Consider the following 115343-nt stretch of genomic DNA (forward strand, 5'->3'; position numbering starts at 1 on the left):
CGGTGCTCACGACAACGCAACGGGCACCGCTGGGCTAATTGAAGTAGCCGAAGCCTTTACAAAATTACCTAAGCACCCTAGCCGCTCAATGACATTTTTAGCGGTAACAGCTGAAGAGCAAGGCTTATTAGGCTCTAAATACTATGCAGCAAACCCAGTCATTGCAGCCAATAAAACAGTCGCTAACATAAACATGGATAGCTTAAATTTATTAGGCAAAGTAAAAGACATGAATGTGGTGGGTATTGGTAAATCACAAATGGATGAGTTTTTAGAAACTGCAGCTAAAGAGCAAGGCAGAACAATATCAGGCGATCCTAAACCGTCATCGGGTGGCTATTACCGCTCTGATCACTTTGCATTTGCGAACATGGGTGTTCCGGCTATGTACGCAGGTGGCGGCACCGTGGCTGCTGATGAAGAAACGGCTAATTACCGTAAACGTATGAGCTTAGTACTTCGCGGTTGTTACCATCAACCATGTGACCGTTACCGTGATGAATGGGATTTATCGGGTGCTGTTCAAGACTTACAATTATTTTATAAGGTAGGTTTTGATATTTCTGAAACAGAACAGTGGCCAACGTGGAATACAAACTCTGAATTTCAGCGTAAGTAGCCCAATTTAATCACAGCCTTAAATTCAAATTTAAACTCGCTTAGATTTAGCTATCGAAAAACTAAAACAGAGTAATCGATTCAAATAGATGCAAATGATATTGATTATCATTTAATTAAAATATACAGTGTGACCTAGTTAATTGATTAGGTCGCATTGTATGATTTCACTTCCTCACATTGGTTTTATTACTCCTGCCTCAAAACGATTTTTGAGCCAAAATAAACGCTTACTGCTGCCTTTATTTATTTTAACTTGCCTTGCAATACCGCAATTACGCGAAATAACAATGACCGCATTAAGTGATGCATTTTTTCAAGTGAGTGTGTTTGTTGCCACAACCCTTTTAATTTATTACTACGCTATAGAACACTTACCTCAATTAGAGCTTAGTTATTTAAGCGCGAAATCACCGGTTCTAGAAATTAGCTTTGCAGCGGTTTTAGGTGCATTACCCGGCTGTGGTGGGGCTATTATTGTGGTTACTCAATTTACAAAAGGCCAAGCAAGCTTTGGTGCTATTGTTGCTGTGCTAACAGCTACAATGGGCGATGCCGCATTTTTATTACTTGCTACCCGCCCTACTGAAGGCTTGTTAATTATGGGGATAGGGTTAGTAGTTGGTACACTCAGTGGTTTACTGGTTAATACAATACACAAAAAAGATTTTTTATGCCCAACAGCGCAAGAACAAAAGCACCAAATTAAAATACTCTCAACTAACATTATTAAAATCAGTAAACCGGTTTGGATGGTTGCAATTATACCAAGCCTTGTAATTGCATTTTTGATTGCGTTTAATATTGATTTTTCACAGTATGGTGCAAGTACAAGCACTGTGATTACGCTATTTGGTGCGGTAATGGCATTATTTATTGTTAGTATTTGGGCATTTTCGTCAAAGGGTGAAAGCTATCAAGAAGTAACGTCAGAAGACGGTGCATGTAACCCGCCTTCTAAAATAATTAAAGTATTACAAGACACACACTTTGTAACTGCATGGGTTGTAGCGTCATTCATGTTATTTGAAATTTTGGTTAACATTGCAGGACTTGACTTAAAAACGTGGTTTGTACATTACGCCTATTTAGCACCGCTTATTGCAGTGCTTATTGGATTTTTACCCGGTTGTGGCCCGCAAATAATTGTTACAACACTTTATATTCAAGGCATTATTCCTTTTAGTGCTTTAACGGGGAACGCTATTTCTAATGATGGGGATGCTCTATTTCCAGCAATTGCAATGGCTCCCAAGGCTGCAGTTATAGCAACGCTTTATACATCTATTCCCGCTTTACTGGTAGGTTATGGACTCTATTTTTTGGTTGAAATCTAAAAATAGACTGTAAATACTGAGCACAAAAAAGCTCAGCAATTGCTGAGCTTTTTGCTAAAACATAGTCATTTACTCTGCTGCCACAAAACCTTCTTTAGGGTTTGGGCCAAAATCGTTTTCACCTTCGTGAGAATCTTGCGCTAAAAAGATAATTAAAACTATCCAACCAATAATAGGCACTAACCAAAGTAGCTGCCACCAACCAGAACGGCCAGTATCATGAAGACGACGAGCACCCGCGCTTAAACCAGGAATTAAAAGTGCTAAGCTATAAATCGAACCAATAAACATTGTACCTAGTGCACCATCAATCACATTACAAACTACTGAAAAAATAGTATTAAACAATACAAACATCCAATATGCTTTACGACGATTACGACCTGAAAAGTCTGCGTAGCTGCGCAACGCGTTCATGTAATATTCCATAATAATTCCTTAGTGTTATTTTTTATATTCCCTACAGGGCGATGTTTTATTACTTTTAGTAACAGGTGTATCTTAATTAAAAGCGGCTAAGTTTGAAACAAAAAACCAACTAAAAGCTGGTTTTTTTATCATACATTAAAGAATTAGCTATTAACTCATAGCCATCATCATTGTCGATGGGTTTTCTAGATAAGATTTCCACACGTTATTAAAGCGTGCAATCGTACCACCATCAATAACGCGATGATCGCCAGACCAACTTACTTGCATAATCGCTCTACTCACGACTTGCCCGTTGCTATCAAAACGCGGTAAATGCTGTAACTTTCCTAGCGCAACAATAGCCACTTCTGGTTTATTAATAATAGGTGTCGCAATAGTACCGCCAATTGCGCCAATATTAGAGATGCTAATTGTGCCACCTTTTAAATCATCCGGTGCAACACGCCCTTCTCTAGCAGACTCGGTCAACCGAGTTAAATCATTTGCTACATCTACAATACTTTTCCTCTGACACGATTTAATATTAGGGACTAATAGGCCTATTTTTGAGTCGACCGCGATTCCGATATTATGATCGTTATAATAAGTCAGCTCAGAGCACTCATCATTTACTTTAGAATTAAGTACTGGGTACTCTTTTATTGCAAGTGACAGCGCTTTTACAAAAAACGGCATCATAGTGAGCTTAACGCCTTGCGCCTTGTATTGCTCTTTCATAGAGCCTCTTAAGGCAATAAGATCGGTTAAATCAATTTCATCACAAAACGTAAAATGTGGGATTGTAGATACCGAAGCCATCATTTGCTTTGCCATAGCCGCTTTAATGCCTTTAATAGGCTCGACTCGTACGCCACCGATTTTATTCTGCATTTGGTTTTGTATAGCGCAGTGAGAAGCATCGCTATTAAGAGGTGACGTATCAATCGTATTTGGCACTTCGCCTTTTATATACTCTTCAATATCTTGCTTGTAAATACGCCCATTCTTGCCACTGCCAGGTACACAGGTTAAATCAATATCAAGTTCACGTGCTTTGCGACGAACCGCAGGTGATGCAACCGCTTTTTTATTGATAACTTTATCAGCTTGCTGCATTTTAACAGGGGCAACTTTTTCAGCGACAGCATTAGCTTGAGCCTTTACGACCGCTTGGTTTATATCAATATTTGGTTTTGCTGCACTGCCTGCAATTGTCATTTGAAACAATGGGCTATGTACTTTCGCTATTTCACCTTTTTGATAGTAAAGCTTTTGCACTGTGCCTGTATATTTTGCCGGAATTTGCACTAATGCTTTATCGGTCATTACGTCACAAACCGCTTGGTCTTCTTCTATTTCGTCGCCTTCTGCGACTAACCAATCGACTATTTCACACTCAACAATACCTTCACCAATATCAGGGAGTATAAAGTCCTCGACGACATCAGTTGTATCATTAGTTTTATTTTCAGCTTGTACTGGCTCTTGTACTACTTGATTATTAGTACTCTCACCCGCTACATCCATAGCAAATAAAGGGGCATGTACTTTAGCAATTTCACTTTTTTGATAATATAGCTTTGAAATAACACCATCATGCACAGCCGGAATTTGCACTAATGCTTTGTCTGTCATTACATCACAAATTGGCTGATCTTCAGATACAGTATCGCCTTCTTGCACTAGCCACTCAACAACTTCGCATTCAACAATGCCTTCACCAATATCGGGTAATATAAAATCTTTAGCCATGATAACCCCTAAAAATCCATTGATTGTTTAATTGCAGCCAACACTTTTAATGCATCTGGTACATATTCTTTTTCTAGCGCCAATGGGTATGGCGTATCTAAGCCACATACACGTAAAATTGGTGACTCTAAATGAAGAAAACATTCTTGCTGGATAGTCGCCGCTATTTCTGCCCCAAAACCATTGGTTATAGGTGCTTCATGGCTGACAATTAAACGCCCAGTCTTAATAACCGATTTAGCAATTGTATCTACATCCCATGGTAATATGCTGCGAAGATCAATCACCTCACAGCTAATCCCTTGCTCTTTCGCTTGTTTAGCCGCATCTTCGATAATCTCCATTTGAGCACCCCAGGCTAATAGCGTAATATCAGCGCCTTCTTGCACTACTTCAGCTGTGCCTAATTCAATGCTGTAATCTTCTTCTGGTACTTCGCCAATTGATGCGCGATATAAACGTTTTGGTTCAAAAAATATTACTGGGTTGTCATCTTTTATTGATGCGCGTAATAAACCTTTCGCTTGATAAGGGTTGCGCGGTACAACCACTTTTAAACCCGGTGTGTGCGCAAAATAAGCTTCTGGTGACTGTGAATGGTATAAACCACCAGCAATACCACCACCATAAGGTGTACGAATGGTTAAGTTACCGACATCAAATTCATTACCACTGCGATAACGAAACTTAGCAGCTTCATTTACTATTTGATCAAAGGCAGGAAAAATATAATCAGCAAACTGAATTTCTGCCAGTGCAGGTGCACCAAATGCCGCTAAACCATTAGCAAAGCCTAGAATGCCTTGCTCTGTTAAAGGTGTATTAAAAACACGGTGCTTACCGTATTTTTCTTGCAAGCCCGATGTTGCTCTAAATACACCACCAAAGTAACCAACGTCTTCACCAAAAATACAGGCTTGAGGATGTTCGTTCATCGTGATGTCGAGCGCAGAGTTAATTGCGTGGAGCATGTTCATTTTAGCCATTACTTAATTCTCCCTGCGGTGACTGGGTAAGCATCTGGATGCTGTTTTATATGTTCTTTTAATTGCTCGTACTGGCGTTGTAGTAACGGAATTGGTGTATCGTAAACATCCGATACCAATTCTTCTAATGCGGGCTTTGCAATAACTTCAGCACGCTTAAGCGCCGCTAAAATTTCTTCACGAATCGATTCTTTCGCTTTTATATCGTCTTCTTCGTTTAACCAGTCTTGCTTGACCAGCCATTTTCTAAATTTATCTATCGGACACGCTTGGTGGTTTGCTTCTTCATCTTTAGAGCGATAGCCACTTGGATCATCTGACGTAGAGTGCGCACCTAATCGATAAGCAATCGATTCTATGAGTACTGGTTCACCTTGTGTAGAGGCTATATCCCTTGCTCTTTTAGTTGCCGCATAAACAGCCAGTGCATCTGTGCCATCAACACGAATTGTTTTAATGCCATAACCGACACCACGAGATGCAATGCCATCACCTTTGAACTGTTCATCAGCAGGGGTTGATATTGCATAACCGTTATTACGTGCAAAAAATATAACCGGCGCTCTGTGAACAGCTGCCATATTTAAACCCGCATGAAAGTCACCTTCCGATGCCGCACCTTCACCAAAGTAACAAATAGTCACATTATCAATTGTGCTTGCAAGCTCGCCAGTTTTTGCGTCGATGTGTTTTATTTTTTGGCCGTATGCATAACCTGTTGCCTGTGGTATTTGCGTACCCAGTGGCGATGAAATGGTCATGTAATTTAGTGCTTTAGAACCATAATGAATTGGCATTTGACGACCTTTACCTAAATCCAATTCGTTTGAAAACATTTGGTTCATAAATTGATCTAGGGTAAAACCACGATAATGCAGTGCAGCTTGTTCACGATACTGAGCCATAATCATATCGTCTTGATCAAGTGCTGCAGCAGAGGCAGTAACAGCGGCCTCTTCACCTAAACATTGCATATAAAAACTAACACGGCCTTGGCGTTGTGCACCTTGCATACGCTCATCCAATAAACGTATAAAACGCATTGTTTCGTATAATTTAATCGCGGTATGTTTTGAAATATCAGGTGCGGTTGCACTAGGGTGAATGTCGCCATCCTCAGTTAAAATACTAAGGGTTGGAATATTAAGTGCTTGGCCGTCAATAAATTCAAGCGTGTGGTTAATATTCAGCGATACGTTATTTGGATTACTCATAACCTACCTTCTTTTGTTGTCGGTAAAACAGTGCCCCTTTAAATTATTATTGTGGGTGATTATTGCTGGTTAAACTTTGCAATATCTGCACTATCTTTAATTAAAGCTGCCAACACTTTACGTTAACGTAAAGTGTTATTCAACAGATCTAGGACAAAACAAAAGCAAATACTGGTTAAATAAGTGGCAAGTTAACAATACGGTTACTTTAATTAATAGTAATCATATAGTTAACTTAAGGTTAGCAGTGGTCTGATGAGTAAGCTTATACGAAATTACTATCAATATTCATCGGGATAACAGTCAACAGCGCTCTTTGTCCTAACGCGACATTTGCATTTGGGAAAATAATAGCCTCGCCTTCAACGTTGGCATAAAACGGTGTATCACCATCGGTTGCAAGTAGTTCACCTTTCGCAAAGCCTGTAAAGTTCTCGGCGTCATCTGAAAAAGGAAAACTAAAATCATCCTGTGTTCTGTTAATTGTGCGATGCACTGCAAAAAGTTCAAAATCATTTGCATTGAATTTAGGGTATTGCACTTCATTTTGGCTAATTAATGCAGTTAACGTTTGCTTTGTTTTTTCAAAGCGGGTCATATCGTTTTCACCAAATGGCTTAACTTGACCAAGTTCAACCGTGAAAGAATCTGCACCATGTACAAATGATGAATAGTAACTAAACGTTGTCGCAGGTGATTTCATCATAAGCACGGTGTTTACACCACAGCTTAATAAAAACTGTAGCTGAGATTTTTTCCACGGTTTACCATGCAAAAATGGATATACCGCAAACTTTTCGTTTTTGGAGCCTCTAATTGCAGTGTGTAAATCGTAATGACATCGGCTACTTCCTAGCTCGCCACGTGCATAGAAATCACTTACATATTGCTCAAGCTTTGCAGCGCGGGTGCGCTCATTATTCATTGGCACGCCTTCAACTGTATGGTAGCCATTAAATAATCTATTTAAATTTTCTTCTACAAAACGCAAACCAATATTAATCGATTGCGGATTGCCGTAAATAAACAAGGCACGCTGCTTAAGTATTAGCTCACCGTTTATAATTTGTGTGATCAGTGCGTCACAAATCTCGATTGGTGCAGTTTCGTTACCGTGTACAGCACTTGAATAAACCACATCTTTTGTTGTTTTAACCGCAGGTTGAAACTCTATTACTCCGGTGTCGTGTATATTCACACGCGTGCCATTATCTAAAACAAACTCACCTGCATCTAAATGCCATTCATTATTACGGCTAAGCGTTAAAAAATCACCGGTTTGTTTTAATTCATTTAAGTAAGATGGATTGGCTGACATGTAATAAGCCCTTTTATAGAATATGAGAATAAAACCTCAAGCGTCTACTTTTAATACCAATTGCATTAAATTAATGATCTATTATAGCGACAAGAAAATAGCGCAATAACAAGGCTAAAATTATGATACATAGCTGCTCTATATAAATAATTTTTAACGTAGTTAGTAAGTTATTTAATACGCTAAAGTGATCATGTTTTAATAAAATTGGTACAATAATGCTCAAGGGATAGATGCAAAAACGGCTGAATAAATCAGCCGTTTTCAAAATTATTAAACTCAGTTAGCTAATAACTGAATCTACAAGCTTTTTAGCTTCTTTTTCTAGCAATGCTAAATGCGCTTCACCTTTGAAAGATTCAAGGTAAATTTTATAAATATCTTCGGTACCTGAAGGACGCGCTGCAAACCAGCCGTTTTCGGTGACCACTTTTAGACCGCCGATAGCGGCATCGTTACCCGGTGCATGAGTCAACTTTTGCAAAATAGGTTCGCCAGCAAGCGTATCGGCTTTAACATCAGCGGCACTCAATGCTTTTAAACGTGATTTTTGACCACTTGTTGCGGGTGCATCAAGGCGTTTATAAATTGGAGAGCCAAATTCTTGCTCTAACTCTTTATAAAGTGCTGATGGTGTTTTACCTGTTACGGCCAATATTTCTGCAGCAAGCAGCCCCATAATAAAGCCGTCTTTATCTGTACACCATACAGAGCCATCAAAACGTAAAAATGCAGCACCTGCACTTTCTTCGCCACCAAAAGCAAGTTTTCCTTTGCTTAGACCTTCAACAAACCATTTAAAACCCACAGGTACTTCTTTTACTTTACGGTTGTTTCGCAAAGCGACCTTGTCGATCATAGAGCTAGAAACCAGTGTTTTACCAATCTCTACATTAGAGTTCCAATCTCGGTGTTTAAGTAAGTAGTCTATAGCAACTGCTAAAAAGTGATTTGGATTCATTAAACCATCTGGCGTTACAATACCGTGACGGTCGTAGTCAGGATCGTTACCAATCGAAATATCAAAATCATCTTTCAATGCAATAAGATTAGCCATTGAATAAGGCGATGAGCAGTCCATACGAATTTTGCCATCTTTATCCAGCGGCATAAAAGCAAAGCGAGGGTCGACAACATCATTAACAACGGTTAAATCTAAATTATATTTTTTTGCTATGACAGGCCAAAAATGTATACCTGAACCACCCAGGGGATCGATGCCTATTTTGATACCTGCATCGCTAATTGCTTTTAAATTAACAATATTTGCTAAGTCATCAATGTATGGCGTCATCAAATCTTCGTATCGAATAAAACCTGAACGCGATGCTTTAGCGAATGGAAATAACTCAACTTCAACTAAATCTTCTAATAATAGCTGATTAGCTCTGTCTTCAATCCATTTCGTTACATCGGTATCAGCAGGCCCGCCATTAGGTGGGTTATATTTAAAACCACCATCTTCAGGAGGATTATGCGAAGGCGTAACGACAATACCATCTGCTAATTCATTTGGATGTAGCTTATTATGGCTGACAATGGCGTGGCTGATCACAGGTGTTGGAGTAAAATCGCCGTTTTCTTGTGTGATCACTTGCACTTCGTTAGCAACGAGTACTTCAATGGCGGAGTTAAACGCGGCCTCACTCAATGCGTGTGTATCTTTACCTAAAAATAACGGACCAAAAATATCATTTTGTTTTCTGTAATCGCAAATAGCCTGTGTAATAGCTAAAATATGCGACTCGTTAAATTTAACATCGTAAGAACAACCTCTATGGCCTGATGTACCAAAAGCAACACAATGCTCTGGGAATTGTTCAAGGTCGGGTTCATTTAAGTAATAGGCAGAAACTAATTTTGGAACATTAACCAGCGCCGATTGTGGAGCTGTTTTGCCTGCGCCTGAGTGAATAGCCATTATATTTCCTTACAAGTAATCGCGAATTTTTTCAGCTTGCTCTGCACTATATCCAAGGCAAAGAGCAACTTCATGAAGCATCATTTTTTTACGCGTTGTATTAGAGTTCGTCATAACCCAATATTCACTATCAGTTATGTTTTTAGGATTCATACTGCTGCCGCTATTAACTAAGGCTTCTTTGCTGGTAGCAAAATATACTCGGTCGCGACCTTTAATATCTAATACGGCCGAAAAATCAGTTTTATGAGTGCGGTAAAATGCACTTAAAATAAACAAAAAACGCCCTACAACGCCTTTTTGCATTGCCAGTTCTTCTTTGTTCAATACATTAAAAACATTATCATTTTTTTGCTTCACCGGTGTGACAGCAAGCATTTTTTGTTTTTTTGATGGCTCAACAGCTAGCTCAGAGGTCTTCAATGCGGAGGTAGACATTGTCGCAGTTTGATTATTTTGAGTTAGTTCTACGTTTGCAGATTGAATTTTTTCGCCACTCAGATTTAATAAACGACGTAAAATAGTGGATGCACTTTCGCCAATACTTTGCGTATTGCTTGCAATATATTGATATAACTCGTCGTCTATGTCGATTTGTTTCATGTTCTTCCTGTTATTACGGGTCACATTTTTTCTCCCGACTGATTATACCCAAACCAATTAGAAATGCGAGTTACAACAAGCACTCCCGACAACATATACTGCAAACATATAAATAGACTATTATTTAACACCCTCTTGTTGATTTAACATCCAAAAGCCCAATTAAATAAATAGTCGCTGTATTTTTTGCTTTTTAATGCAATGCTCGGCAAACTATGGCCAAATTTTCAGGAGGCGTGTATGCAGTTAAATTACAAGCAACAAGGGCAAGGTCCTAATGTTATTTTGATCCACGGGCTTTTTGGATCATTAGAAAACTTAAATGTAATCGCCAAGCCATTAAGTGAACACTTTAATGTTATAAACGTTGATTTACGTAACCATGGCCTGTCACCTCATAGCGATGAGATGAACTATCCAGCAATGGCACAAGATATTGTTGCGTTACTAGCTCACTTAAATATAGATAAAGCACACTTAGTTGGGCACTCTATGGGTGGTAAAGTCGCAATGGAATTGGCACTTACCCACCCTGAGCGAGTAAATAAACTAGTCGTACTTGATATTGCCCCCGTTAGCTATCCGCCACGCCATACCAAAATACTGCAAGCATTAAAGGCGGTTGCAGTGCAATCAATCGACGATCGAAAACAAGCCGATACATTAATGCAACCTTTTATCGAAGAGCTTGGGGTTCGACAGTTTTTGCTTAAAAGCCTTGCTAAAAATGAGCAAGGTCAATTTGCATGGCGATTTAACTTAAATGTGCTTGATGAAAAATATTCAACAATTACAGCTAACGTTAATGAAAACAATTCTTGTTTATGCGATACTCTTTTTATCAAAGGGAATGATTCTGACTATATTCTGCCTGAGCATCGTAATGCAATTACAGCGCGCTTTAAAAACACCAAAGCTAAAATCATTCATGGCGCAGGACATTGGCTTCATGCGCAAAAGCCGCTTGCTGTTAATAAAGCAATAAATGACTTTTTAACTGCTATTTAAAGTAATTTTAATCGCGTGTTTTTGATTTTGCGTACTAAATATATGTATATTTATATGCTATAGTACGCGCCGTTTAATTTAAAGGTTATACGTTGATGGTCAGTCAGTTAATTAACGAATTTGATACCCTAGGGTTGTATTTTGGCTTAGCCGGTATTTTCATATTCATCGGCATGGCAATTAAAGACGTACTAAAAAGTGGTAATGTGCCAAAGTTCGGACAGTATATTGTTTGGGGCGTCCTCTTTTTAGGGTGTTCAGGCTTTATTGCTAAAGGACTTATTCAGGTATTTTGGCAAGGCGCAGGTGTAGGTTAAGCATGGCGAAGTCAGAAACAGATAGAACAACACTCGATTTATTTGAATACGAAAAACGCCCAGGCAGACCTAAAACGAATCCCCTTTCTCGGGATATGCAGTTAAAGGTAAATAAACGTAATCAAATAAAGAGAGATAAAGCACGTGGCTTAAAGCGTGTTGAATTTAAAGTTTCATCGCAGTTATATCAAGCATTGAGTGATATGGCAGATGCACAAAATATTAGCCGCAGTGCGCTGATTGAAACGATTTTACAAGAAAGATTGGCTATTGATACATAAAAGGTTTTAAATCCATGGCAAGTGTAGGCATTTTTTTCGGAAGTGACACAGGTAACACAGAACACGTAGCAAAAATGATCCAAAAAGAATTGGGTAAAAAGCTAGTGGCTGTTCATGATATTGCAAAAAGCTCTAAAGAAGAGATTGCTGAATTTGATTTAATCTTATTCGGTATCCCTACTTGGTACTACGGTGAAGCGCAATGTGACTGGGATGACTTTTTCCCTGAGCTTGAAGAAGTTGACTTTGAAGGCAAACTTGTTGCTATTTTTGGTTGCGGAGACCAAGAAGATTACGCTGAGTACTTTTTAGATGCTATGGGCATGATCAACGATATAGTGACTGAACGTGGCGCGATTGTTGTTGGCAATTGGCCGAGTGATAGTTATGACTTTGAAGCATCAAAAGGTATGGCTGACGACAAGCATTTTGTTGGTTTGGGTATCGACGAAGACCGTCAACCAGAGCTTACAGAACAACGTGTCAAAGCATGGTCTGCCCAGGTATATGAAGAAATGTGTTTAAGCGAATTAGCTGACTAATTTTCTGCATATATCGCTAGCTGTTTAAATAATTATCAAACAGTTAGCGTTTTAAGCTTTAGTGGCAATATAAATCAATTGTTCTTTGCACTTCACGCTTAGGCACGTTATCCTGTTTATTGCTAATGTGTCGTGTACATCTTTGCAAGATGTCTAGTATAACCAAATAAAATTGAGACAGATTTAATGACTGATCATAACTTGGAACTTAAAAAAGCCGGTTTAAAAGTAACTTTACCGCGTATTAAAATATTAGAGATTTTACAATCTCCAGATAACCAACACATCAGCGCTGAAGATGTTTACAAAATTCTTTTGGATTTAGGCGAAGAAATTGGTCTTGCAACTGTATACCGTGTACTTAACCAATTTGATGATGCGGGTATTGTAAGCCGTCATCACTTTGAAGGTGGTAAATCTGTATTTGAACTTTCAGGAAGCACGCACCACGATCATTTAGTATGTTTGAAGTGTGGCAAAGTTGTAGAGTTTGAAGATGAGATGATTGAACGTCGTCAACTTGAAATTTCTGAAGAAAATGGTATTACACTTACAAACCATTCTTTATATTTATACGGTGAATGTAACGATAAAGCAGCGTGTAAAGCATTTAGCGACGCTAACAGCTAATACCGCTTTTAAAAAGCAATAAAAAACCTGCTAAGTGCAGGTTTTTTTGTGTCTAAATTACGATAGTAATATAGTGAGCCGGTATAAATACGGGCTCATTATTAAACGTAGCTACTGTGTTTTAGACCATGAATCGCGAAGACCCACTGTTTGGTTAAATACAACGTTCTCTGATTTAGAATCACGAGAGAAATAACCTGTGCGCTCAAACTGAAAGCCCTGCTCTGCTTGTGAATTAGCAAGTGATGGCTCTAGTTTCGCGTTTGATAAAACAACCAGTGACTCTGGATTTAATGTTGTTTCAAACTCATCAGCGGCTGCTGGGTTTGGCACGCTAAATAAACGGTCATATAAACGTACTTCTGCTGTAATAGACTCAGGCGCTGAAACCCAGTGAATAACACCTTTCACTTTACGGCCATCACTTGGGTTTTTACCAAGTGTTTCGCTGTCGTAAGTACAAAAAATAGTTGTGATTTCGCCGCTTTCGTCTTTTTCGACACGCTGTGCTTTAATAACATAAGCACCACGTAAGCGTACTTCTTTATCAAGTACTAGGCGCTTAAATTTGTTATTTGCTTCTTCTTTAAAGTCTTCACGTTCAATGTAAATTTCACGAGTAAATGGTACATCACGACGACCCATTTCTTCTTTATTTGGGTGATTAGCCACAGATAAAACCTCAACCTTGTCTGCATCGTAGTTTTCAATAACTATTTTAACAGGATCGAGTACGGCCATTGCTCGTGGTGCATTTTCGTTTAGATCTTCACGGATGCAGGCTTCAAGCATGCCCATTTCAACCATATTCTCTTGTTTTGTTACGCCAATGCGCAAACAAAACTCACGAATTGAGCCTGGCGTATAACCACGACGACGTAGACCTGCAATAGTAGGCATACGTGGATCATCCCACCCTTCAACAAAGTTATTTACTACTAAATCACTTAGCTTACGCTTAGACATAATAGTGTATTCAAGATTCAAGCGTGAAAACTCAATTTGCTGTGGGTGACACTCTAGACTGATGTTATCAAGTACCCAATCATATAAACGACGGTTATCTTGGAACTCGAGTGTACATAACGAATGTGTAATGCCTTCAAGTGCATCTGAAATACAGTGCGTAAAGTCATACATTGGGTAAATGCACCACTTATCTGCTGTTTGGTGGTGATGAGCAAAACGTACACGATAAATAATTGGATCGCGCAGCACCATAAAAGAGCTTGCCATATCAATTTTTGCACGCAGAACACACTCGCCTTCTTTGAATTCGCCCGCACGCATTTTTTCAAATAATGCGAGGTTTTCTTCAACCGCTGTATCTCTGTATGGGCTGTTTTTACCTGGCTCTTTTAATGTGCCACGGTACTGGCGCGCTTCATCTGCTGTTAAAAAGCACACATACGCTAAGCCTTTATTAATTAACTCAACAGCGTAACCATATAAAGTATCAAAATAGTTAGAAGAATACTTTATATCGCCATCCCAATTAAAGCCTAACCACTGTACATCTTCTTTTATAGAATTAACGTAGTTAATGTCTTCTTTTTCAGGATTTGTATCATCAAAACGTAGGTTACATAAACCAGTGTAGTCTTTCGCAATACCAAAATTTAAACAAATTGATTTTGCATGGCCAATATGTAAAAAGCCGTTTGGTTCAGGTGGAAAACGTGTATGCGTAGTTGCATGCTTTCCACTTGCTAAATCTTCATCAATTCGGGTTCTAATAAAGTTACTTGGGCGATTCTCAATTTCCGCCATAGGAGTGCAATCCTCTAAATATTACGTAATAACAAAACTTATCCATTATTACAAAAACAATCACTAACATACAGCAATAGCTTAAGGTTTATTTTAGATATTGATTAACTTTAATTCACTTGAACTGTTATTTATCAATAAAATTTGTTTTAGCGCAATATTTAGGTCATCAAAGCCAATTATAGTAAGCCGATAACCTACTTTATAAGGATTCGAAGATGGCTACACTTAACCAACATCGCGTATATATTCCAACAAATGCACGTGCTAATCACTACTTATTAGCTGAAATAACCCCTAACGAAGCGTTTTATAATAGCTTTAGCACTATAAATTGTTGCTATGAGCGTATTGCTCGTCAGTTATTTGCGTGTTGTGATGAGTACGAACTCCATAACGTACATTTGCTAGCAAACGATAAGCTACCCGTTGTGCGTTTTCATGATGAGGCTTATCAATTAGAAACGGATAAGCAAATGTTGTTTTTTTATAACCCTCGCTATCACGAAGCCCATAAACTTTATTACACACCAAATACACAGAGCAAAAAAATACGTTTGTTATTTCTCGCAACAGGTGAAGATTTACGTGCAAACTCAGCGCAATTTCATAATAAAGTACAAAAAGTTTTAAATCTGTTACAAGAACAATTATTTATAAATCAATCTCAATTTAAATTGCGCGATCACCAACATCTTACTTACGATTTATTTGCTAAAGAGAAAGGCAATAAAGAAAGCTATGGTTACAAGCTAAGAAGCCTCTACCCGCGTTATCAATCAAGGCAATGTAATATTCCGGATGAATATGCCGAGATGACATACGCAACGTTTACTATTCCCGTGTCCCGAGCTATCAAAACGCAATTTCAAATACTGATGAATAATCACGATTTCGCAAAATTTTACGACTACTTTGCAGATAGTTTTAAACGCACATGTGAAAATAACAAGCTAACACATGGTGCAATGGTCGCCAATGGTGCGATACCTATTATCCGAAATAGTAAAATAGATAACAATGAAGGCAATGCTGAACTGCAAAAACTGAGTTTTGACGTTGAATCAATAGAAAGCCAAATCAAATGCTTTTATGAGGCAAATAAACTTGTCGAAACCATACACTTTGTCGTTGCTGCTACCAACCAAAATAAACATGAGATAGGCTATGGGCGATTTATGAATCAAGTAGAGAAAACAATTCACAGTTTGTGTGATGAACTTTCTATAAATAAACAGCGCCAAGACTTATCGGTACGATTTTTTCAGCATATCAGTTACCCATTCTAAAATTTTTCATCGGATAACAAAAAGGCTCGCATAAGCGAGCCTTTTTTAAAGAAAATAAGCGATTACCAGCCTGTTTTCTCTTTAAGTGCTTTACCGATATCAGCAAGTGAACGTACAGTTTTTACGCCCGCAGCTTCTAATGCAGCAAATTTCTCATCCGCAGTACCTTTACCGCCTGCGATGATTGCGCCAGCGTGACCCATACGCTTACCTTCTGGTGCAGTAACACCAGCAATGTAAGATACTACAGGTTTAGTTACGTTAGCTTTGATGTACTCTGCTGCTTCTTCTTCTGCAGTACCACCAATTTCACCAATCATTACGATGGCTTCAGTTTGTGGATCTTTTTCGAACATTTCTAAAACGTCGATAAAGTTAGTACCTGGAATTGGATCACCACCAATACCAACACACGTAGACTGACCAAAACCAGCATCCGTAGTTTGCTTAACTGCTTCGTACGTTAAAGTACCAGAGCGAGAAACAATTCCTACTTTACCAGGTTTGTGGATATGGCCAGGCATGATACCAATCTTAGTCTCGCCAGGAGTGATAACACCTGGGCAGTTAGGACCGATCATACGAGTACCTGTTTGATCTAGTTTAACTTTAACGTCAACCATATCAAGTGTAGGGATACCTTCAGTGATACAAACAATCAGCTCAATGCCAGCATCGATAGCTTCTAAGATTGCATCTTTACAGAAAGGTGCTGGTACATAGATAACTGACGCAGTTGCGCCTGTTTCTTGTACTGCATCACGAACTGTGTTGAATACTGGAAGACCAAGGTGCGTTTGACCGCCTTTACCTGGGCTTACACCACCAACCATTTGAGTACCGTACTCAAGTGCTTGCTCAGAATGGAAAGTACCCTGACCACCTGTGAAACCTTGACAGATAACTTTTGTATCTTTATTGATTAATACAGACATTATTTGCCCTCCGCAGCAGCAACTACTTTCTCAGCAGCGTCTGTTAGTGATTCAGCAGCGATGATGTTAAGGTCAGATTTAGCTAGCACTTCACGACCTAGTTCAGCATTAGTACCTTCTAAACGTACAACTACTGGTACGTTTACGCCTACTTCTTTAACTGCGCCAATGATGCCTTCAGCAATCATGTCACAACGAACGATACCGCCAAAGATGTTTACTAAAACAGCTTTAACATTGTCGTCAGAAAGAATGATTTTGAATGCTTCAGAAACACGCTCTTTCGTCGCGCCGCCGCCAACATCTAGGAAGTTAGCTGGTTTGCCACCGTGTAAGTTTACGATGTCCATAGTACCCATCGCTAGGCCTGCACCGTTAACCATACAACCAACGTTGCCATCAAGGGCTACGTAGTTAAGCTCAAAGCTTGCTGCATGTGCTTCACGAGCATCTTCTTGAGATGGATCGTGGAACTCACGGATTTTAGGTTGACGGTAAAGTGCATTACCATCAATGCCGATTTTGCCGTCAAGACAGTGAAGGTTACCTTCGTCTGTGATTACTAACGGGTTGATTTCAAGTAATGCGAAATCAAAATCAGTGAACATTTTACCAAGACCCATGAAAATCTTAACGAACTGTTTCATTTGTACTGGGTTAAGATCCAGTTTGAAACCAAGTTCACGTGCTTGGTAAGCTTGAGGACCTACTAACGGATCGATCTCAGCTTTGTGGATAAGTTCAGGTGTTTCTTCAGCAACAGTTTCAATTTCAACGCCGCCTTCAGTAGACGCCATGAAAACTACTTTACGAGATGCACGGTCAACTACTGCACCTAGGTACAATTCGTTAGCAATGTCAGTACAGCTTTCTACTAAAATTTTAGCAACTGGCTGGCCTTTCTCGTCTGTTTGGTAAGTAACTAGGTTTTTACCTAACCAGTTAGCTGCAAACGCTTTTACTTCGTCGATCGTTTTAACTAGCTTTACACCGCCAGCTTTACCACGTCCACCTGCGTGAACCTGAGTTTTAACAACCCACATATCACCGCCGATCTTTTCAGCAGCTGCTGCAGCTTCTTCAGGTGTATCGCAAGCGAAACCTTGAGAAACTGGTAAACCATATTCGGCAAAAAGTTGTTTTGCCTGATACTCATGCAAATTCATGATGCTTTATCCAATTTTTTATACTAAAAGAGCTGACTATTTTTATAAACAGACAACTATCCCAAATTGCGCACCTAGTATAGATCCCAAGGCTTAACATGAAAACCCCAGTACGACCAAAGGCGCAAAAAAAAAGCTGTGAATCTTCATCCACAGCTTACATTTCATACAACTAGATTAAACATCTAGCAATAAGCGAGTTGGATCTTCAAGTAACTCTTTAATAGTCACTAAGAAACCAACAGATTCTTTACCATCAATGATACGGTGATCATAAGAAAGTGCTAAATACATCATAGGCAGTATTTCTACTTTACCATTAACCGCCATAGGACGGTCTTGGATTTTATGCATACCCAAAATCGAAGATTGTGGCAAGTTAATGATAGGTGTAGATAGTAATGAACCAAATACACCACCGTTAGTAATAGTGAAGTTACCACCGGTCATATCAGCAAGCGTAAGCTTACCATCTCGACCTTTAAGTGCTAGTTCACGAATACCTTTTTCGATTTCAGCAACAGATAATTTGTCACAATCTTTAAGTACTGGAGTAACTAGACCACGTGGAGTAGATACTGCAATGCTGATATCAAAATAGTTATGGTAAACAATATCGTCACCATCAATTGATGCGTTAACATCTGGGAAACGTTTAAGTGCTTCAGTTACCGCTTTCACGTAGAAAGACATGAAACCTAAACGAATACCATGACGCTTTTCAAACACTTCTTGGTACTGCTTACGAAGGCTCATGATTGGTTCCATGTTCACTTCGTTGAATGTTGTTAACATTGCAGTTGAGTTTTTAGCTTCAAGAAGACGTGTTGCAATCGTTTTACGTAAACGCGTCATTGGAACACGTTTTTGAGTACGATCGCCCATCGGTGCTGCTGGAGCAGAAGCTTCTGCTTTTTTAGCCGCTGGCGCTGGTGCTTTTAAGAAAGTATCAACGTCTTCTTTAGTTACACGACCATTTTTACCCGTGCCATTAATCTTAGAAGCGTCTAGGCCTTTCTCAGCGATTAAACGACGAACTGATGGTGTTAATACATCTGAACTTTCGCTTGAATCTGCTGCTGGCGCTGAGTCTGCTTTTGCAGCTGGAGCCGCTGGTGCACCGCCTGCTTTAACCGAACCAATTACTTGCTCGCCTAATACAGTATCGCCTTCGCCGTGAATGATATCTCCCATGATGCCATCTTCTTGAGCGACTACTTCAAGAACAACTTTATCGGTTTCAATATCTACCAAGTTTTGATCGCGTGTTACCGCGTCACCTGGTTGTACATGCCATGTAGCAATTGTTGCGTCTGCAACTGATTCTGGAAGTACAGGTACTTTAATGTCCACTTCTTTACCTTCTGATGCTGGTGCTGATTGCGCCGCTGGCGCGTCTTCTGATTTAGCGGGTGCTGATTCTTCTTTAGTTGAACCTTCACTTGCTGGCGCTGCATCAGCATCACCAAGTAAACCCATAACTTGATCGCCAAGTACGGTTGCACCTTCTTCTTGTGATATTTCTGTAATTACACCGTCGTGCTGTGCAACCACTTCTAAAACCACTTTATCTGTTTCAATGTCTACTAAGTTTTGATCGCGAGTTACTTTGTCGCCAACACTTACATGCCATGTAGCAACGGTAGCATCTGCAACCGACTCAGGAAGAACAGGAACTTTAATTTCTGTGCTCATTGCTTATCCTTTATTTTCTATAGTAAGCGCGTCGGCAACGAGCGCTTGTTGTTCTTTAGTATGTACTGACATGTAACCACACGCTGGTGATGCAGAGGCTTTACGACCTGCATACTTTAATTTAGCACCTTGTGGGATTGCATCAACAAAGTGATGCTGTGAACAATACCATGCACCTTGGTTTTGCGGCTCTTCTTGACACCACACAAAATCAGTTACGTGTTGATAGCGTTCCATAATCGTTTGCATTTCATCGTGTGGGAACGGATATAATTGTTCAACACGTACAATTGCAACATTATCTTGTTCAAGCTTACGGCGCTCTTGTAATAGCTCGTAGTAAACTTTACCGCTACAAAATACAACGCGTTCTACTTTCTCAGGCTTAATATCATCGATCTCGTCGATCATATTGTGATAAATACCTTGTGAAAGCTCTTCAAGAGATGAAGTTGCCAGCGGATGGCGTAATAACGATTTAGGCGTCATAACAATCAATGGACGACGAAGTGGTCGAACTGATTGACGACGAAGCATAGCGTAAACTTGCGCTGGCGTTGAAGGAACACATACTTGCATATTGTGATCAGCACATAGTTGCAAGAAACGCTCTAGGCGTGCTGAACTATGCTCTGGACCTTGACCTTCGTAACCATGAGGTAACAATATTGTAAGACCACATAAACGGCCCCATTTTTGCTCACCAGAACTTAAAAACTGGTCAAATACAACTTGCGCACCATTAGCAAAATCACCAAATTGTGCTTCCCATAGTACTAATGAAGTAGGTTCCGCAGTGGCATAGCCGTACTCAAAAGCAACAACAGCTTCTTCAGATAAGACAGAATCAAATACTTGGAATGTACCTTGATCTTCACTCAAATGCTGTAAAGGCGTATAGGTAGCACCATCTGATTGACCATGAACAACAGCATGACGATGAAAAAATGTACCACGGCCTGAATCTTGACCCGTTAAACGAATATCGGTGCCTTCAGTTACGATTGTTGCATAAGCAAGCGTTTCTGCCATCCCCCAATCGAGCGGTTTCTCACCGCTTGCCATTAACTTACGATCGTCGTAAATCTTTTTAACGCGAGATTGTGCTTTATATTGCTCAGGGTAAGACGCTATCTTCTCACCAAGTGCTTTTAATTCTTCAACTGATACACTTGCATCGTAATCAACATTCCACTCGTGGCCAACATACTTTGCCCAATCAGAAGAATGCGATGTCTCTGGCTGAATTTCTGAGACAACACAGTTGCCTTCGTCTAATGCGTTACGGTACTCATCAGCAAGAGCTTTAACTTCTTGTTCAGAAAAAGAGCCTTCAGCAATAAGTTTATCAGCATAGATTAAACGTGGAACAGGATGCTTTTTGATTTTTTGGTACATTAGAGGCTGTGTAGCATTGGGCTCATCAGCTTCATTATGACCATGGCGACGGTAACACACTAAATCGATTACAACGTCACGCTTAAACTGGTTTCTGAAATCAAGTGCAAGTTGTGTAACAAACGCGACTGCTTCAGGATCATCAGAGTTAACATGGAAAATTGGTGACTGAACCATTTTTGCAATGTCAGTACAATAATCAGTAGAACGAACGTCATCTTGTTTTGATGTAGTAAAGCCAACTTGGTTATTGACAACAATACGAATACTACCACCACAACTAAACGCGTTAGTTTGTGACATATTAAACGTTTCTTGTACAACACCTTGACCTGCAATCGCAGAGTCACCGTGAATAGTTATTGGGAGCGCTTTAATACCAGAACTGTCACTTAGACGGTCAAGACGAGCGCGTACTGAACCCATAACTACCGGGTTTACAATTTCAAGGTGAGACGGGTTAAACGCAAGCGCCATATGTACATTGCCACCTTTGGTAGCAAAGTCAGATGAGTAACCCATGTGATATTTAACATCGCCTGAGCTCAATGTTTCTTTATGTATTCCAGCAAACTCATCAAATAATTCTGATGGATTTTTACCAAGTACATTCACAAGCACATTTAAACGACCACGGTGAGCCATACCAATAACAGCTTCTTGTTGGCCGCTTTCGCCTGCTCGGTGAATAAGCTCTTTTAGCATAGGAACTAACGCATCGCCACCTTCCAGTGAAAAGCGCTTAGCACCTGGGAACTTAGCCCCTAAATATTTTTCAAGTCCATCAGCTGCCGTTAATCCTTTAAGGATACGAAGCTTTTCTTCTTTTTCGAATTTAGGCCTAGACTGAACAGACTCTAAACGCTGTTGTAACCAACGTTTTTCTTCTGTTGATGTGATGTGCATATACTCAGCGCCAATCGAACCACAATATGTAGTTTTTAGTGCTTGGTATAGTTCACCTAAAGGCATAGTATCGCGGCCAACGGCAAACGATCCTACGTTAAACTCGCGGTCAAAATCACTTGAAGATAAGTCGTGGTAATCTAGCTCTAAATCTCGTACACGCTCTCGTTCCCAAATGCCTAATGGATCTAGGTTTGCATTTTGGTGTCCACGAAAACGGAAAGCATTAATAAGTTGTAGAACTTTGACCTGTTTTAGGTCACCGCCACTACCCTCTGCTACCACTACTTCTCTATGCTTGTTTTTGGCAAGCTGTGCAAACTGCGCTCGAACTTCTGAATGCTTTACTTCAACATCCACACCATTAACTTTAGGTAATTGTTCGAACACTTCTCGCCATTCTTCTGGCACAGAAGTCGCATCGTCTAAATACGCTTCATAAAGCTCTTCTACATAAGCAACGTTGCCGCCGTTTAAATGTGAAGATTCTAGCCATGCCTTCATCACACCTTCGTGCATTTATAAGCCCTTTTCTTTAGCGCAGAAATTAATAGTTATTATAACAAGATGGCTAATAATCTCTATTAGCCATCTTACAATTACTAAGTAATCAAACCGCTCGGTTTAATAACATAGATTTGATTTGTCCAATTGCTTTGGTCGGGTTAAGACCCTTAGGACAAACGCTAACACAGTTCATGATACTGTGACAACGGAACACGCTGAACGCATCGTCTAAATCTGCTAAACGTTCTTCAGTTGCTGTATCTCGGCTATCAGCTAAGAAACGGTAAGCATGAAGAAGGCCTGCTGGACCTATGAACTTGTCTGGATTCCACCAGAACGAAGGACACGATGTTGAACAACATGCACACAAAATACACTCGTATAGCCCATCTAATTTATCACGTTCTTCAATAGATTGAAGACGCTCGCCTGCAGCAGGCGTATCATTAATTAGATAAGGCTTAACTTTTTCGTATTGAGTGTAGAACTGACTCATGTCAATAACAAGATCACGAACCACTGGCAATCCTGGTAATGGACGAACTACTATTTTACCTTTGCCATTTTTTTGTAGCGTTGATAAAGGAGTAATACATGCTAAACCATTTTTACCATTCATGTTAACACCATCAGATCCACACACACCTTCACGGCATGAACGACGAAAAGATAATGTAGGATCTTGTTCTTTTAAAAGAATAAGTGCGTCCAACACCATCATGTCGTGACCTTCCTCTGTTTGCAAGGTGTATTCTTGCATACGAGGAGCGTTGTCAACATCTGGATTATAACGATAAACTGATAATTGTACTTGTGCCATCGTCTGTCTCCTAGTAAACACGTGCTTTAGGTGGGAAAGCTTCACGCGTTTTAGGCGCATAGTTTACATCACGCTTGCTCATTTCATCCGTTAAAGGATTGAATACTGAGTGACATAACCAGTTTTCGTCATCACGATCTGGGAAGTCAAAGCGAGAATGTGCACCACGGCTTTCTGTACGGAAGTTTGCAGCTACTGCAGTTGAGTAAGCTGTTTCCATTAAGTTATCAAGTTCTAGACATTCGATGCGCTGCGTGTTGAAATCTGATGATTTATCATCAAGACGTGCATGTTGCAGACGTTCACGAATTTCTTTAAGTTCTTGAAGACCTGTAGCCATTGAATCACCTTCACGGAATACCGAGAAGTTAAGCTGCATACATTGCTGCAAGTCTTTTTTGATTTGAACTGGATCTTCACCTTGCCCAGTCGTTGAATTTTCCCAACGATTGTAACGTGCAAGTGATGTTTCTAAATCAGACTCTGACGCGGCTTTAGATATTTCAACGTCATTAAGGTATTTGCCTAAGAAGTTACCCGCAGCACGGCCAAATACAACTAAATCAAGTAATGAGTTACCACCTAAGCGGTTTGCACCGTGTACAGATACACAGGCGATCTCACCTACTGCAAATAAACCTTGAACCACTGTTTCGTTGCCTTGAGCATCGATTTGTAGCGCTTGGCCATTTACGTTAGTTGGCACACCACCCATCATGTAATGACACGTTGGGATTACTGGAATTGGCTCTTTAGCAGGATCAACGTGAGCAAATGTTTTAGCTAGATCACAAACACCTGGAAGACGTAAATTAAGCGTTTCTTCACCTAAATGGTCAAGTTTTAGCTTAAGATGCGGACCCCAAGGACCATCACAACCACGACCTTCACGGATTTCTGTCATCATTGAACGTGCAACCACATCACGAGACGCTAGGTCTTTCGCGTTTGGTGCATAACGCTCCATGAAGCGCTCGCCATCTTTATTTAAAAGATAACCGCCTTCACCACGACAACCTTCTGTTACTAGCGTACCAGCACCGGCTATACCCGTTGGGTGGAACTGCCACATTTCCATGTCTTGCATAGAAATACCAGCACGTGTTGCCATACCAACGCCATCACCTGTATTGATGTGAGCATTTGTTGTTGATGCAAAAATACGACCCGCACCACCAGTAGCAAGTACTACTGCTTTAGATTTGAAATAAGTGATTTCACCTGTTTCAATCTCAATGGCAGTACACCCTACTACATCACCATTATCGTTTTTAACTAAATCAAGTGCATACCATTCAGAGAATACATTTGTTTTGTTTTTTACGTTTTGTTGATAAAGAAGGTGTAATAAAGCATGACCAGTTCGGTCAGCTGCAGCGGCTGTACGCGCAGCTTGTTCACCACCAAAGTTTTTCGATTGACCACCGAAAGGACGTTGGTAAACACGGCCATTTTCAAAACGAGAAAATGGTAGACCCATGTTTTCTAATTCAGTAATAGCTTCTGGGCCTGTTTGACACATGTATTCGATCGCGTCTTGGTCACCGATAAAATCGGAACCTTTGACGGTATCGTACATATGCCATTCCCAGTTGTCTTCGTGTGAATTACCAAGCGCTACTGTAATACCACCTTGTGCAGATACAGTGTGTGAGCGTGTTGGGAATACCTTAGATATTAATGCACACGTTTTGCCAGATTCAGTAATTGCTAGAGCGGCGCGCATACCAGCACCACCTGCACCAATTACTACGGCGTCAAATTCACGAACAGAATATTTCACTTAAACACCCCATAATACGATTAGACCAATAGCTACGTAAGCAACGGCCATTAGGTTTAATATAAAACCTAAAACAGCACGTAACTTCGCACACTTAACATAGTCTGTAAGAACTTGCCAAAGGCCAATGCGGGTATGAACCATAATGCAAACAAGGGTAATTAATGTAAACCCTTTCATTGCTAGGTTAGAGAAGAGGCCTGTCCAGGCTTCGAAAGTGACGTCTGGCGTCGCTAAAAAATAGCCGATAATAAAAATCGCATACGCGCTGATTATTAATGCCGTGGTACGTAAAGATACGAAATCTTGTACACCATCACGTTTAAGAGTTGCTTGATTTAAAACCATATCCACACCCCTGCCAATACGGCAAACACAACACCAAGAGCCATTGAAACTTTAGCGCTGAGGTTACCTGATTCAAGTTCTTCCCAATGTCCCATATCCATAATCATATGACGGATACCACCAATAAGGTGATAACCTAATACAGAAACAGTGCCCCAAGCTATAAATTTGGCAATGAATCCGTTAAACAGACCCTTGACGAATTCAAAACTTTCAGCTGAAGAGAGAGACTCTGACCAAGCCCAAATGACAAACGTTAAAGCAAAAAATAATGCAACACCGGTGACGCGGTGAAATATTGACGCTTTAGCCGTTGCCGGCATCGATATAGTTGTTAGATCTAGATTTACAGGTCTTTGCTTTTTCACAGTTACTTGCCCATCTTGCTCGCAGTGGAGCTCATCTACTTGCTTTTCTAAAAACCCATCAAATATTACTGATGGAACTATCAAAGTAAACGTATAGAATCAGTTAAAGTTCACAATAGCGTAAAAATTAAACTGTAAAACTATGTTTACCTAAATACAATACGGTTTAAAACCACCGTTAGTATATATACCCACAGGACTTTTTACAATTCTTGTTTATTTAGAGATGTTTGCGAATTAGCCAATAGTATTATATTTAATTGATATAGAATATTTATTATACAAATGTGCATAATGTTTATAAAAATTGACTTTAACCCCCTCTTTCACGTTAAAATGCAAAGATGTGCTTAAAACAGATTTCAGAACTTTAAAATCTAAAAATCAGAATAGATATCTTAATAGGAGATACATAGCGATGGCAGATAAAAAAGCCACAGTCCAAATTGATGGGCTAGATCCAATCGAACTTCCAATTTATCAAGGCACTGCTGGCCAAGATGTAATCGACGTACGTACGTTAGGTGCACATGGTCACTTTACTTATGACCCAGGTTTCATGTCGACTGGCTCTTGTGAATCTGCAATTACTTATATTGATGGTGGCAAAGGCATTTTGCTTCACCGTGGTTACCCAATTGAGCAATTAGCTGAAGAATCTAACTACATTGAACTTTGCTATTTGTTACTAAATGGTGAGTTACCATCTAAAGAGCAGTATGATGCATTCGCTAAGCAAATTACTCGCAGCACTATGCTTGATGAGAAAATTGCTAATTTCTTCCAAGGCTTCCGCTTTGATGCTCACCCAATGGCGATGCTTTGTGGTGTAGTGGGTGCGTTATCCTCTTTCTATCATGAAGACCTTGATATTACTGATGCTGAACAACGTAAAACCAGTGCTGTTAAATTAGTTGCTAAATTACCGACTATTGCTGCTATGGCTTACAAAACAAACATTGGCCAACCATTTGTTTACCCACGTAATGATTTAAGCTATGCAGAAAACTTCTTACATATGATGTTCTCTGTTCCTGCTGAAGAGTATAAAGTTAACCCAGTAACAGCTAAAGCGATGGATAAAATATTCATGCTTCATGCTGATCACGAGCAAAATGCGTCTACGTCTACCGTTCGTCTTGCTGGTTCTTCTGGTGCTAACCCGTATGCGTGTATTGCTGCTGGTATTGCATCTCTTTGGGGTCCTGCACATGGCGGCGCTAACGAAGCATGTTTAAACATGTTAGAAGAAATTGGCTCTGTAGATCGCATTGATGAATTCGTTGCTAAAGCTAAAGATAAAGCGGACCCTTTCCGTCTGATGGGCTTTGGACACCGTGTTTACAAAAACTTCGATCCACGTGCAACAGTAATGCGTCAAACGTGTCACGAAGTACTAGCTGAGCTTAATATTCAAGATCCATTACTTGATATTGCAATGAAGCTTGAGCAAATTGCACTTGAAGACCCATACTTTGTAGAGAAGAAACTTTACCCTAACGTTGATTTCTACTCAGGTATTATCTTAAAAGCGATTGGTATCCCAACAAGCATGTTCACTGTAATTTTTGCAATGGCACGTACAGTTGGTTGGATCACTCACTGGGATGAAATGCTATCTCAACCAGGTCATAAGATCAGTCGTCCACGTCAGCTTTATACTGGTTACACAGCACGTGACTATGTATCAACTGATAAGCGCTAATACGCTTTAATCGTGTATGAATACTTTAAAAGGCCGCTTTTGCGGCCTTTTTTATTATTTGTTACTTGAGAATAATAATAAAGTGATTACAATTCTCGCCTTAAATTACAACGTTGATGAAGCTAATGACTGTTTTAGAGTTTGATATAAATAAAATTCGACGAGACTTCCCTACCTTAAATCAAACTATAAACGGCTGTCCGCTTGTTTATTTAGACTCAGGGGCTACAACACAAAAGCCGCAAAGCGTTATCGACACAACAGCCGATTTTTACACACACAAAAATGCAAATGTACACCGAGGCCGCCATTCATTGAGTGAAAACGCTACTGTATTGTATGAAAATGTGCGAAACCAAACAGCTGATTACTTTGGTGTAAAAAACAATGAAATTGTCTGGACCAAAGGGGCCACTGAGGCAATCAACCTTGTCGCAAATGGACTAAAAAGCCAAATAAGCGAAAACGATACAATAGTAATAACCCCACTTGATCACCACGCAAATATTGTCCCATGGCAAGTTTTAACGCAGCAAACAGGGGCAAGGCTCGCTGTTATGCCATTAAATAGCGACGGTACTTTTAATATTCCTCTGTGCTGTGGATTTATTGAGAAAAATAAACCTAAGCTCGTTGCTATTACACAGGCATCTAACACGCTTGGTAATATTACTAATTTAAATGCGTTAATTACTTGCGCAAAAGCAATGGGGTCAGTTGTTTTGGTTGATGGCGCGCAAGGTTCGATGCATTTAAGACCTGATTTAAAAACGCTTAACTGCGACTTTTACGTTTTTTCGGCTCACAAAATGTTAGGACCAACAGGGTTAGGCGGCTTATATGGTCGTTATGAGCTTTTAAATACCCTACTCCCCTATCAAACCGGTGGGGAAATGATCCAAACCGTTACACTCACGCACAGTACGTATCGTGATGCTCCCGCCAAGTTCGAATCAGGCACCCCAAATATAGCGGGAGTACTCGGATTTGGTGCTGCACTTAGCTACCTAACTCAATTTAATCATGATCAAATCCTTAAACATGAGCAAAATATATTTAATTACGCCGCAAGCAAATTAAGTAATATTGAGGGTATTACACTGTATAGCGACTTAAATAATAATATAGGTACATTGTGCTTTAATTATAAAGATGAGCATCCATATGATTTGGCAACTTTACTTGACGGTTATGGTGTTGCAGTAAGAGCTGGGCATCATTGTACACAGCCTTTAATGGCTCATTTAGGGCTTAGTGGCACCCTCAGAGCAAGTTTCGCATTTTATAATAATCATGATGATGTAGATCAATTCATCAAAGCACTGCGCGAATCTATCGCACTTTTAGATTAATTTTGGATGGCTAATGATAAATACGTTTAACCTAGTAACTGATCCGATAAAAAATGCGTCTGCGTGGCAGCAAAAATACCGTGAAATAATGCTACTTGGTAAAAAATTACCGCTGTTACCTGATGCGTTAAAGACAGATGACGCACTCGTACCTGGGTGCGAAAGTAAAGTGTGGATGTTTGTAGAGTTTGATTTAACTGAGAACGCATTAGTGGTCATAGGTGACTCAGACACACGTATTGTTAAAGGCTTATTAGCATTAATTTTAGCACTGTATAACGGTTTAACCCCAGAGCAAGTAATAAATATCAACGCGTATGAAGAATTTGAAAAACTAGGCTTAATTAGCCACTTAAGCGCTTCTCGCGGCAATGGGGTAAAAGCCATGGTCGAAAAAATACAAACGTTAGCCAAACAAAAAGCGCGTTAGGCGCTTTTTATAACAATATAATAAGCAGTCTGTATTTAAATGTTTAAACGTGCACGCTTATCTAAATATTTTCTCACTGCTTTGGCGGCAACAAAAAACCCAAAGCTTCCAGTGATCATAGTGACAGAGCCGAAACCATTATTGCAATCCATATTCATCGAGCCATCAGCACTTTGCTTTGCATGGCATACACTACCGTTACTGCCAGGGTATACAAGCTGCTCTGTTGAATAAACACAATCGATATTAAATTTACGCTTAGGGTTATTACTAAAATTATACTGCTTGCGTAAAATATAACGAACTTTTGCAAGTAGAGGGTCTTGCGTGGTTTTAGCCACATCACCAAATGTTATTTGACTAGGGTCGGTTTGCCCACCTGCGCCACCCGTTGTAATAATAGGCAGTTTATTACGTTTGCAGTGCGCAATTAATGCTGCCTTTTCTTTAACCGCATCAATGCAATCAATAACGTAGTCAAAACCTTGAATATGCGATTGAATATTATCGATTGTAATAAAGTCATCTATTACATCAATCTGGCATGCTGGGTTTATTAACTCACAACGCGCTTTCATTGCATCCACTTTAGCTTGGCCTATCGTGCCGCTAAGCGCATGAATTTGCCTGTTTACATTGGTCGCGCAGATATCATCTAAATCAATGAGTGTTATTTTACCAACACCTGTACGCGCAAGGGCTTCAGCAGCCCAGCTCCCTACACCACCAATACCGACGACACAAAAATGTGCTTGTTGAAGCCAATCAAATTGCTGATGACCATATAAACGTTTAATTCCGCCAAAACGTATATCTGTAACTTTTTCGTTCATTTACCAATCCAGTTGCCATGGCGACTGCCATGCTTGAAAATCTTGATGTTTTATCAGCGCTATATATTCATCGCCATGTTCAGGTAACAACGTAAATTGCATGTGTTCACCTTGCCATAAAAAGCTCAGTGCATAAGCATGCAAATAGGTACGATTTGATGGCGTACCTGCATACATTGCATCCCCTAAAATAGCCGAACCTATGCTCTTTAGCGCCACCCTTAATTGATGCGTTTTACCTGAATAAGGTTTCAAAATATACGCCCTAAACCCTGTTTTATAACTCACAGAATAAAATCGAGTGATCGCTGGATTAAGCTTAGTTGTTAGTAGCTTGAACGAACCACGACGAGATTTGGCCATATCACCTTTTATCCAACCTTGCTTTTTTTTAGGTTTGGCATCGCTGATAGCTAAATAAAATTTGCTTATTGCATGCTCAGTAAAAAGTGCAGTGAAACATGCAGCTGCGTCTTTGTTTCTCGCTAAAATAATCAGCCCTGATGTCACCTTGTCTAAGCGATGAACAGCATAAAGTTTTTGCGATAATTGCAGCTCAGCTAACACAACAAAACCAGGTCCATCTTCTGAATGAAAACTGAGCCCTGCTGGTTTTTCTACAATATAAAAATCGTTATGTGTAAATACTATTTTTAACAGTGTATTTGCTTGTTCACTCACGCGTTTGTACTTTTAATATGCGCTATAACTTTGGCTAAATCTTCGGGTGTATCAACGCCTGAATGCGGCGTTATCTGCGCTTGCTCTATTTTAATTTTATAACCGTGATATAGCACGCGCAATTGCTCTAACGATTCAAGTAACTCAAGCGGAGATACACTGAGCTGTGTGTATTGTTTAATAAAACCTGCTCTGTATGCATAAATACCCACATGGCGTTGAAATGGCGCTAAATCAAGCCTGTTTTTATCATCCATCATCGCACTTCTGTCAAATGGAATATTGGCTCGCGAGAAATACAACGCATTTTTATCAATATCGCTAACCACTTTAACGGCATTAGGATTAAATACGTCATCTCGCTCTTCAATAGCAACACTTAAGGTTGCCATTGGTGCCGTTGAATCGTTTAATAGCGCAGCAACCTGAGATACATTTTCAGGTGCAAGTAACGGCTCATCACCTTGTACATTAACCACAATGGTATTGCTATCGAGATCAAGCAAATCAACGACCTCAGCTAAACGCTCAGTACCTGAGTGATGATCTTCGCGCGTCATTAGTACATCACTGGTAAATAAACTGACTGCATCAAATACTTTTTGATGATCGGTTGCAATAACAACTTGGCTTGCGCCTGATAAACAGGCTTTTTCGTAAACATGCTGAACCATTGGCTTACCACAAATGTCAGCAAGCGGTTTACCTGGCAGTCGTGTTGAGGCAAAACGAGCCGGAATTACAACTACGAATTCCACTTTTCAACCTCATCTAAAGATAATTCACGCGCTTCATTTTCAAGCAGTACCGGAATGTCATCTTGGACCGGATAAGCTAGCTTAGCAGCGGTGCTAATTAGCTCGTTATTTTCTTTATCAAAACGTAATTTACCCTTACACACTGGGCACGCAATTATCTCGAGTAGTTTTGTATCAAAGGCCATTGAGGATCCCTTTTTCTTTTAATAATGAATTTAATGTGTTTATAACGACATCGGAAGGCTCTGCATCTACTGGTAAATAATACCAATTAGGTTTTGCAAAACTACCGCACTTTACCGCATCTTTTTCAGTCATGACTACGTTATCATCACCAAACCCAGAAAAATCATTCGCAGTGTATGCATAATGATCTCTAAAGTGATGAGTTGATAGTAAGCGAATACCTTGCGCCTCTAGTGAGTTTTCAAAACGCTGCGGATTGCCAATCGCGCTGATAGCATGCGCACTGGTAATTAAACTGTTTACGGGTTTTGTGCCACTTACTCGTCTTAATGGACTGGTTTGTAACGTATAATGACTGCTACTTTGACCACCATTTTCAATAACTAAGTCGACACTATTTAAACGCTTTGTTGTCTCTCGTAATGGCCCTGCTGGCATTAAAAAACCATTACCGAATTTGCGTTCACTGTCAACAATACAACACTCTATACTACGTGCCATTTTATAATGCTGCATGCCATCGTCTGAAATAATAACGTCTGGTGCATATGTGCGCTCTAGCAACTCAATGCTGTGCTGCCTATTAGGGCCAACAGCAATTGGACACTTTAAACGATGATATAAAAGTACCGGTTCATCACCCGCTTCATTCGTACTTACTTGATCTGTAACAAGCAGAGGGTAATTATTAGCATGTCCACCGTAACCACGGCTAATGATCCCAACAGATAAACCTTGTTGCGTTAAATAGTTAAAAAGCCATAACACAAACGGTGTTTTTCCATTGCCACCCACGCTAATATTGCCAACCACAATAATTGGCGTTTTACTTTTAAATTGTTTTAAAAACCCTAATTTATACAAATACTTTCGACTGCTCGAAATTAACCAAAATAGTATTGATAAGGGTAAAAGTAATAGCGTAATTAAGCTGACGGGCTTATACCAGCTATGCTCTATTTTATTCACACTTGCTCGCCAAATTGCATTTTACAAAGTGCAGAGTAAGTACCGTCATTGGCAAGTAAACTTGCATGATCTCCACTTTCAATAACACGTCCATTATCGATAACGTAAATTCGGTCGCTATTTTCAATCGTTGATAAACGATGCGCAATGACAATAGACGTTTTATCTTTCATTAACGCCTCAAGAGCTTGTTGAATCAGTTTTTCAGATTCGGTGTCAAGCGCAGACGTTGCTTCGTCTAAAATTAAAATTGGTGCATCTTTTAAAATTGCTCTCGCAATGGCAATGCGTTGTCGCTGGCCGCCTGAAAGCATCACGCCATTTTCGCCTACCATGGTATTTAATTGCTCAGGAAGATCTTTGACAAACTCCCAAACATGCGCCTGTTTTGCTACGCGTATTAACTCATCAGTAGAGACATCATGCGTTATGCCATAGCAAATATTGTTCGCGATAGTATCGTTAAATAACACGACTTGTTGTGAGACTAAGGCAAACTGACGTCGCAAGTCAGCAAGTTTATAGTCACTTAGTGCAATACCGTCGAGTAGAATTTCGCTTGGCAGCTCTAAATCATAATAGCGTGGCAGCAAATTGGAGATTGTTGACTTCCCCGAGCCTGAGCGACCTACTAATGCAATGCTTTCACCAGCCTTTATAGTCAAAGATAAATCGTTGAGTACGGCTTCTGCTTTTGTTGGGTATTTAAACGTTACATTTTTAACCTCAATTAACCCTTTAACTTTATCGACTGCGATTATGCCGGTGTCTTTTTCTACATTTTCGTCAAGGATTAAAAATATACTTTGCGCTGCCGAGATACCACGTTGCATGTCGCTGTTAACGTTAGCTAATTGCTTAAGTGGACGCAGTAACATCATCATCGATGATATCAAAACCACAAAATCACCAGAGCTTATCGTGTCAATCATTGCGGGCATTGATACCACCCACAAAATAACGGCCATTGCACTTGCAGCAAGAACTTGAATAATAGATACACTGAGTGCTTTAGTTGCATCCATTTTTATTCGTTGTTGACGGTTGTGATTATTAATTTTAGAAAACTTATTGATTTCTTGCTCTTGCCCACCAAAACCATGTATTACCTTGTGTCCGCTTAACATTTGTTCTGAGCTGCGCGTAACTTGCCCCATCGCCGATTGAATATTTTTAGAAATATGGCGAAAACGCTTAGACACAACGGTAACAATAATGGCAACCAATGGGATGATCACTAAAAATATTAGTGATAACTTCCAATTGGTATAAAACATCAAACCCAATAAAAATACAACAAACGCCCCTTCACGTACCACAATTAATAACGCTTTTGTAATGGCTTGTTGAACTTGTTCGGTATCAAAGGTGATTTTAGAGATTAAATCACCGGTTGAGTTTTTATCATGAAAAGAAACCGGTAAATGTAATATGTGTTCAAATAATGCTTGGCGAAGAGAGCGTACGACTTGGGAGCCTACATAACTTAAACAATATGACGACATAAAATTAAAAATGCCACGACCAATCACTAAAGCAATCACAACAAACGGCGCATACGTTAACACATCACTATTGCGCTGGTTTAAGCCTTCATCAATAAACGGCTTCATTAATTGAATGAATAATGCATCCATTGCCGAATAACCAATCATTCCTATAATAGCAACAAGGGCAACGCTCTTATATGCACCAACGTAAGAAATTAACCGTTTATAAATTTGCGTAGTACTTTGATCCATAACACTCTCTTTATACAATTACAGCCCCTATTGTATCCTTAGGTGCACTAAAACAAAACGTCAATTTTTGATAAACCAGTAACTTTCATACTCTCTTGCCGTTTTTACCTGTGCATACTCATTGTAAAATTTGACACTGATTTGTCCTTGCTGTCCTGTAACATATTGAGTTGCATTTATTTTGCTATAACGCTTAACAACCTGCTGTTTAGGAAATTGCCATTGCCCTTTATAGGCACTTGAATGAATAACAATTTGTGGGTGTACTGCTTTTATAAATGCATCACTTGAGGATGTATCACTGCCATGATGCGGGCTCAACATCACTGTACTTTTTAAAAAATAGCCCTGTTGGAGTAATTGCGCTTCTCGTTGCTTAGAGATATCACCCGTTAATAAAACACTGTGCACTTTATCGGACACTCTAATAACGCATGAATCATCATTTTCATTTTTAAAGTTTGTTGTTTTAAAGCTCTCTATTTTAAGACCAAAGAAATCTCTCTTCGCAACTTTACATATATCTTGTAAATTATGTGGGTGAAAAGTAGCAAAGGTAGACTCATACCCCGCTTGCACAAAGTGCTCAACACCACCAGCGTGATCGCTATCTTCGTGACTTAAAACAGCTATAGAAACAAGCAGTTTATTAGCTTCAATATAAGGTAATAAAATACTACGAGCACGGCTAAAACGATTAAAATAACTAGGGCCAAAGTCATAAATTAACGCTTGTTTATCTTTTTCTATCAGTACCATCAAGCCATGCCCTACATCAAAAACATGTAATTGCCATTTTGGCTTTTCAGCAACTAGGTAATTAAATAACAGTACACTAAATGGAATACATGTTAACCACTTATACGGAACCAAATAAAAAATTAAAAAAGTAATATAATAAAAAACAACAAAAATAGAATCCGTATTTCCTATATTTAGCCAACGAATAAAGACGGGGATTTTTGTTAATAACTGAAATACATAACTTAAGCAGGCATCAAAAAAAGTGATGAAAATACCCATATCAAACACACTACTAAGAAGTGTGATAATAATTAAACTGGGCATAACAATTAAGGAAAGAAGTGGAATAGCAATTAAGTTAAGCACTAAACCTGCCAAACTAACACCATGGAAAAAGTATAGCGAAAGTGGTAACAAACCTAAAAACAAGGCCAGCTGTACCAGCCCTAGCGATGCTATTTTATAGAAAAAGGATGTATTTGAAATCGGTATTTTACGCACGACTAAAAATATAATAGCCACGGCGGTAAATGACAAATACAGCCCTGCGTTTAATACATTAAAAGGATTTATTATAAGCAAAATAACAAGAGCAAATAAAATACTGCGCCAACGCAATGGCTGTTTTGCTAAATAATAGAGTACTAAATAGCACCCGAGCATAATTAACGCACGTGTAGCTGACACTAAAAAATCACTTAGATAAACATAAATAAATGCAGCAAAGAAGCCTACTGCACTGTAAATAACAGAAAGGTTTTTCGTTTGGTCACTAACGTATTTGATATGTTTAAATAAGCTGCGTACAGCTAGATAACCAAAACCAAATATTAAGCCTATGTGTAATCCTGATATCGCCAATAAATGACTCAATCCTAGAGATTGCATTAATTGCTTATCACTAAAATCCATTAACGATTTGTCGCCAGTCAATAGCGCATAATACAACCATTGTAGAGTTGTATTACTATAAACACCCTTTATAAGTTTCCTGTAATTTATAATCGTACTTTGTTTTTCGTTATTTGTGATCACTAACTCTTTATTTAGTACTTTCCCTTTAAAAAATATGCGCTGTGTAAAAGCGTAGCGCTCGTTATCGAAAACATGAAAGTTCTTTGTACTACGAAAAGGCTTTAAATTAATTGAGGCACTAAAAGTGTCACCAATTAGTAAGGTTTGACTTGAGTTTACACTCAACATAGCGCTTGGGGCTCTAAAGTGAGCGTAGCTGTCATCATTGAATTTTATAATTTTTGCTTTTATATATTGCGGCTGTTTACTTGAAATTATACTTTCGATAATCAACTCAGCAGAATGTGCATACTTTTCGTCCGCTTTTGGGATCTCAAAATTATAAAAAGTATAAAAATGCACTGCAATACAACAAATAGCGCAAATAAAGCCTAACAATACATTTAAAAACGGCTTAAAATAAACACTCACAATAACTATTGAAATTGTGAGTACTGTAAATTCGAGAGTTTGGTAATAAAATACGGTTGCGATACAGCCAATTATAAACCCAAGACTTATCCACACTGATGTAAATGGTTGCTTTAAATGGCTAAAAAAACGATTCAAAGATTTTTACCTGATCCAAATAAAATTAGACATCATAAGTCTTTGAGAATTTTTGGGCACCTTTTACAAGATGCAAATCTTTGGCACTTAAATAGACGCTCCGCTCGTGGTGCATTTGCTGTTGGGCTGTTTTTTGCATTCATCCCCGTTCCTTTTCAGATGGTTTTAGCCGCAGCTGGTGCTATTGTATTTAGAGTTAATTTACCGATTTCTGTTGCGTTAGTATGGTTAACAAATCCCCTAACTATGCCCCCTATCTTTTATGGCTCATACCTAGTCGGCACTTTATTATTAAATCAGCCAGAACAGCATTTTGTTTTTGAAGCAAGTTGGGCTTGGTTTTTAGAAAGTATTGAAACTATTGGGCCCGCTTTTTTGCTTGGCTCTTTAGTATGTGCTTCTATCGCTTCTATTATTGGTTACTTTGGTATTGATATTATCTGGCGCCGCACTGTTTTAAAAGCCTGGTCTGCTCGAAATTAAAATGCGTTAATGAGCTAATTTTTAACCAATACTATTGTTATTAGCATAGTACACATTCTGATTATGGAGCACAGCTTAGGCAAATAACGCTTTGCTAATGGATTTTTGTTCTCTATGAGGCTGAGCTATTTGCAATAATGAGTTTATGTTCGTGTACTTTCTAATTACCTCTAGGAAGACACATGACTGTTCTGCAAAAGCTCTATTACGCTATTATTTGACCGAACTCTGATTAAGCTATTCTCAGTGCAAATTCAACCCAGCTAGCATTAAAAAACAGCTTCTTCAGATTAATTTGTTATCCAAGACACTGGTTATCTCCTCACTTCATTTTTTAAATCGTTTGGTTAAAGACCACTTTTAAGTAATATAAAACTAAATGCTATAGAAGCTACTTTCATTAAAGTACTTGATGAATTGTGTTGTGCAATGATGAGGATTAAACGGGGTATATAATTAATAGGCTTTGAACTAATGCATTGCGCATACACAAAGCCTATCAACTAAAAACTAACTAGCTAAACGAGTTACTCGCCAGACTCTTCTGGGCGATGTTGTTTTTGCACGCCGGTTAAAAATAAACGTAATATTTGGTCATTACAAACACGGTAATGTTTATTGTCTACTTTACGAGAAAACGCGCTTAGTTCATGTTTACTTAAGTCAAAATCAACCAGTGCAAGCGTTGCTATCACATCTTCTGCTTTCATATTCAAAGCAATACGTAGTTTCATAAAGATAATATTGTTGTTTAGCTTTTTCTCGGGCTCTGGTTGCTCACCTTCGCGTTTGCCACGCTGGGTATTAATAAACCCATTTAAAAAGCTAGCAAACTCAGTATCACTTATTGGGGTAAAAGCCTCTTCACCTTCTTTAGTTAACCATGCAATTACTTGCTCTTTGGTGACCGTATGCTCTGCTGATGCAAAAACATTGACCGTAGCAGTATCAGTTAAGTTAAAAGTGTAGCGAATGCGGCGTAAAATATCGTTATTAGTCAAAGTAAATCCCAAAGTGAGGTATAGCAACCAAGCAGTTATTGCTTAATTTTAAATAAGCGCCTAGTTTAACAGATTTACTATTACCACCCTATTAATTTTTATTTAAGCTGTTAGCTTAGTTACCAAGCACTTTGGCAGGATCGACGCGCGTTGCTTGCCATGCAGGATAAATAGTAGCAAGTATCGCCAGCGCAAACGTAACAATCACTGTAATACCGATGTCTTCAAGTACTAATTTACTCGGTAAAAACTCTATAAAATAAACGCCTTCAAGGGGGTTTTCACCAAATAATTGGCTTATCCAAGTAAATAGCTCACTTATATTAAGCGCTAATACCACCCCAATTAGCGTTCCTAGCGCCACGCCTACAAATGCTTGCATTAAGCCCTGCAATACAAAGGTTGCTAAAATAGTACTGTCTTTAGCACCCATGGTTTTTAAAATAGCGATATTGCCTTGTTTTTCACGCACTTCCATCACTAAAGAGGACACAATATTAAAACTTGCCACAGCAATAATTAAAAATACCACAATATAAACAATAGTACGCACCATTTGAATATCTTGATACAGGCTGCCTTGCGTTCTAAACCAACTAGAAATATACACGTAGTCGTCAATCGTTTGACCCACTTTTAACGCTATTTGATGCGCCGAAAACACATCATCAACACTTAATCGCAGCCCTGTTACTTGGCTTGCGTCGTAGCCTAATGCTTGCTGCGCTTTGCTGAGATGTATAAACGCAGCTGTACTATCAATCGGGCCACCCATTTCGATAACACCGGCAAGCTTAAGTGTTACTCGCTTAGGCGCTAATAATGACTGACCTTTTTGGCTTATTTGCGGAATAAGCAACGTAATGTTATCGCCTACTTTAGCATTTAACTGTTCTATTATTTGCTTCCCCAAAATTACATCATCAAGGCCTAACTGGCTCACTAATTTACCGCTGGTAAACTGGTTAACTGCCGAGACATTGCTTTCTAAAGATGGCTCAACACCGCGAATTTCCACTGCTTTTAGTTGGCTTTTATATTGCGCCATACCGTTTACAGCAATAAATGGTGCAGCCCCTGTTACGTGGGGTTGTGATTGTAAGCTCTCCACCTTTTGCGACCAATTTGCAATAGGCCTACTTGGCGCTACATATTCAACTTGTGGCACAACACTCAATAACCTGTGCACTAATTGCTGTTCAAAGCCATTTATTACCGACAACGCCACAATTAAAACCGCAACCCCCAATAAAATACCAATAGTCGACGCTTTAGCGATAAAACTAACAAAGCCGTTTTTTTCGTCCTTGTGACCTGAATAAGCTCTAAAACGTTTACTTAAAAATGCACTAAGCAACATGCTGCGACTCTTTAATAGCTAGTTTTCCATCGTCTAAATAAGCAATTTTACCTAGCTTATCGGCAAGTTCTAAATCATGTGTGACCACTACAAAACTGGTGTTTAAACTTTTGTTGAGTTCATTTATTAAATCGTAAATTTTAATCGCATTTTGTTTATCTAAATTACCGGTTGGCTCATCGGCAAGCACAAGCGCTGGCTTAGTAACCAGTGCACGTGCAATCGCTACTCGTTGGCGCTCCCCGCCTGAAAGCGCAGAAGGTTTATGCGAGCTGCGATGTGCAAGGCCTACTTTTTCTAGCATTTCCAGCGCTTGAGCTTTAGCCTCTTTTGCACTTAGCCCTTTAATTAATAGTGGCATTGCTACATTTTCAACCGCGCTAAATTCCATTAATAAATGATGAAATTGATAGATAAAACCCAAGTTTTGATTTCTAAATGCGGCCTGCTCAGTGCGTGAAAGCTTTGCAACTTCTTGATTTTTAATTTTAGCGACACCTGAACTTGCAGTATCTAAAGTGCCGAGTATATGTAAAAGCGTACTTTTACCTGAGCCAGAACTACCCACAATGGCGAGCATTTCACCTTGCTGGAGCGCTAAGTCAACGCCTTTTAATACTTCAACTTGATTGTTGCCGTCTTGATAAACTTTACTTAAATTTTCACAACTAATGACTAAATCATTCATAACGTAATACCTCTGCTGGTTTTACTTTCGCGGCTTTGCGCGCAGGATATAAGGTAGCTAAAAAGCTCATAGCAATACTGGCAGACGCTATTATCACTAAACTCAAAATATCAAATTTTACCGGTAGCTCAATACCCGCAAGTAAGTTCAAGCCCACCAATGCAAGTAACTCATTTATATATAAACTCAATATAACACCTAAAAACGCGCCTATTGCGGTACCAATTACGCCGTTATATAAGCCTTGTACCATAAACACTTTTTGTACTTGTGAAGGCGTTAACCCTAACGTTTGTAGTATGGCTACCTCACCTTGTTTTTCGCTTACCATCATGGTCAGTGCCGATACAATATTAAACACAGCGACCAATACAATGAGGGCAAGCAACATCGACATAATCCGTTTCTCCATAGCAACGGCTGCAAATAAAGTCCCCTGACTACTGCGCCAATCACTGTAATTGTGACCTTTAAAAACACCTTGGCTTGATTCAATAAATTCATTTAGTGCAAACGGTTCATGTAACGATACACTTAAATTAGGGGCCGTATTTTTATCCAGCTTTAGTATCCGTTGTAGTGAAGGCCCACTGGTAAACGCAAGCGCCATATCTATTTCAGAGCCGGTTTCGTATATCGCAGCCACTTTAAATAAACGTTGGCTTGGCATTCTCCCAAGGGGTGTATAGGTTGAGGCATTTGGCATAATGACGCGAAGTTTATCACCTACACCGACGCCTAACTTGCGGCTTAAATAACGACTTATAGCAATACTGTAGTTTTTGGTTAATACGATTTTCCAATCACCTTGCACTATTTTATCGGCAATTTTATACAAAGAGCCGTTATCATCGTAAAGGCCTTGCAGTAAAACGCCGTGTAAATCTTTATTGGTTTGTAAAATAGCTTCGCCGTGGCGGTATAGGCTTACATGATCAACATAGGGTGATTGTTCTAGGTCTGCTTTGAGGGTATCCATTTGCGAGTTTGTGTGCGCATCTGATTGCACCTCAACGTGTGGTATAAGGCCAAGCATGTTAGTTTTTAAGCTATTTTCAAACCCATTCATTACGCTACTAACGGTAAATAAGGCGATTAAACCAATCGCAATACCGGCAATAGAAAAAAACGAAATAAACGATATAAACGCATTTCCTTTTGAGGAGCGGCTATATCTAAGCCCTATAAATAAGCTAACCGGTTGAAACATATTATTTTAAACACTTATCCGAAAAGTATTAAATAATAGTAGCACGAAAAAAGTCCTTTTGGGTATGCCGTAAAATGTAAGAAATAATTTAAAAATCTGATACTTGGCTAAATTTCAAGCACTGCAAATTGAATTTATCTGTAAAGGTTAATTAGGCTTAAATCGATTACTTTAGAGGAGGCAAAAGCTTTCTGGGAATGTACAAAGCTCCATTTCATCTTTATTTTTCGAAGATTGATCGCAAAAAACAAAAGTTATACTATAACATCATTGATCCAATGCCGCTGGATTGTTATAGTATATCACAACATAATAACCGCGAACTTTTATATTCATGACTAAGCTAACACTAATCTCATCAGCTCTTCTTTCTGTTTTATGTTCTCACTCGGCGCTGGCCGCGACTGTAAATGGCAAAGTAATCGATGATAAAAATCAACCAATTAAAAATGCGACTATTCATATACATGGTAAAACGCAAAGCGTAAAAAGCAATGAACTTGGTGAATTTACTATTGAAGTCGATACAGCAAGCCAATTACACATTAGTAAAAACAATTATATTGACTCTCGTATTGCTGTAACTGATTCATCAAATAACCTAAGCGTATCACTAAAACCAACATCCGTAGAAACAGTGGTGGTGTATGCTTCTGCGCTTCATAAGAATAGTTTAGAGATGATTTCCCCCGTCAGTGTTTTATCTGGTGATGAATTAAGAAATAAATCTAAACCCACCCTTGGTGAAACGCTAAAAGGCTTACCTGGCGTTAATGCGAGCTATTTTGGTCCCGTTTCTTCAAGCCCTATTATCCGAGGTTTAGATGGCCCTCGCGTTAAAATTACTCAAAACGGATTAGATAGCAGTGATGCATCGCGAATTGGCCCTGATCACGCGACATCAAGCGATAGCTTAGCGGCAGAGCAAATTGAAGTGCTACGAGGCCCAAGCACGCTACTTTATGGCTCTGGTGCAATTGGTGGCGTTGTCAATGTAGTTGACAACCGTATTCCTACCAGCAGCATGGATACCTTAACGGGGGCTGCTGAGTACAGCCACGACACAGTCTCAAATTCAAATACGGTAGCTGCAAAACTTGAAACCGGTAATGAAGGATTTAACTTTCATTTTGATGGCACTAAACGTAGCGGCGATGATTATCAAACACCTACATTTACCATTGCTGATGATGACGATGTTGAAATTGAAAACTCAGTAGAAAATACCTTTATTGATAGCGAAACACTCAACTTTGGCAGCAGCTATGTTGGAGAGCATTTAACGGTTGGTTTTTCTTACGGTAGTATTAATACTGATTACGGAATTCCTGGACATGAGCATCATCACGAACATGACCACGAAGGTGAAACCGAAGAAGAGCACGCAGAGCATGACGATGAAGCTGCTGAAGCACCAGTCTATGCGCATTTAGAGCAAGATCGCTGGCAAGGCCTTGTAAGCTACGCGCTACATAATAATTGGATCGAAACAATTAACCTGCGTGTAGGTTACACTGATTATTTCCATCAAGAGATTGAAGACGGTGCAGTTGGCACAACATTTACCAATCAAACAACAGAAGCGCGTCTAAATGTAGAACATAAATTTGCTGATTGGCACGGTATGATTGGCTATCACTATAGTGATTCAGACTATAATGCAATTGGTGAAGAAGCCTTTACACCCGCGAGCGTAACCACAACAAACGCGTTGTATTTACTAGAAGAACGTGAATTTGGTGATGTAACAGTTGAGCTTGGCGCACGAGTTGAAGATTATAAAATAGAAAGCCAAATTTCAGAGGCCGAACACGGTCATGATCACGACGAAATTGAAGAAGACCACGATGATGAAGAAACAATCGGTTACAGCAAAAGCTTTACTAATTTAAGTGTCTCTGCTGGTGCTATTTGGCAGTACAAACCTGGCCACAGTATTGCAACCAGTATTTCTCATTCAGAGCGTGCGCCACTCTCTGCAGAGCTATTGTCAAACGGCTTGCACATTGCAACCGGCACTTACGAGCTAGGTCTTGGTTACAACATTGAAGGTAATGAAGCGCATTTTGAGCCTGAAAATATTAAACAAGAAACATCAACAAACCTAGATTTAAGTCTTAGACGTTTTAGTGGAGACTTTGGTTATACCGTTAATTTTTTCTATAACGATATCAAAAACTTTTATTTTCAAGAGAATACCGGTTTAGTTTTCGATGAAGAAGACGGTTTAGAATCTGCTATCGGCGCTCATCACGATGCTGTTGCGGTATATCAGTTTAATAGTAAAGACGCTGAGCTTTACGGAATTGAATTTGACGCGCATTATCAAGTAACGTCGAACGCAATGGTTAAAGTATTCGGTGACTCAACGCGTGTAAAGTTAAAAGACAACGCGGGGAATTTACCCCGTATTCCAGCTAATAAATTAGGCTCTGAGTTACAGTATGATTTAGGTGACTTACAATTAACACTAACAGGTACTCATTACTTTGATCAAAACGATGTAGCGGCGTTTGAAACACAAACAGATGGTTATACATTATTCGATGCACAGGCTAACTACCAATTAGGTTTAGGCGCTGTAGATGCACAACTTTACATCAATGTGGATAATATTACCGACGAGCTAGGCTTTGTACACAGTTCATTTATCAAAGATAAAGCCCCACTACCTGGTAGAAACTTCCGTTTTGGTATTCGTGGTTATTTTTAATAACTAACCTGATCTCTGGTTAAGAGATTTACTAACGTATTGAATCATGGTGATATTTAAATTTATTTTCTCTAGCCAGAGATTTTCAGTGGAAACAAGGCGAATTTACGCGTCAATAGCTGGCCTATTGCAAGTAAATTCAACGCAGTTAGCGCTGAAAATAGCTGCTCGAGATAGATTTATACCAATCTGCTTATATATGGGGTCTATTTAACGTTAAGAAAATTACGCTAGAACTAGGCAAAAGTTTTTATATCTAGTTGTTCTAAATAAAAAATTTTTAACGACGTTATAGTGCAATTTAATTCGTTAAATTGATCAAAGGTTTATGCAGGTTGGTATTATTATCCAGATTTCAGGTTAACTAACAAATAGCTCTTTAGTTTATATATTTAAAAACCGCATTTTATTAATGCGGTTTTTTATTTTTAGCATCCATAAAGTTCTTAAATTACAGACACAAAAAAGCCGTATTCAAATTGAATACGGCTTTTTAAACTCTTAAGTTTAAAATCTATTTAAATTAAGAAATGATTTCGTGTAGTTCAACGTCAAATACAAGCGTTGAGAAAGGTGCAATTGCAGCACCCGCGCCACGTTCACCATAAGCAAGCTCATGAGGAACGTAGATACGCCATTTAGTTCCTACTGGCATCATTTGTAATGCTTCAGTCCAACCTTTGATCACGCCACCAACTGGGAATTCAGCTGGTTGGCCGCGCTCGTATGAGCTATCAAAAACAGTACCGTTAATTAATGTACCGTGGTAATCAACACGAACTGTAGATTCAGCAGTTGGCTTTTCGCCTTCACCCGTTGCTAGTACTTCGTATTGAAGACCAGACTCTGTAACTGTGATCTCAGGGCGTTTAGCATTTTCTTCTAAGAAAGAAACACCTTCAGCAGAAAGTACTTTAGATTCTTCTTCACGACGAGCTTGGATCTCTTCGTTAATTTTTTCGAATGCAGCTTGGATCTCAGGGATCTCAACTTGAAAAGCGCTACCTGCGTACGCATCTTTCATGCCTTCAAACACTGAATTTAGGTTTAAGCCTTCAAAAGGATTAGACTTAAGTTGCTCACCCATTTGTAAGCCAATACCGTAACTTGCTTTTTCAGCATCTGTAGTAAAATTATCTGACATAATGTGTTTTTCACGTTTTGTTAGTTAAAAGACGCAGCTATGCTATCACAAAATAAACCGTTTTTGGGTCTAGTTTTTGCTGAGTTTTACCTTTAATAGGCCAACAATATAACTACTCACCACTAAACTGAATAAAATTCCAGCAAGCAAGGGCAAGGTAAGCAACCCTACTTTGCCAGACAACAAAAATGGCACAACTATAAGCCCTACAAAACCAATAAATATCGAAGCAATAGTGGGCCAATGTTTATCGTATTTTGTGATTAAATGAGCAGTTAAAAGATTGAAACCAACACCATAAATTAATGCAGTAATAAGGGGGTATTCTGGTTGTGCATCGGCTGCCATTTTAACTAGCAAAGTAATTGCACTGTGGTAGCAATAACTAAACACGGTCCATAATAAAATATGTTTAATTAATCGCAGTGGGATTGATTGAATAGATTTTGTCATTTTTAACTTCCACATAGCAAAAAACCGCCAATAAGGCGGTTTTTTAAATAATGGTGGAGAGATAGGGATTTGAACCCTAGATGGGCTATAAACCCATGCCGGTTTTCAAGACCGGTGCATTCGACCACTCTGCCATCTCTCCGTACGGCGCGGATAATAGGGGTAAATGCGTAATTTGTAAAGGCTTAATATATAAAAAATTAAAAAATAACTCAATTACTAAAATAACCACTACCTAAGGCTAATAATACTGCTTTGGTTTTCGTGCAATCCACGAACAAATTAAGCATATTAATAAACTAAGCGTAAAAAGAGTAATACTTTGAAAAATCAAGTCAAAATGATTTAATTCTCCACTTGGTACTACAACGAGCATAACCGCAGGTAAAGCACTTAATAACAAGACATAACAGCAGATTTTAAATGCACGAGCAAAACCGAACCGTTTTGATTGCTGCATCCACCATGTTAATACTGCAAGCACACCTATGGCAGAGCATGCGATGAATAGCGCTGCATTCGTGCTCATGCCTATATATAGGGTTAAAAATGCCCCTAAAATCCCCCAGATTGACCACGCTAACCAATTTTCTTTTTCTTGTAAAAATAGATTTCCCATAATATAAGTCTTCTTTATTGTTATTTTTGTTGAGACTTTCCATACACTATCAAAAAACAACCGATTAAAAAACAAACTGAAGAAGAAATATTACCATTATTGCATCCGAGCGCTTCTCACAGCCTCACCATTCATTGCTTAATTGTGTAATGTTAAGCGTAAAAAATTGTGACTATGAAAGGTGCATAAAGTTCATACTATTTTACAGATAGCTAAAATAAGTTTCTGGTTTATGGCGAGGTGACTTTTTACAGTTAACTACAGGTGTACCTAAATATAAATAACCAACAATTTCATCATGCTCGCACAAATTAAGCGCCGCTTTTACAGCTGGGCTTTGTGCAAAATAACCGGTACGCCAAACGCCCCCCAAGCCTTGTGCAAATGCGGCTTGTTGCATGGCTAATACACTACATCCTGCACTCTGTACTTGCTCTATACGCGGTACTTTTAGATGATCTTGATATTTTGCAATTGCGATAATAATCATAGGCGCGCGCAGTGGTAATTCCTTAGCACGATTAATCGCTTTTTCTGCTTGTTGCTCAGTCACTGCGCTTTGATGATAGATTTCACCTAATGTATGGCGCGCATCACCTTGTACAATAATAAACTGCCACGGCGCTAAACACCCATGATCCGGAACTCGTAATGCAGCTTGTTGGATAATGGCTAGCTGCTCACTATTTGGCGCAGGCTCAGTTAATTTTGGATCAGACTGGCGGGTAAGTAAAAGCTCAATTGCGTTCATCACGTTTCCTCAAAAATAAAACGCTAGAGTAACATTTAAAACCTGAAAAAATAAATATCGATAGCAAAACGGCCACATAAAATAAATTTATGTGACCGTTAATAATCATATATTTAGTGCGTCATTGTTTTACAACACTTCGCTTTAGCCAATAATCAATACTGACAAAACGTCCCCCACCCATAAAAAACAAGCTCAATAGCATAGCAAAGTAGATAGCTGAAAATTCAATACCATTATTTAAAATTGAGGGCTTTCCTTTTTCATATAAATAATCAGCAGAACCATGCTCTTCGACTAAATTACGAATAATGCCAATTCTATCGCGTACTTCTAGCGAGTTTTCGAGGCTTTCTTTAGCACCTGGAATAGACAACCAATCAAGTACTTGTGCCGCGCTGGTATCGGGGTTTGTAGGCGCTATTGCAAACCAGCCATTATGCCAATGCACAGATGTAGCAGCAACCACCATTGTAAACATCAGCGGAATACTCACTAAGCGGGTTAGCAAACCAAACAATAAAAACCAGCCACCTAGAAACTCACTCCACCCCGCTAAAAAAGCAAGTAAATCGGGAAAAGGTAATCCTAACCCCCATTCAGTATTGCCAAACCATTGAACAACGTCGGGAGAAGCTAAAAAGTTATCGAGGAAGCTTGTGGTTTCAGCGCTTATGGCAAGTTTATTGTAGCCTGCGATAATCATCACAGGCGCTAAAATCAAGCGAAAAAGTAAAGCAGGAAAACCATCTAAAAATGATAATTTAGCCTGTATTATATCGTAAATACTTATTATTTTGTTTCTCATGCGTGTCCCGTTTGTTCATTGTTTACTAAGTTATAGACTATAAACAACCAAGACCGCACTAAAACAAAAAGTATTTCATACCAAGCTAGTCACGTTAGATAACCTAAAATCTGGTTAAATACTTCGCGCAATTTGTAGGGCTTCAAATATCGCGCGTTTAGCATCAATCGCTGAAGCAAGTTTAGCCCCGCCAATGACATGCACTTTTGCATTATCAGCATAGTCTTTAAGCACTTCATTATTTGATACCTGTCCAATACAGGCAATAACAGTATCAACTGGTAGTATCTGTGTTTCACCGGCGACGGTAATAGACAGCCCTTTTTCATCAAAACTATTATATTGGCAATCAGCAATTTGCTTAACGCCATGCTGTTTTGCTACTTGACGGTGTATCCAACCCGTTGTCTTACCAAGCTCACTACCAAAGCGCCCTGCACTTCGTTTTAACATATACAATTGGCGTTCATCTTTATGTGGCTGCGGCTGACATTCAATACCCCATTGCGTTTTAAAATCAGCGATACTTTGCGATTTGTGTTCACTTAAAAAGGCAACCATATCAAAACCTATGCCACCGGCACCTAAAATGGCAATTGATTTACCTAACTCAACCTCACCGCGAATAACTTCATCATAAGCAAAAACGCGTTTACCATCATCGCACTTAATAGTTGCTTCTCGTGGTCTTACCCCGGTTGCAAAAACAACATCGTCGTAGTTTTCAAGCATGCTATCGTTATAGGCTTTTCCTAATTCGACCGCTACGTTTAAGCGTTCCAACTCATTCGTGTAATAAGCTAATGTGTGGTTAAAGTCTTCTTTACCTGGTATTTGCATCGCTAAATTAAACTGACCGCCCATTTGCATTTTTTGGTCAATTAACGTTACTTTGTGACCTTTTTGGGCCAAATAACAGCTTGCTGATAAACCCGCTGGGCCTGCGCCAACAACAAGCACATTTTTGACTTCAGCAGCTTGCTCTAATGGGTAATCGAGCTCAAACGCAGCTTGAGGATTAACTAAACAGGTAGCACGCTTATTTTTAAATACATGATCTAAACAACCTTGGTTACAGCCAATACAAATATTAATTTGCTTAGATTGCTCGTTCGCGTATTTATTAAAAAACTCAGGATCGGCAAGTAACGGTCGGGCCATTGAAATTAAATCGGCTTCGCCTGCATTTAAAATATCGTTAGCAATCTCTGGCGTATTAATTCTGTTAACAGCAATTACAGGAACACTCACCACGTCTTTTAAACGTTTTGATGCTTCTTTAAATGCACCTGGCGGAACCATACTCGCAATCGTAGGCACACGAGCTTCATGCCAACCAATACCGGTATTAAAAATATCAACGCCTGCTTTTTCAAGCTCAGTTGCTTGAGTAATGACTTCCTCAGGTGTTGAGCCGTTTGGAATTAAATCAATAACCGACAACCTAAAAATAATTAAAAATTGTTCAGATACTTTTGCCCTAACCGCTTTTACTATGTCCAATGCTAAACGCATTCTATTTTCTAAACTGCCACCAAACTCATCTGTACGCTTATTCGTATGCGGCGCCATAAATTCGTTAATTAAATAACCTTCAGAGCCCATTACTTCAACGCCATCGTATCCTGCCTTTTCAGCCATATAAGCAGAGTGCGCAAAGTCTTTAATTGTTTTTTTAATAGACCCTAATGACATCGCTTTTGGTTTATAAGGGTTAATAGGTGCTTTTATAGCACTAGGGGCTTGATTAAATGGATGATACGCATAACGCCCAGCGTGGAGTAATTGCAAACAAATTTTTCCGCCGTGTTTATGCACTGCATCGGTGTACGCGCGGTGCTTAAATACATCATAATAACTATTAAATGATGACGAAATAGGCGTTAACTTGCCGCGTAAATTAGGGCTATATCCACCTGTAATTAACATTGCGGTGCCGCCCTTGGCGCGTGCTTCATAAAATGCGCGTAAGCGTTTTCGGTTATGCCAACCTTCTTCAAGGCCTGTATGCATTGAGCCCATTACTAAGCGGTTACGTAATTGCGTGTGTTTTAATTGTAATTGTTGTTCTAACATCTTGTGCCCCGTTAACTGGTCTAACCTGTATACATTAGTTAATTCTGCTTTAATCGCAAGTAATATGCAATATATGACTGTATTTAATTATTAATCTCGTAATAGTATTAAATAATCATTGATACGCATTAATTTAGTTTAAAAAATAATATTAAAACAAAAAAAAAGCTGCCATTACGCGCACTTGAACATATTCATAAACACTTCGTTACGATTTAGCAGTTAAACTTATTTTTATTCTGAGATAAGATGGAGTAAATGTATCAGCTGTACCAACTTAAGGAGCTATTTTGATAGCAAAAATATTTAAAGGTATTTGGACTGGGATCAATTTTTCTCGTCGATTAGTACTTAATATTCTGTTTTTATTACTTGTAATTGTTTTTATTGCGGGTATTACTAGTGATGAAGATAAAATAACTGTTGAAGATGGCTCTGTACTTAGACTCAACCTTAACGGCCCTATTGTTGAAGAAAAAACTTATGTCGATCCAATTGAAGCCGCTATTAGTGATGCAACATCAGGCTCTGAAGTGCCGAGCGAGATTTTACTAGACGACATAGTAAAAGTAATTAATGAAGCCGCTAAGGACGAACGTATTACGGTATTACTCCTTGATTTACAAGAAATGCCTAAAGCGCACTTAAATAAGCTTAAACAAATTACAAATGCTATTGACCGCTTTAAAGAAACAGGCAAAAAAGTTATTGCGTCAGGTTATTACTACACACAAGCGCAATACTACATTGCGTCACATGCCAACGAAGTTACCATGCATCCATACGGAAGCGTAGCCATTGAAGGTTTCGCCATGTATCCACTTTACTTTAAAGATGCACTTGAAAAGTTAGAAGTAACACAGCATATTTTTCGTGTCGGTACGTTTAAGTCAGCCGTTGAACCATTTATTCGCAATGATATGTCTGATGCTGCAAAACAAGCTAATCGTGTTTGGTTAGGGGCACTTTGGAATGAATACAAACAAGATGTTGCTGCAGCTCGCCCATTTGATGAGTCAAATTTTGATGAAAAAATGGATGTATATCTCGCTAAAATGCAAGCAGCAAACGGCGATGCAGGAAAATATGCAATTGATCATCAGTGGGTTGATTCATTAAAAACAACTCAACAGGTCCGCAAGCAGCTTATTGATTTAGTTGGTGAAGACGAAGATGGTAAAACATTTAAGCAAGTATCATTTCGTGACTATTTAAGCTTAGTTAAACCACCTATGGTATTTGATAACCCAATTACTGAAAAAGTAGCCATTGTTGTAGCGAGAGGTACCATTGTTGACGGTGAACGCCGAGCTGGCGAAATTGGTGGCGACTCTACTGCTGCCCTTCTTCGTAAGGCACGCCTTGATGATAAAGTGAAAGCGGTTGTGCTTCGCATCGACTCTGGTGGTGGTAGCATGTTTGCCTCAGAAGTAATTAGAGCTGAAGTACTTGCACTTAAAGCAGCGGGTAAACCCGTTATTGCTTCTATGAGCTCTGTTGCTGCATCAGGTGGTTATTGGATTGCCTCAGCCGCAAACGAAATCTGGGCAGCGCCGAGTACGATTACGGGCTCAATTGGTGTATTTGGTACGTTTATGACATTTGAAAAAACCCTTTCTAAAATTGGTGTTTATTCGGATGGTGTAGCAACAACCGAAATGGCTGGCTTTTCTATCACCCGCCCTCTTAACGAAAAAATGGGCCAAGTAATTCAAATGAGCGTTGAAGAAGCGTACGGTCGCTTTTTAAATGTTGTGGCTGATGCACGTAATATGACCCCAGAGCAAGTTGATAAAATTGCACAAGGCCGTGTATGGATCGCATCTCAAGCACTCGAATTAGGTTTAATAGATAAGCTGGGTGATAAACAAGATGCAATTAACGCCGCTGCAGCACTGGCAAAATTAAATCACTTTGAAGTTAAAACGATAAAACAAGACTTAAGCCCGCAACAACAAATGATGCAAGATGTTTTTGGCAATGCATCGGTTAAGTCAATGCTAGGGCTACAAACACAAAAGACATCTGTATTAGCCACACAAGCTAACCTACAAAGTGTTATAAGTCAGCTAAGCTCAAAAGTAGAAAACCTTAAAGATTACAACGATCCGCAAGGCGTATACGCACGCTGCTTAGTATGTACTATTGCACAATAAAAATGCATCCCAGCCGTTAGCTGCTGTATTTAAAGTAGCTTAAGGTTATAATAAGCCCAGTTTTTTTACTGGGCTTTTTTTATGAAACGCAAACGCATTTATATCGCTTACACTGGCGGTACTATAGGAATGAAAAAATCGAGCCGTGGATATATCCCTGCCGAAGGCTTTTTAACCGAAACAGTCGTTAATAATGCTGAATTTAATCGTGATGAAATGCCTTTATTCGATATTCACGAGTATTGCCCTCTTATCGACTCATCAGATATGTCGCCCGCTCATTGGCAACTCATTGCTGATGACATCAAAAGTAAATATCAAGAATACGATGGTTTTGTTGTTCTTCATGGTACCGATACGATGGCGTATACCGCTTCTGCACTTTCGTTCATGTTCGAAAACTTGACTAAGCCAGTTATTGTTACTGGTTCGCAAATTCCGCTTTCACAATTGCGCTCAGACGGGCAAGTTAACTTACTCAATGCAATGTATTTAGCCGCAAATTACCCAATAGCAGAAGTTAGCTTATTTTTTAATAATCAGTTATTTAGAGGGAATAGAGCAACTAAAGCACATGCAGATGGTTTTAATGCTTTTGCCTCACCTAACCTTGAACCTTTAGCCCTCTCTGGTATTAGTATTCAACTCATTAAAGGTCAACTTAGTCCTTACGTTGAAAACGAGCTGCAAGTTACGCCCATTACCCCTCAACCTATTGGTGTGCTCTACTTATATCCAGGTATTAGCAGAGACGTAGTTAAAAGCTTAGTCAATGATAATATTAAAGCATTAGTTTTACTTAGCTTTGGTGTGGGCAATGCACCTCAGGATCCTGAGTTTTTATCCGTCTTAAGTGAAGCAAGTAAACGCGGTATGGTTATTGTTAATTTAACACAATGCTTAAAAGGTCATGTAAACATGGGCGGTTATGCCACAGGTAATGCCCTATTAAATATTGGTGTTATTAGTGGATACGATATGACACTAGAAGCATGCTTGACTAAGTTGCATTACTTGTTTAGTCAAAAACTAGAAATTGAGACTATTCGCCATTTAATGCAAGACGACCTGCGCGGCGAATTAAGCCGATAACACCATACTAAAACAAAAAGGCACGCTATATAAGCGTGCCTTTTTATTTTTAAAGCAACTAGTTAACCAGAAGCTCAGGTTAGCTATTAACGAACTTTAGCGTCTATCTCGACTAAATCTGTTAAATGGCATGTTTCACCACTGTGGGTTTTAATACCGTGTTCACCAAAGTAATCACGCTGGGCTTGTACTAAATGCCCATTACTTGGTGTTGTTAACGTTGCAAAGTAAGTTTGTGTTGAACTTAGCACTGGAAATGCTAAGCCTGACATAATTGCTTGACCGGTAATTTTACGAAGAGCAGCGGCTTCCTTATCTAAAGAATCGATAAATTCAACGCCCTGCGCCACACTATCTAAGTAGTCAGCACGAATAATACACCCTGCACGCCAAGTCTGTAATGTTTTAGATAAATCTACTTTCCATTGATGTGTACGCGACGCCCCTTTTATAAGTGCTAACCCTTGGCGATAAGCTAATAAACTTGCAAGCGTAAACGCATCTTTCAATTCGTCTAAATCAATATCAACTGTGTTGGTTGATTTAGCTGCGTAGGTCATCTCTTGAGCGGCCGTTGTATCACATGCATTCGTTAAATGACGAGCTTGAACAGCTGCAACTAAAGATGGTACTGCAATTCCCAACTCAAGTGCATTTTGTGCAGTCCAAAGGCCTGTACCTTTTGCGCCAACTTTGTTATCAATTAAATCAACAAGCGGCATGTTTTTTTGGTTTTCAAGAGATAAGATATGGCTAGAAATGGAAAGTAAGTAACTATTTAGTTGACCTTTTGACCAGTCATCAAAAATGGCAGCCACTTCTTTAGGTGAACGATTAGTGCCTAGGCGAAGTAATTGATAGACCTCAGCAATTAATTGCATTAGTGCGTATTCAATACCGTTGTGCACCATTTTTACAAAATGACCACTCGCTGATTGACCAACACGTGCAAAACATGACTCGTCATTATAGCTTGCAGCCACTTTTTCAAACCAAGGTTCTATGCGCTCCCAACCACCTTCAGAGCCACTTGCCATCATTGCAGGGCCATGACGAGCGCCTTCGGCACCACCAGATATTCCCATTGTGGCAAATTCAAATTTGTTTTGGTATTTAAGCTTACGTGTAATGCCGTCTTTGTAGTTGCTATTACCACAATCGACTATCATATCGTTACAATCGACGCCCGCATCTACCAGTTCATTACAAACCGTATCAACTAACTCACCCGCTGGAACAAGTAATAAGATAGAGCGAGGTGCTTCTAAACGCTGAACCATGTCTCTTAAATCAGAAACAATGTGGAGCCTATCGGCCATCCCCTGAGATTTAGCACAACTTAATAACTCTTCACCCGCATTCGGATTTTTGTCATAAGCGACTAGCGTGATCCCTTTTTCAATCAAGTTTAAAGCAAGATTTTTTCCCATAACGCCTAACCCGACTAATGCAACTTGCATTTAGTGTCCTCCTCGGTAACAACTATTTGGTTAGTGGATGTAAATAATACCGTGTGATTTATAATGCTTAATCATAAAAGACTAATCTTAGTTATAATACACATGCTTTTTTATTATAGATAAACAAGCTCTGTAATTATATCAAACATCAGTCCTCTGAGGGTGACAAAAAGCGAAGCTATTTAAAATTTAAGAACATTGACGCATTCTGACACCGGTGTCATAATGATGACACATTAGTTTTGTATAAAATAGTGACAATAATACTAATATTGTCCAAAACTAAAAATATTTTTACCTTTTTGTGTTTATATTTTAAATAGAAAAACAACCGTTAACCCGCTTACATCTTAAGCACACAGGAGAATTTGATGCTTAGACGCACGAAAATAGTTGCTACCCTTGGGCCTGCTACCGATAGAGATAACAATTTAGAAAAAATTATTCGCGCTGGTGCCAACGTAGTACGATTAAACTTCTCACACGGTATTGCACAAGATCATAAAGACCGTGCACAAGCGGTTCGTGATATAGCTAAAAAATTAGGCAAGCATATTGCCATACTTGCTGATCTTCAAGGTCCTAAAATTCGCGTTTCTACTTTTAAAGAAGGTAAAGTAACACTTGCAGTAGGTGCTAAATTTACCCTTGATGCAAAAATGGAAAAGGGCGAAGGCGATGTTAATTCAGTTGGTATTGATTATAAAGAATTACCAAACGATGTAAGCCCTAACGATTTACTACTTTTAAACGATGGACTTATTCAGTTAAGCGTTGATGAGGTAGCGGGTCACTTAGTGCATTGTACCGTGACTGTTGGTGGTGTTTTATCTAACAATAAAGGCATTAACCGTTTAGGTGGTGGCTTAACAGCGCCTGCATTTACTGAAAAAGATAAAGAAGATTTAATAACAGCGGCTGAAATTGACGTCGATTACATTGCAGTATCATTTCCACGTAGTGGCGATGATATGCGCTACGTTCGCTCTCTAGCTGAAGCGGCTGGTTCAAAGGCACAATTACTTGCTAAAATTGAACGCGCAGAAGCAGTCGAAACACAAGACGCGGTTGATGACATTATTTTAGCATCTGATGCAGTAATGGTTGCACGTGGTGACTTAGGTGTTGAAATTGGCGATGCTGCCCTTATGGGTAAACAAAAACTAATTATTCGTCGCGCTCGCTCATTAAATCGTACTGTAATAACAGCAACGCAAATGATGGAATCGATGATCGATAACCCTATGCCTACACGTGCAGAAGTTATGGATGTTGCAAACGCCGTTCTTGACGGAACAGATGCTGTAATGCTTTCTGCTGAAACAGCGGCTGGTGATTACCCTGAAGAAACAGTTGCCACAATGGCACGTGTTTGTTTAGGTGCTGAATCTCAAAAAGAAACACACGTTTCTAAACATCGTTTAGATAGTCGTTTTTCTAGCAATGCAGAATCAATTGCCCTTTCTGCTATGTATGCTGCAAATCACTTAGATTCTGTTAAAGCAATTATTACACTGACTGAATCTGGTAGCACCGCTAAACTTATGTCGCGTATTAGCTCTGGTTTACCAATCTACTCGCTTTCACGTCATGCAAGTACTTTAGGCCAGACCGCACTTTATCGTGGTGTTTATCCAGTATTTTTTGATTCTACAAAAGCTGAAAAAGACGGCATGGTAAAAGCAGCACTTGATACTTTAGTTGCTCAAGGGTCTTTGCACTCTGGCGATACAGTAATTATTACTCACGGTGACTCAATGGAAACTGTGGGCGCAACGAACACAATGAAAATTGTAACTGTTGCATAGTTAATGACTAAATAGCTTGAGCTCTGGATAATAAATCTCTTAACCAGAGTTCAGTTTAAATATAAAAAATGCGAGCCTAGGACCTGTAATAAACAACTTTTTATCAGTGTTATACCAATCTGCTTATATATGGGGTCTATTTAACGTTAAGAAAATTACGCTAGAACTAGGCAAAAGTTTTTGTATCTAGTTGTTCTAAATAAAAAATTTTTAACGACGTTATAGTGCAATTTAATTCGTTAAATTGATCAAAGGTTTATGCAGGTTGGTATTAACTGGCTAGTGCCGCTTTTACCTTATCTCGGTAGCTACGGCTTACTTTAAGCTCTTGCCCGTTTTCAAGTACTAATAAATACTCGCCACTCACTTGTGTAACCAATTTACTAATTTGTTTTGTGTTAACAATCGCACTACGGTGAACGCGGACAAACAAATGAGGATCTAACTCTTGCTCTAGCTCTTTCATTGTTTTACGTAAAATATGCGTTTGTCCATCTTGGCAATGCAAGCACATATAATCCCCCGCAGCGTCAACCCATTGAATAGTCGCAACTGGGACGCGAATTATTTCGCCCTGCTCTTTTACGGCCAATGATTCTGGGTAGCGCCTGTCTGTTAATGTATCACCTGTCGCTAGTTTTTTTAGTATTTCTTCACAATTATTACCAGTAATACCGGCTACAAAACTCGCTAGTTTTTTCTTATGGGCGTTATCTTGCTGCGTTTTTAAGTAGGTATGCACTTTCTCTACCGCCTGTTTTAGTCTGTTGTCATCAACGGGTTTTAAAATATAATCTAAAGCATGAATTTCAAACGCTTTCACTGCAAATTGATCAAACGCAGTTACAAACACAATCGCAGGGAGTACTTTTGTGCTTTCGCTAAGTGCTCGTGCAACTTCAAACCCGTTCATACCTGGCATTTGAATGTCTAAAAATACCAAATCTATCTTTTCGCTTTTGCATGTTTCTATTGCGTCTGCACCCGAGCTACATAATTTTATCACTTCAATGTCAGCAAATTCTGCAAGCCTAACATCTAAACCTTTGCGTGCTAATGGTTCATCATCAACAATAAGTGTTTTTATTTTTATCATTTCTTCACAGCCTTCTCAAACGGTACTCGCAGATTAACTTTTAATCCACTTGGCGTATTATGTGATAATACAAACGAATAGTTATTTTCGTAGAGCGTTTTTAATCTATCTTTAGTATTTGCAACACCTACACCTTGGGCATTAACTAACTGACCATTTTTTATTTCAGTGCCAGGCCCATTATCACCAACTTCTAGGAGCAATTCATTGGCAAATACTTGTGCTTTTATATCGATTACGCCGCCATGTGATAAATGAGCTATAGCGTATTTAATCGCATTTTCAATAATAGGTTGCAGTATTAAGCTAGGCACTAGCGCCTCTTTTGCTTGCTCGCTTACTTCTACGTTCACTTTTAATCGCTCGTCAAAGCGTACACGTTCTATTTCTAAGTACAACATCAAAGCATGCAACTCTTGCTCTAATGGCACTTTTTTTATTGGATCCGTGTTTAAGGTATAACGTAAAAAATCACTTAATTTCGATACCATTAAATTAGCATCTTTATTTTCTTTAACCAAAATTAATGTTGAAATAGCATTAAGTGTGTTAAATAAAAAGTGAGGGTTTAGCTGGTATCGCAACATTTTTAATTGTGCTTCGTGTGCCATCGTTGTTGCTTTAAGCGCTTTTTGACGTTCACCTTGCAACAATTGATAATACTTAACACCAAAATATAAGCCACTCCAGCACAGTATAATATAAACCGAGTCTAAGCCCTGTTGTAAATAATAAAACCACTCTTCGGGCCTATAACCATGGCGATAAATTTCCCACAGATTAAACTTTTGAACCACCGCCCATAAAGTGCCTGTTACGTAAGAAGCACCAAACACAACCACCATAAGCACCCAAGGTGAAGCATTCCATACCGTGCGATATATATAACGCAGTGGGACAGTCATCAAACAACCGGCGTAAGCATTGAGCAAAATCACAAACACGTAGATATCGCGCATTTCAAATACTTTAGAGCCGATGTAATTTACAAGCGCATAACCAATCCAGCCTGCAATTTGCAGGAGCCAAAAAAAGCGCTGTCGATTATCAACTAAAGATTGCCAGTTCACAATTTACGTTTACTCCATAGTGTTAAAGTCTAATTCGACTTACACATTATATAGATTTATCAGAATGTTTAGCACTACCAACTGTCTTAGTTTTTAAGAGCCTTAACGCAAAGTTGTATAGCGCCGATAATAAAAAAGCGAAAGGGTGTGACCTTTCGCTTTTTTAATACTATTTATTAAATAGGTGACTATGCAAGCTTGTCTGAAGCAACCTTGTAAGTTGGATCTTCAATGACATTTACTTCTACTAAATCACGTGCTTTGTGTAGTAACTGAGTACAGTCTTTGCTTAAATGACGCAAATGAAGCTGCTTACCCGCTTTAGTGTATTTTTCAGCAAGTGCATCAATTGCTTCTATAGCACTGTGATCTGAAACACGGCTATGTTTAAATTCAACTATTACGTCTTTAGGATCATTTTTAACATCAAATAACTCAGAGAAGTTTTTTACTGAACCAAAGAATAATGGACCGTGTAGTTCATATACTTTAGCACCTTCATTATCAATGTAGTTTGTTGTATATATATGCTTAGCATGCTGCCAAGCAAATACAAGTGCAGAGACTATAACACCTACGCACACGGCAATTGCTAAATCAGTAATAACGGTTACACCCGAAACCAGTACAATCACAAATGCATCAGATAATGGTACACGCTTCATCATTTTGAAGCTTGCCCATTCAAATGTACCAAGTACAACCATAAACATTACACCAACAAGTGCAGCTAATGGGATCATTTCAATTAGGCTTGATGCAAAAATAATAAAACCAAGTAACATAAGCGCAGCACTTATACCTGATAAACGAGAGCGGCCGCCTGAATTTATGTTGATCATAGATTGACCAATCATTGCACAGCCACCCATAGCACCAAACATACCACACGTAATATTTGCAGCACCTTGACCAATACACTCTTTGTTGCTGTGACCGCGTGTTTCTGTTATTTCATCAATTAAGCTAAGTGTTAATAATGATTCAATTAAACCAATTGCCGCCAATATAAGCGCGTATGGGAAAATAATTTGTAATGTTTCTAAATTAAAAGGCACCATAGGAATATGAAACTCTGGCAGGCCGCCGGCAATTGTAGCGGCTTCATCGCCTGTCATTCCTTTTAAGAAATCAAGTACAGTGTGTGCTTCTAAATCAAAACCAATAACTAAACCCGTCACCGTTACAATAGCCACTAAAGAGGAAGGCACTGCGGTGGTTAACTTGGGTAAAAAATGAATGATTGCCATTGTTAATGCGACTAATCCAAACATTATAAACAGTGGGCTACCTGTCATCCACTGTTGTCCGCCCATACCGTCTGGTACTTTAAATTGCCCTAGCTGAGCTAAAAATATAACAATTGCCAAGCCATTCACAAAGCCCAACATAACTGGATGTGGCACCATTCGGATAAACTTTCCGAGCTTAAATATACCCGCAAGTATTTGCAATATCCCCATCAATAATACAGTCGCAAATAGATATTCTACACCATGGTCGAGCACTAAACTCACCATTACTACAGCCAATGCGCCAGTAGCACCTGAAATCATACCAGGGCGACCGCCAAAGATAGCTGTGATTAAACCAACGATAAACGCGGCATATAGACCAACTAAAGGTTCTACATTTGCAACAAAGGCAAACGCAACAGCTTCTGGTACCAAGGCAAGCGCCACGGTTAATCCAGAGAGAATATCGTTTTTAGCAGAGCTTGGCGCCCTACTGAGTAAGTTAAACATTGAGTTCCTCAAATGGTGTAATGGGTATTAAAAAAGCGCTAAATTCTATCAAATTAGCGCCCAGTTAACAATTGTCATTGTATGGTTAGGCTAAACGGTGTTTAACCTAACAGAAATGTATTTTATAGAGGAAGGGCTGTGCTGCGTTTTACGCACGTCATTGTCACATTGGAATGTACTTCTTGTACGTATTCTAAGCTTAATAGGTTATCACGAACAAAGTGCTCATAACCTTCAATACCTTGTGAGATAATGCGTAACATAAAGTCCATTGTTCCTGCCATAGTGTAACACTCGGTTACTTGATCATAGCTCATGATCAGCTTTTCAAACTCGGCTAGATTCTTTTTCCCGTGATTAGATAAACGTACGTGAGCATAAACGAGCATATCAAAACCAAGTTTCTTTTCGTCTAAAAGAGCAACTTTGCTTTTTATATAACCATCTTGTTCAAGCTTCGCGATACGACGCCAACAAGGAGATTGTGATAAGCCAACTTTATCCGCTATTTCTGCAGTAGATAAACTAGCGTCTTGTTGTAAAAGTGCCAAAATTTGGCGATCTACGTGATTTAGAGACATTTTATTTCTTATTTATCAAATAAACTGGTTAAATTATACAGCTATTTTAAAAAACAGTCTGCTTATTTTTATCTTTTCTAAGTTACTTTCTTATCTCAAACATGAATTGGCATTAACCTATAGCCCACTGTCGTGTTCTACCAATTGAATTAAATTAGTGATCTGTTATAGCGATAAGAAAATAGCTCAATAACGAGGTTTGAATTATGATATATAGTTGTTCTATATAAATAATTTTTAACGTAGTTAGTGAGTTATTTAATACGCTAGAATGATCATGTTTTTAATAAAATTGGTATTACTACCATGCCCTGCTAATTTTTTTGAATTATTAGGTAGTGTTAGTATTTGCGTTTTAATTTATTCAATTAATTGTTCACTGGTTCCCTTGGGGAAATCAGTACGCCCTACTGAGCCTTCAAATATTACGTCACCGACAATAACGCATTGCTGCGTTTGTTTATAAAACACAACATACCCATGTGTATGTCCAGAACAATGCTTTACGTTAAACGTTAGGTTACCAACACTGACAGCGTCTGCTAGGGCCTGTTGACCTTTCAGGATTGAAATTTGTTCTATCTAGGGGCTATTTAATCGCGACGCGAGGTTTGTAAGCTAGTGGGCTCGGTAACTGCTCCTGCGTTACTCTAATGGCTTACATCCCTGTAAGAATAAGTAAAAACCGAGCAACAAAGAGTAAATTGCCCCTAGGCAGAACCCAAGGGCAGCGCATGTTTGGCATTAATGCTACGTTATCGCCTATTTATGGGAATAACCACCTAGGTCGACGACAACAGCTTGCTTAGTCTCTGAGCAAACTATAATACGGCAATTTTGAGCAAAGGGTGTGACAGAAATCCTTATGATCTGCATATTATATTTCTTTATCTTTTTGATCAGGTATAACAACCTTTTCTTCGAACGACATAAGTATTGGGTATTTTAAATAGGCTTGATCATAGAAAGGGCTGTGCTCATACAGCCAATTTAAACGTGCATCAGGGTCTAGAGAAAATGCCTTGTCGTCATTAATTCTTTTATCAAACGCGAGTGCAAGCGTTGGGTTATCTTTTAGCATTTTACGAGCGTATGGAATTAACGCATAATTTTCCATGTATTCTGTTCGCTGAAAAATGGTGTTAAATTCACCCCACGCAAAAAATGAATCTGGTGCCTCCGGATGCAACAAATGCACCGCTAACTCACCTGCTTTTTGTTGCGTTGTTACTTGATACCAACCATCCAAATCGATATTGATGACAGGCAAATAATCAAAACTAGCCGACACTCTGAAGCGACCTTCAAAGGGCGCTTTATCAAACGAGTGCTCTGTTACTTTAGCCACTTTTAAAGGCTGTGTATTTGCCCCTTCTAGTTTATTAACAGAAACACCGTGTAACTTTAATTTCTCAATAATATCGCTGTACACTGGTGGAATAAAAAACGCCTTAGGTACTTCAACCGTATGCCCTACATCTTTTTGCCAATAAATAGGTAAGTCAATATATGTTTGTGCTTTACCTAAATACTTCACTTCATTTTGACCCGAGAGTACATTCATGCTTGATGAATATTCAATACCTTTAAACTGTGCAATAGTGTCAGCCTGCTTGGCATAGCCACGCTTTACTATTAACTGTTTAGGAACAAATTCTTGTTCTTTTTTTACTGCATTAGCTAGCTCGTGACTATGCGTTGAAAGTGCATTAATTACGCCATCTAAAAACACATACGTACCCAATACACGCTGTTTATAAGGCTTTAATGAATGGTTTTCTACTAAAATAGTAGGGAGAGACTTTAAATCACCCCAACCGTTAGAATAACGAGGTGTTGCCACCCATCCCGCGAGGCCTTTTTTAAAGTCACGTTTATCCATAACAAAAACAAGTGGTCCAGGTGTGTGTCCTTGCTCAGCTAGCGTATTGTCAATCACCGGTTTAAAAAACTGATTTAACGTATCAGATACCGCTGGCGATTCGCTTGAAAAGACCGGATTGTAGCCATAAGTCACATCGTATTGGTAATCTGCGCCATCGGTTACATGTATATCAATGTATAAATTTGGGTTGTAGTCGTTAATAACCTTTAAAACACTTCTAACTTCTGGAGTATCTAATTTAGTAAAATCGCGATTTAAATTAAGATTGTTCGCATTTGTTCTAAAGCCCATTTTAGCAGGGCCACGCTGGTTGATCCGATTGAATACACTACTGCGTTCGTGCCCATCTACATTCAAAATAGGAATAAATAAGATATTTACCTTTTTTAGAATATCGCGGCGTTTGCCTGTCGCAATATCCCTAAGTAACATAAACATGGCATCTTTGCCGTCTATTTCTCCCGCATGGATCCCTGCTTGAATAAAAATAGTTGGCTTAGTGCTATTAGCCATTTTACCGGCTTCAAAAAAACCTTGTTCACTTGCAACTAGCATTTTAATTGCACGTTTACTATTGCTATAGCCTATTGTTTGCGATTTAAACTGGGTGGGGTTTGCAGCAACAAGCCTATCTACAAATGCCATAGTTCCTGCATAATCAGGTGAAATTTCACCGTCAGACAACTCAAAGTCAGTCGTCAATGGACCCTGTTTTTGTAAAAGCTCTACGCTTTGGCCTTGCCACTCAATGAGAGGAGGCAAATGTGCGTCATACGCCACACTTGCAGATAAAAATAATAAACTTGCAAACATAAAAATCTCTAACAAACGCGTTAATTATATAAATTATATCAAGTAATTTTTTTTTAATGAGGAAACTGCGGTGATTCAACAAAAAAATGCAGCCAATTACATATCACACGTTCAAGTCCGTAATTTAGTATTATTAGTGTCTTTTAATTCAATGTATTAATATGCAAAAGCCTAGCTTTACTAACTCTGTAGTCACTTTAATAATACTAACAGCAATAAATTAGTGAGCAATTATAGCGATAATATGTAAATAACCAGACGAAAATAACATAGGGCTGTCTCGGCAATTACTTCCTGTATCCTTACAGTCGATTACTAATACCAATCTGCTTATATATGGGGTCTATTTAACGTTAAGAAGATTACGCTAGAACTAGGCAAAATTTTTGTATCTAGTGTTCTAAATAAAAAAATTTTAAGGACGTTATAATGAAATTTAATTCGTTAAATTGCTCAAAGATTGATGCAAGTTGGTGTAAGTAACCTGAACTCTGAATAATAAATCTATCCCAAGCAGCTATTTTCAGCGCTAACTACGTTGAATTTACTTGCAATACCCTAGCTATTGACGCGCAAATTCGCCTTGTTTTCACTGCAAATCTCTCGCTAGAGAAAATAAATTTAAATATCACCATTATTCAATACGTTCGTAAATCTCTTAACCAGAGTTCAGGTTAAGTAAGGTCACTCAAGGTTTAAGCACAAAAAAAGGAGCCATAGGCTCCTTTTTGATACTTATATGAAAAAGCTTAAGCCGCTAGGCCTTCTTTTGCTTTTTCTACAAGCGCTGCGAATGCAACTTGGTCATAAACAGCGATATCTGCAAGGATCTTACGATCGATTTCTACAGAAGTCTTTTTAAGACCGTTGATAAAACGGCTGTAAGACAGACCATTTTGACGTGAAGCAGCATTGATACGTGCAATCCATAATTGACGGAATGTACGTTTCTTCGCACGACGGTCACGGTAAGCGTATTGACCCGCTTTAGTAACAGCCTGGAAAGCTACGCGGTAAACACGTGAACGTGCTCCGTAGTAACCTTTTGCTTGTTTTAAAACTTTTTTGTGACGTGCACGTGCGACAACGCCGCGTTTAACTCTTGCCATTTCTAAAAACCCCTATTAAGCGAACGGTAACATACGTGAAACTAGACCATGGTCATTTTTATGAACCATCATCTTAGGACGTAGGTGTAACTTACGCTTAGACGTTTTCTTAGTCAGAATATGACGAAGATGCGCTTGTTTACGCTTGAAACCGCCAGAAGCAGTCTTTTTGAAACGCTTAGCAGCGCCACTGTGACTTTTTAGCTTATAAGCCATTGCAATAACTCCAATTGTATTGCTTTTAAATTAGTAAGTAGGCGTGAGATATATTTCTATAGCTCCACTTTTAGGCCTAACTTACTGCCATGTTCCGGTGAAGACCCAACATAAATGCTGCAATCTTACTTTAAGACCGGTTAACCTAGGTGAATATTTGCATATTAACTTGCAGACCTAGGCTAATTTCGGTGCGTATTATCGCTTAAAAATTATTTTTTAGCAACAGGCGCCATCATCATAACCATTTGGCGGCCTTCAACACGATTTGGGAAAGACTCTACAACTGCAAGCTCTTCTAAATCGGTTTTGATACGGTTTAATAATTCTATACCAATTTCTTGGTGAGCCATTTCACGACCACGGAAGCGGATGGTTATTTTAGCTTTATCGCCACCTTCTAAGAACTTACGTAAGTTGCGAAGCTTAACCTGATAATCACCTTCATCCGTACCAGGACGGAATTTGATTTCTTTTATCTGGATCTGCTTTTGCTTCTTCTTCTGCTCTTTCAGTTCTTTACTTTTTTCAAAGATGAACTTACCGTAGTCCATGATTCTACAAACAGGCGGCTCAGCATTTGGGCTAATCTCAACAAGATCAACACCCGCTGCGTCAGCCATAGTTTGTGCGTCTTTTAATGACTGAATTCCAGCTTGTTCGCCTTCAAGGTCAATTAAACGAACTTCTTGAGCTGTAATTTCTTCGTTAATACGATTTTTTTGGGCTGTTTGTTGCCCTTTCTTGCCGCCTCTAATAGTACGTTCCTCCAAGAATATTAATAATATAAGCGTGTAATTGGCTGTTTGTTATGCCTTACACGCTCTGTTTTTACTGTCGACTTTTAATTTCTTCGCTAATTTTAGCTACAAAATCGTCAACATTAAATTTGCCAAGGTCTTCACCTGTGCGCGTACGCACTGCTACTTCTTGCTGCTCAACTTCTTTATCGCCAACAACAAGTAAGTATGGAATACGCTTAAGTGTATGTTCACGGATTTTAAAGCCAATCTTCTCATTTCTCAAGTCAGCAGCGGCTCTAATACCTAATTTATTTAATTTTTGCACAACTTCTTTAACATAAGGCGCTTGTTTATCGGTAATATTCATAATTACCACTTGCTTTGGTGCAAGCCACGTTGGGAATAAACCGGCATACTCTTCTGTTAAAATACCAATAAAGCGTTCTATAGAACCTAAAATGGCACGATGTATCATTACAGGTGTACGACGTTCATTATTTTCTGCTACATAAGTAGCGCCTAAACGACCCGGTAATGCAAAATCTAGTTGCACTGTACCACACTGCCACGCTCTGTCTAAACAATCGTACAAAGTAAATTCAATTTTAGGACCGTAAAACGCGCCTTCACCCGGTAGGTAATCAAATTCAATATCATTTAGCTTAAGTGCATCAGCTAATGCAAGCTCAGCTTTATCCCACATATGGTCTTCACCAATGCGTTGTTCTGGGCGAGTTGAAAGCTTAACGACAATCTTCTCAAAACCGAATGTTTCATAGGTATCATAAACCATCTTAATACACGCTGACACTTCGTCCATTATCTGTTCTTCTGTACAGAAAATGTGAGCATCATCTTGTGTAAAGCCACGAACACGCATTAAGCCATGTAGTGCGCCTGATGGCTCGTTACGATGACAACAACCAAACTCAGCCATACGAAGTGGTAAATCACGGTACGACTTTAAACCTTGGTTAAAGATTTGCACGTGACCTGGGCAGTTCATTGGTTTAATTGCGTATTCACGCTTTTCAGACTCAGTGGTAAACATTGCGTCTGAATACTTTTCCCAGTGACCTGATTTTTCCCACAATGAACGGTCCATCATCATTGGACCTTTTACTTCTTCGTACTCATATTCGCGTAATTTTTCACGTACAAATTCTTCAAGTTCACGGTAAATGCTCCAACCATCGTTGTGCCAAAATACCATGCCTGGCGCTTCTTCTTGCCAATGCCATAAATCAAGCGCTTTACCAATGCGGCGGTGGTCGCGTTTTTCAGCTTCTTCAAGACGTTTTAAATACGCTTTAAGTTGCTTTTTATCGCCCCACGCTGTGCCGTAAATACGTTGTAGCATTTTGTTTTCTGAATCACCACGCCAATATGCACCTGCCACTTTCATTATTTTGAAGTTTTGGCAAAATTTCATGTTAGGAACGTGAGGTCCACGACACATGTCTACATATTCTTCGTGATGATATAAACCTGGACGATCATCTTTAGCAATGTTCTCGTCCAAAATTTCTATTTTGTATGTTTCGCCACGCGCTTCAAAAGTATCGCGTGCTTCTTGCCAGCTTACTGTTTTTTTCACTACGTCGTAGTTTGTTTTTGCAAGTTGCAACATACGCTTTTCAATTGCTTCAAGATCATCTTGTGATAATGAATGTTCCATATCGATATCGTAGTAAAAACCATTATCAATAGTAGGACCAATTGCCATTTTTGCGTCTGGGAAAAGTTGCTTAACTGCATGACCAATTAAGTGAGCACACGAGTGACGAATAATTTCAAGACCGTCATCGTCTTTTGCGGTGATGATCTCAAGGCGAGAATCTTCACTTATTAAGTCACATGCATCAACACGGTCGCCATTAACACGACCTGCAATGGTCGCTTTAGCTAAACCAGGACCAATATCGTTTGCAACATCAAGCGTACTTACAGGGTTTTCAAAACTACGTTGGCTTCCGTCTGGAAGAGTAATAACTGGCATTATAAATCCTTACTACAGTGGTGACACCTACAATGTATCACGTGTATTTTTATTAAATTAAATGAGAATGGCTCGACAACGCTTTTACGAATAAGCATTGACTAATTAATGTAGATGACGAGTCTGTTCAACTACAAGGATATATTGTCGCGTGCTGTGCATTTAATTACAAGTTTAAAGGGGTGAAATCCTCCAGTTTTGAGCACTAAATGCAGCTTTTAGTACAAAAAAAATCATTTAGTTAAAATATAAAAGCATCAACGCGCTAATTACACACCTACACCTACACCTACACTCGCATTTTAATGTGTGTTGCGTATAATACTGGGTAATTAAGTTATTTTAGAGAATAGACATGAGAACATGTGGTGTAGAAATTACCGGTAGTGATGTACTACTTTGTATTTTAAGTAAAGATAATGACGTATTTGATATTCGCGATGTGCGCCAAACACGCTTTACATTAGGTAACGGTAACGACACTGAAGTAATGCGTAAATTTCAATTCGATTTTGCAAAACTAATGCAAGATTACCAAATTGATTCTGTTGCAATCCGTGAGCGCCAGCCTAAAGGTAAATTTGCTGGCAGCGCAAAGGGATTCAAAATGGAAACTGCGATTCAATTAATTGACAATTTAGATGTACGTTTATTTACCACAACCGAAATTAAAGAACAGGTTAAGCGTAATCCTATTCCTATTGATTTTGAAGAAACGGGTCTTAAAAAGTACCAAGAAAATGCATTTGTAAATGCCTACGTTTATATAATGAAAAAAACATACCGCAGCGACGAAATGTAAACTCATTGCTCGTTTAAAAACGCGTACTTACTTTGTAAGACGCGTTTTTTTGTGCCTAAAAAACAGCTTTGGTTTTTATAAAACCACTAATACATTAGTCTAACCGCACTTCTCTTTGTCGACAATATGTGTTTATTTTAACTTTGTAGTTTAATAACTCACGCACATTTTCATGGAGAGAGCAATGCACACACACACTATTGCAGTAAAAGAAATAGAACAAATAAATCACTTACCGTTATCACAAAGCTATTTTAAAGGTATAAAAAGCACACCTTTAACAAATTCAACTATCGGCGAGTACTTTGATTTTATTGTCGACAAAAACCCAGAAGCATTAGCTGTAGTAGTTCATCATCAGGGTATTCGCTTAACGTATAAAGAATTTCAACAAGAAGTTAATCAACTTGCTATGGGGTTGCTTGCCCTTGGCATAAAACCTGGTGAGCGAGTGGGTATTTGGTCTCCTAATAATATTGAGTGGTGCTTAACCCAATTTGCAACGGCTAAAATTGGCGCAATAATGGTGTGTATTAATCCAGCATACCGCCCTAATGAATTACAATATGCGTTAAATAGTGTTGAGTGTTCAACCCTCATTACGGCATCAAACTTCAAAGGCAGTGACTATTTAGAGATGCTTAATGGTTTAGCGCCAGAACTTGCAACTTGCGATAAAAACGAACTAAATTTAAAAGCACTGCCCACTCTTAAAAATATAATTCGCATTGGCAATGAAGCATCTTCAGGTATGTATTGTTTTAATGACGTTATTAACTTGCCAACAGCAGCACATGCGCTCGAATTAAAAGCAATAGGTACACACTTAAATGCAGAGCAAGACATCAATATTCAATTTACATCAGGTACAACAGGCAGCCCAAAAGGCGCAACGCTTACCCATAAAAACATTTTAAATAACGCGCTATTTGTTGCCGAATCTATGCATTTTACAAGCGACGACAAATTATGTATCCCAGTCCCTTTATATCATTGTTTTGCGATGGTATTAGGCAGCTTATTGTGCGTAACTAAAGGCGCTGCGGCTATTTATCCTAGTGATTCATTTGATGCAAAAACTACCCTTGATGTAGTGCAACAAGAAGGTTGTACAGCGCTGCACGGTGTACCTACTATGTTTATTAGTGAGCTTGAGCTGAGTAATTTTAACGATTATAACCTAAGTACTTTACGCACGGGTGTTATGGCAGGCTCTACATGCCCAGAGCAAGTAATGCGAAAAGTACAAACACAAATGAACATGCATCAAGTACTTATTGCTTACGGGCAAACAGAGTGCAGCCCCATAAACAACATTACCGAAACAGACTCCTCAATAGAACGGCAAGTAACGACAGTTGGCCGCGCTCTTGCACATACTGAGGTTAAAATTATTGACGAGCTGGGTAATATTCAAAAAATTGGCCTACCAGGCGAAGTATGTAGTAAAGGGGCAGGCATAATGCGCTGCTATTGGAATGACGAAGCTAAAACACAAGCCACTATAGATGAAGGCGGTTGGCTGCACTCTGGTGATTTAGGTGTTATGGATACTGAAGGATTTGTAAGTATCGTTGGCAGGATCAAAGATATGATTATTCGTGGCGGCGAAAACATTTACCCTCGAGAAATAGAAGAAGTACTTTACACCTACCCGGGCATTCAAGATGCTGCCATATTTGGTATAACAGATGAAAGGTATGGCGAGGAAGTGTGCGCTTGGATCCAATCAAAAGAAGATGTTCTGCTTGATGAGCAGGCAATTCGTGACTTTTTGAAAGACAAACTAGCCTACTTTAAAATGCCACGACATATCCGCTTTGTAGAAAACTACCCAATGACAGTAACAGGTAAACTGCAAAAATTTAAAATGCGCGAGCAAATGCAAGAAGAGCTAAGCGATAAGGCTTTCTCTTAATTTCTCCTCTATGGAAAACCCGTATTGCGAATAATAAATATACCTCAAGCAACTATTAAAAAGCACAGCCAATTGGCTGTGCTTTTTGTGTTTTGAATTTATTATAAATCCAACATTCTCTTTTTTAAACGCTCTAAATCAATCGCACTTGAGCGTACTGTTAATTTAATATGACTGTATTCATATTCTTCTTTAACAACACTCATGCTTGACCGAATTTCGCCCACGATACCTTTGGCGGTGTAGGGTATAACAACCTCTTCTTCAATCATGTCCTCTTGAGCTATATCAACAATGTATTTATGCAGTTTACTAATGTCATCAGGGTTACGCGTAGAGGTCATCATTGCATCAGGAAACTCATCCATTAGCGACTGCTGCTGTTCAGTACTTAATTGGTCTGATTTATTCAGTACCAGTAACTTTTTACTGCCTTCCACTCCAACTTCAGCCAAAACGTTATGTACTACTTCAAGCTGTGAGCGAAATGAAGGATCAGATGCATCAACTACATATAACAATAGTGATGCATCATGCGCTTCTGCTAATGTTGAATGAAATGAAGCAACCAAATCATGAGGTAATTTTTTAATAAAACCAACAGTATCTGACACCAATATACGAGGCTGTGTGATCGGGTACAGCGCCCGAACAGTGGTGTCTAGCGTTGCAAAGAGCTTGTTTTCTCCCTCTACATCACTGCCGGTAATTGCACGCATCATTGATGACTTGCCCGCATTGGTATAACCAATTAAAGCCACTGAGAATAGCTCTGAGCGCTGCGTACGCCTGTCCATCATTACATCTTGAACACTAACAAGTTCGCGCTTTAGTTCTGCTAATTGATCGCGTACTTTACGACGGTTTAGTTCAAGTGTGGTTTCACCCGCACCTTTACCCATTTGGCGTTCTTTATCACCTGTGGATGTTTCACGAAGCCGTGGCGCTACATAATTAAGGCGCGCAATCTCAACTTGTAATTTTGCAGTTTTAGTACGCGCATGACGGCTGAATATCTCTATGATAATCCCAGTGCGGTCAAATACTTCTACGCCTAACTGGTTCTCAACATTACGTAGTTGAGAAGGCGTTAAATCGCAGTCAAATACCACTACATCGGCACAGGCAAAATCAAGTTCGTCTGATGGAATTTCTGACGGCATGTCAGATAATGGATCGTCATCAAGAACATTTTCATCCTCTTGCTCATCTGCAGCGGAGCCTTTATTACCAGTAAGATGGGCTATTTCTGCTAGTTTACCTGAGCCAAGCACATTAACTTTTTGAGTAGAGCTTTGTTTTTGCGATTGCGTACCTACTACTTTAAACCCTAACGTAGTAACCAAACGCGCAAGCTCTGCAAGCGACTCTGTTGCTTCGTCACCTTTAAACTGTGGTGTACTAATAGAAATGAGTAACGCATTAGGAAGTGATGGTTTTGCAGTTAATTGCATAATTTTTGTGTGTTAATGCACCTGAAGTGCAAACCTATTTTTCATTCGAAAGTAACTTGATCCTACGCTGTTATAGCAAAGCTTTACAGCCTTTATAACTGACTATCAGTCATTATTATCAAAACACATCTTTACTGGCATTATAAATGACGTTATTTAGGTATCAGTAAAGGAGATATTAAGGGTACGTTGAAAATTCAACATACCCTGAGCACTTAACTTAATACCGCTCACTAAACTTGACGATAGTCTTTAAAAAAGCGTTTCATTTTTAGCATCGCATCCGACAAATCATCTTTGTTTGGCAAAAATACTAATCTAAAGTGATCTGGCTCAGGCCAATTAAACGCCCTACCATGTACTAATAATATTTTTTCAGCTTTGAGCAAGTCAAACATCATTTGCTCATCGTCTTTAACATTAAAATACGCTGTATCTACCTTAGCAAACGCATATAGAGCACCCTTTGGTTTTTTACAGCTAATACCTTCAATTGCATTTAAACCACGCCAAGCTATATCACGCTGCTCGTATAAACGACCACCGGGATTAATTAAATTATCAATTGATTGCACGCCACCTAACGCTTGTTGAATAGCATATTGAGCTGGTACGTTTGCACATAAACGCATAGAGGCAAGTATATCTAGGCCTTTGCGTAAGTCATCCATTACCGAAGTACGGCCACTCAACACCATCCATCCCATTCTAAGCCCTGCAGCACGATATGTTTTTGCCAAACCGTTAAAAGTAATAATTGGCACATCATCGCAAAGCGAACCTATAGACGTGTGCGTTACACCGTCGTATAAAATCTTCTCGTAAATTTCATCGCTCAATAACAGTAATTTGTGTTCTCGTGCTATATCGATTAATTGCATTAACAAGTCGTCGCTATAAACTGCGCCGGTTGGATTATTAGGGTTAATTAATACCAATGCTTTTGTTTTTGAAGTGATTTTACTTTTTATGTCAGCGATATCTGGAAACCAATCTTGCTCTTCGTCGCATAAATAATGAACTGGGTTGCCCCCTGACAGCTTAACCGATGCAGTCCAAAGCGGATAATCGGGTGCAGGAATAAGTACTTCATCACCATTATTGAGTAGCGCTTGGGTGACCATTTGGATCAGTTCACTTACACCGTTACCAATATAAATGTTATCAACGTCTAAATTATGTAACTTACGTTGCTGATAATGCTGATAAATAGCAACGCGAGCTGAATAGAGGCCTTTGGAGTCACAGTAACCTTGAGCTGAATATAAATTGCGGATAATATCGCGATGCATATCTTCAGGCATATCAAAGCCAAAAGCGGCTGGGTTGCCTATATTCAATTTCAATACTTTTTGACCTTCGTCTTCCATTTTTTTAGCTTGCGCTAAAACCGGTCCACGGATGTCATAGCATACACCTTCTAACTTATGACTCTTTTTAATATCAGACATTTTTACCTCTTTAGGGCGTATTGACTTTATGGATTAAATTTGTTCAATCTAGGGGCGATTTAATCGCGGCGCGAGATTTGTAACCTAGTGGGCTAAGTGAAAATTGAGTAACAAAGAGAAAATAGCCCCTAGGAAGAACCCTCTGGGCAATGCGTGTTTGGATTTTATATGTTGTTATCGCCTATTTATGTGGAAAAACCACACTGCATAGGCTCTGTCTAACCTAAAAACCAGACACTCGTTACAAATTCAATCCCGAAAGTTCAACACGCCCTAGTGAGTCTTTAGACTAACCTAGTAAAGGCGTAAAATACCAGCCTATTTAAGCGCTTAATACTGAAATAAATTCAAGCAACACTTAATATTTAACGAGATGCTAACCATTCATTTAGCTTAGCCTGAGAGCCAGTTACTTGAGCCATTAAACTATTAGATGCGTCGATGGCTTCAGCTAAGTTATCTAGGTTTAAATTTTGTTCAATAACACGAGATACTTCTGCGAGGCTTGAAGCACCAAACTGCGCCGCATTAGACTTTAAGCTGTGAGAGTGACGAATAGCCGCTTCTTTGTCCCTACCTATCGTTGCTAACACTTCAGATCCTAAACGCTCGAACTCTGTACAACAAAAATCAAGCGTGTCAGCAAATTGTTCACCCAATAACGATTCCATACTCTCTAATGCCGATGTATCAATATTTATTTCTGTCATATTTTAAGCCCTTAAAACAATCCATGTACATTACCGTTTAATATCACTACTTTATATTGATGCGTAAAAAAAACCAACTTAATTACCTTATAAATGTATAATTATGAAGTTCGTACTGGCAACTAAAAAGTTTATTAAATGGCACGCACACTTTGCACTCAGTGTAACTTTGCACTAAACACCTGCATTTGCAACGCAATTACAAATATAAACAACAAAGTCAGGGTTATTATTCTAAAGCATCCTAGCGAAGAAAAAACAGCAAAAAATACCGCTAAGCTACTCAATTTATGCCTAACTGATTGCCAAATAATCAAAGGCGAAAATAATGATGACTTTGCCATACTAAAAACGCTGCCAATAAGCTCAACTGTTTTACTCTACCCTAACGAAAACGCTATAAATTTAGACGAGAGCGCTGAGCAACCCAGTGCAACAAACATCACCCATTTAATCGTGGTTGATGGCACATGGAAAAAAGCCTATAAAATTTTACAACTCACTCCCTTACTCAATCAGTTCAAAACGGTCAGCTTTAAACAACTACCTAAAAATCGTTATGCTATCCGTAAAGCCCCTAGGGCCGACAGCCTATCCACACTTGAAGCCGTAGCGCATAGTTTGTTTTTAATAGAGCAGCTAAATCCTGCACCACTTTATAATGTGCTTGATGAATTAATACAAAAACAAACCCAACACATGCCCGAGCACGTAAAAGCACGTTACTTAGATTAAATTTGGCGCCATAAACTTTAATGCGTAATTATCCCAACAGATTAAAACGAGGCTTTACTCGCCAAGGCCCCGACTATCGCTTTGACGACCAAGTCGACTTTAGCGATATAAGAGACAGCTTTGGCTTTAGATCTATGGTCGTTGGAAAATGGGTAACCAAAGAAGAGCGCTATATTAGCGCCAATTTAATTTACGATGCACTGGCGGATCTTGCGCAAATACTACACTTACCTCCTGAAGCTATCGGCCTGCGAGGCAAGCTTAACTTTGCATTTGGTCATGGTGGTCAAAAAGGTGTACAGGCACATTATAATGCGGCCACTCAAACACTTGCTCTTGCAAAAAATGCAGGCGGTGGCGCACTCGCTCACGAATGGTTTCACGCGTTTGACCATCATATAAGCGAGCATTTATTTGCAGCAAAACCACGATTTGGTTTTGCCTCAAAACTATGGCTTTCAAATACACCAAATTTATCGCACCCACTTAATAATGCGCTTAACGATTTTTACAAAAACGTGTTTTTAGATGAGGATGGTGTGGATGCGAATGAATTTGTACAAACGTGCATAAAACACGACCAAGCGCATAACATGAACTATATGAGCATGCCTGAGGAACTTGCAGCACGCTGCTTTGAAGCCTGTATTGAAGGCCACACATATATAAAAAATAGCTTTTTGGTGGGCGGCTTACAAAGTAGTAATTTAATATACCCAAACGCTGAGCATATTAACAAAGCAAATGAAGCGCTTAACCAGTATTTTGAATTACTGGGTTATGCGCTTCATAAAGTAGACGAATAAGGAGCTTTATTTAGAGGTTACTTATCGTCACTAATGCGACTCGCTACTGCACTGTTTTGGTCTTTATATTTTGCATCTTTACGAATGTTGTATGGGTTTTCACAAGGGCCTGAGAGCATTTCAAAGCTCATAGCACCAATTTTCATCAGTGGGCGAAGCGCCAGTGGTAATTTACCTGAGTTGTAAAACTCTAAAACAATATTACCGCTCCAGCCTGGATCTATTCGGTGCGCGGTTACGTGCACCATTAAACCTAAACGTGCAAGTGATGAACGTCCATCTAACCAACCTACTATATCTGCTGGCAACGTTACTTTTTCATGGGTAATAGCTAGTGCAAGTTCACCTGGGTGTAAAAAGAATGCTTCACCTTCATCAAGCACTATTTCTTCACTCATGATTGATTCCATGGCTTTATTTAACTGATCTTTTGGACCACTTAAATCGACGTATGCTGCATTATGCGCATTAAAAGTTCTAAATTTATTACCCAAGCGTAAATCGGCCGTTACACCGGAAATCATCTCGCTCGTTGGTGCAGGCTCAATAGCTATGCGGCCATCGCTTAAGTATTCATTAATATGGGTGTCTGAAAGTCTCATTATTTATTAATCTTCTGTAATTACAATTTCAATCGAATTGTGATGCTGTTGATAATAAAGCGTGCTGGCTATTAGCCTCGCTGCTGCGCTGTATGTTTTGCTTATTGCGGCGTCATTATCATTGGCAATAAGTTTTCCTTGCTCAGAATACTCGCGTATATCTATGGCAAGAGGAATATGACTAAGCACCGGTACGCCATGCTTATGCGCCAGTTTTTGCGCGCCGTCTTTACCAAATACGTGATTTGCCTCACCGCAGTGGCTGCAAATGTAATGACTCATGTTTTCTATTAAACCCAGCACTGGCACGTTTACTTTATTAAACATAGCAATGCCTTTTTGCGCATCAGCAAGCGCTAAATCTTGCGGCGTAGTGACAATAACAGTGCCGCTCGCGGGAACTTTTTGGCTCATAGTAAGTTGAATATCACCGGTACCTGGTGGCATATCCACAATTAAGTAATCAAGCTCGCCCCAATCAGTCTCGTTAAGCAATTGGCTAAGTGCGCCTGACGCCATTGGTCCGCGCCATACAGTGGCGTCATCGCTTGGCACTAAAAAACCGATTGATTGCGCTTTAATACCGTTTGCATCAAAAGGCTGTAATTGTTTGTTATCTTTCGTGACCGGCTCTGCGCCCACTAACCCTAAAAGCATGGGAATAGATGGGCCATAAATATCAGCATCTAAAATACCGACCTTTGCGCCTTCATTTTTTAATGCGCCCGCCAAATTCACAGCAGTAGTCGACTTACCTACTCCGCCTTTTCCTGAGGCAATAAGCACAATATGCTTAATCGCTTTAAACTTAGCCGCCTCTTTAATGATAACCTTAGCGCTAATTGTTACAGGCACATTTAAGCTTTCACTTACGTGTTGCTCAACTAGAGGCATTTCTGATTGCCCAGCAAATGGCAGGGTTAATTTAATGTGTAGTGATTTATCGTCATTTTGAGTAATAGTATCAATGAAGCTTTCATCAATACCCGCGGCAAAAGCCGCACTACGGTATGCCGCTAAGGCAGTAATAATCGGTTGTTTTTGCACCGATTTAGAAGAGAATAGTTTCGACAGTCCAAACATAGCAATTAAATAGCGTTTCTTTGATGAAAAGTGCCTCGGAATTATGTAACATTCAGGGCATTAACACCAGTCAATTAATAAAAATCCATAAGCTGTGCACACTCTAAGCAGATAGCTTGTGGATAAATTAATGATAATTGCCGTTTGTATAATAAAAACGGCGTTTTATCCTCAATTCGGAATGATTATGACGCAGCGAAAGATCCTGATTACCAGCGCATTACCTTATGCAAATGGCCCTACTCACTTAGGTCATTTATTGGAATATATTCAAACTGATATTTGGTCACGTTTTCAAAAACTACAGGGCCACGAAGCTTATTATGTTTGCGCAGACGATGCCCACGGCACGCCAATTATGCTTAATGCCCAAAAGCAAGGGATCACGCCTGAAGAAATGGTAAAACAAGTAAGCATAGAACGCCAACGCGACTTTGCTGATTTTAATATCAAATTTGATAACTACCACAGCACACACAGCCAAGAAAACAAAGAATTAAGCGAACTTATTTATAACCGCCTAAACGATGCTGGTCATATTAAAAAGCACACTATTTCGCAATTATTCGATCCTGAAAAAGGTATTTTCTTACCAGACCGCTTTGTAACAGGTACTTGCCCAACGTGTAAGTCTGAAAACCAAAACGGCGACAGCTGTGATTCATGTGGTGCCACATACAGCCCAACAGAACTCATCAATCCACGCTCTGTTATGTCGGGTGCTGAGCCTGTACTTAAAGATTCTGAGCATTACTTTTTTGACCTGCCAGCGTTTGAAGGCATGCTAAAGGAGTGGTTACACTCGGGCACTATTCAACAAGAAATGGCTAACAAGCTAGACGAATGGTTTACCGATGGCCTACAACAGTGGGATATTAGCCGCGATGCACCTTACTTTGGTTTTGAAATTCCAAATGCACCAGGCAAATACTTCTACGTTTGGTTAGATGCCCCTATTGGTTACATGGCAAGCTTTAAAAACCTATGTGACAAAAAAGGCATCAACTTTGATGAGTTTTGGGCTGAAGGTTCAGACGCTGAGCTTTATCACTTTATTGGTAAAGACATTATTTACTTCCACAGCTTATTTTGGCCAGCAATGCTAGAAGGCGCTAATTTTAGAAAGCCAACTAACGTATTCGCTCATGGTTTTGTCACTGTAAATGGCGAAAAAATGTCTAAATCGAAGGGTACGTTTATTAAAGCGCGTACTTATTTAGATAACTTAAACCCAGAGTACTTACGTTACTACTACGCCGCAAAATTAAGCAGCGGTATTGTTGATCTTGATTTAAATCTAGAAGACTTTGCACAACGTGTAAATTCAGACCTAGTAGGTAAAGTAGTCAACATAGCGAGCCGTTGTGCTGGCTTTATTACGAAAAAGTTTGATGGCAAATTAAGCAGCACTATTATGCTGCCAGCGCTGTTAGCAGAATTTCAAGCTGCTGCACCTAGCATTACATCACACTACGAGAACCGCGATTACAGCCGCGCAATTCGCGAAATAATGGCGCTTGCCGACAAAGCAAACCAATTTATTGATGGTGCAGCACCTTGGGTATTAATTAAAGACGACACTAAGCAACAAGAAGCACACGAAGTGTGTTCTCTTGGTCTCAACTTGTTCCGCGTTTTAATTACTTACTTAAAACCCGTGTTACCAGAAATGGCTGATAACGTACAAGCGTTTTTAAGTGACGACCTTGCATGGAACAGCGTTCAAAATGCGCTAGTAAGCCACCCTATCAATAAATTTAAACCGTTAATGCAACGTGTTGAAATGGATAAAGTAAATAAAATGGTTGAAGAATCTAAAGAAAGCTTAGCGCCAAAAGTAACTATTGACCCTAACAGCCCACTTGCAAAAGAGCCGATTAGCGACGAAATAGAATTTGATGACTTTGCAAAAGTAGATTTACGCGTAGCTAAAATTGCTAAAGCAGAGCACGTAGAAGGCGCAGATAAACTACTTAAGCTAACACTTGATTTAGGCGGCGAAACTCGCCAAGTGTTTGCAGGTATTAAATCAGCTTACGCACCAGAAGATATCGAAGGCAAACTAACCGTTATGGTTGCTAACCTTAAGCCTCGTAAAATGCGCTTTGGTATGTCTGAAGGCATGGTATTAGCAGCAGGTCCTGGCGGAAAAGAAATTTACATTCTTAATCCAGACGACGGTTCAGAGCCTGGTATGCGTGTAATGTAATTATAGTTTAATAAGCCGTTGTAACTTCAGCGGCTTATTGAGTTTCATCACCGCACATATCAAAGTTCGCATAATCATGAATTTGATAATCCTCAATCTATAAAAACCATCCGATCTAAATCAGTTACCTAAACCCGACAATTATAATCAACCCTAAAGTTTAAATCACAATAAAAATACCATCCTTTCAGGCTAGTGTTTTATTATTGCTATTAAAACATACTTGTTTGCTAGTTATGTATAGGTATTCTCTATGGCAGAAGAAAAAAACAACGTGGTAGAAAAAGAAAATTTACCCGATAAAAATAATAAATTTTTTCTAGATCTTTTACCAGGTAAGTTAATTGATATTCAGTTAAATAATCCTATCCAAATGCGCTTTAAACTCCCGCTTATAGGCTATGATATTGGAAAATATTTAGTATTAAAATACCCATCGCAAGCTGGAAAACATAGCTACACTGATGTTTTAAAAGAAGGCAACGGCGCCATTGTTAGGTATGTTGTTGAAGATGAACGAGGAGAATGCATTGCATTTTCTACTACGATTCTTGCAATTTCCTTTCGCCCAGAAAGGTTGATTTTTCTCGACTATCCAAAAAAGATAGAAAGTAGACAATTAAGAGAAACTAGTCGATTAAAAACACACATTCCGGCAAAAATAAGCCTACATGAAGAATATGAGCCTGACAGCAAAGGGTTATTACATGGCTTAATTATTGATATTTCGCCGACTGGGTGTCGATTTACGATTCACGTTAGTTCTGGCTTTTTAGCACTAAAGAGGCGACAGGTTTTTATGCACATCATTTCGCCAATAGATAGTAAACCTGTTGTTATTAGCTCCTACATTAGAAATAACCAAATGAAAGACAGTAATTTACACGTAGGTATAGAATTTGACGCCCAAGAACACGCAAAACTACAAGAATTACTTGAAGCTTTTTCTATCAGTGGTGATTGAATACACTTCAATCATCCTCATTACCGGACCAATTGAACTTTATATTAAACATAGCAATAAAGTGATTAGCTTAAATTAACTGTTCAGATAAACACCTTTTCTATCCCTTTTTTATTCGAATTTAAAGGAATTACTAGGGCCTGTTGACCTTTCAGGATTGAAATTTGTTCAATCTAGGGGCGATTTAATCGCGGCGTGAGGTTTGTAACCTAGTGGGCTAAGTAAAAAACCGAGCAACAAAGAGTAAATTTACCCCTAAGCAGAACCCAAGGGCAGCGCATGTTTGGCATTTATGCTGAGTTATCGCCTATTTATGGGGAGTAACCACACTACATAGGCTCTGCCTTGCCTAAATACCAAACAGTCTGCTGCAAATTTAACCTCGAAAGATAAACAGGCCCTAGAGCTGTTAACGCACTTAACTGCGCTTATTTTGTGCATTAATTACCATGACTTTAGGAAGGTGAATAACAATTGATTGAGAGATTATATAAAACACCCAATTAATATATCTTATCTGCGGATAAAATCCTTCTCCGCCATTACCATAAATCCAAAAAAGACCTATTAAGGCATCTGCTAATGCGGCAAAAATTAAACCTAAACTCAATATCCACACACTCAGCGGCGCTTTTAAAGCCCCATATGACTTAACTAACAAAACACTAGCTAGACCCACAGCCGTTATTATAAAGCTATAAGCCCACGTTAATATTAATGTGTAGCTCGCAGCTTCTGGGATATACATAGAGTAAAAAGAGGTCAAAGATACACATAAGGCTGTTAAAAAATAAAGACCTAAAATACGGGTGTTATTGCACGCTTTTGACTTAATCACAAAAAAACAAGCTAGTAGCAATAGTGTATAACCAGGTGCAAAAAATAAAATCGAGTCAACTAAATAATCATGTTTAATCACATTGCCATGAATATAATATTGCTCTAGTAAATTAAAATTAACGACGTCACCGCATATACATAACAATAATGATCCCGTACAAAGCAACGCAACCCTTTTCACACGCTTACTCTCATTATTTTTATACACACAACGAGTGATACTGATACTGTTAAATAACAAAAGAGCGAGTGAAGTAACCTCAAAAGTTAATAATGTATGTTGCTCAGGTGCCCATAATAAACCGGCACTCGCTACAATTAATGCAATAACTGACGCTAAAGCTGATAACTTAATATGTTTATTCATAATATATGACCTGAACTCTGGATAATAAATCTATCTCAGCAGCTATTTTCAATACTAACTGCGTTGAATTTACTTACATTTAGCACGCTATTGACACATAAAATTGCCTTGTTCTCACTGACAATTCTTAGCCCGAGTAAACCTCTTAACCAGAGTTCACGTTAAATAGTTTTTAGTTAACTCAAAAATTAGGCGTTAATTTAATACTTTTAAAATACGATCTTTTCTTGGTAAATAGTAGTCATCATAATCAAGCGATACAATCACTCGATTAGCTTTACCTAGGAGCTCTTGGCGAGGTATTAGACCAATTACGCGTGAGTCTGCACTATTATCTCGATTATCACCCATTGCAAGGTAGTAACCGTCAGGGATAATTACTTCTGCAAAGCCCGATAAACGCGAAGGACTATGAGCAACACGTATAGAATGTTTATGACCATTTAAATCTTCAATTTTATCAAACGAGTCTGTATTACTTTGCTGATATGCATAAGTAAGCTTTTTGCCATTAATAATAAGTTCATTATTTTCAAGTGCTACGCTGTCTCCTGGAACGCCAATAACACGCTTAATTAAGCGGTTATCTGCAGCTTGTGAATCAAATACAATAATATCACCTGTTTTCGGATCGTTTAATTTTAATAATGATATGTGCGTAAACGGAATACGTAAATCGTAGGCCATTTTGTCGGTAAGGATCCGATCACCTTCTTGAATCGTTGGTTGCATCGATCCTGTAGGTACTTCGTACCAATCTGCAACCGCACTTCTAAAAACACTCATTAATGCAATGAATACGATGAGAGAACGGTTATTTTTCCAAAACTTAAAAAGTGACTTCATGCTTTGTCCTTGCTGTTGGTTGATATTATATGACTTTGTTAAGTAGCAGTCGTTCAATGAGGAGTGTAACAAAATATGTTTAATTTAGAGAAAAGCAAATAGATAGGAAAAAACCAAGGCGAATTTACTTACTATCGACCTTGGCTAAACGTTTACTCGTTACTGATTTAGTTTTTCTTTTGTTTCTTTTACCTTTTCAAAATCTAAACCTAGTTCGTCGGTTGCTTCTTTAATTAAGTGTGGCTGTGTCATTACGACTGCCATTAGTTGCTGTAGCTTTTCTGGTGGAATACCAAGCTCTTGAACAAGTGCCATTGCCATCATTGGGTTTTGAGTAAACGCTTCAAACAATGCTTTTACTTTTTCGTCGCTTACATTGTGCTCTTTAAGTATTGCTAGTATTGGATTCATTATTAAACCTTAAGTGTTTTTTATAGGACTTAGTATATGGGCTAAACCCTAAAATTAAAGAGTTACTCTACAAGTAAAACCACTTTACCCGCATTTTCGTTACGCTCTAAAATAGCATGAGCTTCGTTTGCATCGCCCCAAGGTAGAGTTTTATATACGTTAAAGTCATATTTTTTATCGGCTAGCTCGCTGTAAAAACGCGCTACAAAATCATCACGTAAATTACGTTTAAACTCAATGCTACGATTACGAAGTGTTGAGGCATGGAACGAAATACGCTTTTGTAAAAGCGTTGCAAAATCGACTTCTGCAAAGCGTCCATCTAAAAATGCCAACATTACAATTTGACAATCCATCGCTGCAATAGTGGCGTTTTTATTTAAGTAACTCCCCGAAACAGGATCTACAATTGCATTTGCTGTGAGATTATTTGCTTGCATATATTCTACAAAGTCAGTGGTTTTGTAGTTAATTGCATGATCGGCACCGAGCTCTTTTGCGTGTTGGCATTTATCATCCGTACCAGCGGTAATGACCACGGTAGCTCCAGCGCTTTTAGCCATTTGAATTGCTGCACCGCCCACACCACTCGCACCTGCATGAATAAGCGCTGTTTGCCCTTTTTGCAATTTACCAAGCTCAAATAACGCGCCAAATGCGGTCAAATATACTTCACTTATTGCAGCGCCCTCAGCCATTGTTACATCATCTGGCAATTCCATCAGTTGCTTTGCATCAACGGCTACATATTCACTGTAAGCACCACCAGCACATAACGTAAATATACGCTTATTTAGCCAAGTTTTTTCTACCTCTTTGCCAAGCTCGATAATTGTACCGGCACACTCAAGTCCTAAAATTAGACTGTCTCCTGCTGGTGCTGGGTATTTACCTTGTCGCTGCATACAGTCTGCACGGTTAACACCAATCGCTGCCACTTTAACTAGCACTTCGTGGCTTTTTAAAACCGGCTTGTTGGTTTGTGCAAATGCAAGATTGCTATCTTCATGAGAAATATATTTCATTGTTGCTCCACATGTAAAAACTGTAATAGCTTATAGATGGGGATGAACACAGATCCAAACAACCTCAAAAGCGCCAGCTTTGTTTATAAGGATAAACATCAGGTAAATAGCCTTGGTGTATTTGTTGCTGACAGCTTTGCCAAAACCCAGCTGAAAACAGATTATTATGATGGCTATTAAAGTACTTAAATGCGCTGTCGTTTGCACTAAAAAACACCTTGAACTGACTCGGGAAAATATCGTTTTCGTCTATATCAAAATACGAACTAGTGCTTAGCTCTTCAAGGCTATTTTGTGTTTGCGGTACTTCTCTAAAGTTACACTCAGTCAGTGGGCAAATCTCGTCAAAATCATAAAATACAATCCGGCCCCAACGTGTTACACCAAAATTTTTCATTAACATATCGCCTGGGAATATATTAGCGCCGGCTAACTCTTTAATTGCTTTACCGTAATCAATCATTACCTGCTCTAGAGCTTTGTTATCACAGTGATTAACGTATAAATTAAGCGGGGTCATTTTACGTTCAACATACACGTGTTTTAAAATAAGTGCCTTGCCCGATATAATCATGCTGGTACCAATTTGGCTTCTCATTTGTGAAAGTAGCCCATCGCTAAAACGGCTTAAATCAAACGCTAAATACCTAAATTCGTGCGTGTCTACCAAGCGCCCAACGCGGTCAGCTTGCTTTACAAAGTTATATTTTTCTTTTACTTGCGCCTTGGTAGCTGTTTTTGGTGCGCTAAATCTATCTTTAATGACTTTGTAAACATAGTCTGAGCCTGCAATTGTAAAAACCAGCATCACCATACCTGGCGTACCAGGTGCTATTGTGTATTTAAGGTTTACTGGGCTGTTTTTAGTCGTATCAACTTTATAACGATAAAATTCCGTTTTAGCGTGTTTAATAAAACCGATAGCGTTAAATAACTCAAAACGTTGTTTGTGCGGCATTAATACACTTAAGTAATCTACGTAGCGGGCGGGCTGGTCGGTATCAACCATAAAATAGGCGCGTGCAAAGCCAAATAATAAACTTAATTGATCGGCGCCCATCATTACAGCATCTATTTTTAATCCGTTATCGGTATTCAAAATAGCGATGGCAAAAGGCATATTATCGCCATTTTTAGCTATGCAACGCCCAATTAAATAACAGGCTTTATTTCTGAAAAATAATGAATTAGCGTATTCAATATAGCCATCATTTAAGTTTATAAGTTCGTACACCTGTTTGCATTGCTGCTGCGCGCCTTGCATTAACGTACTGTGTAATGTGGCTACATCACGCTCTAAATGATTAAACGGCACTCTAAATACTTGATTAGTAATAAGCGTTTTAACGGCGCTATTGAACCCTTTTTGTAGTGATACTCTACTCACTAAGCTCTCAAAGGAACGTGGCTCGCTGCGATACTTTGCTTTCAATACAAATAAATGTACGGTACGAATTTTTTTATCGTCCCAAATTGCACCAAAAGTAGAATTAAAAAAGGTATGTGCAATGGGTTTGTTTTCATGATTTTGCACCATATCACCGTAAATATTTTTAGCTAACTGCCACGTTTGCGAACAAGTAAGTTCAGCGTAAGCAATAACCCGCACCGCTTCACTTACGTTTTTCACTTCGAGCTCGTATACCTGTAAACGCTCACGCATAGCGCTTTGTGCATCGTGATATTTTTGTTGTTCAAAACGGCTTTGTGCACCCAGTGTAATATTTAAAAATTGCGAAAACATCGCTTCAAACCCAGCAAAAACAGACCGAGCAAGCTTACTGGCTATAACGTGTTGTAGCGCATTATTAGATTGATTTGTTAACCTATTTTGCATAAATACAGTACTTATATTGATGCCAGTTATGGCGGTTATTTTTTATTAATTGTTTACACCTTAGCAAGCAGGCTTTAATTTAGATAATTAATAAAGCATATAACTTAAATTGATCATATGAATATAAGAAACGTCGACCTCAACTTGTTAGTATACTTAAATGTACTCATTGATGAAAAAAGTGTTTCGAAAGCGGCTAACAAGCTCGCGCTTACGCAACCTGCTATGAGTAACGCATTAAAGCGTTTACGCGATTTATTTGACGATCCACTACTGGTGCGTGCTGCAGGTTCAATGACACCAACGACAAAAGCAATTGCGTTAAAACCTGAAGTAGAGGCCCTATTAAAAATGGCTGAGGCTATTACTCAACCTAGCGAGCAATTTAACCCTGCAACCGCTAACATTACGTTTAGAATAATGGCAAACGACTATATAGAGTCGACCTTAATAGCCCCTTTTATAACCGCGCAACTTAGTAAAAACCTAGGTATCAATTTTGATGTATTAAGCCCAAGTGACGTAAATCTGCAAGATATGGAAAAAGGCACTATCGATTTAGCCATAAATCGCTTTAATGGGCTGCCTCGCTCGTTTCATCAAGCCAGCGTATGGCGCGATAATTACTGTTGCTTATCCCACCCTAAAAATACCTTTTTACAACAGTCAGGTTTAGACGATTACTTAGAGAAAGAACATATTTGGGTAAACCGTGCAGGTTGGGGGCCTGAAGCCGCTGTTACTAATAAATCGGGAAAACAAAAACTCGGTTGGGTAGACGAAGCTCTTTGGCAACTCGAGCAAACCCGTAAAATACGCGTTTTTACACGCCACTACATGATTGCAGGCCTCCTTTGCCAATCAGAGCAGCTTATTGCTACCCTTCCACGCCGCCAAGCTAAATTACTCACTACACATACAAACCTAGTAATAAGCCAAGTTCCTTTTCAAATAGTGCCTATTGAGGTGAAAATGATATGGAGCCCACTGCTGCACCACGCACCAGCGCATCAATGGCTAAGGCGTGAGTTATTAACGTTTGCTAAAACAATTGCAGATAGATGATAAAAATAAACTAATTCGCATGTTATAAGCAATATTTAGAATAATAAACCCTTTGCGTTATTCCGTAAAAATTATAAAATAGTAACAGTATTACCCAACATAAAGCCTAGGGCCTGTTGACCTTTCAGGATTGAAATTTGTTCAATCGAGGGACGATTTAATCGCGGCGCGAGGTTTGTAACCTAGTGGGCTAAGTAAAAATAGAGCAAAGCTTCCGCGTCCTGCTCACGCCCCTTATCTACATTCATGTAGGCAACAAAGAGTTAATCGTCCCTAGAAAGAACCCTATGGGCAGCGCATGTTTGGCATTTATGCTGCGTTATCGCCTATTTATGGGGAATAACCAAACTACATAGGCTCTGCCTTACCTAAATACCAAACAGTCTGCTGCAAATTTAACCTCGAAAGATAAACAGGCACTAGTAATGAGCGAAATTCATTTCTTAAATATAGATCTAGATATTGAATCAAAGGAGGATATTCGTCCAATTGTCCATTTTTGGGGCGAAGAAGTTATGATATTTCGACTCGAAGAGATTGAAGGCACTTGGCGTGGTTCTTTCGAAACGTCTGAAGATACAGAAAACGATATCGTTGATAAATATCACCAATTGATTATGTCTCTACCACCTAACCTGAGAGCTATTTGGGATGGGTGTATAAAACGGATATTCGACTTTGGGTTTGAAGCAGGCTCTTTGCCAAGAGCATTTCAATCATCGTTGAGTCAAAGCTCGATCTCAAAGTTAGCTGAAATTGGTGGAGCCATAACGGTGACAATCTATGCATCAGCTGACTAAAGTAAAAATGACCGACTATATAAGCGCTCTTTAATCTTTGTCACCCCATTGAAGTATGGACGTTTGGATTTTTGTGAATTGAAATTTTCCCAATCTAGGAGCGCTTGAATCCCTACGCGTGGTTTGTAACCTAGTAGTCTCGGTAACTGCTCCTGCGTTACTCTAATGGCTTACATCCGAGTACGAATAAGTAAAAACCGAGCAAAGTTTAGTTATACCTAAAAAGAATCCAAAGGGCAGCCCATGTTTACCATTTATGCTGCGTTATCGCCTATTTATGGAGAGTGAACACTATTTAAGCGCTGCATTAACTTAGAACCAATAAATAATAAAGGTGTTAAATTGGAAAAGTTATTTTCATACGGTACATTGCAAATGGAATCTGTTCAAAAAGAAACTTTTGGTCATGTGTTAAACGGAGTAAAAGATTCGTTGATTGGTTATACGCTTGGCGAAATTAAAATCTCTGATCCAGCAGTAATACAAGTTAGTGGTACAGATATTCATTCTATTCTTAACTATACGGGGAAAGATACAGATATAGTAGAAGGCACCGTTTTTGAGCTTACACCATTAGAATTAAAGCAAGCTGACGAATACGAAGTAGAAGAATACGTACGAATAGCGGGAAGTTACTCTTCAGGAAATAAAGCTTGGGCCTACGTATGTGCTAAATCTCAAATAAATAACATATAGCTATAAAGAATTAATTAGCATTACTTTTAGGCTAATTGCTATTTTCAAACTCACTAAACATTGAAGAACATAAAAATGAATGAACTCGCACCTATATCTAATATATTTTCTACTCTTATTGCGTCGAGAGAATTCGAACTATTCAATTGCACAGGCACAGAAAAGGTGACAGTTGAAATTGGAACACCTGTTAACGACGTTGAAACTGTTAGCGGTTACGATTGGAGGTGTCCAATCAAAATCATTATTGGTAGTAAAATTATCAATGATCGAGCTTGTGGCGTTGATTCATTTCAAGCTTTAAGTATAGCAATGAATCAATTGATAAAGTTACGATTAGAAACTATTGCTCAAGAGAAAGAAGCAACAATACGCCTCTATGGTGAAGAGTATGATTTCGAATTGTAAATTTCAATAATCATGTTATGTAAATTAGCACTTACAACATAACTTAAAAATCGTAAATGGTCATTTTATCAAAGATATAAGCGGTTGAAGCGATATCTTGACGTGCGATGAATAATTGAATCAAAATAAATACTTCACTATGTTTATTGTTTTAATGAAATAAGTAATTTCTAAACCTCATTGTATTTAAATTGGATGATTAAATGGACATAATCGTACAGAAAAAATTTAGTACTTACCCCGTTAACGTGAGTATTTTACTTAATGCGCTACGTGATCTTATTTTTGAAGTTGCCAGGCATGACGGAATTTCTGATATAACAGAAACATTAAAATGGGGGGAGCCTAGTTACATTTCTAAAATTGGCAGTACCATTAGGATTGATTGGAAAAATAAATACCCTGAGCAGTATTTTATTTATTTCAACTGTAAAACATCACTCGTAGATACGTTTAAAGAGATCTACGGCGACACTTTTATATACGAGGGTAATCGTGCCATTGTATTTAAAATTAACCAAGCTGTACCTTATAAAGAACTAGCGCACTGTATCTCGATGTCATTACGCTATAAAAAAATCAAGCACTTAAGATTACTTGGTGCATAATCACTCAATGCTGCACGTTTAATCTCCATAGTTCAACAGCACTTAAAAGGTCTCCGTTAATGATAAATAAACTCGATAATACCGATGACCGTATTGCAAAAGCGATTTTTACAATATTTCAACGCGCTTATACTATTGAAGCTCAACTTATTGATGTGCTTGATTTCCCTCCATTATCACGTACCGTCAACGATATAAAAAATTCAGAAACGCTCTTTTATAGCTATCACGAGAACGAATGTTTAGCTGCCGTTATTGAAGTAGATATAAAAAATGACTGTTTAGATATTTGTAGTTTAACCGTTGATCCTGATTATTTTAGAAAAGGTATCGCACATAAATTATTAGAAAGTGTGTTAGCAATAACACCGGTTTCACGGGCAATAGTCGAGACGGCAGTTGCTAATACACCAGCAATCAATTTATATAAAAAACATGGTTTCGTGGAATATAAAAGATGGACTCCTTCACATGGTATTGAAAAAATTGCGATGTCTATTAGCGCGTGTTGACCTTTGTGGTAATTAAAAGTAAGCCTTTATTTTTATTCAATGTTTAGCCTTATTTTTATACGCCACTGAGCAGCAATTACGGAAAGTTAAGACCACTTTAGCTTAATATTGATCAAATCAATATCAGTTATTGAAAACAACAATTTCATTAATAATACACTTAGCGCTAGAGTGAAGTTAAGCCAACAAACTAAGAGTAATTATTATGCCAACGACAGCAACTTTCACACGACAAGACGGATTATTCATTGATGCTAACTTACATCAGTTCATTGAAGAGCTGCTGTGCACAACAGCAACTTTAAAAACTACTGAGGTTTATCAAGCATTAGCAACACTTGTAGATGAGTTTGGGTGTACGTGCCGTAAAAATAAGCATCAAGCAAATGACACACTTGAAGTCAGTACACTGTTAAATGCATATCAGCAACAAAATCATCCGCACTGTCATGTAGATGCACAAACAACAGAAGCCGTTCTTGATGAATACTGCTGCCAAGTACCTGCCATTATTGTTGTTGCATTAATGGATACACTTAGCGGTACACATTGTGATGAGCCAAGTGCACATGCCTTATACCACCGCGCTGCACAATTAACTAACCGCCCTTGCATGCACAGTTTACAACTTGCTAATGCATCAGCAGCTTAATAATGGTTGTGTTTAAAAATGCTCGATAACCTTTTGCGCAAACTCTGTACACATTAAGGTTGTCGAGTTATGAAGACTTGAGTTATCGGTGTGCTCTTTTATTAAATCAAAGGTTACTTCACCGCTTTTAAATGTTTGCTCTAACGCATTTTCTATTAGTAATGCGGCCTCTTTCCAGCCCATAAACTTAAGCATTAATACTGCACTTAAAATACTACTGCTCGGGTTCGCTTTATTTTGCCCAGCAATTCGCTCGAACGTACCATGAGTGGGTTCAAAAAAAGCCACTTCATTATTTAAATTAGCTGCCGGCATTATGCCAACACCGCCAACTTGGGCGCTTAGCATATCTGCTAAAAAGTCGCCGTTTTGATTGGTCGTTGCTATTACATCAAACTGCTCTGGGTGCATTAAACATTGCTGCAGCATGTTATCTGCTATTACTTCTTTAATAACTAGAGGCGCGTACCCTGCTCGCTCTATTTGTAACCAACGACCATTTTGATGATTTGTCGCTTTAAACTCTTTTTTAGCCAGCGCAAACCCCCAACGTTTAAATGCACCATCAGTAAATTTAAGTACATTCCCCTTGTGCACAATGGTCAATGAGTCGCTGTTATTGTTAAGAGCATAGTTTATAGCATAACGAATTAAACGTTCAGAGCCTTCTTTTGATATGTTTTTAATACCAATGCCGCATTCTTGTGTAAATCGTAAGCGCGTTACCCCCATTTCTTCACATAAAAAATCGAGCATCTTTTCACTTTCAACACTGCCTGCTTGCCATTCAATGCCTGAATACACATCTTCGCTGCTATCTCGCAGTACAGTTATATTAGTTAAAAAAGGATTTTTTAGAGGGGATGGGAGCGCGCTAAAGCCTTTAATTGCCCGCATATTTACAAACAAATCCATTTCTTGCCGGAGCGCTACATTGAGTGAACGAAAGCCACCACCCAGCGGGGTTGTTAATGGCCCTTTTATAGCGATTTTACAAGCACGTACTGCATTAATTGTTTCTTGTGGGAACCAATCACCATCATATAATTTAGCTGCTTGTTCACCATTGTAAACCTGCATCCAATGAATTTTCCTATCCTTTTTATAGCAGTGAGTAATGGCGCTATCCACGACATGGCGCATTACAGGCATAACATCTAAGCCCACCCCATCACCATCTATATAAGCAATAATAGGTTCAGGCGGGATATGCCATTGCCCATGGCCGTCTATTATTATATTTTGACCTTGCTCTGGCACATTTATATGTTGGTACTGCATTGCTAACACCTACAAATTTTTATAAACACAATTAAAGCATGTTAACTAAGGTGTGTCTGTATATGTACTTTTATAGTTACTATCACTTTAAAAAATAATAAATTAACTGTGACTATTTACGTCATGGGTTGGTCTTGTTTAGTTAGCCTTATCGTATTAGCCATTAAATTAAGCGGAGCACGTTAATGAAACTCTTTTTAGTATTACTGTTATCAACAATCGCTTTTAACACGTTGTCCATTGAAGTGGTAATACATAACCTCAGCTCGCTCTCAAATAACGGCCAAAAAACGGTATCGACTTGGGTTAATCAAAGTGTTGAAAAAACAAAAAATACCTTAGGGCCTTTACAACAAAGTATTTTGCCTATTTATTTAAAACCGCAATACTTTGCTTTTGAGCCAGTGCCTTGGGCCACTGTTAAACGTAATAATCCTGATGGGCTTGAGCTACATATAGATCGCTACGCCAGTTTAAAGGCATTTACTAAAGATTGGACGCTGTTTCATGAGCTTGCACACTTATATTTACCACTATTGCCTTATTCAGGGTTTTGGCTAAGTGAAGGTTTTGCCAGTTATATGCAAAACGTGATAATGCGTGATAATGGTATAATTACCCAGCCACAGTTTGTACAGCGATTAAATGCAGGATTTGACCGCGCACGCTTGCAAACCAAAACTAAAAATCAACCGCTTGATAAGCTTTCTGCCGATATGTGGAGGCAGCGTGCCCAGCAACGTGTTTACTGGACAGGCGCTGCTTTTTTTGTAGAAGCTGATTTAGCACTGCAAAAGCAAGGAAAAACAGTTTCACATGTAATCAAAGCGTATCAAGTATGTTGTAGAGCCTCACGTTCTGATGCTAAAACGCTTATAAAAAATCTCGATAAACTATCTAAAAGTAGTGTATTTTCAAACCTATACGTAAAATACAATAGCCGTACTGACTTTCCCACAATTACAAAATCACAGCTTAATCAGTTGTAGGACTACTTTTTAAGTAACTACAAAAATCGCTGTATCCTTGTTCATCAAAATTGGGCGAGAGCCGATTCATAAAACCATGTAAATAGTCTACTTTGTTACACTCTACGCTAGCTTTATCGCTTAACCTTAAAATGATTTCATCAACATTAAAATGTACTTCGCGTTTAGGGAAAATAAACTCACACGGCACGTTTGCACTTAACGCGAAATAATTACGGATTTGCGATGGATAAAATCCAATTAGCTTTTTAAGGTGTGTATTGCCTGTTAATAACTGCGCCCGCCATGCAGCACTTGCTCCAGCGCTAAATGCAATACAGGTTGTAGGAACTTTGAGCTCATTAAAGCGTTTATGAAGTATGGCTGTATATTTATCATGCCCACATTGCTCAATAAAGTTATTATAATTATTTTGTTCACTTTCAATGAGTTGAACTTTACTATTATAAGGGTCCACAATCGATACATTCGCACTAATTTCGTTTGATAACTGCACTAAAGCAGTGCTTAAACCAAAAATATCACTCACAATCAGGTAATTCATGCTTATCCTTTATTAACTGAAAATTGGCTTTGTAAGCAGTTGATAAGATTTATTATAAATAATACCGCATAAATTACTTGTGCTAAACATATATTTAAGTTACCTTCCCTCTCTGGTTTAAATAAACCACCGCGGTTAACCATTTACCCTGATCCAGTAAGCCCCGCAAAACGTATATTTGAAAGCTAAGTTATTGTACGGCGAGAACCCCTTAAATAATACCGAGATGAATTTTACTATCATCGCAAAAGTGTCATAAAGATCGTCAACACTGTAATGAAGCTAAACACAACATCGTTTATTTATTAACTGCATTTTGCTATAAAAATATAGCGCAGAATAAATAACAAGAATAAAGTGAGTTTTATTATGTCTTATAAATATAATGGGTCTATGATCCAAATTGCACATCCAGTGCAATCAATTTCAGTAAACAAACATCGTGTGATCTTCAGTGATACACAAGGTTTAAAAAATGCATTATTTCAAAAAGCGAGTGATGCGCGCCAATTTGTTAAGTGGCTAAAAGCCAGTTAAACAAAAACATTAATTGTCTTTTATCCGCAATTACTAAAAATATTTTGCCAGCCTCGTTGCTGGCATTTTACTTTTTAACACTTTAGTGGTTACAATGGTCTTAGGATAATAACTATTGGTTGCCGCGTTAATGCCTCGTATATTTTTAACCTTTATATTATTTAGTTATTTAAGCCCCGTAGCTAATGCTAAAACCATTAATTGGTTAACGCACGACTTTGCACCTTATTATATTTTAAACGGCCAGTACCAACACCAAGGCCGTGACGAAAGCATAATCTCCCTTCTTGAAAAGCAATTACCCACTATTACTTTTAACCGGGTCATCATACCTTCAGGTAAAGTAATTCAAGAGCTATCAAATATCTCCCAAAACGTCTGTGCATTATCGCTTTATAAAAATGATTACAGAAAAGAGCATATTTACTTCACTGATGAAAGCTCAACAACAGGCTTATCACCTTCAATTGCCATGCATAATAAACTGGCTGATGCACTTGAACTGCCTAATGCCACTGAGGTGTCGTTGTTAAACTTAATACGTGATAAAAAGCTGACGCTGGGTGTTTCAATGAGTCGCTCATACGGTAAAGAAATTGATACCATTATAAATACAACCCCTGATATAGATTTAGTAATAAGACCTACTCGCGACAGCCTAGCAAGCCTCACTTACATGCTGAATTTAAAACGAATCGATATTTTATTGGGTTACCCAAGTGAGCATTACTATCTAGCTAAGTCGATGCATTTTGATAAAAATTTAACGCAGCGTGCACTCATAGAATCACCAGCTTTAAGTTATGGTTTTATTGGCTGCACTAAGAATGAACAAGGTGCGAAGGATATAACGATCCTTAATGAGCGACTTAAAGTAATTAAAAAAACGCAAGCTTATAATGACGTGCTTATGCGTTGGTTACCTGAGCATTTAAGGCCGCTATTGCAATCACGTATAAATGGCACAAAATAAGCGGAGTTAAAGCCGCTTAATTTGAGTTTCTGCTAAGCAAAAAACGCCACACAAGTGGCGTTTTTTATTTAATAACGATATTACTGACGAATCCCTTCTATAAATAAACCTATATCTACATACGTAGATGCTGGCCCTAAGTTGTAATCAATACCGTAATCGGCAAGCTTTAAACTCGTTTCACCTTCAAAACCTACACGATAACCACCCCATGGATCGTTACCTTCACCAATTTTTTCGATTTCGAAAGTAATCGTTTTAGTGACCCCATGTAACGTAAAGTCACCCGTCACTTCGCCAGAATCACTTTCAAATTTAATACTTGTGCTTTTAAAGGTTGCTGTTGGGTACTTATCAACATTTAAAAAGTCTTTACCGCGTAAATGCTTATCACGCTCAGCATGATTCGAATCTAGGCTTGTAGTATCAATGTTAACCATAATTTGCGACGCATTAGGATTTTTAGCATCGTAATTAAATTTACCATCAAATGTATTAAAGCGACCATGCAACCAGCTGTAGCCTAAATGTTTAATTTTAAAGTTTACAAACGCGTGAGCACCCTTTGTATCAACAACATAATCAGCTGCATTGGCGGCTGTTGCCGAAAGTATCATTGCCGCAGAGACTGCCGTGCTTAATAGTAATTTTTTCATTTTAATCATCCTTTATGGTTTGATCATTCTTAGTAAGGTTTTATCTTTGTCGATAAAGTGATGTTTTAACGCCCCAAGTGCATGCAATACTACAAAACCGATTAAAACACATGCACTGTAATAATGTACTTTTCCTGCAATATCGGCTTGGCTGTCAAAAGCAAAATCAAACGCCGGAATATTAAACAAGGTAAAAACTTCAATTGGTCGCCCGTCTGCGGTCGATATTAAGTACCCAGCAGTAACAATAACAGCCACTATAATATACATGGCAATATGCGCCGTATGCGCTAATTGGTTGATGCCTTTACTTTCACCTAATGGTTTAGGCTGTGTAGATAAAGCACGCCATACAATTCTAAATAAAAATACGGCCACAAGTGTAATACCAATACTTTTATGTAGGTCGAGCGAACCTTTATACCAACTGTCGTAATAAGTAAGTTCGACCATATATAAACCTAAGCCAAACAGGCCAAAAATAGTCAGCGCCATGAGCCAATGTAAAATAATGGCGACAAGTCCGTAAGATGAAGGTGTATTTTTAAACATGTGTAACTTCCTATAATGCTATGGCGATACAATATAGTGCATAGCCATAAATGAAAATAACATTTACAAACACTTTACGTGCGTATACGCACAGAACTTTATTATTTAAAGTCAGTTTTGCAAATAATATCAATCTGCTTGTATATGGGGTCTATTTAACATTAAGAAAATTACGCTAGGACGAGGCAGAAATTTTTGTATCTAGTTGTTCTAAATAAAAATTTTTAACAACGTAATAGTGCAATATAATTCGTTAAATTGCTCAAATATTCATGCCGGTTGGTATGAGAGGATTAAACTGATAAGTTTATAGGGTGGATTGCTCGCTTAAGCTTATATAAATCAAGCTCTCAGGGCTTACTTGCAAACAGGTAACAAGCCCTTCTTTAATGAGCTCAAGCATGGCTATAAAACTAACCACCACACCACTTCGCCCTTCATTTGGCGTAAAAAGCGCATTAAATACCACCGCTGAGTTTGCTTGCGATAGTTGCTGTAGTATTTGACTCATCCGCTCTCGGGTTGAAAGTACTTCGGCAGTAATTTGATGATGTTCAAAGGTTTTTGCACGCGCCATTACATCACTCAGCGCCAGCATTAAGTCTTTAAGTTCAATATCGGGGAGATTTTGGCTTGTGTCTTCACTGGTTGGCATCGCGGCATGTGCTATAAAAATGTCACGCCCAACACGAGGAATATCATCGAGATTTTCGGCAGCTTTTTTAAACAGCTCATATTCTTGCAGGCGTTTAATAAGCTCAGCGCGAGGATCTTCCTCTTCTTCAAGCTCTTCGTGTACAGGGAGTAATAAGCGTGATTTAATTTGTGCAAGTAACGCAGCCATAACTAAATATTCACCGGCAAGTTCGAGTTGAAACTCGGTCATCATTTCAACGTAACTTACATACTGCTCTGTAATACTAAATATAGAAAGTTCGAGCACATCAAGCTTATGCTTTTTAATTAAATAAAGCAGTAAATCGAGTGGACCTTCAAAGGTTTCTAATATAATTTCGAGCGCATCGGGTGGAATGTATAAATCTTCAGGTTTATCTACAACTGCTTTACCATGCAAAAAAGCCAGTGGCAGCTTTTGCTGTACTGGCTTTTCACTATTTTTTGTATCGGCAGTACTTTCGCTCACTACTTACAACTCAAATGGGCTTGTATCACCACAACCAACACGTAATATTTTAACTTCATCTTCTGATAAATCTATTACTGTAGTCGCTTGCTCTGCTAAGTAACCACCGTGAATAATTAAATCAACGTGTTTATCTAATCGCTCTAGAATTTCATCAGGATCGGATTCAGTAAACTGCTGCCCTGGTAAAATTAGTGAACACGACATTAGCGGCTCGCCAAGCTCGGCAAGCAACGCACACGCAATTGGGTGTTCAATGACACGCATGCCAATGGTTTTTTTCTTGTCGTTTAATAAACGTTTAGGGACTTCTTTTGTGCCTTTAAAAATAAAGGTATAAGGCCCTGGCGTATTATTTTTAATAAGTCTGAATAACTGATTATCTACACGTGCGTAAGTAGATAGCTCCGATAAATCTCGACAAACAAGCGTAAAGTTATCGTTTTTATCTATATCACGAATGCGCTCTATGCGCTCTTTGGCTTGCTTATTACCAATGTTACAACCGATGGCGTAGCCCGAATCTGTTGGGTAAACAACAACGCCGCCTTGTTTAATAATATCAACGGCTTGACTAATCAGTCTTGGTTGCGGGTTATCAGGATGAATATGAAATAATTGACTCATGTTAATGCCCCTTCTTGTCCTTCCCAAACTTGCCAAACACCTTGGCAATCTTTTGGTAGGTATAAATTTTTACCAAGCTCTAGATAGCTTGTCGGAAAATGAAAATCAGATCCTTGTGAGCAAAGCAATCCGTACTCTCGGCTAAGTTCACCTAAAAATTGACGCTCGCTTGGCGCTTGTTGAGGTTGCGCAACTTCCATTGCGTCCCCCCCTGCACTTTTAAATTCTACTAATAATTTGCGTAGCCACTTGTTTGACATTTGATAGCTACTTGGGTGCGCAAGTACCGCAACACCACCAGCGGCATGTATTGCCTCTATAGCGGTTTGCATAGTGCACCAGCAACTTGGCACGTAGCCTGTTTTTCCACGCCCTAAGTACTTTTTAAATACACCCGGAAAATTTTTGGCAACGCCGCGCTCAATAAGGGCGCGTGCAAAATGTGCTCGTGTAATTTGCGCGTCTTTTGCCAGCTCTTTAGCTTGCTCGTATATGCCATCAAAGCCATTTTTTGCAAGGCGAACACCAATCTCTAGTGCACGCTCTTCTCGCTTTTGCTGCTGAGCCGATAATAAAGAGGTAAGGTCAATATTATTAATATCAATATTTAAACCTACAATATGAATTTCGAAGCTTTCCCATTTGGTAGACACTTCGGTACCCGTTATTAATGAAAGCGGTAAGTTTTCTGCTTCAATAAATTGCTGCGCAGGCTTAATAGCCGCCACAGTGTCGTGATCGGTAATAGCAAACACATCAATATTTTTATCAACAGCGCGATGCAATAATTCTTCAACCGTTAAACGCCCGTCTGAATGTGTGGTATGACTATGTAAATCGTATTTTATCAAAAGAAAACTGCTTAAAATTAAGGGTTACTGGTGTTTATGTAAGTATAACAACTTTTTTGACTAAATTGTTTTAAATAAACACTTGACACAAAAGCATAAGATACGTTTTACTGTAGCCACTTTAAGACACATTAAGAATTAACAATAATGATCAATTCAAACTTAAACACTATTTGGTGGTGGCACTCGTAATTTTCGGGTGATGAATTGTCGTGTCTAGCAAAAATTCAAAACCCGCAACTATGCGGGTTTTTTTATAACTAAATTTTACGAAACGTTTACGTTAAAAATATTTAATAAATTTTGAGGCAGAAAAACATGAATAACGGTCTTACTCATACACATCGTTGGTGGTGGCGCCTGATATAGCGGGACGGTAATGATCTGTTTGTAATTTAGATATCGTTATTCAAACCCCGCATTGCTAAAGCATTGCGGGGTTTAATTTTTTGAGGGAATGAGGTTTGATTTTTAGTCATATAACTACCACACCAGGCGAAGTAACAAGCATAACGCAAGTACGCGACTATATTAGTAGTCCTCTTGCAGTATACGCGGCACTTGATAAGCCTAACTCACTACTGCTTGAATCGGCTGAGATTGATTCTAAAGACAGTGTAAAAAGTTTAATTTTAGTTGACTGTGCCCTACGCATCGTATGCCAAGGTAAAACAGTTACTATTACTGCTCAATCTAATAATGGGCAACAGCTTCTAAGCTACTTGCAGGCAAATGTTAAGAGCTGTGACGCAACTTTAGACGGCGCAATACTTACCCTTTGTTATTTAGATACAAGCGGCGATACTGACGAAGCAAGTAAACTAATTGCAGATAATGCATTTAGTGCTTTACGTACGTGTATTAACAGTATTAAAAGCACAACTAACAATCCATTTTCGTTATTTTTAGGCGGTGTATTTGCCTACGATATGGTAGCAAACTTTGAGCAGTTAAGTGATGTACCAGACGGCGAAAATACATGCCCTGATTACGTATTTTATTTAGCCGAAACCTTAGTTGTTATTGATCATCAAAAACAAACAACCGAACTCATTGGTAATGTATTTAACGGCCCAAACGTACACGCTAATTGCTTTGAAGTAGGTAAAGAATTAGAGCGATTAAATACACTGTGCGATAACGCAACAGAATTTAGTGCGGATATGCAAAGTGGCGAGTGTGAGGTAAGCGTTGATATAGACGATGATACTTACTGCGAGCAAGTTGTTAAGCTTAAAAAGAATATTGTAGATGGTGATATTTTTCAGGTAGTGCCGTCGCGTACATTTTCACTACCTTGCCCTGATTCTTTACATGCATATAGCCAGCTTAAAAAGCAAAACCCAAGTCCGTATATGTTTTATATGCGCGATGAAGACTTTGCATTATTTGGCGCATCGCCTGAATCAGCACTTAAATACACAGTGCAATCTCAGCAAGTTGAAGTATACCCAATTGCGGGCACTCGCCCACGTGGCAAATTTGCTAATGGGCAAATAAACCCAGACCTAGACAGCCGCATTGAGCTTGAACTTAGAAACGATAAAAAAGAGCGCGCCGAGCATTTAATGCTGGTTGATTTAGCCCGTAACGACGTAGCACGTATTAGCGTTGCAGGTACTCGTTTTGCTAAAGAGCTATTAAAAGTAGACCGCTATTCACAAGTAATGCATTTGGTGTCACGCGTTGTTGGCACGTTAAAACCAGAGCTTGATGCACTGCACGCTTACCAAGCATGTATGAACATGGGCACGCTTGTTGGTGCACCAAAGGTTCGTGCTGCTGAGCTTGTTCGTCAAACAGAAGGTAAACGTCGTGGCAGTTATGGCGGCGCAGTCGGTTACTTAACCGGTGATGGCGCAATGGATAGCTGTATTGTTATTCGCTCAGCTTTTGTTAAAAATAACAAAGCCTATGTGCAAGCCGGTGCCGGTGTGGTGTTTGACTCAGATCCTATTTCAGAAGCAAACGAAACACGCGCCAAAGCACAAGCGGTTATTACCGCCATTAAATCTACGTATAAGGCGGTATAAAATGAGCAAAGCGAACCCTATTAAAATCTATTTTTTAGATAATTTTGACTCATTTACGTACAACCTTGTTGATGAGCTGACGATGCTTGGCTGTGAACTCGTTGTTTACAGAAACAACATTAGCGCTGAGGTTATTTTTAACAAAATGCGCCAAGAGCAAGGCCAAGTGCTATTAGTACTTTCCCCAGGTCCTGGCACACCAAGCGACGCAGGCTGTTTAATGGAGCTTATTGAGCTCTCTAAAGGTCACTTCCCAATGCTAGGCATTTGTTTAGGCCAACAAGCATTAACACAAAGTTACGGTGGAGTAATCGGTCACGCGGGTGAAACCGTACATGGTAAGTCTTCAATTATTAATTTAGGCGATCATCCTGTATTTGATGGTATGGGCAATACAATGCCTGTGGCGCGTTACCATTCATTAATGGCAACAAAAGTGCCTGACAATATTGAGGTAATTGCCCAGTACGAAGATATCCCTATGGCTATATATCATCATGATGACAACGCATTGGGTTATCAGTTTCATCCAGAATCAATACTGACGCCAAACGGCGCAATGCTACTTCAGCAAAGTGTCGCTTACTTAACACGCGCTAAATAAAAGAGGACATTATGAGTACACAACCAGAACAACCCATAAATGTTCAACACGCTATTGAGCAACTAATTACGGGGCAATCATTAAGCTACGCAGACGCCAAAGCGCTTTTTGATGAAATAATGCAAGGTAATATGAGTGAAATTGAGCTAACTGCCCTACTTATAAGCCTTAAAATTAAAGGCGAAGTAAGCGACGAAATTGCAGGCGCTGCAGCCTCAATGCGCGAAAACGCTGTTGCTTTTACTACCAGCAGTACACAACTTGCTGATAGCTGTGGCACTGGCGGCGATGGCTCAAACACAATTAATATAAGCACAACTGCAGCCATAGTTGCCGCTGCTGCCGGCATTAGCATGGTAAAACATGGTAATCGCAGTGTATCGAGTAATTCAGGCTCTGCCGACTTACTAAAAGCGCTGGGCATTAATATAGATATGAGCCCAGAGCAGGCAGCAAAATGCCTTGAGCAAACCAATTTTACCTTTTTGTTTGCACCGCACTATCACAGTGGCGTACGCCATGCGATGGGCGTGCGTACAGCGCTTAAAACACGCACTATTTTTAATATTTTAGGCCCGCTTGCTAACCCAGCAGCACCTGATGTGCAATTGTTAGGTGTGTACAACGAAGCGTTATGTATGCCAATGGCACAAACACTTAAAACCCTTGGCACAAAGCGCGCTATGATTGTTCACGGCTCGGGCACTGACGAAATAGCTCTACACGGCCCAACAACGGTAGTTGAGCTAAATAATGGCGAGATTACGCAGTACACACTAAACCCTAGCGACTTTGACCTTGCAAACTATTCACTTGAACAGCTCGCTGGTGAAGGTCCACAATACAACGCAAATGCTAGCCTCGCTATTTTACAAGGCAGAGGTACAGATGCACATAATGCTGCTATTGTGGTTAACGTAGCTGCCCTTTTATACCTAACAGGTAAAGCAGAAACGTTAAAAGAAGGGGCAAAACAAGTACACACATTATTAAGTTCAGGGCAAGCCATGAACACACTAAATGCAATTATTGAGGTAAGTAATGGCTAATGTATTAGACAAGATTGTTGCTGATAAAAAATTAGAGCTCGTTGAGAGAAAAGCTGCACGTCCGCTTGAAAGCTTTAAGCACCTTGCAATGCCTACGAGTCGTAGCTTTTATAAAGCACTTGCAGCGCCGGGTACACAGTTTATTTTAGAGTGTAAAAAAGCATCGCCTTCGAAAGGCTTAATTAGAGAGCCTTTTGATTTAACTGAAATTACCTCAGTTTATAAAAAATATGCCACCTGCATGAGCGTGTTAACTGATGCTAAATATTTTCAAGGCAGTTTTGATTATCTTGAATTTGTGCGCAGCCAAGTAGAACAACCGCTTATCTGCAAAGACTTTTTTATAGATGAGTACCAAGTATATATGGCACGTATTTATGGCGGTGACGCTATATTACTGATGCTTTCGGTCCTTGATGACGAGAGCTATAAAGCACTGAATGCAGTTGCCGATTCACTTAATATGTCGGTACTAACCGAAGTAAGCAACGAAGAAGAAGTGCACCGTGCACTTGCGCTTGATGCACAAATTATTGGGATTAATAACCGCGACTTACGCGATTTAAGCACCGATTTAGCCACAACCGAAAAGCTACGCAAACTTATTCCAGCAGATAAAGTGGTTATCTCGGAATCGGGTATTTACACCCATCAAGACGTAAAACGTTTAGCTCCATTATGTGATGGCTTTTTAATTGGCAGCTCTCTTATGAGTGAGCGCAATTTAGAGCAAGCATGTCGCCGTGTTATTTTAGGTGACAATAAAGTATGTGGTTTAACACGAACTCAAGATGTACAAGCGGCATATCAAAACGGTGCTGTTTATGGTGGTTTAATTTTTCATCCTAAATCGCCGCGCTATGTTGATTTAGATTGCGCAAGAGAGCTAAGCCAAAGTGCCCCACTTAATTTTGTGGGTGTATTTGTCGATGCCCCAATTGCGCAAGTTGCTCAATACGCAAGTGTGTTAAAATTAGCGGCAGTTCAATTACATGGACAAGAAAGTGACGATTACATTGCTGAGTTGCGTACACAGTTACCAAACGGCTGCGAGATTTGGAAAGCACAAGCAATAAAAGATGCATTGCCCACACCTGTAAGTGGAGTTGATCGTCATCTTTACGATACGCACAGCGATACTCAAGCCGGCGGTACAGGTAAAGCATTCGATTGGTCAGTGCTAAGCGATGCAGCTACACCGTTTATGCTCGCTGGAGGCTTAAATCCAGACAATATTAAAGATGCGCTTTTAAAAGGTGCCTTAGGCCTTGATTTAAACTCAGGCGTTGAAGAATCTGCGGGTAAAAAGTGCCCTAACAAATTACATAATGCTTTTACGAGCATCAGAAATTATTGAGGTTAAAATGCAAAATCCAGCTTATTTTGGCGAGTTTGGCGGTATGTTTGTACCCGAGTTACTTGTCCCTGCACTTAAGCAGTTAGAAAACGAATTTAACAAAGCACAAAAAGATCCTGAGTTTCAGGCAGAGCTAAGTAAACTATTAAATGAGTATGCGGGTCGTCCTACGCCACTTACTTTAACGCGCAATTTAGTTAAAAACCCAAAAGTAAAACTGTATCTAAAGCGTGAAGACTTACTACACGGCGGCGCACACAAAACCAACCAAGTACTTGGCCAAGCGTTACTTACTAAGCGTATGGGTAAAAAACAAGTCATTGCTGAAACCGGTGCCGGTCAACACGGCGTTGCAACCGCGCTTGCATGTGCACTACTGGGTTTAAAATGTCGTATTTATATGGGCGCAAAAGACGTTGAACGTCAGCAACCTAACGTATTTAGAATGAAGTTAATGGGTGCAGAGGTTATTCCTGTTACAGCGGGTTCTGGCACATTAAAAGATGCCGTAAACGAAGCGCTGCGTGACTGGTCAGCAAACTACCAAGACGCGCATTACCTACTAGGTACAGCCGCAGGCCCTCACCCATTCCCAACAATTGTACGCGAGTATCAAAAAATTATTGGTGAAGAAGCCAAGCAACAAGTACTTAAAGCAGAAGGTCGTTTACCTGACGCTGTTATTGCCTGTGTTGGTGGTGGTTCAAACGCGATTGGTATGTTTACCGACTTTATTGACGAGCCAGGCGTTAAATTAATTGGTGTTGAGCCAGCTGGTAAAGGGCTTGATACAAATGAGCACGGTGCAACTATTTGTAAAGGTACTAAAGGTATTCTACATGGTACTTATACGTACATTATGCAAAATGATGATGGTCAAATTGAAGAATCTTACTCTGTATCGGCAGGTCTTGATTACCCTGCGGTTGGTCCTCAGCATGCATTTTTACACGAAACCGGTCGTGCGCAATACGTAGGTATTACGGATACAGAAGCGCTAGACGCGTTTCAATCGCTTGCTAAAAACGAAGGGATTATTCCGGCACTTGAATCAAGCCATGCGCTAGCTTATGCCCTTAAGTACGCAGAAGGGCTAACCGAGGAGAGTGTTATCGTGATTAATTTAAGTGGTCGTGGCGATAAAGATTTAGCACACGTTCACAATGTACTATCTGAAAGAGGTCAGCTATGAGCCAAATAAAAACGGATCGTTACGGCAAAATGTTTGCAGCGCTTAACGAGCAAAAACAAGGTGCGTTTGTACCATTTGTAACAATTGGCGACCCAGGTAAAGAGCAAAGTATTGCGATTATTAAAAGCCTAATTGACGGCGGCGCTGATGCGCTTGAACTTGGTATTCCATTTTCAGATCCAATTGCGGATGGTCCTGTAATTCAAGCTGCTAATATTCGTGCCCTTGATGTGAATATCAACACACAAGATTGCTTTGATATTATTAAAAAAATACGTGAATATAACGCCGATATTCCAATTGGTTTATTGCTTTACTCAAACCTTGTGTTTAAACGCGGTATAGAAGCATTTTACAAAGATGCAAAAGCGGTAGGTGTAGACTCTATTTTAGTGGCTGATGTACCGCTACATGAATCTAAAATGTTTAGAAAATCAGCAATGGATAACGGTGTAGACCCAATTTTTATTGCAACACCGAATGCAGATGACGACACACTTCGTCAATGTGCCTCTTACGGTCGTGGTTACACGTATTTACTATCGCGCGCAGGTGTTACTGGTACAGATACTAAAGCACAAATGCCAGCGGGCAATATTGTGACTCAACTAAAAGAATACCACGCAGCCCCTGCTCTTTTAGGGTTTGGTATTTCAACACCAGATGATGTAAAAGCGGCACTGAATGCAGGCGCAGCCGGTGCTATTTCAGGCTCTGCGGTGGTTAAAATTATCGAAGCTAACCTTGATGATTTACCGGCAATGACTGCGCAGCTAAAAACATTTGTAGCTGATATGAAAGCAGCAACATCGCTTTAAGGTAACTACGTAACTACAAAACTGCGTGTTTTGTACACATTAAAAAAGGGCATTTAAAATGCCCTTTTTTGTTTTTTAAAAATCAAACGCTGTATCAATACCCAAACTTTTTAAAAAGAAAATTAGTGAGCTTGGTGTTTACCCTCTAAAATTTCTTCAATAAACTTAGCATTAAATGCTTCTAAATCGGCGGGGCTTCGGCTAGTTACTAAACCTTTATCTACACATACTTCTTGGTCAACCCAATTAGCGCCGGCATTAATTAAATCACTTTTAATACTTGGAAAAGAGGTAATAGTGCGGTCGCGTAATTTATTAATTTCAGCTAGTAACCACGGTGCATGGCAGATAGCAGCAACAGGTTTATTTTTTTCTGCGCCAAAAAAAACATCAATAAAAGCTTTAGCATCTTTATCTTGGCGTAAGCTGTCTGGGTTAAATAGACCACCAGGGAGCATAAGCGCGTCGTAATCAGCGGGGTCTGCGTTTGTGACTAGTTTATCTACTGTTACATTATCGCGCTGCGTGGAGATAACAGCTCTCTTTGCTCAAATCCATCAGTGGCTAAAATTGCAATTTTTTTGCCCTGTAAACGTGTGCTTGTTTGTAATGTACTCATTGAGATCTCCTTATATTCTTAAAAGATATATTCGAAACACACAGTTAAAAAGCATAATGCATGCCGATAACAAGCAATTGAAAATAAAGAATTTAATCTAAGTGGGATTTATAATGCGATGTAAATCATTTAGAGATTATGAATAATCTACATAGAGTAGATACAAACACAGCTTTGGCACTCGATGGTTAAAATACAGAAGCTTCGCTTCTCGCGTGAGCAAGCTCGACGCCTACAACTAACGCTTGGCATTACGTTTATTTTTGTAGACGCACAACTTGTTGGCGTGATGGGCAAAGCCCATAATTTTTTATGTTTAATAATTTCAATCAAGCCCAGCGTTTTCCCCAACAGTTTAGATTTAAAGTTAACTTGTAAACTCGCTATTTGCTGGCTTTTAAAAACGCAGTTTTTATGATGGGTGGTTAAGCGCTTCTCGCGTGAGCAAGCTCGACGCCTACAACTAACGCTCAGCATTATATTTATTTATGTAGACGCACAACTTGTTGGCGTGATGGGCAAAGCCCATAATTTTTTTGTTTAATAACTCCAATCAAAACTCAATCAACGACCAAGCTAAGTAATGCTATCTAAAGCAGATCTTTTAAGGCCTTAGCGGGTTTAAAAACCGCCTTGTTTGCGCCCTCGATTTCAATAGCGGCACCTGTTTGTGGGTTACGCCCAGTACGCGCTGGATAGTAACTTAGTGCAAATGTACCAAAGCCATTAATTTGTACTTGATCGCCCTCAGAAAGCGATTTTGTAATTACTTTTTGCAAGCTTGAAAGTGCCGCTTGAGCATCTTTTTTTGTTAATTCACTTTTGTGTGCAATGGCAGCAACGAGTTCTGCTTTGTTCATTTTAGGCTCCTAAATACACGCTAAATCAGTGTCGGTTAAGCGTGGGAATATGATGATATAAAAAATACCAAACCAAATTGGCAATAAAGCCACGCAGGCTAAGGCTTACAGGGCAACAAGTCAACCTTGTAGTTGCTAAGCTTTATGTGGTAAAAAGCCTTTGACTCTTTTTTGTATAATTTAGGTAGACTATGCACGCATTAATTGAATACATCCCGCTAATACTATTTTTTGCAGTATTTAAACTCGTTGATATTTATTGGGCCACTGGTTTATTAATGGTAACTACGCTCATTCAAGTTGCTTATAGCTATTTTAAGCATGGCACTGTGCCTACTCGCCAGTGGATATTTTTTGGCATTGCTGCCGTGTTTGGTACGCTTACGCTGATACTTCATGATGAGCAATACATTAAATGGAAAGCAACACTAATATACGCAGGTTTAAGTTTCACGTTACTTATTAGCCGTTATGTACTTAATAAAAATCTCGTTAAAAAAGCGCTAAGCTCAATCCTCGAAAATGCTAATGATACAAAACAAGCCATTGTAGTCCCAGAACCGTTATGGGATAAGCTTAACCTAATGTGGGTTGCTATAACTGCTGGCATAGCAGCACTAAACATTTATATTGCGTATAATTTTTCGCTCGACTTTTGGGTTAACTTTAAAGTGTTTGGTTTAATGGGTATTACTTTTGTAAGCATTTTTGCCACCATTATCGTCTTATATAAATACTTCCCTGATGAAGAAGAGCCTGCAAAGTAAGTTCTTTTCGTCATAAAAGTGTCGTCTTAGCTTGTTAGTTTGGTAAAAAACGCAACCTGAGACGACCTTGAACGCCAATCAATACCGCTGGTTTGAATTTACCCTCATTTTTGTATTGCTGCCCTTGTTGGGTTTTGGATTACGCGAGCATTTAGCTAACTGGCTTATTCCTGCGCTTATTATACTTATGAGTGTGTGCTGTATGTTGCTGCTTGGCGACCCCCATTTTAAACGTTTTAGACTCACAAGCCTTGGGCAATTTTCTGCTGTGAAAAGACGCCTATTTAGCTTCTTTTTTTTAGGCGCACTGTTCTCGGGGATGTTTTACGGCATAATCCATCAAGGTAACTGGTTTACCCTTCCCCGTAATTCTTTCAATGATTGGCTTTTATTGTTATTACTCTATCCAGTGCTTTCGGTTATCCCCCAGGAATTAATATTCAGAACGTATTTTTTTCATCGCTATAAACGCATTATGCCAAAAAAAACAGTGCGTATTATAGTCAGTGCGACTGTATTTGCGCTGGCGCACATTGTGTATGCAAATTGGATAGCAGTGGGTTTAGCGTTTTTAGGAGGCTTATTGTTTGCATTTACTTATGCACAAAGCCGCTCAACCTTTGTATGCGTAATTGAGCATAGCTTATGGGGGCTTTGGATGTTTACGCTTGGGATTGGCAGCTACCTCGACTCAGGCGCATTTAATTAAAATTACACACAAAAAAGCCGCAGCAAGTGCGGCTTTTTTAATTGGGGCTGTATTTAAAAGCCAAATATTTTTAAGTCAAAAAACTTAGTCGCGACTGTATTTATAAATATTACAGCTAATATGACTGGAATAAATGTTGAAAGCGAAAAGTTAACGTATTTTTCCATTAAGCTACCAGCATAATTAGGCGAACCTAAGCTTAGCTCTTGTGTTAAACGTGCTTTTTTCCAGCGGTACATTACAAACAAACACACCATTAAGCCATTAAGCGGTAAAATTGTGTCGTAAAATACATCAACAATAATATCGAAAAAGCTCTTATTTACACCGCCATAACTGGTAAATGAGGTAAGGCTGTCAATCATACCAAACGACATAGTACATAAAATAGTGAGCACGCCAGTTGTAAGTGTTAAAATACCTAGTGCTTTTTTACGACTAATCCCTTTGCGATCGCTTAATGTAGCTGTGGGTACTTCAACAATAGATACCAATGATGTAATTGCAGCAAAAAATACCAACAAGAAGAACGAAAACGCGACAACCGATGCACCTACGTATCCGATATCATTTTGCAGTGCTAATAATATTTTCGGCAAATACACAAAAATCATCGAAACTGACGAGTCAGAAAGTGCTGTTGGATCTGTGTTTGGATCAAAACTAAATATAGCCGGTAACACCATAAGACCTGCGACAAATGCGACTAACGAGTCAGTAATTGCTACCATTTTTGCACTACTAACAATGTCATCCTTTTTAGAGATGTACGACGCGTAAGTCATTAATATACCCATACCTAACGACAGCGAGAAAAATGCTTGGCTTAACGCCCCATTAAGAACGCTTGCACTCATTTTAGAAAAATCAGGGATAATATAATATTTAACACCCGCCATTGCATTATCAAGTGTTAATACATAGATAACCAAAGCAAGCAGCATGACTAGAAGCGCTGGCATCAGAAATTTAGCGGCTTTTTCTATACCTTGCTTAACACCCCCTAATAAAATTAAGTTAACAATAATAACCACCACCGCCATGTAACCAAAAACAGTGTAGCTATTAATAAAAACACCAAAATGACTAGGTTCAGCGAGTAAATCTAAATTCCCCAGACCTGTTTGCATTAAGTAGCCAAAAATCCACACTGTAATTACCATGTAAAATACAGCAATCATAAATGGAGTAAGTACAGCTAAAAAGCCTGCAAACTTCCATTTTTTATCGTTATTTGCTAACAACTTGTACGATCCAAGAGGATCTTTTTGAGCATTTCGACCCATTGCCATTTCAGCCATCATGACAGGTAAGCAAATGAATACGACAAATAAAGCATAAATTAATAAAAATGCGCCACCACCATTTTTGGTAGCAGAGACAGGAAAACCTACTAAATTACCAATACCAACAGCAGAACCTGCCGCCGCTAAAATAAATCCGAGACGGGAGCTAAATCGCTCTCTATTATCGCTCATGTATAAAACCTTTTTATTATTTTGTATATTCCAGCGACTCTACCAGTGTTACACAGCGATTTTCAAGCAATTACAGCGTAAAAATAAAATCCAAGTGTAAACATGCGTAAATACGCTTTTAATTCACCAATTTTCAACGCTGTGGTAGTATTCGATTAATCAAATTTAACAAATTTAATGAGACTCCTTATGTTGTACATGATTCACTCAACTGACGTTGAAAACAGCTTAGAGTTAAGAAAAGCTGCACGCCCAGCACATTTAGAACGCCTAAGTAAGCTTGACGCGCAAAATCGTTTATTTACTGCAGGTCCACTTCCAGCAGTAGACAGTGACGATCCTCAAGAGGCAGGTTTTACCGGTTCTTTAGTCGTTGCCGAGTTTGATTCACTTGAAGCGGCGCGAGAGTGGGCAGCAGCTGATCCGTATATTGCTGCCGGCGTATATGAAAACACGGTTGTTAAACCATTTAAAAAAGTGTTTCCTGCTTAAGGTGTATTTGGCCCTGTAAGCGAGTATTGCAGGCTAATTCAGGGTTTGTTCACAGGATTGTAATTAAAATTACTATGATAAAAACGAATTTAACGTTTTTACTTGAATTTTAGTAACTTACTTAATTAAACTAAGTGGGTCTGGTCTAGGAGTTCTCTATTATGCGCGTATTATTAAGCCTTTGTTTTATTGCTAGTGCGAGTGTTTCCAACTTTGCCCAAGCAACAACGGCCAAGCAAACATCTCATGCTGAGATGGACAAAAAGAAAGCCGTAATACTTGCAAAGCAAACTATAGATGGTAAGACCTTAAAAATCACCGAAAAAACAGATTTTTATACCGTACGAATACTCAAATCTGACGGCCACGTCGTTGATTTACATATTAATAAAAAAACCGGCGAAGTGAAAAAGGATTAACAAATGCGAATTTTAGTTATAGAAGATGATTTACATTTAGCAGATAACCTACGTAATGCATTAGAAAAAGAGCGTTACAGCGTGGATTTATGTCACGATGGCGAAGCGGGTCTTTTCCATATTACAGAATACCCGCTTGATATGGCTGTGGTTGATTTAGGCTTACCAAAAATAGATGGTATTGAACTCATTAATAAGGCGCGTGCACAGGGGATCACTATCCCTATTTTAATCTTAACCGCGCGTGATCGCTGGCAAGACAAAGTTGAAGGTTTAGATGCAGGTGCAGATGATTACCTCACAAAGCCATTTCATGTAGAAGAATTAATTGCACGCTGTAACGCACTTATTCGTCGCAGTGCTGGCAAAGCAAACCCAGAAATGACTGCTGGCCCAATTAAAATCCACACCCGCTCTCAGCAGGTTTGGGTTGATGATAAAGAGCTTAGTCTTACAGCATACGAATATAAAGTACTTGAGTACTTGATGGTAAATCCACAAAAAGTAATTTCTAAATCAGAACTTACTGAGCATATTTACGACCAAGATTTTGACCTTGATTCAAACGTAATTGAAGTATTTGTATTGCGTTTACGTAAAAAACTTGACCCTGAAGGCACATTAAACCCTGTAGAGACTCTGCGTGGGCGCGGCTACAGGCTCAAAAGCCAGTGGTAATACCGCAAATATCGTTAAAAATAAGACAAGGATTTATCCTTGTCTTTGTTTTATTGCTCGCACTGCCTATTTTATTCTATTCAATTGGTAAAGCGTATTATGCTTCACTTGTTGATGCGACAGAAAAAACCCTCGAAGCACAGCTCTACTCGCTTATATCCGAAGTCGACTTTACTGAACACGGCATTATCATGCCAAGTACGATTTTAGCGCCTGAATTGAACCGATTAAACTCTGATACTTACGCAATGATCTACCGAGACGATGAGCCTATTTGGCATTCTGAGTCAGCCGTAAATGTTAGTTTTGTTCCTCAAACAATCGAAACAAAAGCGGGAGCTGCCGACTTTAGACTGGTGAAACACAAAAATACAGCGTACTGGCAACTTAGCCTAACTGTTATTTTGAACAACATAGATCAATCAGAGCAAGCTCGCTTTATACTACTAAAGCGTAACGATGCCCTGCTACGTTTAATGGACGGCTTTAAGCAAACACTTGTAGAGTGGATGTTTATTATGGGGATTGCCATTGCAGGACTCATGGCTGTTGGTTTTATCTGGAGCGCTCGCCCATTGCAACGTCTGGATAAAGAAATAAAAGCGATTGAATCTGGTGATATTCAGGAAATTAAAGGCCTTTATCCAGTAGAGTTACAAACAATCAAAGCTGACCTAAATTTACTCCTTGAGTCGCAGCAACGCCAAAAAGAACGTTATAGAGCGTCACTGAGCGATCTTGCTCATGCGTTGAAAACTCCCCTAGCAGTTTTAAAATCAAGCCCACTTGCAAACGACGCCGATGCTCAAGAGCAACTTGACCGTATTAATGTGATGATCGAACATCAGTTAAAGCGAGCAGCCACTGGGGCCTCCGATACATGGAAAAAACAAACACCGGTTAAGCCCATACTTGATTCAATTTTAAGTGCAATGGCGAAAGTTTATCGCGATAAAGATATTATTTTTAATTGTTCGATCACTGAAAAGGATTACTTTTTAGGCGATCAAACAGACTTGATGGAATTACTTGGCAATTTAATCGATAACGCCTGTAAAGCGTGTCGTTCACAAGTAGAAATACAAGTTGTTCAAAGTAAAACATTACGTATTGCAATTAGCGATGACGGCCCTGGTGTGCCAAAGGATAAACGCGAGGCTTTACTCACTCGTGGTACTCGTCTCGATACATACGAAAGCGGACACGGTGTTGGTATGGCAATCGTGTCTGATTTAGTTAAGTCGTACCATGGTACACTTACTATTACCGAAGCTGATAACCTTGGCGGCGCTCAATTTATTTTAGAGTTTAATTATAATGACAAAAAATAAGTATTTATTTAATTCACTTTGGCTACTTCTGTTGAGTATCAGTCCATTAAGCTTTGCTGCTGATGAGTGTAATTTACCCGCTAAAGCAAACCTTGAAACAACCAAACGCTATATTCAATGCCTTGATACCGTGATTGTTAAAGCAAAACAAGTGCAAAATACCTGGATAATGAAGCGACAATATGAGCTATCTAAAATAGAAGAAGAAACAGGTAATACGCAAGTATCTCTTTTATTTAACCGCAGCATAACTGATCATGAAACGTACACTGATAGCAGTTGTCAGTTGCGTTACATGCTACAGTCACCTAATGCAACGCAAGCTGCAATTAACTATAAACTCTGCGAAATTACATTAATCAATCAATTTACCAACGTATTAAAAGCAGCACTGTAAAAATAACAATTATAGAGCGCTCAAATGTAGACTAATACCAACCGAGTCAAGTATGGCGTCTGTTTAATCGTTTGTTGAGCGACTTTTATATCTAAACATCAATAACTTAACATTTAACTACCACGCCCTAGTATTTACATTGCTTGGTAGTTAAAGCCATCAATTAGTTTTTGGCAACATCATCTTCGCCACTGCCAAGTAAAGTGGCAACCCACTTACCCTCTGCGCTGGCTTCTAGACCTATTTTTACTATCATAGTTAGTGGCACTGATAAAAGCATACCTACAGTGCCAAGTAACCACCCCCAAAATATTAAGGATAAAAATACGACGAGTGTAGAAAGGCCAAGCCCCTTACCTAAAAATTTAGGCTCTACAATATTACCCATCACCGTATTAATAGTTAAGTAACCTGCAGCCACAAGCCCCGCAACCAAGGGACCTTGAGTCACAAGCGCTAATAAGATAGCAGGTACGGCGGCAATAATTGAACCAATATTAGGAATGTAATTGAACATAAAAGCCAATACGCCCCATAACACAAAGTAATCCACATCCAATATCCATAAGTAGAATGCGGCAACAACACCGGTGGCTAAACTCACTAACGTTTTAATCGCTAAATATGAATTTATTGATTCTAAAAAACGATCTATTTGCTTCATTTTACGATCGGGATCATCCAGTGCCATATGTATTTTTCTGCTTAGCATTGGCCCTTCAAATAGCATAAAAACAACCGTTAAAATGATTAAAAACATATTAGCCATAACCCCACCTAATCCGGTGAGCATATTTGTGGCAACATCAACCATTTTTCCAGGATCAAACATATTGATCAGCTGCTCTTTATTGATCAATATGTTGTACTTAGATGCTAAGTCAACCAACCAAACAAATTCTTCTTTAAGCTGTACTTTATATTCTGGGAGCTGCTGCGAAAAATCGTTTATAGACTGGCCAACAAGCCCACCAAGGCTTACACCTAAGCCAACAATAATGAGCACAACCAAAACAACAGCAATCCCTTTAGGGATTTTATAGCGAGCAAAAAACTTGATAAATGGATTACAAACGATGGCAATAAACGCCGCTAAAATAAAGGGAATAATAATTACACTCGCTGCTTTTATACCTGCGAGCACAACCACTAATGCAGCAAAAACGATTAGACTTTTATTTACCCCAGTTAAACCTGCCAACTCATTAATCCTTTTTATAAAATATTTTGCCCCAGTGTAAGGCAAATGCCAATAAAATGAAATAATTACCAAGTGATCATAAAAGCTTGCTGAACGTATAAATTTGCAAAACGGCTTACTAGCGAGTATATGTTTTAACCACTTGCTATCACCTTAATTATAAGGATCAATAATGCATATATTTATCACTGGCGCGACGGGGCTAATTGGGCAGCATTTATGCCCTTTGTTACTTGATGACAATACTGTTACAGTACTTAGTCGTAACCCTGCTAAAGCAAGCGCACTATTGGGCAATAGTGTTAAGGCCGTAAAGAATATCAGCTCTGTGGATTTTAATGGCGTTGATATTGTAATTAATCTAGCTGGCGAACCCATAGTTAATAAACGTTGGAGCG

At 39.0% G+C, this 115343-nt stretch carries 109 protein-coding genes, 1 tRNA gene and 3 pseudogenes (2 of these 113 cut by a window edge); 46 read left to right on the forward strand and 67 right to left on the reverse strand.

Features of this window, described 5'->3' with window-relative positions:
* Both PALI_RS07600 and PALI_RS07605 read left to right on the forward strand, forming a co-directional pair.
* Positions 1 to 619, forward strand: partial view of a M28 family metallopeptidase gene (locus PALI_RS07600; RefSeq protein WP_193155462.1) — the end only. The gene continues 1007 nt to the left of window position 1, outside the view; 619 of the gene's 1626 nt are visible here — the last part of the coding sequence; its start codon lies beyond the left edge, outside the window; the stop codon is at positions 617 to 619.
* 160 nt (positions 620 to 779) lie between these two features.
* Positions 780 to 1955: a putative manganese transporter gene (locus PALI_RS07605; RefSeq protein ID WP_193155463.1), complete on the forward strand. Its 1176-nt coding sequence runs from the start codon at positions 780 to 782 to the stop codon at positions 1953 to 1955.
* Positions 1956 to 2024: 69 nt separating this feature from the next.
* Here PALI_RS07605 and PALI_RS07610 read toward each other — a convergent pair whose 3' ends face one another.
* The 7 genes from PALI_RS07610 to seqA form a co-directional block, all read right to left on the reverse strand.
* Positions 2025 to 2384: a DUF805 domain-containing protein gene (locus PALI_RS07610; RefSeq protein ID WP_193155464.1), complete on the reverse strand. Its 360-nt coding sequence runs from the start codon at positions 2382 to 2384 to the stop codon at positions 2025 to 2027.
* Positions 2385 to 2534: 150 nt separating this feature from the next.
* Entirely contained in the window at positions 2535 to 4118 is a 1584-nt protein-coding gene (locus tag PALI_RS07615; RefSeq protein ID WP_193155465.1) for a dihydrolipoyllysine-residue acetyltransferase, read from the reverse strand.
* 8 nt (positions 4119 to 4126) lie between these two features.
* The gene (locus tag PALI_RS07620; protein ID WP_182700834.1) at positions 4127 to 5104 is read right to left on the reverse strand and encodes an alpha-ketoacid dehydrogenase subunit beta; all 978 of its coding nucleotides are present in this window, start codon (positions 5102 to 5104) and stop codon (positions 4127 to 4129) included.
* Positions 5104 to 6318, reverse strand: coding sequence for a thiamine pyrophosphate-dependent dehydrogenase E1 component subunit alpha (locus PALI_RS07625; RefSeq protein WP_077538025.1), 1215 nt, complete (start codon positions 6316 to 6318; stop codon positions 5104 to 5106). The genes PALI_RS07620 and PALI_RS07625 overlap by 1 nt, the downstream gene beginning before the upstream one ends.
* Positions 6319 to 6583: 265 nt before the next feature.
* Positions 6584 to 7636 carry a succinylglutamate desuccinylase gene (astE, locus tag PALI_RS07630; RefSeq protein ID WP_193155466.1) on the reverse strand — a complete coding sequence of 351 codons (1053 nt, stop codon included), beginning with the start codon at positions 7634 to 7636 and terminating at the stop codon, positions 6584 to 6586.
* A 283-nt stretch (positions 7637 to 7919) separates the two neighbouring features.
* Positions 7920 to 9557: a phosphoglucomutase (alpha-D-glucose-1,6-bisphosphate-dependent) gene (gene pgm / locus PALI_RS07635; RefSeq protein ID WP_138584408.1), complete on the reverse strand. Its 1638-nt coding sequence runs from the start codon at positions 9555 to 9557 to the stop codon at positions 7920 to 7922.
* 9 nt (positions 9558 to 9566) lie between these two features.
* A complete protein-coding gene (gene seqA / locus PALI_RS07640) occupies positions 9567 to 10160 on the reverse strand; it encodes a replication initiation negative regulator SeqA (RefSeq protein ID WP_138584409.1) in 594 nt (197 codons plus the stop codon).
* A gap of 240 nt (positions 10161 to 10400) precedes the next feature.
* Here seqA and PALI_RS07645 point away from each other — a divergent pair, with 240 nt between their 5' ends.
* From PALI_RS07645 to fur, 5 genes are all read left to right on the forward strand, one after another.
* Positions 10401 to 11168 carry an alpha/beta fold hydrolase gene (locus tag PALI_RS07645; protein WP_193155467.1) on the forward strand — a complete coding sequence of 256 codons (768 nt, stop codon included), beginning with the start codon at positions 10401 to 10403 and terminating at the stop codon, positions 11166 to 11168.
* 95 nt (positions 11169 to 11263) lie between these two features.
* Positions 11264 to 11485, forward strand: coding sequence for a DUF2788 domain-containing protein (locus PALI_RS07650; protein WP_002962930.1), 222 nt, complete (start codon positions 11264 to 11266; stop codon positions 11483 to 11485).
* A 2-nt stretch (positions 11486 to 11487) separates the two neighbouring features.
* Positions 11488 to 11766 carry a LexA regulated protein gene (gene ybfE, locus PALI_RS07655; RefSeq protein WP_002962928.1) on the forward strand — a complete coding sequence of 93 codons (279 nt, stop codon included), beginning with the start codon at positions 11488 to 11490 and terminating at the stop codon, positions 11764 to 11766.
* Positions 11767 to 11780: 14 nt separating this feature from the next.
* Complete coding sequence (fldA, locus tag PALI_RS07660) at positions 11781 to 12308, forward strand: flavodoxin FldA (RefSeq protein ID WP_193155468.1); 528 nt, start codon at positions 11781 to 11783, stop codon at positions 12306 to 12308.
* Between the two features lie 186 nt (positions 12309 to 12494).
* A complete protein-coding gene (gene fur / locus PALI_RS07665; RefSeq protein ID WP_193155469.1) occupies positions 12495 to 12938 on the forward strand; it encodes a ferric iron uptake transcriptional regulator in 444 nt (147 codons plus the stop codon).
* A gap of 111 nt (positions 12939 to 13049) precedes the next feature.
* Here the strand turns inward: fur and glnS are convergent, their stop codons facing one another.
* Positions 13050 to 14708: a glutamine--tRNA ligase gene (gene glnS / locus PALI_RS07670; RefSeq protein WP_193155470.1), complete on the reverse strand. Its 1659-nt coding sequence runs from the start codon at positions 14706 to 14708 to the stop codon at positions 13050 to 13052.
* Positions 14709 to 14926: 218 nt separating this feature from the next.
* Here glnS and PALI_RS07675 point away from each other — a divergent pair, with 218 nt between their 5' ends.
* Positions 14927 to 15997 carry a DUF3083 family protein gene (locus PALI_RS07675; protein WP_193155471.1) on the forward strand — a complete coding sequence of 357 codons (1071 nt, stop codon included), beginning with the start codon at positions 14927 to 14929 and terminating at the stop codon, positions 15995 to 15997.
* Between the two features lie 62 nt (positions 15998 to 16059).
* Here PALI_RS07675 and sucD read toward each other — a convergent pair whose 3' ends face one another.
* From sucD to sdhC, 8 genes are all read right to left on the reverse strand, one after another.
* Positions 16060 to 16932 (reverse strand): succinate--CoA ligase subunit alpha, encoded by an 873-nt coding sequence (gene sucD / locus PALI_RS07680; RefSeq protein ID WP_054204708.1) that lies wholly within the window; start codon positions 16930 to 16932, stop codon positions 16060 to 16062.
* On the reverse strand, positions 16932 to 18098 hold the full coding sequence (sucC, locus tag PALI_RS07685) for an ADP-forming succinate--CoA ligase subunit beta (RefSeq protein ID WP_149614221.1): 1167 nt from the start codon (positions 18096 to 18098) through the stop codon (positions 16932 to 16934). The genes sucD and sucC overlap by 1 nt, the downstream gene beginning before the upstream one ends.
* A 177-nt stretch (positions 18099 to 18275) precedes the next feature.
* Complete coding sequence (gene odhB / locus PALI_RS07690; protein WP_024599575.1) at positions 18276 to 19793, reverse strand: 2-oxoglutarate dehydrogenase complex dihydrolipoyllysine-residue succinyltransferase; 1518 nt, start codon at positions 19791 to 19793, stop codon at positions 18276 to 18278.
* 3 nt (positions 19794 to 19796) lie between these two features.
* Complete coding sequence (sucA, locus tag PALI_RS07695) at positions 19797 to 22616, reverse strand: 2-oxoglutarate dehydrogenase E1 component (protein WP_193155472.1); 2820 nt, start codon at positions 22614 to 22616, stop codon at positions 19797 to 19799.
* A gap of 91 nt (positions 22617 to 22707) precedes the next feature.
* The gene (locus PALI_RS07700; RefSeq protein ID WP_077538037.1) at positions 22708 to 23424 is read right to left on the reverse strand and encodes a succinate dehydrogenase iron-sulfur subunit; all 717 of its coding nucleotides are present in this window, start codon (positions 23422 to 23424) and stop codon (positions 22708 to 22710) included.
* 10 nt (positions 23425 to 23434) lie between these two features.
* Positions 23435 to 25207 carry a succinate dehydrogenase flavoprotein subunit gene (gene sdhA, locus PALI_RS07705; RefSeq protein WP_193155473.1) on the reverse strand — a complete coding sequence of 591 codons (1773 nt, stop codon included), beginning with the start codon at positions 25205 to 25207 and terminating at the stop codon, positions 23435 to 23437.
* The gene (sdhD, locus tag PALI_RS07710; RefSeq protein WP_193155474.1) at positions 25208 to 25555 is read right to left on the reverse strand and encodes a succinate dehydrogenase, hydrophobic membrane anchor protein; all 348 of its coding nucleotides are present in this window, start codon (positions 25553 to 25555) and stop codon (positions 25208 to 25210) included. It lies immediately after the preceding gene.
* The gene (sdhC, locus tag PALI_RS07715; protein ID WP_076914908.1) at positions 25546 to 25923 is read right to left on the reverse strand and encodes a succinate dehydrogenase, cytochrome b556 subunit; all 378 of its coding nucleotides are present in this window, start codon (positions 25921 to 25923) and stop codon (positions 25546 to 25548) included. The genes sdhD and sdhC overlap by 10 nt, the downstream gene beginning before the upstream one ends.
* Positions 25924 to 26341: 418 nt before the next feature.
* Here sdhC and PALI_RS07720 point away from each other — a divergent pair, with 418 nt between their 5' ends.
* The 3 genes from PALI_RS07720 (at position 26342) to PALI_RS07730 (ending at position 29410) form a co-directional block, all read left to right on the forward strand.
* Positions 26342 to 27628 (forward strand): citrate synthase, encoded by a 1287-nt coding sequence (locus tag PALI_RS07720; RefSeq protein WP_077538040.1) that lies wholly within the window; start codon positions 26342 to 26344, stop codon positions 27626 to 27628.
* Positions 27629 to 27753: 125 nt separating this feature from the next.
* Positions 27754 to 28980: an aminotransferase class V-fold PLP-dependent enzyme gene (locus PALI_RS07725; protein ID WP_193155475.1), complete on the forward strand. Its 1227-nt coding sequence runs from the start codon at positions 27754 to 27756 to the stop codon at positions 28978 to 28980.
* Between the two features lie 13 nt (positions 28981 to 28993).
* Positions 28994 to 29410: a SufE family protein gene (locus PALI_RS07730; protein ID WP_193155476.1), complete on the forward strand. Its 417-nt coding sequence runs from the start codon at positions 28994 to 28996 to the stop codon at positions 29408 to 29410.
* 35 nt (positions 29411 to 29445) lie between these two features.
* Here the strand turns inward: PALI_RS07730 and tcdA are convergent, their stop codons facing one another.
* From tcdA to PALI_RS07765, 7 genes are read right to left on the reverse strand one after another with little or no spacing between them, the layout of a single operon-like run.
* Positions 29446 to 30243 carry a tRNA cyclic N6-threonylcarbamoyladenosine(37) synthase TcdA gene (tcdA, locus tag PALI_RS07735; RefSeq protein WP_193155477.1) on the reverse strand — a complete coding sequence of 266 codons (798 nt, stop codon included), beginning with the start codon at positions 30241 to 30243 and terminating at the stop codon, positions 29446 to 29448.
* Positions 30244 to 30924 carry a TIGR01621 family pseudouridine synthase gene (locus PALI_RS07740; RefSeq protein WP_193155478.1) on the reverse strand — a complete coding sequence of 227 codons (681 nt, stop codon included), beginning with the start codon at positions 30922 to 30924 and terminating at the stop codon, positions 30244 to 30246.
* Positions 30921 to 31682 carry a 3-deoxy-manno-octulosonate cytidylyltransferase gene (gene kdsB / locus PALI_RS07745; RefSeq protein WP_193155479.1) on the reverse strand — a complete coding sequence of 254 codons (762 nt, stop codon included), beginning with the start codon at positions 31680 to 31682 and terminating at the stop codon, positions 30921 to 30923. Before kdsB ends, PALI_RS07740 begins: the two co-directional genes overlap by 4 nt.
* On the reverse strand, positions 31670 to 31867 hold the full coding sequence (locus tag PALI_RS07750; protein ID WP_138584419.1) for a Trm112 family protein: 198 nt from the start codon (positions 31865 to 31867) through the stop codon (positions 31670 to 31672). The genes kdsB and PALI_RS07750 overlap by 13 nt, the downstream gene beginning before the upstream one ends.
* Positions 31857 to 32837, reverse strand: a complete 981-nt coding sequence (lpxK, locus tag PALI_RS07755) for a tetraacyldisaccharide 4'-kinase (protein ID WP_193155480.1) — start codon at positions 32835 to 32837, stop codon at positions 31857 to 31859. The genes PALI_RS07750 and lpxK overlap by 11 nt, the downstream gene beginning before the upstream one ends.
* Positions 32834 to 34579 carry a lipid A export permease/ATP-binding protein MsbA gene (gene msbA, locus PALI_RS07760; protein ID WP_193155481.1) on the reverse strand — a complete coding sequence of 582 codons (1746 nt, stop codon included), beginning with the start codon at positions 34577 to 34579 and terminating at the stop codon, positions 32834 to 32836. The genes lpxK and msbA overlap by 4 nt, the downstream gene beginning before the upstream one ends.
* Before the next feature lie 60 nt (positions 34580 to 34639).
* Positions 34640 to 36907: a DNA internalization-related competence protein ComEC/Rec2 gene (locus PALI_RS07765; RefSeq protein WP_193155482.1), complete on the reverse strand. Its 2268-nt coding sequence runs from the start codon at positions 36905 to 36907 to the stop codon at positions 34640 to 34642.
* Here PALI_RS07765 and PALI_RS07770 point away from each other — a divergent pair.
* Positions 36887 to 37390, forward strand: a complete 504-nt coding sequence (locus PALI_RS07770) for a DUF2062 domain-containing protein (protein ID WP_077538049.1) — start codon at positions 36887 to 36889, stop codon at positions 37388 to 37390. The genes PALI_RS07765 and PALI_RS07770 overlap by 21 nt on opposite strands.
* Positions 37391 to 37917: 527 nt before the next feature.
* On the opposite strand, the gene PALI_RS07775 is transcribed toward PALI_RS07770, so the two are convergent.
* The 4 genes from PALI_RS07775 to PALI_RS07790 form a co-directional block, all read right to left on the reverse strand.
* Positions 37918 to 38391, reverse strand: coding sequence for a YehS family protein (locus tag PALI_RS07775; protein ID WP_193155483.1), 474 nt, complete (start codon positions 38389 to 38391; stop codon positions 37918 to 37920).
* Between the two features lie 115 nt (positions 38392 to 38506).
* Entirely contained in the window at positions 38507 to 39751 is a 1245-nt protein-coding gene (locus tag PALI_RS07780) for a lipoprotein-releasing ABC transporter permease subunit (RefSeq protein WP_193155484.1), read from the reverse strand.
* Positions 39741 to 40439: a lipoprotein-releasing ABC transporter ATP-binding protein LolD gene (gene lolD, locus PALI_RS07785; RefSeq protein ID WP_077538052.1), complete on the reverse strand. Its 699-nt coding sequence runs from the start codon at positions 40437 to 40439 to the stop codon at positions 39741 to 39743. The genes PALI_RS07780 and lolD overlap by 11 nt, the downstream gene beginning before the upstream one ends.
* On the reverse strand, positions 40432 to 41649 hold the full coding sequence (locus tag PALI_RS07790) for a lipoprotein-releasing ABC transporter permease subunit (protein WP_193155485.1): 1218 nt from the start codon (positions 41647 to 41649) through the stop codon (positions 40432 to 40434). Before PALI_RS07790 ends, lolD begins: the two co-directional genes overlap by 8 nt.
* Positions 41650 to 41983: 334 nt before the next feature.
* On the opposite strand from PALI_RS07790, the gene PALI_RS07795 reads away from it, so the two are divergent.
* Positions 41984 to 44362: a TonB-dependent receptor gene (locus PALI_RS07795; protein WP_193155486.1), complete on the forward strand. Its 2379-nt coding sequence runs from the start codon at positions 41984 to 41986 to the stop codon at positions 44360 to 44362.
* Positions 44363 to 44885: 523 nt separating this feature from the next.
* Here the strand turns inward: PALI_RS07795 and PALI_RS07800 are convergent.
* The 7 genes from PALI_RS07800 to PALI_RS07830 all read right to left on the reverse strand — a co-directional run bounded on the left by PALI_RS07800 (position 44886) and on the right by PALI_RS07830 (position 50213).
* A complete protein-coding gene (locus PALI_RS07800) occupies positions 44886 to 45506 on the reverse strand; it encodes an FKBP-type peptidyl-prolyl cis-trans isomerase (protein WP_077538055.1) in 621 nt (206 codons plus the stop codon).
* A 69-nt stretch (positions 45507 to 45575) separates the two neighbouring features.
* Positions 45576 to 45959, reverse strand: coding sequence for a hypothetical protein (locus PALI_RS07805; RefSeq protein ID WP_193155487.1), 384 nt, complete (start codon positions 45957 to 45959; stop codon positions 45576 to 45578).
* A gap of 51 nt (positions 45960 to 46010) precedes the next feature.
* Positions 46011 to 46101, reverse strand: a tRNA-Ser gene (locus PALI_RS07810).
* A gap of 99 nt (positions 46102 to 46200) precedes the next feature.
* A complete protein-coding gene (locus PALI_RS07815) occupies positions 46201 to 46578 on the reverse strand; it encodes a hypothetical protein (protein WP_193155488.1) in 378 nt (125 codons plus the stop codon).
* Positions 46579 to 46780: 202 nt separating this feature from the next.
* Positions 46781 to 47329, reverse strand: a complete 549-nt coding sequence (locus PALI_RS07820; RefSeq protein WP_077538058.1) for an NAD(P)H nitroreductase — start codon at positions 47327 to 47329, stop codon at positions 46781 to 46783.
* Positions 47330 to 47450: 121 nt separating this feature from the next.
* Positions 47451 to 48137 (reverse strand): HvfX family Cu-binding RiPP maturation protein, encoded by a 687-nt coding sequence (locus PALI_RS07825; RefSeq protein ID WP_193155489.1) that lies wholly within the window; start codon positions 48135 to 48137, stop codon positions 47451 to 47453.
* Between the two features lie 114 nt (positions 48138 to 48251).
* On the reverse strand, positions 48252 to 50213 hold the full coding sequence (locus PALI_RS07830) for an oxidoreductase (protein ID WP_193155490.1): 1962 nt from the start codon (positions 50211 to 50213) through the stop codon (positions 48252 to 48254).
* Between the two features lie 290 nt (positions 50214 to 50503).
* Between PALI_RS07830 and sppA the strand changes: the two genes are divergently transcribed.
* Together sppA and ansA are read left to right on the forward strand one after the other, a co-directional pair.
* A complete protein-coding gene (sppA, locus tag PALI_RS07835) occupies positions 50504 to 52369 on the forward strand; it encodes a signal peptide peptidase SppA (protein ID WP_193155491.1) in 1866 nt (621 codons plus the stop codon).
* Between the two features lie 81 nt (positions 52370 to 52450).
* The gene (ansA, locus tag PALI_RS07840) at positions 52451 to 53461 is read left to right on the forward strand and encodes an asparaginase (RefSeq protein WP_138585350.1); all 1011 of its coding nucleotides are present in this window, start codon (positions 52451 to 52453) and stop codon (positions 53459 to 53461) included.
* Between the two features lie 86 nt (positions 53462 to 53547).
* On the opposite strand, the gene gndA is transcribed toward ansA, so the two are convergent.
* Positions 53548 to 54921: an NADP-dependent phosphogluconate dehydrogenase gene (gndA, locus tag PALI_RS07845; RefSeq protein WP_193155492.1), complete on the reverse strand. Its 1374-nt coding sequence runs from the start codon at positions 54919 to 54921 to the stop codon at positions 53548 to 53550.
* Positions 54922 to 55292: 371 nt separating this feature from the next.
* On the opposite strand from gndA, the gene pyk reads away from it, so the two are divergent.
* Positions 55293 to 56729 carry a pyruvate kinase gene (gene pyk / locus PALI_RS07850; protein ID WP_193155493.1) on the forward strand — a complete coding sequence of 479 codons (1437 nt, stop codon included), beginning with the start codon at positions 55293 to 55295 and terminating at the stop codon, positions 56727 to 56729.
* A 271-nt stretch (positions 56730 to 57000) separates the two neighbouring features.
* On the opposite strand, the gene PALI_RS07855 is transcribed toward pyk, so the two are convergent.
* From PALI_RS07855 to thrS, 11 genes and pseudogenes are all read right to left on the reverse strand, one after another.
* Complete coding sequence (locus PALI_RS07855; RefSeq protein ID WP_077538065.1) at positions 57001 to 57825, reverse strand: LytR/AlgR family response regulator transcription factor; 825 nt, start codon at positions 57823 to 57825, stop codon at positions 57001 to 57003.
* Positions 57822 to 58895, reverse strand: a complete 1074-nt coding sequence (locus PALI_RS07860) for a sensor histidine kinase (protein WP_077538066.1) — start codon at positions 58893 to 58895, stop codon at positions 57822 to 57824. The genes PALI_RS07855 and PALI_RS07860 overlap by 4 nt, the downstream gene beginning before the upstream one ends.
* Before the next feature lie 188 nt (positions 58896 to 59083).
* On the reverse strand, positions 59084 to 60640 hold the full coding sequence (locus PALI_RS07865; RefSeq protein ID WP_193155494.1) for a SulP family inorganic anion transporter: 1557 nt from the start codon (positions 60638 to 60640) through the stop codon (positions 59084 to 59086).
* Between the two features lie 122 nt (positions 60641 to 60762).
* Positions 60763 to 61221 carry an Lrp/AsnC family transcriptional regulator gene (locus PALI_RS07870; RefSeq protein WP_077538068.1) on the reverse strand — a complete coding sequence of 153 codons (459 nt, stop codon included), beginning with the start codon at positions 61219 to 61221 and terminating at the stop codon, positions 60763 to 60765.
* A gap of 258 nt (positions 61222 to 61479) precedes the next feature.
* Positions 61480 to 61755 (reverse strand): annotated as a pseudogene (locus PALI_RS07875) (MBL fold metallo-hydrolase); the annotation flags it as partial.
* A gap of 236 nt (positions 61756 to 61991) precedes the next feature.
* A pseudogene (locus PALI_RS20325) lies at positions 61992 to 62097 on the reverse strand (MBL fold metallo-hydrolase); the annotation flags it as partial.
* Position 62098: 1 nt separating this feature from the next.
* Positions 62099 to 63919: a M14 family metallopeptidase gene (locus tag PALI_RS07880; protein ID WP_193155495.1), complete on the reverse strand. Its 1821-nt coding sequence runs from the start codon at positions 63917 to 63919 to the stop codon at positions 62099 to 62101.
* Between the two features lie 749 nt (positions 63920 to 64668).
* Complete coding sequence (gene rplT / locus PALI_RS07885; protein WP_002960711.1) at positions 64669 to 65028, reverse strand: 50S ribosomal protein L20; 360 nt, start codon at positions 65026 to 65028, stop codon at positions 64669 to 64671.
* Between the two features lie 15 nt (positions 65029 to 65043).
* On the reverse strand, positions 65044 to 65244 hold the full coding sequence (rpmI, locus tag PALI_RS07890; protein WP_002960713.1) for a 50S ribosomal protein L35: 201 nt from the start codon (positions 65242 to 65244) through the stop codon (positions 65044 to 65046).
* Between the two features lie 212 nt (positions 65245 to 65456).
* Complete coding sequence (gene infC, locus PALI_RS07895; protein WP_077538071.1) at positions 65457 to 66017, reverse strand: translation initiation factor IF-3; 561 nt, start codon at positions 66015 to 66017, stop codon at positions 65457 to 65459.
* 58 nt (positions 66018 to 66075) lie between these two features.
* Positions 66076 to 67986 carry a threonine--tRNA ligase gene (gene thrS, locus PALI_RS07900; protein ID WP_182701963.1) on the reverse strand — a complete coding sequence of 637 codons (1911 nt, stop codon included), beginning with the start codon at positions 67984 to 67986 and terminating at the stop codon, positions 66076 to 66078.
* Between the two features lie 355 nt (positions 67987 to 68341).
* On the opposite strand from thrS, the gene PALI_RS07905 reads away from it, so the two are divergent.
* Together PALI_RS07905 and PALI_RS07910 are read left to right on the forward strand one after the other, a co-directional pair.
* On the forward strand, positions 68342 to 68788 hold the full coding sequence (locus PALI_RS07905) for a DUF3010 family protein (protein WP_007582681.1): 447 nt from the start codon (positions 68342 to 68344) through the stop codon (positions 68786 to 68788).
* A gap of 184 nt (positions 68789 to 68972) precedes the next feature.
* Positions 68973 to 70706 (forward strand): AMP-binding protein, encoded by a 1734-nt coding sequence (locus PALI_RS07910; protein ID WP_193155496.1) that lies wholly within the window; start codon positions 68973 to 68975, stop codon positions 70704 to 70706.
* Positions 70707 to 70807: 101 nt separating this feature from the next.
* On the opposite strand, the gene hflX is transcribed toward PALI_RS07910, so the two are convergent.
* From hflX to PALI_RS07925, 3 genes are all read right to left on the reverse strand, one after another.
* Positions 70808 to 72160, reverse strand: coding sequence for a GTPase HflX (hflX, locus tag PALI_RS07915; protein ID WP_182701965.1), 1353 nt, complete (start codon positions 72158 to 72160; stop codon positions 70808 to 70810).
* Between the two features lie 233 nt (positions 72161 to 72393).
* Complete coding sequence (locus PALI_RS07920; RefSeq protein WP_193155497.1) at positions 72394 to 73611, reverse strand: pyridoxal phosphate-dependent aminotransferase; 1218 nt, start codon at positions 73609 to 73611, stop codon at positions 72394 to 72396.
* Positions 73612 to 73976: 365 nt separating this feature from the next.
* Entirely contained in the window at positions 73977 to 74321 is a 345-nt protein-coding gene (locus tag PALI_RS07925; protein ID WP_182701967.1) for an Hpt domain-containing protein, read from the reverse strand.
* A gap of 138 nt (positions 74322 to 74459) precedes the next feature.
* Between PALI_RS07925 and PALI_RS07930 the strand changes: the two genes are divergently transcribed.
* Together PALI_RS07930 and PALI_RS07935 are read left to right on the forward strand one after the other, a co-directional pair.
* Positions 74460 to 75056, forward strand: coding sequence for a tRNA-uridine aminocarboxypropyltransferase (locus PALI_RS07930; RefSeq protein WP_193155498.1), 597 nt, complete (start codon positions 74460 to 74462; stop codon positions 75054 to 75056).
* A gap of 20 nt (positions 75057 to 75076) precedes the next feature.
* Positions 75077 to 75862 carry a CLCA_X family protein gene (locus PALI_RS07935; protein WP_193155499.1) on the forward strand — a complete coding sequence of 262 codons (786 nt, stop codon included), beginning with the start codon at positions 75077 to 75079 and terminating at the stop codon, positions 75860 to 75862.
* Positions 75863 to 75879: 17 nt separating this feature from the next.
* On the opposite strand, the gene dcd is transcribed toward PALI_RS07935, so the two are convergent.
* Together dcd and apbC are read right to left on the reverse strand one after the other, a co-directional pair.
* Positions 75880 to 76464, reverse strand: a complete 585-nt coding sequence (gene dcd, locus PALI_RS07940) for a dCTP deaminase (RefSeq protein WP_193155500.1) — start codon at positions 76462 to 76464, stop codon at positions 75880 to 75882.
* A 6-nt stretch (positions 76465 to 76470) separates the two neighbouring features.
* Positions 76471 to 77547, reverse strand: coding sequence for an iron-sulfur cluster carrier protein ApbC (apbC, locus tag PALI_RS07945; protein ID WP_193155501.1), 1077 nt, complete (start codon positions 77545 to 77547; stop codon positions 76471 to 76473).
* Positions 77548 to 77734: 187 nt separating this feature from the next.
* Between apbC and metG the strand changes: the two genes are divergently transcribed.
* Both metG and PALI_RS07955 read left to right on the forward strand, forming a co-directional pair.
* On the forward strand, positions 77735 to 79756 hold the full coding sequence (metG, locus tag PALI_RS07950; protein WP_193155502.1) for a methionine--tRNA ligase: 2022 nt from the start codon (positions 77735 to 77737) through the stop codon (positions 79754 to 79756).
* Between the two features lie 253 nt (positions 79757 to 80009).
* Positions 80010 to 80720 (forward strand): flagellar brake domain-containing protein, encoded by a 711-nt coding sequence (locus PALI_RS07955; RefSeq protein WP_138585078.1) that lies wholly within the window; start codon positions 80010 to 80012, stop codon positions 80718 to 80720.
* A 418-nt stretch (positions 80721 to 81138) separates the two neighbouring features.
* Here PALI_RS07955 and PALI_RS07960 read toward each other — a convergent pair whose 3' ends face one another.
* The 5 genes from PALI_RS07960 to aceK all read right to left on the reverse strand — a co-directional run bounded on the left by PALI_RS07960 (position 81139) and on the right by aceK (position 86046).
* The gene (locus PALI_RS07960) at positions 81139 to 81927 is read right to left on the reverse strand and encodes a hypothetical protein (RefSeq protein WP_193155503.1); all 789 of its coding nucleotides are present in this window, start codon (positions 81925 to 81927) and stop codon (positions 81139 to 81141) included.
* A 195-nt stretch (positions 81928 to 82122) separates the two neighbouring features.
* Positions 82123 to 82773 carry a signal peptidase I gene (gene lepB / locus PALI_RS07965; protein WP_193155504.1) on the reverse strand — a complete coding sequence of 217 codons (651 nt, stop codon included), beginning with the start codon at positions 82771 to 82773 and terminating at the stop codon, positions 82123 to 82125.
* A 159-nt stretch (positions 82774 to 82932) separates the two neighbouring features.
* Positions 82933 to 83184, reverse strand: coding sequence for a DUF2999 family protein (locus PALI_RS07970; protein WP_188160870.1), 252 nt, complete (start codon positions 83182 to 83184; stop codon positions 82933 to 82935).
* 62 nt (positions 83185 to 83246) lie between these two features.
* A complete protein-coding gene (locus tag PALI_RS07975; protein ID WP_138585080.1) occupies positions 83247 to 84209 on the reverse strand; it encodes a zinc-binding dehydrogenase in 963 nt (320 codons plus the stop codon).
* A 64-nt stretch (positions 84210 to 84273) separates the two neighbouring features.
* Positions 84274 to 86046 carry a bifunctional isocitrate dehydrogenase kinase/phosphatase gene (aceK, locus tag PALI_RS07980; RefSeq protein ID WP_193155505.1) on the reverse strand — a complete coding sequence of 591 codons (1773 nt, stop codon included), beginning with the start codon at positions 86044 to 86046 and terminating at the stop codon, positions 84274 to 84276.
* A gap of 117 nt (positions 86047 to 86163) precedes the next feature.
* Between aceK and PALI_RS07985 the strand changes: the two genes are divergently transcribed.
* The 7 genes from PALI_RS07985 to PALI_RS08015 all read left to right on the forward strand — a co-directional run bounded on the left by PALI_RS07985 (position 86164) and on the right by PALI_RS08015 (position 90787).
* Positions 86164 to 87111, forward strand: a complete 948-nt coding sequence (locus PALI_RS07985) for a LysR family transcriptional regulator (protein WP_193155506.1) — start codon at positions 86164 to 86166, stop codon at positions 87109 to 87111.
* A gap of 425 nt (positions 87112 to 87536) precedes the next feature.
* On the forward strand, positions 87537 to 87911 hold the full coding sequence (locus tag PALI_RS07990) for a hypothetical protein (protein ID WP_193155507.1): 375 nt from the start codon (positions 87537 to 87539) through the stop codon (positions 87909 to 87911).
* Between the two features lie 342 nt (positions 87912 to 88253).
* Complete coding sequence (locus PALI_RS07995; RefSeq protein ID WP_193155508.1) at positions 88254 to 88607, forward strand: gamma-glutamylcyclotransferase family protein; 354 nt, start codon at positions 88254 to 88256, stop codon at positions 88605 to 88607.
* 75 nt (positions 88608 to 88682) lie between these two features.
* Positions 88683 to 89015, forward strand: coding sequence for a DUF6968 family protein (locus tag PALI_RS08000; protein ID WP_193155509.1), 333 nt, complete (start codon positions 88683 to 88685; stop codon positions 89013 to 89015).
* Positions 89016 to 89218: 203 nt separating this feature from the next.
* Positions 89219 to 89623 (forward strand): DUF1801 domain-containing protein, encoded by a 405-nt coding sequence (locus PALI_RS08005; RefSeq protein ID WP_182701979.1) that lies wholly within the window; start codon positions 89219 to 89221, stop codon positions 89621 to 89623.
* Between the two features lie 59 nt (positions 89624 to 89682).
* Positions 89683 to 90135, forward strand: coding sequence for a GNAT family N-acetyltransferase (locus PALI_RS08010; protein WP_193155510.1), 453 nt, complete (start codon positions 89683 to 89685; stop codon positions 90133 to 90135).
* Between the two features lie 205 nt (positions 90136 to 90340).
* A complete protein-coding gene (locus PALI_RS08015; protein ID WP_182701981.1) occupies positions 90341 to 90787 on the forward strand; it encodes a hypothetical protein in 447 nt (148 codons plus the stop codon).
* Positions 90788 to 90799: 12 nt separating this feature from the next.
* Here PALI_RS08015 and icd read toward each other — a convergent pair whose 3' ends face one another.
* Entirely contained in the window at positions 90800 to 92068 is a 1269-nt protein-coding gene (gene icd, locus PALI_RS08020; RefSeq protein ID WP_193155511.1) for an NADP-dependent isocitrate dehydrogenase, read from the reverse strand.
* 185 nt (positions 92069 to 92253) lie between these two features.
* Here icd and PALI_RS08025 point away from each other — a divergent pair, with 185 nt between their 5' ends.
* Positions 92254 to 93057 carry a M61 family metallopeptidase gene (locus PALI_RS08025; protein WP_193155512.1) on the forward strand — a complete coding sequence of 268 codons (804 nt, stop codon included), beginning with the start codon at positions 92254 to 92256 and terminating at the stop codon, positions 93055 to 93057.
* Here the strand turns inward: PALI_RS08025 and PALI_RS08030 are convergent.
* The gene (locus PALI_RS08030) at positions 93044 to 93601 is read right to left on the reverse strand and encodes a hypothetical protein (protein WP_193155513.1); all 558 of its coding nucleotides are present in this window, start codon (positions 93599 to 93601) and stop codon (positions 93044 to 93046) included. The genes PALI_RS08025 and PALI_RS08030 overlap by 14 nt on opposite strands.
* Before the next feature lie 369 nt (positions 93602 to 93970).
* Between PALI_RS08030 and PALI_RS08035 the strand changes: the two genes are divergently transcribed.
* Both PALI_RS08035 and PALI_RS08040 read left to right on the forward strand, forming a co-directional pair.
* The gene (locus PALI_RS08035) at positions 93971 to 94138 is read left to right on the forward strand and encodes a hypothetical protein (RefSeq protein ID WP_007375427.1); all 168 of its coding nucleotides are present in this window, start codon (positions 93971 to 93973) and stop codon (positions 94136 to 94138) included.
* Positions 94139 to 94268: 130 nt separating this feature from the next.
* Complete coding sequence (locus PALI_RS08040) at positions 94269 to 95111, forward strand: transporter substrate-binding domain-containing protein (RefSeq protein ID WP_193155514.1); 843 nt, start codon at positions 94269 to 94271, stop codon at positions 95109 to 95111.
* 80 nt (positions 95112 to 95191) lie between these two features.
* Here PALI_RS08040 and PALI_RS08045 read toward each other — a convergent pair whose 3' ends face one another.
* From PALI_RS08045 to rnm, 5 genes are all read right to left on the reverse strand, one after another.
* Positions 95192 to 95767 carry a YceI family protein gene (locus PALI_RS08045; protein WP_193155515.1) on the reverse strand — a complete coding sequence of 192 codons (576 nt, stop codon included), beginning with the start codon at positions 95765 to 95767 and terminating at the stop codon, positions 95192 to 95194.
* Positions 95768 to 95779: 12 nt separating this feature from the next.
* Positions 95780 to 96319 (reverse strand): cytochrome b, encoded by a 540-nt coding sequence (locus PALI_RS08050; RefSeq protein WP_193155516.1) that lies wholly within the window; start codon positions 96317 to 96319, stop codon positions 95780 to 95782.
* Between the two features lie 307 nt (positions 96320 to 96626).
* On the reverse strand, positions 96627 to 97463 hold the full coding sequence (locus PALI_RS08055; protein WP_193155517.1) for a segregation and condensation protein A: 837 nt from the start codon (positions 97461 to 97463) through the stop codon (positions 96627 to 96629).
* A 3-nt stretch (positions 97464 to 97466) separates the two neighbouring features.
* The gene (locus PALI_RS08060; protein WP_077538098.1) at positions 97467 to 98090 is read right to left on the reverse strand and encodes an L-threonylcarbamoyladenylate synthase; all 624 of its coding nucleotides are present in this window, start codon (positions 98088 to 98090) and stop codon (positions 97467 to 97469) included.
* Complete coding sequence (gene rnm / locus PALI_RS08065; RefSeq protein ID WP_193155518.1) at positions 98087 to 98941, reverse strand: RNase RNM; 855 nt, start codon at positions 98939 to 98941, stop codon at positions 98087 to 98089. Before rnm ends, PALI_RS08060 begins: the two co-directional genes overlap by 4 nt.
* Before the next feature lie 464 nt (positions 98942 to 99405).
* Here rnm and PALI_RS08070 point away from each other — a divergent pair, with 464 nt between their 5' ends.
* Genes PALI_RS08070 through trpA form a run of 6 tightly spaced genes read left to right on the forward strand, consistent with a single transcriptional unit; the run spans position 99406 to position 105994 of the window.
* The gene (locus PALI_RS08070; protein ID WP_193155519.1) at positions 99406 to 100974 is read left to right on the forward strand and encodes an anthranilate synthase component 1; all 1569 of its coding nucleotides are present in this window, start codon (positions 99406 to 99408) and stop codon (positions 100972 to 100974) included.
* A 1-nt stretch (position 100975) separates the two neighbouring features.
* Entirely contained in the window at positions 100976 to 101578 is a 603-nt protein-coding gene (locus tag PALI_RS08075) for an aminodeoxychorismate/anthranilate synthase component II (RefSeq protein ID WP_193155520.1), read from the forward strand.
* A gap of 11 nt (positions 101579 to 101589) precedes the next feature.
* The gene (gene trpD / locus PALI_RS08080) at positions 101590 to 102627 is read left to right on the forward strand and encodes an anthranilate phosphoribosyltransferase (RefSeq protein ID WP_193155521.1); all 1038 of its coding nucleotides are present in this window, start codon (positions 101590 to 101592) and stop codon (positions 102625 to 102627) included.
* Positions 102620 to 103984, forward strand: a complete 1365-nt coding sequence (gene trpCF / locus PALI_RS08085; RefSeq protein ID WP_193155522.1) for a bifunctional indole-3-glycerol-phosphate synthase TrpC/phosphoribosylanthranilate isomerase TrpF — start codon at positions 102620 to 102622, stop codon at positions 103982 to 103984. The genes trpD and trpCF overlap by 8 nt, the downstream gene beginning before the upstream one ends.
* 7 nt (positions 103985 to 103991) lie before the next feature.
* Positions 103992 to 105176 (forward strand): tryptophan synthase subunit beta, encoded by a 1185-nt coding sequence (trpB, locus tag PALI_RS08090; RefSeq protein WP_077539034.1) that lies wholly within the window; start codon positions 103992 to 103994, stop codon positions 105174 to 105176.
* Complete coding sequence (gene trpA, locus PALI_RS08095) at positions 105173 to 105994, forward strand: tryptophan synthase subunit alpha (RefSeq protein WP_193155523.1); 822 nt, start codon at positions 105173 to 105175, stop codon at positions 105992 to 105994. Before trpB ends, trpA begins: the two co-directional genes overlap by 4 nt.
* 122 nt (positions 105995 to 106116) lie before the next feature.
* Here the strand turns inward: trpA and PALI_RS08100 are convergent.
* Both PALI_RS08100 and PALI_RS08105 read right to left on the reverse strand, forming a co-directional pair.
* Positions 106117 to 106613 (reverse strand): annotated as a pseudogene (locus PALI_RS08100) (type 1 glutamine amidotransferase domain-containing protein).
* A 590-nt stretch (positions 106614 to 107203) separates the two neighbouring features.
* Positions 107204 to 107473 carry an HU family DNA-binding protein gene (locus PALI_RS08105; RefSeq protein ID WP_077538106.1) on the reverse strand — a complete coding sequence of 90 codons (270 nt, stop codon included), beginning with the start codon at positions 107471 to 107473 and terminating at the stop codon, positions 107204 to 107206.
* Positions 107474 to 107664: 191 nt separating this feature from the next.
* On the opposite strand from PALI_RS08105, the gene PALI_RS08110 reads away from it, so the two are divergent.
* Together PALI_RS08110 and PALI_RS08115 are read left to right on the forward strand one after the other, a co-directional pair.
* On the forward strand, positions 107665 to 108240 hold the full coding sequence (locus PALI_RS08110; RefSeq protein ID WP_077538107.1) for an inner membrane-spanning protein YciB: 576 nt from the start codon (positions 107665 to 107667) through the stop codon (positions 108238 to 108240).
* A 67-nt stretch (positions 108241 to 108307) separates the two neighbouring features.
* On the forward strand, positions 108308 to 108949 hold the full coding sequence (locus tag PALI_RS08115) for a CPBP family intramembrane glutamic endopeptidase (protein WP_193155524.1): 642 nt from the start codon (positions 108308 to 108310) through the stop codon (positions 108947 to 108949).
* Positions 108950 to 109002: 53 nt separating this feature from the next.
* Here PALI_RS08115 and PALI_RS08120 read toward each other — a convergent pair whose 3' ends face one another.
* Positions 109003 to 110427, reverse strand: coding sequence for a sodium-dependent transporter (locus tag PALI_RS08120; protein WP_077538109.1), 1425 nt, complete (start codon positions 110425 to 110427; stop codon positions 109003 to 109005).
* 189 nt (positions 110428 to 110616) lie between these two features.
* On the opposite strand from PALI_RS08120, the gene PALI_RS08125 reads away from it, so the two are divergent.
* The 5 genes from PALI_RS08125 to PALI_RS08145 all read left to right on the forward strand — a co-directional run bounded on the left by PALI_RS08125 (position 110617) and on the right by PALI_RS08145 (position 113744).
* Positions 110617 to 110919 carry a YciI family protein gene (locus PALI_RS08125; protein WP_182701998.1) on the forward strand — a complete coding sequence of 101 codons (303 nt, stop codon included), beginning with the start codon at positions 110617 to 110619 and terminating at the stop codon, positions 110917 to 110919.
* Between the two features lie 161 nt (positions 110920 to 111080).
* Positions 111081 to 111338 carry a hypothetical protein gene (locus tag PALI_RS08130; protein WP_077538110.1) on the forward strand — a complete coding sequence of 86 codons (258 nt, stop codon included), beginning with the start codon at positions 111081 to 111083 and terminating at the stop codon, positions 111336 to 111338.
* A 3-nt stretch (positions 111339 to 111341) separates the two neighbouring features.
* A complete protein-coding gene (locus PALI_RS08135) occupies positions 111342 to 112016 on the forward strand; it encodes a response regulator transcription factor (RefSeq protein WP_058548980.1) in 675 nt (224 codons plus the stop codon).
* Positions 112010 to 113347, forward strand: coding sequence for an ATP-binding protein (locus PALI_RS08140; protein WP_193155525.1), 1338 nt, complete (start codon positions 112010 to 112012; stop codon positions 113345 to 113347). Before PALI_RS08135 ends, PALI_RS08140 begins: the two co-directional genes overlap by 7 nt.
* Positions 113334 to 113744, forward strand: a complete 411-nt coding sequence (locus PALI_RS08145; RefSeq protein ID WP_193155526.1) for a hypothetical protein — start codon at positions 113334 to 113336, stop codon at positions 113742 to 113744. Before PALI_RS08140 ends, PALI_RS08145 begins: the two co-directional genes overlap by 14 nt.
* A 163-nt stretch (positions 113745 to 113907) precedes the next feature.
* Here the strand turns inward: PALI_RS08145 and PALI_RS08150 are convergent, their stop codons facing one another.
* On the reverse strand, positions 113908 to 114945 hold the full coding sequence (locus PALI_RS08150; RefSeq protein WP_193155527.1) for an AI-2E family transporter: 1038 nt from the start codon (positions 114943 to 114945) through the stop codon (positions 113908 to 113910).
* A gap of 172 nt (positions 114946 to 115117) precedes the next feature.
* Here PALI_RS08150 and PALI_RS08155 point away from each other — a divergent pair, with 172 nt between their 5' ends.
* Positions 115118 to 115343, forward strand: partial view of a TIGR01777 family oxidoreductase gene (locus PALI_RS08155; RefSeq protein ID WP_077538114.1) — the beginning only. Its footprint extends 665 nt past the window's final position; 226 of the gene's 891 nt are visible here — the first part of the coding sequence; it begins with the start codon at positions 115118 to 115120; its stop codon lies off the right edge, out of view.

This window comes from Pseudoalteromonas aliena SW19, from assembly GCF_014905615.1.
Lineage (GTDB): Bacteria > Pseudomonadota > Gammaproteobacteria > Enterobacterales > Alteromonadaceae > Pseudoalteromonas > Pseudoalteromonas aliena.

Coding starts and splice junctions, on each gene's coding strand:
- PALI_RS08110 (WP_077538107.1), top strand. CDS start 107,665: ATGCACGCATTAATTGAATACATCCCGCTAATACTATTTTTTGCAGTA.
- PALI_RS08075 (WP_193155520.1), top strand. CDS start 100,976: ATGAGCAAAGCGAACCCTATTAAAATCTATTTTTTAGATAATTTTGAC.
- PALI_RS07855 (WP_077538065.1), bottom strand. CDS start 57,825: ATGATAAAAATAAAAACACTTATTGTTGATGATGAACCATTAGCACGC.
- PALI_RS07790 (WP_193155485.1), bottom strand. CDS start 41,649: ATGTTTCAACCGGTTAGCTTATTTATAGGGCTTAGATATAGCCGCTCC.
- apbC (WP_193155501.1), bottom strand. CDS start 77,547: ATGTTTGGACTGTCGAAACTATTCTCTTCTAAATCGGTGCAAAAACAA.
- PALI_RS07935 (WP_193155499.1), top strand. CDS start 75,077: ATGCGTAATTATCCCAACAGATTAAAACGAGGCTTTACTCGCCAAGGC.
- PALI_RS08005 (WP_182701979.1), top strand. CDS start 89,219: ATGGACATAATCGTACAGAAAAAATTTAGTACTTACCCCGTTAACGTG.
- PALI_RS07960 (WP_193155503.1), bottom strand. CDS start 81,927: ATGAATAAACATATTAAGTTATCAGCTTTAGCGTCAGTTATTGCATTA.
- metG (WP_193155502.1), top strand. CDS start 77,735: ATGACGCAGCGAAAGATCCTGATTACCAGCGCATTACCTTATGCAAAT.
- PALI_RS07720 (WP_077538040.1), top strand. CDS start 26,342: ATGGCAGATAAAAAAGCCACAGTCCAAATTGATGGGCTAGATCCAATC.
- PALI_RS07815 (WP_193155488.1), bottom strand. CDS start 46,578: ATGGGAAATCTATTTTTACAAGAAAAAGAAAATTGGTTAGCGTGGTCA.
- PALI_RS08040 (WP_193155514.1), top strand. CDS start 94,269: ATGCCTCGTATATTTTTAACCTTTATATTATTTAGTTATTTAAGCCCC.
- PALI_RS07675 (WP_193155471.1), top strand. CDS start 14,927: ATGGCTACACTTAACCAACATCGCGTATATATTCCAACAAATGCACGT.
- PALI_RS07825 (WP_193155489.1), bottom strand. CDS start 48,137: ATGAGAAACAAAATAATAAGTATTTACGATATAATACAGGCTAAATTA.
- fldA (WP_193155468.1), top strand. CDS start 11,781: ATGGCAAGTGTAGGCATTTTTTTCGGAAGTGACACAGGTAACACAGAA.
- PALI_RS08135 (WP_058548980.1), top strand. CDS start 111,342: ATGCGAATTTTAGTTATAGAAGATGATTTACATTTAGCAGATAACCTA.
- PALI_RS08145 (WP_193155526.1), top strand. CDS start 113,334: ATGACAAAAAATAAGTATTTATTTAATTCACTTTGGCTACTTCTGTTG.
- pgm (WP_138584408.1), bottom strand. CDS start 9,557: ATGGCTATTCACTCAGGCGCAGGCAAAACAGCTCCACAATCGGCGCTG.
- PALI_RS07610 (WP_193155464.1), bottom strand. CDS start 2,384: ATGGAATATTACATGAACGCGTTGCGCAGCTACGCAGACTTTTCAGGT.
- PALI_RS07650 (WP_002962930.1), top strand. CDS start 11,264: ATGGTCAGTCAGTTAATTAACGAATTTGATACCCTAGGGTTGTATTTT.
- PALI_RS08045 (WP_193155515.1), bottom strand. CDS start 95,767: ATGAAAAAATTACTATTAAGCACGGCAGTCTCTGCGGCAATGATACTT.
- PALI_RS07920 (WP_193155497.1), bottom strand. CDS start 73,611: ATGTCTGATATTAAAAAGAGTCATAAGTTAGAAGGTGTATGCTATGAC.
- PALI_RS07725 (WP_193155475.1), top strand. CDS start 27,754: ATGACTGTTTTAGAGTTTGATATAAATAAAATTCGACGAGACTTCCCT.
- PALI_RS08025 (WP_193155512.1), top strand. CDS start 92,254: ATGAAACTCTTTTTAGTATTACTGTTATCAACAATCGCTTTTAACACG.
- PALI_RS07930 (WP_193155498.1), top strand. CDS start 74,460: ATGGCACGCACACTTTGCACTCAGTGTAACTTTGCACTAAACACCTGC.
- seqA (WP_138584409.1), bottom strand. CDS start 10,160: ATGAAACAAATCGACATAGACGACGAGTTATATCAATATATTGCAAGC.
- PALI_RS07990 (WP_193155507.1), top strand. CDS start 87,537: ATGAGCGAAATTCATTTCTTAAATATAGATCTAGATATTGAATCAAAG.
- trpCF (WP_193155522.1), top strand. CDS start 102,620: ATGGCTAATGTATTAGACAAGATTGTTGCTGATAAAAAATTAGAGCTC.
- PALI_RS07805 (WP_193155487.1), bottom strand. CDS start 45,959: ATGACAAAATCTATTCAATCAATCCCACTGCGATTAATTAAACATATT.
- PALI_RS08050 (WP_193155516.1), bottom strand. CDS start 96,319: ATGTTTAAAAATACACCTTCATCTTACGGACTTGTCGCCATTATTTTA.
- PALI_RS07615 (WP_193155465.1), bottom strand. CDS start 4,118: ATGGCTAAAGATTTTATATTACCCGATATTGGTGAAGGCATTGTTGAA.
- PALI_RS07870 (WP_077538068.1), bottom strand. CDS start 61,221: ATGTCTCTAAATCACGTAGATCGCCAAATTTTGGCACTTTTACAACAA.
- gndA (WP_193155492.1), bottom strand. CDS start 54,921: ATGCAAGTTGCATTAGTCGGGTTAGGCGTTATGGGAAAAAATCTTGCT.
- lepB (WP_193155504.1), bottom strand. CDS start 82,773: ATGAAGTCACTTTTTAAGTTTTGGAAAAATAACCGTTCTCTCATCGTA.
- PALI_RS07985 (WP_193155506.1), top strand. CDS start 86,164: ATGAATATAAGAAACGTCGACCTCAACTTGTTAGTATACTTAAATGTA.
- rpmI (WP_002960713.1), bottom strand. CDS start 65,244: ATGGCTTATAAGCTAAAAAGTCACAGTGGCGCTGCTAAGCGTTTCAAA.
- PALI_RS07795 (WP_193155486.1), top strand. CDS start 41,984: ATGACTAAGCTAACACTAATCTCATCAGCTCTTCTTTCTGTTTTATGT.
- PALI_RS08105 (WP_077538106.1), bottom strand. CDS start 107,473: ATGAACAAAGCAGAACTCGTTGCTGCCATTGCACACAAAAGTGAATTA.
- PALI_RS08030 (WP_193155513.1), bottom strand. CDS start 93,601: ATGAATTACCTGATTGTGAGTGATATTTTTGGTTTAAGCACTGCTTTA.
- trpB (WP_077539034.1), top strand. CDS start 103,992: ATGCAAAATCCAGCTTATTTTGGCGAGTTTGGCGGTATGTTTGTACCC.
- PALI_RS08060 (WP_077538098.1), bottom strand. CDS start 98,090: ATGAGTCAATTATTTCATATTCATCCTGATAACCCGCAACCAAGACTG.
- pyk (WP_193155493.1), top strand. CDS start 55,293: ATGCTTAGACGCACGAAAATAGTTGCTACCCTTGGGCCTGCTACCGAT.
- sucC (WP_149614221.1), bottom strand. CDS start 18,098: ATGAATTTGCATGAGTATCAGGCAAAACAACTTTTTGCCGAATATGGT.
- astE (WP_193155466.1), bottom strand. CDS start 7,636: ATGTCAGCCAATCCATCTTACTTAAATGAATTAAAACAAACCGGTGAT.
- PALI_RS07970 (WP_188160870.1), bottom strand. CDS start 83,184: ATGAATCCAATACTAGCAATACTTAAAGAGCACAATGTAAGCGACGAA.
- PALI_RS07620 (WP_182700834.1), bottom strand. CDS start 5,104: ATGGCTAAAATGAACATGCTCCACGCAATTAACTCTGCGCTCGACATC.
- PALI_RS07975 (WP_138585080.1), bottom strand. CDS start 84,209: ATGAAATATATTTCTCATGAAGATAGCAATCTTGCATTTGCACAAACC.
- PALI_RS08015 (WP_182701981.1), top strand. CDS start 90,341: ATGCCAACGACAGCAACTTTCACACGACAAGACGGATTATTCATTGAT.
- PALI_RS07770 (WP_077538049.1), top strand. CDS start 36,887: ATGGCTAAAAAAACGATTCAAAGATTTTTACCTGATCCAAATAAAATT.
- PALI_RS07730 (WP_193155476.1), top strand. CDS start 28,994: ATGATAAATACGTTTAACCTAGTAACTGATCCGATAAAAAATGCGTCT.
- hflX (WP_182701965.1), bottom strand. CDS start 72,160: ATGCAATTAACTGCAAAACCATCACTTCCTAATGCGTTACTCATTTCT.
- PALI_RS07605 (WP_193155463.1), top strand. CDS start 780: ATGATTTCACTTCCTCACATTGGTTTTATTACTCCTGCCTCAAAACGA.
- PALI_RS07780 (WP_193155484.1), bottom strand. CDS start 39,751: ATGTTGCTTAGTGCATTTTTAAGTAAACGTTTTAGAGCTTATTCAGGT.
- sucD (WP_054204708.1), bottom strand. CDS start 16,932: ATGTCTGTATTAATCAATAAAGATACAAAAGTTATCTGTCAAGGTTTC.
- msbA (WP_193155481.1), bottom strand. CDS start 34,579: ATGGATCAAAGTACTACGCAAATTTATAAACGGTTAATTTCTTACGTT.
- trpD (WP_193155521.1), top strand. CDS start 101,590: ATGAGTACACAACCAGAACAACCCATAAATGTTCAACACGCTATTGAG.
- PALI_RS07830 (WP_193155490.1), bottom strand. CDS start 50,213: ATGTTAGAACAACAATTACAATTAAAACACACGCAATTACGTAACCGC.
- PALI_RS08000 (WP_193155509.1), top strand. CDS start 88,683: ATGAATGAACTCGCACCTATATCTAATATATTTTCTACTCTTATTGCG.
- PALI_RS08125 (WP_182701998.1), top strand. CDS start 110,617: ATGTTGTACATGATTCACTCAACTGACGTTGAAAACAGCTTAGAGTTA.
- PALI_RS08035 (WP_007375427.1), top strand. CDS start 93,971: ATGTCTTATAAATATAATGGGTCTATGATCCAAATTGCACATCCAGTG.
- PALI_RS07750 (WP_138584419.1), bottom strand. CDS start 31,867: ATGGCCTTTGATACAAAACTACTCGAGATAATTGCGTGCCCAGTGTGT.
- thrS (WP_182701963.1), bottom strand. CDS start 67,986: ATGCCAGTTATTACTCTTCCAGACGGAAGCCAACGTAGTTTTGAAAAC.
- PALI_RS08010 (WP_193155510.1), top strand. CDS start 89,683: ATGATAAATAAACTCGATAATACCGATGACCGTATTGCAAAAGCGATT.
- PALI_RS07820 (WP_077538058.1), bottom strand. CDS start 47,329: ATGAACGCAATTGAGCTTTTACTTACCCGCCAGTCTGATCCAAAATTA.
- dcd (WP_193155500.1), bottom strand. CDS start 76,464: ATGAGACTTTCAGACACCCATATTAATGAATACTTAAGCGATGGCCGC.
- PALI_RS08120 (WP_077538109.1), bottom strand. CDS start 110,427: ATGAGCGATAATAGAGAGCGATTTAGCTCCCGTCTCGGATTTATTTTA.
- PALI_RS07800 (WP_077538055.1), bottom strand. CDS start 45,506: ATGTCAGATAATTTTACTACAGATGCTGAAAAAGCAAGTTACGGTATT.
- ybfE (WP_002962928.1), top strand. CDS start 11,488: ATGGCGAAGTCAGAAACAGATAGAACAACACTCGATTTATTTGAATAC.
- icd (WP_193155511.1), bottom strand. CDS start 92,068: ATGCAGTACCAACATATAAATGTGCCAGAGCAAGGTCAAAATATAATA.
- PALI_RS07910 (WP_193155496.1), top strand. CDS start 68,973: ATGCACACACACACTATTGCAGTAAAAGAAATAGAACAAATAAATCAC.
- odhB (WP_024599575.1), bottom strand. CDS start 19,793: ATGAGCACAGAAATTAAAGTTCCTGTTCTTCCTGAGTCGGTTGCAGAT.
- rplT (WP_002960711.1), bottom strand. CDS start 65,028: ATGGCAAGAGTTAAACGCGGCGTTGTCGCACGTGCACGTCACAAAAAA.
- PALI_RS08130 (WP_077538110.1), top strand. CDS start 111,081: ATGCGCGTATTATTAAGCCTTTGTTTTATTGCTAGTGCGAGTGTTTCC.
- PALI_RS07880 (WP_193155495.1), bottom strand. CDS start 63,919: ATGTTTGCAAGTTTATTATTTTTATCTGCAAGTGTGGCGTATGACGCA.
- aceK (WP_193155505.1), bottom strand. CDS start 86,046: ATGCAAAATAGGTTAACAAATCAATCTAATAATGCGCTACAACACGTT.
- ansA (WP_138585350.1), top strand. CDS start 52,451: ATGAAACGCAAACGCATTTATATCGCTTACACTGGCGGTACTATAGGA.
- PALI_RS07865 (WP_193155494.1), bottom strand. CDS start 60,640: ATGTTTAACTTACTCAGTAGGGCGCCAAGCTCTGCTAAAAACGATATT.
- lolD (WP_077538052.1), bottom strand. CDS start 40,439: ATGAATGATTTAGTCATTAGTTGTGAAAATTTAAGTAAAGTTTATCAA.
- tcdA (WP_193155477.1), bottom strand. CDS start 30,243: ATGAACGAAAAAGTTACAGATATACGTTTTGGCGGAATTAAACGTTTA.
- sdhD (WP_193155474.1), bottom strand. CDS start 25,555: ATGGTTTTAAATCAAGCAACTCTTAAACGTGATGGTGTACAAGATTTC.
- PALI_RS07700 (WP_077538037.1), bottom strand. CDS start 23,424: ATGGCACAAGTACAATTATCAGTTTATCGTTATAATCCAGATGTTGAC.
- PALI_RS07625 (WP_077538025.1), bottom strand. CDS start 6,318: ATGAGTAATCCAAATAACGTATCGCTGAATATTAACCACACGCTTGAA.
- PALI_RS07905 (WP_007582681.1), top strand. CDS start 68,342: ATGAGAACATGTGGTGTAGAAATTACCGGTAGTGATGTACTACTTTGT.
- glnS (WP_193155470.1), bottom strand. CDS start 14,708: ATGGCGGAAATTGAGAATCGCCCAAGTAACTTTATTAGAACCCGAATT.
- sucA (WP_193155472.1), bottom strand. CDS start 22,616: ATGCACGAAGGTGTGATGAAGGCATGGCTAGAATCTTCACATTTAAAC.
- trpA (WP_193155523.1), top strand. CDS start 105,173: ATGAGCCAAATAAAAACGGATCGTTACGGCAAAATGTTTGCAGCGCTT.
- PALI_RS07925 (WP_182701967.1), bottom strand. CDS start 74,321: ATGACAGAAATAAATATTGATACATCGGCATTAGAGAGTATGGAATCG.
- fur (WP_193155469.1), top strand. CDS start 12,495: ATGACTGATCATAACTTGGAACTTAAAAAAGCCGGTTTAAAAGTAACT.
- PALI_RS07955 (WP_138585078.1), top strand. CDS start 80,010: ATGGCAGAAGAAAAAAACAACGTGGTAGAAAAAGAAAATTTACCCGAT.
- PALI_RS07645 (WP_193155467.1), top strand. CDS start 10,401: ATGCAGTTAAATTACAAGCAACAAGGGCAAGGTCCTAATGTTATTTTG.